This is a genomic window from Cobetia sp. 1AS1 (assembly GCF_029846435.1).
Lineage (GTDB): Bacteria > Pseudomonadota > Gammaproteobacteria > Pseudomonadales > Halomonadaceae > Cobetia > Cobetia amphilecti.
The window spans coordinates 690348-805690 of sequence record NZ_JARWKU010000002.1; the positions used below are offsets into that span (position 1 = coordinate 690348).

Below are 115343 nucleotides of genomic sequence, written 5' to 3' on the forward strand. Positions count from 1 at the left end.
TACCTGGTGGAGGAGCGCCTGACGTTGGCCGACATCGCGGGTTACAGCTACATCGCCCATGCACCGGAAGGGGGTGTCAGCCTGAGTCCTTATCCCGCCATTCGTGGATGGCTTGCGCGTATCGAAGCCGAGCCGGGCTTCGTGGGCATGGCGACGAGCCCGGTACTGGCCTGAGCCCCACCGTCATTCTGAGGGTTTGTCCATGAATGAGCATCGGCAGGTGTTTCATGCAGGTGAGCGACGTGTCCAGGCTCGCGCAGGCGTGTCGGAGCATTATCTCGAGCAGGTCGCCCCCTACGTGCGCGACCGCATGCCTGAGCAGCATGTCGCGTTCTTCGCGAGTCTGCCGGTGCTGTTCATGGGCGTGCCTGACAGCGACGGCTGGCCGTGGGCGGTGGTGAGCCTTGCGCCGCCCGGGCAGCTTTGCAATGCCACGCCCGCTGAGCTGCAGGTGCATGCACGACCGGCGCTGGGGAAATTGCTGGGGCTGGATTTCACTCCCGGTACCAGGATCGGCGTGCTGGGGCTGGATCTGGCCAGTCGGCGGCGCAATCGCCTGAATGGCACCCTGCTTGCCCCTGAAGCCGTGGCGGGCATGGCGCCCGATGGGCTGCGGATCGGGGTCGATCAGAGCTTCGGCAACTGTCCGCAATACATCCAGCAACGTGAGATCGACTGGGCTGCCGAGCAGGCGAAAGCGTTGGTCAGCCGCGAGGTGGCACTCAATGACGAGGCGACATGGAACGATGAAGAGGCGCGCGCCTTGCTGGCCCAGGCGGACACCTTCTTCATCGCGACCCGCGCAGGCGAGCTGGACGATGCTGCGCCCAACGGCGTGGATGTCTCGCATCGTGGCGGCAGGCCAGGCTTTCTGCACCTGAATGCCGACGGCAGCCTGTCGTTTCCCGATTTTGCCGGCAATCGCTTCTTCAACACCCTGGGCAATATCGAGCTGGATTCCCGCGTCAGCCTGTTGATTCCCGACTTCATCACGGGCGAGGCGTTGGTGCTCAAGGGGCATGCCCGGGTCGACTGGACCCCCCAGCGGGCAGCGCTGGTCGCGGGCGCCGAGCGCATCGTGGATGTGGTGCCGGAGCAGGTACTGCATGTCGAGCATGCCTTGCCGGCGCAGGGGCGTCTGATCGAACTCTCGCCGTCGCTTGAGCAGACCGGTGACTGGCCGGCCCCTGACGAGGCGCCCGTACCCTTGCGTCGTCTGAGCGTCATCGACAAGGTGCGCGAAAGTGACTCGATCACCTCCTTTTATCTGGCGCCATGGCCGCTAGCGGGGCAGGAGCGCGAACCGGCGGAAATCGACGCCTATCACCCCGGCCAGTTTCTGACCCTGCGTCTGGCCTCTACGCCACGCAAGCCCTTGTCCTGCGGCGAGATCGCGGTGATGCGTAGCTACAGCATTTCGCAGGCCTGGCGGGCGGGACAGAGTGCCTATCGCATCTCGGTACGCCGCGACCCCAAGGGACTTGCCTCACGATTGCTGCATGATGAATTCGCGGTGGGCGATGTGCTGGAAGCGACACCCCCGGCGGGGGATTTCGTGTTGCAGGACTTGCCAGCATCTTGCGTGCTGCTGTCATCCGGCGTCGGCATCACGCCGATGATCGCCATGCTGGAGGCCTTGATACAGCAGGCAGAAGCGGGGCATCCGCCGCTCGGCGAAGTGGTCTTCCTGCATGCCGCGCGTGATGGGCGTGAGCTGGCATTTCTCGACACGCTGGAGCGCTGGTCGCGCGCCCATGCGTGGCTGCATCTTCATATCGCCTTGTCGCGCCCGAGTGCGGCGGATCTCGTGGCCGGGCGGCATCAATCTGTGGGCAGATTGGAGCTGGTGAGTCTGGCGGGCAGCCTGCCGGAGCTTGCCTCCAGCCATGTCTATCTATGTGGCTCCGAGGGCTTCATGCGAGCGCAATATGCCGCCCTGCTGGCGCTGGGGTTACCGCGTGAGCAACTGCATCACGAATTCTTCGGGCGTGGTTCGCTGGAGGAGGGGGAGGCAACCGCGGTTGCGCTATCGGCAGACTTCCAGACGAGCTTGCCGGAGCGCACTCGGGTCACCTTCACGCCTCGCGTGGCACCCGGGCAGCCATCGGCCAGCGACGTGGGCATCACACGACAGTGGACACCCCAACAGGGCAGTCTGCTTGAGCTGGCCGAGCAGTCAGGCGTGAATACCCAGTCCAGTTGCCGTGCCGGGCGCTGTGGCAGCTGCGCATTGCGACTGGTCGCGGGTGAGGTCAAGTATCCCGAGCCGCCACAGGCTGGCGTGGCTCAGGGGCAGGTTTTGATGTGCTGTGCCTATCCGGCCAATGATCAGCCGCTGGTCATCCAGACGCTTTGAGCTGCGTCGTCGGGCGCGAATGGCTCGGTGTGAATGGCTAGGCATGAATGATAGGGCGCGGCTGACAAGCTTGAGGAGAATCAGTGAGATAGCGATAGGTCAGTTCATGGTCCTGACAAGTGGCTGGCGGTATAGTACGAAGGGTGTGTCATTTATCCGAGCCTGTCGCAGCTTGTTGCCCGCTCGGCATCACAGACAAGGATTTTCACGATGGCTTCATTTCGTATTCTGACGCATCCCGAGCACGGGACGCGTGCCGTCAAGATCGGCTGGTCATGGCCGGCGTTCTTCTTCGGCCTGTTCTGGGCGCTCTACAAGCGCATGTGGCTGCTGGCGGCCAGTCTGTTCGGCTTCATCGTGCTCAGCTCGGTCTTCATTCCGGCGACGCAGGGAGGGCAGCTGATCTCCAATATCCTGTTCCTGGGCCTCAACTTGACCATCAGCCTCAAGGGCAACCTGTGGTACGCGAGCCTGCTGGAAACCCAGGGCTATCAAGAGCAGGCCCAGGTCTCGGCGCGCAATCCCGATGATGCGCTGGCCGTGTACGCCAATTCGCAAAAGGCCTCTGCTGCCGATATCCGCGATCATGAACAAGGCGGCGCTGACTCACGGGATCAGGACTCATGGGGCGATCAGCGTGACGAGCGGGAGCGCAAGGATGGCAGGGGTGACAGAGTTGAAAGAGATGAAAGAGATGACGACGACAACGGCGATGGTGGCGCCAGTGGCAAGGGCGGCGGCAACGCCACAGGCACCTTCATCGGCTAAGGGCCGGACCGGGAAGAGATGAGGCGATGAACCTTCAAGGACGATTGACGCGCTGGAACGATGACAAGGGCTTTGGCTTCATTACCCCGGCGTCAGGTGGCAAGGATGTCTTTGCCCATATCAGCGCCTACCAGGGGCGCGGGCGACCCAAGGCCAGCGCGCAGGTGCACTATCAGTTGGGCATGGATGACAACAACCGCCCACGTGCCATCCGCTTTCGCACCCATGGAGCCGGAGCTTCCACCACCTCTACCGGGGTGTGGCTTGCATGGTTGGTGGCGTTAGCCGTGATGGTCGTACTCGGAGCGGGCTGGTGGCAGGAGCGTCTGCCATGGATGTTGCCTGCAGCGTATCTGGGCATGAGCCTGGTGGCGTATCTGGCCTATCGAGTCGACAAGCAGGCGGCCGCACAGGATGAGTGGCGCGTGGCCGAGAGCACCTTGCACCTGATGGAGCTTGTCTGTGGCTGGCCGGGCGCGCTGATCGCCCAACAGAGCCTGCGTCACAAGACGCGCAAGACAAGCTACCGGTTCGTATTCTGGTGTGCGGTATTGCTCAATATCGCCGCCGTGAGCTGGCTGACTCTCTCGCCGGATGCCGCGACCCTTCGTGATCTGCTCGGCTTTCCCGTCATGGCAGGCGAGGCCATGATCAGGTGGTCATGAGCGGATAATCAAGCGCCGTTATCGAGCGCATGACAACGCAAAGGGGGCCTATCAAGGGCCCCCTTTGTCGTTGTTGCTCACTAATGTTTACCAGTAGAGCACGCTGGCCATCAGAACGGTGCGAAATCATCCTGTTCGGCGCTCGAGGCAACCCAGCGGTCTCTGGCAGGTATCGCCCGGCGTTGCGCGCCCTGTGGCGGTATCTGGCCTCGCTCACCATACAGCCACAGCACCAGGTTGGAGCGCTGGCCGCTGGTGATCGGCTGCGCGGCATGCGGCACATTACCGCGATGCAACATGGCCGAGCCGGGCGTGAACGAGAAGCGCACTGCGTCTCCGCTAGCGGCGTCCAGAACGTCCAGTTCAGAGCCCTCGAAGGTCTCGTCGGGCAGGTTCATGTTGATGTTGAGGGTCACGGACGAGGCGTCGGTATGCGGCCGAATCGAGGCGTCCGTGGTGGGCTGGTAGTGGATCGAGAAGCCGAAGGACTGGCTGTCGTAGCCGATGATTTCCGGGAACAGCAGCCGCGAGATCGGGCGCATGTAGCTGTCCAGCAGTTGCTGATAGAACGCCTGGAAACTCGGTGCCGCTAGATAGCCCTCTGAGCGACGGTCGAGCATGGCGCCGCGTCGGTTGAGCACGATACCGTAGGGCGGGCGCAGCGGAATGCCGGCGTCCCATGCCTGTTCCAGCATGTTGCGCAGATCAGCAATGCGCTCGACATCGAAGAGCTGGAACTGATAGACGTCAGTGGCGACTTCTGTCATCAGCGCCTTGACGTCCGTCTCGCGCTCGGGATTCTCCCACGCCTGCTTGACGGCAGTGCGCAGCGCCTCGTCGATCAATCCACTATCGAGGATGGCGAGGTCGTCTTGCTCGACGGCTTCCCATTCACGCCAGGCGTCACTCAGCAGCTGACGATGGCTGTCCCAGAATTGCTGGACGGAGGGGGCGCGCCGCAGCATGGCTTCGCGGGAAGGAAGTTCGAGCTCGCGGGCCTGCTGCAACCGGGTCTGCTGTAGTCGGGTAGGGGGCAATACAGAATGGGTCATGGGATGTCTGCTCCAGAAACTTGCGACATGAAGGCTGCCGTTTCGGCGATGTTGGGCAATTTATTACGCCGTGCCTTGTTGATAAACAGGCCCCTGGAGTAAACACATTCAATATTATGTTGATGACCTCCACACGACAGCAGGCCCGCACACAATGCGGGCCTGCTGTCGTTTGCCAGAGTGTGACGAGGCGCTCTGTCAGCTCATCAAGCCGTCGACCACCCCCAGGCCGTGGAAGGCGATCATGCCGATAATGCCAGCGAAGATCACGTAGTAGAGTGTCGGCAGGATCGTCTTGCGAAGCGTGACGCCTTCGCGGCCCAGGAGGCCGACGGTGGCCGAGGCGGCTACCACGTTGTGGATGGCGATCATGTTGCCGGCAGCCGCGCCGACCGCCTGGAGGGCGACCATCATGGCGCTGGAGATGCCCAGAGCCTGGGCGACGTTGAACTGGAAATCGGCCAGCATCAGGTTGGAGACGGTGTTGGAGCCAGCGATGAAGGCCCCGAGGGCACCGACACTCGGCGCGAACAGCGGATAGATATCGCCCACGCTATCGGCGATGAACTGCGCCATCGCCACCGGCATCGACACCAGATCCGCCTCGTTGACGCCGGAGTTGATCAGGATGCGCACCATCGGAATCGTGAACAGCAGCACGAAGCCTGCGCCGAGGATGGTGCGGCTGGATTCGCTGACAGCAGCACTGACGTCTCGCATGCGCATGCGGTGCAGCACGATGGTCAGCAGTACCACGACCACCAGAATACCGCCGGGCAGGTACAAGGGCTGCAGACTGCCGGAGATGTCAGCCTCCCCGAGAATGCCGCTCCAGCCGAAGCTCCACGAGGTCAGCGCCTCCTTGATCGGCGCGATGACGCGCGACATCACCAGCAGCACCGCGAGCAGCACATACGGCAACCACCCCATGCCGACCGAGAGCGGCTTGCGGCCCTCGACGGGCTCAAGCGTCATGTCCAGCTTGCCGATCCACTCCGCGGGCCAGCTGTCAGCATTCGGGAAGTCCCAGGTCCGGCTGGGCAGCAGGAAGCCCTTGCGCGCCGCGGGTACCACGATGGCGAGCCCCACCATGGCGCCGATCATCGACGGGAATTCCGGCCCCAGCAGCATGCCTGCCAGTACGTAAGGCACCACGAAGCAGACACCGGCGAACAGCGCGAAGGGCGCGACTTCCAGCCCTTCACGCCAGGAGCGATTGGCGCCGAAGAAGCGCACCATCACCGCGACCATGATCAACGGCATGCAGATCCCGATGATGCCGTGGGTGATGGCGACTTCAGAGGTCACCAGCTGGAAGTAGGCGTCCCAGCTCGAGCCATTCGCGGCCAGTGTCTCGCTGACACCGGCCTTGTCGAGGCCACCGGAGACCCCGACCACGATCGGCGTGCCGACCGCACCGAAGGAGACCGGCGTCGATTGCACCATCATGCCCACCACGACCGCGGCCAATGCCGGGAAGCCCAGCGCCACCATCAAGGGGGCGGCGACGGCGGCAGGGGTGCCGAAGCCGGAGGCACCTTCGATGAAGCAGCCGAACAGCCAGGCGACGATGATGGCCTGTACGCGGCGGTCCGGGCTGATGCCGGAGAAGCCGTTGCGTATCGCGGCAATGCCGCCGGAATGCTTGAGGGTATTGAGCAGCAGCAGGGCGCCGAAGATGATCCACAGGATCGCGACCGTCAGTATCAGCCCTTGGAATGAAGAGGCCAGGACACGAGTGAAGGTCATGTCCCAGGCCAGCAGGGCGATCAGGGCAGTGACCACGAAAACGATGGGCATGGCGAGGCGGGCGGCCATGCGAAAGCCGATCAACAGCACCCCGGCTAGCAGCAATGGCACGAAGGCCAATAGTGCCAATAGCGACTGATTCATGTGCAGCACTCTCCCTATGTTGCGTGGCGCCCCATGTTGCGTGGCGAACGTCGTTTTATAAGACTTTGTTGTTGGTGGGTGCGTGGTTATGTCGCACCTGACGCTAGCTCAAGGTAAGAGAGTCCATTTGTTTCTGCTACTTGAGGTCATCTGGTATTACCAGTGATGATCACGAGGTTTATTTGCGCCAACTCATTGATAGTCAATGACTCTGTGAGGTGTCGCAGCCCACTCATCACGCGCAGCAGGTCAGTTTATTAGACTAAAAGGCGGCAGTTTACCGGGTGAGAGGCGTCTACTTCCTGAGCGTGACAGGAAGGGCATCCGGCCAATGACATCTGCATGCCACGCGCTTCACGTGCCCAAAGCGCCCCAATAGAAGGAGGAATGGCGAACAAGAAGATGGTCGGGTGGGGGTGTCTTGCGCGCCATAAGGGCGGCTCACGCCTTGCTGGCTTGCGTGAATCCCCTTTTTCTGGTGGTTGTCATTGTCTCGAGATGATGGGCGAAATGAAGCCCTGTTCAGGCAAGGATATATCCACTGATTATTCAAGAAGTCGCGCACGATTCAGTGACAAGTCACTTGTGGCCGTCATGTCTGTCATGCATTGGCGACAGGTATTCAAGTTTAACTTTCGTTGGCTGATTGAGAATAACAATTGGATACCATTTAAATAAAAGAAAGTACAAATAAGCCGGCTGTGTATATTTACAGGGTGTGGGCCTGTCTTGTTACGCTGTCTTTCCTCAATCAATCACGTCTATGGAGAGCGCATGGCACAATGGGGCACGTTATTGGTCATTCTTGCAGCCCTCCAGTGGGGGATTACCGGTGGGCTGGGAAGTCAGTTGATGTCGTGGGGCTGGCAGGCCGAAGTCATTTCGTTCTGGCGCGCCATGGTGGGGTTCATCTGCATGCTGGGCTGGATGTTTCTGCTGGGCTATCACAAGCGCCCGGCCGACTCCACGCGGGGTCTGTTGGGGTGGTCATTGTTGGCGGGGCTGGGTGTCGCCGGCAATTTCATGTTCTATTTCAAGAGCGTCAATGAAAGCAGCGTCGCGGTGGCTGCCACGCTGATGTACAGCGCGCCCATCTTTGTCTATATCGCCTCTTTCCTGGCGCGGGTCGAGAAACCGACGCCGGTCAAGTTGGGGTCGATCGTGGTGGTGATGATCGGCATCGTATTGCTGACAGGCGTGCTGCAATCCGGCTCTGCCTCTGTCACCCCATTGGGCATCGCCTTTGGCTTGTTGGCGGGCGTGTCTTATGCCGTGTTCATCTTTGCCTTCAAGTCCGCTTCGCGGCATGGCAGTGTGCCGGGCATCCTGGCCATCGCGCTGGGCTTGAGCACCTTGATCATGGTGCCGTTCACGGACATGGGACAGGCGATTGCAGTGCCCTTCGCCGATGAGTGGTGGGTCTTCATCCTGTTCGGGCTGGTGGGCGGTGGCCTGTCCTTCTATTGCTATATTGCCGGGCTGCGTCATAGCTTGCCGTCGGTCGCCTCCATCGTCGCCATGATCGAGCCGATCACTGCCACCCTGTATGGCCTGTTGATTCTGGGACAGGGGCTGGATGCTATGCAGATAGGCGGCATGGCGCTGATTCTGCTCGCGATCACGGTGCTGAGCCTGGCGCAGAATCGCCCGGATGTGTTGCTGCGCATGCCGCTAGGCTTGCGCAAGGACACCTCAAGAGATGCGCAGGCGAAGCAGACGGAACAGACAAGTCAATGACGCCTATTGAGTCCTGAACTGATGTCTTCCTTCTGCTCGCGATCGTGATGAATGCCGCGCGGTACACGATGCGCGAGTCTCGATGGCATTAGTGAAGGGATGAAGGGGCCTGAAACACGACAACGCCTCGTCAGCTTGGCTGGCGAGGCGTTGTCGTGTTTACGGTTGTCATGAGCTCGGGCGTGCTGGATCTGCCCCGCTGTCAGCTATCGCTGAGTACGGCGGCAAGTTCTGGGCTCGGGCGGCTGGCGTTGACGAAGAAGTCATTCATCGTCAGCAGCAGGTACTTCTTCATCATGTTCTGGGCCGGCAGGAAGATGCGATCACCGAAGTCGAAGTTGCCTGCCTGGTGCGGCACGGAGTCCTGAACGGCGTAATCCTTGCTGAACAGCAACTGCTCGTTCTTGTCGTAGAGACGATACTGGACATCGAAATCGGCAATGATATCGAAATCTTCATTGGCGACACCGAAGGTCAGCAGATTCTTGGTCAGGTTCTGGGCGATCAGGTAATCAAGATAGACAGGGCCACGATTCTCATGGGCCTGGATTTCCACCTGCAGGCGGTAGTCGCTGGCACGTGCATCATGGGTGATGCGCGAAGACGCGGGCAGTTGCTCACGCAGCAATTGATTGAAGTGAGTCATTGCCGGTGAACAGGCGCGCGACAGCTTGATGTTGCCCAGTGGTTGCATGGCCTGTTGGGCTGCGCCGGAAAACAGGTTGGCCTGTGGCTGGCTGTAATAGACGTCGGAATAGAACACCTTGTGCTGGTAGGCCTGCGCCTCCACCGGCGTGACCTTCGGGACATCGATCTGCGCGCGCGACACACAGCCGGCCAGCACCATGAGGGCAATGCCCGCGGTAGCGAGTTTCATCAATGGCATGGGCATTCGAGTGACGGGCATATGACGAATTCTCGGGCGTGGCGAAGTTGTCGCTCACCGTAACATGCGCATGTCACAAGGCTAAACACGGGCCAGACAACGCCTTTCAACCATTGTTAACTTTTGTTGAATATTGTTGCATTTGTATATGTGAAGAGTCGCAAGAGGCGCCAGCTCAATCGAACCAGCGCTTGAGCGTCGTCTCCGCGCGCTCGGAATGCTCCGGCTTGATATGTGCGGCGACGATGGCGACGGCGCCTGCCATCAGCGTCAGGTCATCGGTGTAGCCAAGCAGCGGCGTGAAGTCGGGCAGGCCATCGATGGGTGAGATGAAATAGCCCAGCGCCCCATAGATGGTGGTGCGCGCCCAGAGAGGCGTATCGGGGTCCTGGGCAGCGAAATACATGCGAAATGCAGGATTGAGCACGCGCTTGCCGGCCTTTCTGGCGGCGCCGCTCACCTTGCGCCAGAAGCCGGCCTCCGAGTAGTCCTCGGTATGGGCGTCGAGGGCCTCCTGGTGTGGACGGCTGTCATCGCCCGTCTGCGCTAGTGGATCCGGTGCTGGCAGCCTGAGTGTCTCAGGCGGCTCGGCGGCGATGATGGTCTCATTCGTCATGGCGCTGTCTCCGTCATCTGAAGGTGTCGGCAATGGCTGCCAGTCTCATACCCTGAGCTTTGGGCCTTACTCTATCATGTGACTTTGAGCGGGTTGCGTCGTTCCATGGTTCGCTCCGTGAGTCACTTCGGCAATCGCTCCATGTGTCATTCTGTGGAGCGCTTTGTGAGCCGCTGCGTGCTGGCAATGGCAGACAGAAAGACGCCGCCTCCTCACCCTTATCGATTGGGCAAGGAGGCGGCGTCATTTTTGGTGATCAGGCACAGATCAGCATCAAAGGTTCAGGCGGGCAGGTCGAACAGCAGGGCGTGCAGTCGCTGGGCATCGCTGAGTACGAGTCGTGATGCCTGATCCAGCGTCGCGGCGTCGCCTGCGCCCAGCGAGACACTATGCGCATCGTCCCCGCTCAAGCGCGTGGACCCCTCGATCACGTGCAGATAGTAGCGGCGCCTTGCGTCCAGCGGCAGTTCCAGTGCTGTGCGCTGCTCGTCATCTCCTTGCAGGCCGATGCGATACATCCGGGCATCTTGATTGATGGCCAGCACCCCAGGCGCGGCTTGCGCCGGTGGTGCGATCAACAGGGTTAGACCGTCGCGGGCGGCGAAGGGCTGCTGCTGATAGCGCGGCGGCAGCCCCTTGGCCTGTGGCGTGATCCAGATCTGCAGAAAGTGCAGTGGCTCGCGGGACGAGGCGTTGTACTCACTGTGCTCGATGCCCGTCCCGGCACTCATCAGCTGGACTTCGCCCACCCCCAGGGTGTGTCGTGAGCCCATGCTGTCGCGGTGCTCGATGCTGCCTGACAGCACATAGCTGATGATTTCCATATCGCTGTGCGAGTGCGGATCGAAGCCCGCGCCCGGCGCCACGCGGTCATCGTTGATCACGCGCAGTACGGAGACGCCCATGTGAGCCGGGTCGTAGTAGCTGGCGAAGGAGAAACTGTGGCGGCTCTCCAGCCAGGCGAACCTGGCATGGCCGCGCGCATTGCCGGGACGTAACGTGAGCATGGCAACCTCCTGAGACTGTGCGGGCGCGCATTGAGTGATGAATAGCCAGCCTTCAGCGGGCTTATGAATCGTGCCTGGCCGGGCTCAGCAGGCGGTCGAGTGACAGCTTGCCGCCGCCGGTGATCGCCAGGCTCGCTGCGATGGTCAGCAGTGCCAGCGCGTATTCATAGCCGTTGTTGCTCGCGAACAGTCCATTGCCGATATGCACGGTCAGGATGGCGACCAGCATGGTGAAGGCCAGCACGGCAGCCGCCGGACGTGTCAGCAGGCCGATCAGGATCGCCAGTCCGCCGAAGAACTCGCCACTGCCGGACAGCAGCGCCATCAGGTAGCCCGGCTCGATACCGATGGAGGCCATCCACTGACCGGTGCCTTCCAGACCGTAGCCGCCGAAGGCGCCGAACAGTTTCTGTGAACCGTGGGCCATGAAGATGATGCCGGTCGGGACGCGCAGCACCAGGCTTGCGAGGCTGGAATCGGTGGTCATCAGGCGAGAGAGGGCGGACTTGAACATGTGTGGCTCCATTGATCAGGGGATATGAGGTCTTTCAGATCAGTGTCTTTGATCGATGGAGCTACTATAGAATGAGGCTTATCAAAAAAATAACGGAGGATTCTGGTCTCAATGATCAGAATTTTTGAATCATGGTCTCACCCATCACACTCGACGCCCTGCGCGTGCTGGATGCCATCGAGCGGCGGGGCAGTTTCGCCGCGGCCGCCGAGACGCTGCATCGCGTGCCCTCGGCGATTTCCTATTCGGTCCAGAAGCTGGAGGAAGAGCTGGGCGTGCCGCTGTTCGATCGCTCGCGGCGCAAGGCCGAGCTGACCGATGCGGGCCACCTGGTGCTGGCGCATGGGCGGCGCATTCTGCTGGCCACCGAGGAGATGACGGCGCTGGCGCGTCAGGCGGGAGCCGGCTGGGAGGTCGAGCTGCGTATCTGCGTCGATACCATTCTTGATCCGGACGCGCTCTATCCGCTGTTGGAGGAATTCCAGGCCATCCAGCCGCGCACGCGGGTGGTGTTGAGCGAGGAGGTGATGGCGGGGGCCTGGGATGCGCTGCATGACAATCGCTGTGATCTGGTGATCGGCGCGCCCGGTGAGCCACCGGTGTCTGGGCTTGCATGCCGGCGGTTCGGCGCAATAGAACCGGTCTTCGCCGTGGCGGCAGATCATCCGCTGACCCGGCTGGCGCAGCCGATTGCCATCGAGGCGCTGCAGGAATATCCCACCGTGATCGTGGCGGACAGTTCGCGCAGCCTGCCCGGCCATTCTTCCGGCTTGCTGGATGGCCGCAGCCAGATCATCGTCAAGACCACGGCGCAGAAGATCGAGGTCCAGCGCAAGGGGCTGGGGGTCGGCTATCTGCCGCTGCATCGAATCCATCGCCAGTTGGAGGAGGGCAGTCTGGCACTGCTGCAGCTGGAGACGCAGCGCGCGCCGATCGATCTCTCGCTCGCCTGGCGCAGTGGCCGTCAGGGCAAGGCGCTCAAATGGTTCCTCGAGCGCCTTGCCGCCCCCGGCATGGGCGAAGCCTTCGGGCTGTTGCCGCGCGCGCCGGCGACTGACTTGCGCGGAGACTGAGCCGAGCAGACGCCCTCAGCCCCAGTCGAGCACCACCTTGCCCGACTGACCGGAGCCCATGATCTCGAAGCCCTGCTGGAAGTCTTCGACGCTCAGTCGATGGGTGATGATGGGCGAGAGATCCAGCCCTGACTGGATCAGGCTGGCCATCTTGTACCAGGTCTCGAACATCTCGCGGCCGTAGATGCCCTTGATGGTCAGCCCCTTGAAGATGACCTTGGTCCAGTCGATGGCCATCTCGCCGGGCGGAATGCCCAGCATGGCGATCTTGCCGCCATGATTGATGACATCGAGCATCTGCTCGACGGCGGAAGGCACGCCGGACATTTCCAGCACCACATCGAAGCCCTCATGCATGTCGAGCTCCGCCATCACCTCCTTCAGGGATTCGCGGCTGACATTGACGGTGCGGGTCGCGCCCATCCGCTCGGCCAGTGCCAGTCGATAGTCATTCACGTCGGTGACCACCACGTGGCGAGCCCCGATATGGCGGATGACCGCCGCCGCCATGATGCCGATGGGCCCGGCACCGGTGATCAATACGTCCTCGCCGACCACATCGAACGCCAGCGCCGTATGCACGGCATTGCCGAAGGGGTCGAAGATGGCCGCCAGGTCATCGCTGATCTCATCCGGCAGCTTGAAGAGGTTGTAGGCGGGCAGTGCGAGGTATTCGGCGAAGGCGCCGGGACGGTTGACGCCCACGCCCTCGGTATTGCGACACAGATGTCGACGCCCGGCGCGGCAGTTGCGGCAATGGCCGCAGGTGATGTGCCCTTCGCCCGAGACACGGTCGCCGATCTCGTAGCCACGCACCTCGCTGCCCAGCGCGACGATCTCCCCCGCATACTCATGACCGGTGACCATCGGCACCGGCACGGTCGCCTGCGACCACTCATCCCATTGATAGATGTGCATGTCCGTGCCGCAGATCGCGGTCTTGCGGATCTTGATCAGCACATCGTTGTGGCCGATTTCCGGTACGGCCGTCTCGGTCATCCAGATGCCGGGTTCGGCCTTGAGCTTGGCCAGCGCCTTCATGCATCACCTCCCGGCGTGGAGTCGATCACGCCCATCTCGCGGCCGATGCGCGTGAAGGCGGCAATGGCGGTCTCGATCTGTTCCGGAGTATGCGCCGCCGAGATCTGGGTGCGAATGCGCGCCTGTCCCTTGGGCACCACCGGGTAGGAAAACCCGATCACGTAGATGCCGGCCTCCAGCAGGCGATTGGCGAAGTCGCCCGCCAGGCGTGCATCGCCGATCATCACCGGAATGATGGCGTGACCGGCACCCGCGAGGGTGAAGCCGGCCTCCTGCATGCCACGACGAAAGCGTTCGACGTTCTCCCAAAGCTTACGGCGCGCCTCGGCGCTGTCCTCGACCTTGTCCAGTGCCTTGAGAGTCGCCGCCACGATGGGCGGTGCCAGCGAGTTGGAGAACAGATAAGGGCGCGAGCGCTGGCGCAGCCACTCGACGATGGGCCCGCGCGCGGCCGTCACGCCGCCCGAGGCCCCGCCCAGTGCCTTGCCGAAGGTGGTGGTGATGATGTCGACCTGATCCATCACGTCATGGTATTCGTGGCTGCCACGCCCGTTGGCCCCCACGAAGCCGGTGGCGTGGGAGTCATCCACCATCACCAGCGCATCGTAGCGTCTGGCGAGCTCGCAGATGCCCTTGAGGTTGGCGATCACGCCATCCATCGAGAAGACACCGTCGGTGGCGATCAACTTGAAGCGTGCACCGGCGGCATCCGCCTCCTTGAGACGGGCCTCGAGTTCGCGCATGTCATTGTTGGCATAGCGATAGCGGCTTGCCTTGCACAGACGCACGCCATCGATGATGGAGGCGTGATTGAGCGCATCGGAAATGATGGCGTCTTCAGGGCCGAAGAGTGTCTCGAACAGGCCGCCATTGGCGTCGAAACACGAGGAATAGAGGATGGCATCGTCCATGCCGAGAAAGGCCGCGAGGCGTTTTTCCAACACGCGATGCTGATGATGAGTGCCGCAGATGAAGCGCACCGAGGCCATGCCGAAACCATCACGCTCCAGCGCCTGCTGCGCGGCCGCGATCAGCTCGGGGCTATCGGCAAGGCCCAGGTAGTTATTGGCACAGAAGTTGATCACCTCCGCCCCTTGCCCCTCGTGTTCACCCCCGCCCGCGACCCGCAGGCTGGCACGCTGGGGCGAGGTGATCTCGCGCTCCTGCTTGTAGAGACCTTCTTCATGCAGCTCATTGATCTGACGGCTGAGGTGGTCGTGGAAACTGGCTGGCATGCGTCGCTCCTGTGGTCCGTCACACTGTCGGGTGTCACCGCTGGGCTCGGTCTGCTTGAGCCGTCTTGTTCGCAGAGACGGTCAACCTGTTACTGACAGCATAGTGGTCTGCCAGAGCGTATGCCGACAAGGGCGCGTGAGCGTCGGGGGAGGGAAAGGGTCTGCAGCAGACGTGACACGGCCCTGCACCTCGTTAGAGGGCAGGGCCGTTGTTTTGGACAGACTGCATTGCGTCAGTGCGCGCTACGATGCCTCTCACGCCATGGCGGTTCAGCGCTGGGTGAGTGGCGCCGGTGCCGGGATGGCGCGGGTGGCGCGATCACGGCGTACGCGGATCACGAAGGCGATTACCAGCGCGAAGATACCGAAGGCGACCGGGATGGCGGCGACCGAGATCAGGCTCAGCAGGGTCTTGTAGACATCACCGCCCAGCCAGCTGACCACGACGGCCAGTGCCGCCATGGAGACGATCCAGAAGGCGCGTGAGCGTTTGACGGTCAGCATCTCGCACACCAGTCCCGCGGAGTCGGCGCTGGTGATGAAGAACAGCAGGATGTTGAGCGTCAGGATGAGGGACAGCAGGCCGCTGCTGTCGATGGTGTCGATCAGCTTGAACACGTCATCGACGCCCAGGCTCAGACTGCCGAGCCCGAAGACCACGAACCACAGGCACGAGAACAGGGTCGGCACCAGCATCACGCCCAGCACCATGCCACGCAGGGTGCGGCCCTTGGAAATGCGGGCGATGAAGACGCCGGTGAAGATGAACCAGCCATACCAGGCCGCCTCGAAGGCATACAGCCAGTCTGCCAGCCATGTCTTGCGCTCCGGATCGCCCAGGCCGATATCGGTGGCCATCGCGGGGTACTTGAGCAGGTATTCCGGCACCAGGCGCACGAAGGTGGAGAGGATATCGCCGGGCACGGTCAGCACCAGCACGCCGAGCATCAGGATGATCGCAAACAGGGTGTTGTAGTTGCTCAGCCACTTGATGCCGCGCTTGAGGCCCGAGGTGGAGGAGATGATGGCGCACACGGCCAGCACGCAGATGATCAGGGTCGGGCTGAATTCGATGCCGACCAGCTTGACCAGCCCCTGCTGGATCGGGGTGGTCGCGTAGGTGAAGGACAGCGACAGGCCGATGACGGTGGAAACGACGAGGCTTACCAGGTTCAGCTTGCTCCACAGGCCGTTGCCCAGCAGTTCTTCGGCGGGCTTGGCCATCTTCATGTTGTACATGGCGTGGGCGAAGAGCGCGCCGATGGCCAGATAACCGGCCCAGGCGAGCAGGCCCCAGTGATTGAAGGCGTTGAGCAGCGCCATGTCGGTGCTAAGGCCGGCATCGGTGTGATATTTGGGTTCCAGCACGCCCCAGGTGAGCAGGCCGATGCCCATGCCGGTGGCGAACAGCATGCCCATCCAGCTCAGGGTATGGAATTCAGGGTCGCCTTCGCCGAAGCGCAGCTTGCCCAGCGGGGTAAAGCAGACCACGACCAGCAGCAGCGAGACGGCAAAGGCCGGCCAAGTGAACAGGAAGCCGAAGTTGCCGATCACCGAGCCCTTGATCAGGTCGAGACTGGCCAGAAATCCTTCGGGAAACAGGGCGGCGGCACCGATCAGCAGCGCGATCACGCAGACGGTCGCGACCGAGGTCAGGTACTGCTCCTTGCCACAGGCCGAGTTTCCCAGTCCGCAGATGTCGTCAGCGGAGTGCGCGTTCTGTTGTTCATGATTTGACTGTCCAGAGACGGACTGTTCAGACGCGGATTGATCAGAAGCAGGCTGTGCAGAGGGCGAGTGGTGGGTCATTGTGCGAGTCCTGATGTTGTTATTGTCGTGGCTGGCAACGTGATGCGGGGATGAGATGACGCGTTGAAGAGGCCGATGCTGAGCTCCTGTGAATGGCAAGGACCTCATAAGACTATCCGTACTGGGTAAGCAGTTTTGGATATGCACGACAACTAATTGGCTTGTTGCGACATGAGGGCCCACACCAGCGCGATATCGGCAGGCATAAGCGTGATGTGTTGCTCAACGCGACTCGCCGAGCCGCTCCTATCACGGGATGGCTCGGCGAGTGGAGGTTGGCAGGGCCTGTCTGGCAGAGCATGTCATGCCAGTGAGGCTTCATGTGGGGACTGACACAAGTCCACCAGCCTCAGCCTCAAGAGCTCAGGCCTGTCCTCTGTCCGGCTTCGGCTTGCCGAGTTTCATGAGGGCGATGCCGGATTCCTGGCATAGCGCCACCAGAAGGCCCAGCGTCATCGCCACGATCACGAAGCTCATCGGCAGGGCGGCAGCCATCAGGATGGTCTGCAGCGCCTTGAGCCCGCCCGCCATCAGCAGCGTACCGGCCACCAGCCCGATGCAGATGCCCCAGAAGATACGGTGGCGCGCCAGCGGTTCTTCATCGCCCAGCGACAGGATGGTCGTGACCACCAGGGTGCTGGAATCCGAGCTGGTCACGAACCAGCTGATCAACAGGAAGATCAGCAGAGACGACAGGATGACGCTCAGCACGCTGTTGCCCGCCAGGGCATCGGCGGTGGCGAACAGCGCTTCGGGCAGGTTCCAGTTGCGCACCAGCGTCATCAGCTCGCCGCTGCCGGCACCCATGCTGGCCGTCAGCTCCTGATACAGGCCGGTACCGCCGAACAGCGCCTGCCAGATGAAGATGATCAGCGGCGGCGCTATCAGCACGCCTAGAATGAATTCACGCAGGGTGCGACCCTTGGAGATGCGGGCGATGAACAACCCGATGAACGGCGCCCACGCCAGCCACCAGGCCCAGTAGAAGATGGTCCAGCCGACCTGCCAGCTGTTTTCTCCCGCGGTCTCGGCGACCCACAGCCCCATCGGCACCACATCGCGCAGATAGGCCAGCAGCGTTTCGCCGAACAGCGAGATCAGCCACAGCGTCGGGCCACCGATCAGGAAGCTGCCGACCACGAGGACCGACACGCCGATGTTCAGCTCGGAGATGAAGCGAATCCCGCGCTTGATGCCGGAGACCGCGGAGGCGATCGAGATCGCACTGATCGCGACGATCAGCGCCAGCTGAGTGCCGATGCCGGCATCCAGACCGGTGAGGCGATTGAGGCCCACCGCGATCTGGCTGACGCCCAGGCCCAGTGAGGTGGCGATACCGAACACGCAGCCCAGCACGCCCATGATGTCGACGGCATGGCCGATCGGGCCGTAGATGCGATCACCGATCAGCGGATAGAGCGCGGAACGCAGCGCCAGCGGCAGTTTCTTGCGATAGGCGAAGTAGGCCAGCGTCATGCCGACCATGCCGTAGATCGCCCAACCATGCAGCCCCCAGTGGAAGAAGGCCACCTTGAGCGCCTCGACGGCGCGGGCGTGATCCATGGCGGTCGCGCCGGCCAGATCCGCGTGCGGGTTGTTGGGGTAGCCGAAGCCACCGGAATTGTCGAAATAGAACATCGGCTCCGCGACACCGAAGAACAGCACGCCGATGCCGACACCTGCCGAGAGCAACATCGAGATCCAGGTGAAGCGCGAGAATTCCGGGGCGCTGTCCTTGGGACCGAGGCGCAGGCTGCCCCACGGCGAACACACCAGGACCAGCGACAGGGCGATCATCGCGACCACCAGCACCAGGTAGTAGGTGCCGAAGGTATGTTCGATCCAGCTGCGCGCGGCACCGAAGATGGCGGCCGCCCCATCGGGTGAGAGACCGGCCCCGACGACGAACGCCAGCAACAGGCCGGCCGAGGTCAGGGTCATGCCCTTGTGCATGCCCTTGAGCGGGCCGCTGGTTTCCACCTGGATATGTGCCGTGAGGGCATTGTTCTGCGAAGGGTGTGGTGCGGGATCACCGAGTGGATCATGGTCTGTCGCTGCCATGAGAAGACTCCTGAATTGTTGTAGTTGTTGAGTGAGCTGTCGTTCTAATTGCTGTTTGAGCGTCGCTTCTGCTGCGGCCTGAGTGCCTTGAGGCTGATCACATTGAGGCCTGGAGAGCGGAATCGGCACGGGCAGGCCGGTGGCTAAAGTGGGGGATGGTGTTCTCGATCAGGCCAATGCCGGGGGTAGCTAATCTCGAGAACGCCAAGAGTGTCATGCGTGCCTGGCTGGGCACTTTTGCTGTCAGTGTCCTGTCAGCAGCGCAACCGGCTGTCAGGCCGAGGGTTGCGCCTTTCCAGACTAGTCAGGTGCGGTGTGGGGACGTTGGAGGCAAGCGACACCTGCTTGCCACAACACGACGTGAAGAGCATGCAAAAGACGCCAGAAATGACAATGCCCGCTCAGGTGTTGGCCTGAGCGGGCATTGGTGATGCGTGGGTGACACGATTGTGACGCTAAGGTCACGCGATGCTGATGCTGTGATCACACACATTCTAATAAATGCGGGCCAGTAGGCCTGTGATTCCGGTGCAAGTGCCGAGAGCGCCACGCTGCCCTCTCTACGCTTGCGTCATGGAGCCTTGCATTACGAAATCACTGGAAGATCGCCTAGCCCGCGTTGGTCTGGCTGACCGCTCGCGGCGTGGCTTGCGGGCCGGTCTTCGGCTGACGACGCGACGTGATCATGCTGCGTGATTCATCGACCAGCGCGACCAGTAGGCCAAGCGTCATGGCGAGGATCACGAAGCTGACCGGCAGGGCGGCCGCCATCAATACCGTCTGCAGCGCCTTGAGCCCGCCTGCCATCAGCAGCACCGCCGCGACGGAGCCGATGCAGACACCCCAGAAGATGCGGTGACGCGGCAGCGGGTCTTCATCGCCCATCGACAGGATGGTGGTGATGACCAGGGTGCTGGAGTCGGAGCTGGTCACGAACCAGCTGATCAGCAGGAAGATCAGCAGTGACGTCAGCACGGTGCTGAGAATGTCATTGCTCACCAGCGCATCGGCGGTGGCGAACAGTGCCTCTGGCAGATTCCAGTCGCGAATCATGCCCATCAGCTGGCCGGTGCCCGGGCCCATGGCCGCGTTCAGCTCCTGATGCAGGGCGGTGCCGCCGAACAGGGTCTGCCAGATGAAGATGATCAGCGGCGGGGCGATCAGCACGCCAAGGATGAACTCACGCAGGGTGCGGCCCTTGGAGATACGCGCGATGAACAGACCGATGAACGGCGCCCATGCCAGCCACCAGGCCCAGTAGAAGATGGTCCAGGCATCCTGCCAGTCGCGCTCGACCGGCGTGCTCGCGACCCACAGCCCCATGGGAATGACGTCACGCACGTAGGAGACAACCGTCTCGCCGAACATGCTGATCAGCCACAGGGTCGGGCCACCGATCAAGAAGCTGCCGACCACGATGACGGACACGCCGACATTCAGCTCGGAAATGATGCGGATGCCGCGCTGGACGCCGGAGACCGCCGAGGCGATGGAGATGACGCTGATGACCGCGATCAGCACGACCTGGGTGCCGATACCCGAGTCGATACCGGTCAGGCGGTTGAGGCCGACGGCGATCTGACTGACGCCCAGCCCCAGTGAGGTGGCGATACCGAACACGCAGCCCAGCACGCCCATGATGTCGACGGCATGGCCGATGGGGCCATAGATGCGGTCACCGATCAGCGGATAGAGCGCGGAGCGCAGTGCCAGCGGCAGATTGCGACGATAGGCGAAGTAGGCCAGCGTCATGCCGACGATGACATAGACCGCCCAGCCGTGCAGGCCCCAGTGGAAGAAGGCTTGCTTGAGAGCGTCGACGGCACGGGCGTGATCCATCGCCATATGGCCGGCGAGGTCAGCGTGCGGATTGTTGGGGTAGCCGAAGCCGCCGGAGTTGTCGAAGTAGAACATCGGTTCGGCGACGCCGAAGAACAGGATGCCGATCCCGACGCCTGCCGAGAGCAGCATCGAGATCCAGGTGAAGCGCGAGAATTCGGGGCGGCTATCCGGCGCGCCCAGGCGCAGCTTGCCCCAGGGGGAGAAGACGAGGGCAATGCACAGGCCGATCAGACCGACGATGGTCACCAGGTAATAGGTGCCGAAAGTGGATTCGATCCAGGCGCGCGCGGCGCCGAACAGGCTGGAGGACAGCTCGGGTGCCAGGCCGGTGGCGAGAACGAAAAGCAGCAGCAGGCCGGCGGAGGTCAGGGTCATGCCCTTGTGCATGCCCTTGAGCGGGCCGGAGGTCTCGACGCGCAGGCTCAGGTCCGGCGAATGGTAGCGCTGAGAACCGACGACTGCCGCGGCGCTGTCGTCAGAGGTAGTGTTGTTATCGGTGGCGTTTTTGGTACTGGCGTTTTTGGTACTGGCGTTTTTGGTACTGGAATTGTCAGGTGAGGCGGGATCAGGCTGAGGTGGGGTCACGCAATATCTCCTGTTCGAGCTGGTCGTAGGGCCAGCGTTCCCTGTCGCGGTCACGGCGGAATGACCGTTCATCTATCGCGAAAAATTGTTGTCGATAAGGCAACGAGATGAAGGCGTGAATGCTTGTCGAGAGGCGCGGGAAGACGCTAACTTCCTCAAAGCATTACAATATATTATGAATGGAATTGATTTTGATGGCTACAGCTTCTGGAAAATTGGCTGTGTCGCAAGAGCGTGTTCGCCAGCGGGCCCATTCGGTCACGCAGACGCATTGGCAAGGGCTATCGCGCAGGGGTGTCGCGGCTGTCCGAGAAGCAGAAATCATGCAATGATATTCTTGACGTGATGCGACCATTGATTGCCTGTATGCGACAATGTTGGCCATCTGTGGGACGCTTTCGGGATAACATTCCGGCAGTGCAGGGGCGTGAGCGGATCCTGCACCTCAGGTACTTGCCCTCACGACGTCATTGACGCTGCTTGCGCTCAGCCGCCGGGCAGGGCGGATTCACCTTCTCACTCTCTGGAGCCACTGCACGATGCGACTCGATTACCTCGGCCCGCTACCGGAAACCATCGGGTTTCTCTTGCTGCCACGCTTCTCGATGATGGCGTTCTTCGCGGCCGTGGAGCCTCTGCGCATCGCCAATCGCATCAGTGGCAAGCCGCTGTTTCGCTGGCTGCTCATCAGTGAGGATGGCCAGCCGGTCACGTCTTCCAGTGGCATGACGCTGGTCGCCGACCACAGCATTCTCGATATTCGCTCCTTGCCTTCGCTGGCGGTATGCAGCGGTTTCGAGCCCGAGGCGCACCTCAATCGCGCCTTGACGGGCTGGCTGCATCGTCTCGATGGCGGAGGCTGTGTGCTGGGCGGCCTGGATACCGGCTGTTTCCTGCTGGCGGCGGCAGGACTGCTGGACGGCGAGCGCGTCACGCTGCACTGGGAAAGCCTGCCGGCGTTTCGTGAGCGCTTCCCGACCATCAGTACCTCGGATGAGCTGTTCGAGCTGGGCGCGCGGCGCTTTTCCTGTGCCGGCGGAGCAGCCGCGATGGACATGGCGCTGGATGTGATTGCCCGCCGGCACGGCACGGCGCTGGCGGTGGATGTCTCGGAGCAGCTGGTACACGACCGCATGCGCACGCGGACGGACCAGCAGCGCATGACATTGGCGCGCCGCCTGGGCACCCACAAGCGCCAGCTGGTCGATGCGGTCGCCCTGATGGAGCAGAACCTGGACACCCCCTTGTCGCTGGAGGAGCTGGCGAAGCGCTGTCGCGTCTCGCTGCGCCAGTTACAGCGCCTGTTCGAGCAGGAGCTGTCGACCTCGCCGCGGGCCTGGTACCTGCGGCTGCGCCTGGAGCGGGCGCGGCATCTGCTCAAGGAAACCGACCTCGATATTCTCTCGGTCGGGCTGTCGAGCGGCTTTACCTCCAGCTCCAGCTTCTCGCGTGCCTACCGCAACCACTTCGGGCATTCCCCGCGCCAGACGCGCTGAGGTCTGGCCAAGGACGCTGCTTTCAACACAAGGGCGCTGCTTTCAACAATTGCTGCAAGTTCGTGCGCCACCTTGCCTGCGTTCGGCTCTCACCACTGGCTTTTGTCGGTGATCCTCATGCGGCTGTCATACCCGCGTGTCAAAAACGTGATCTGATGGGAGAGGCTGCCAGAAAGCGGGTATCCACGCCTTGAGGTGCCATGCTGTCGGGCAGGGTGCGTCTTGTGCTGGAGGAAGTACGAGGTTTCAGCCGGCGTTTGCCGCGGGTGAATGACAGTTGCGTGTGGCCTGCAGAAGCATGAGAGCGACTTTCGCAATGACAAGGGGATGGGGAATGAAGCATCTGACAAGCAAGCTGCTATTGGGGAGCGCCATCGCCTTGATGGCCTCCACGACCGCCGTGGCCCACGGCACCGACATGAGCGAGCGCCTGGCAACGATCAAGTCGATGTTCGATGCCGACAGCGTCGTGGCAGGCCCCGAGGTGGTGGATTGCACGCTATCCGGCGGCACCGAGACCCAGTGCTTCAGCATCACGCTCAAGAACTCGCTGGCCGCCGATGAGATGGGCCCCTGGTGCCCGGGCAATATCTCGGACACTGCTGATGAGGGCGGTATCTGGGTGCGCGACGGCACGCAATACGACGTCGATGGTGCCTTCATCGAGAATCTGGCCACCTTCTATGATGACCCCGAGTGGCAGCTATTCGACAAGGACACCGGCAAGGTTCACGTCACCGATACCAGGACCGCGTGTGATCAGGCGGCGCGGCCGGATGTGGCCGAGGAGTACAACAACTACTGTGTGGAATGCCGCACGGAATACATGGATGAGGTCGTCGAGACCACCTATGTGCTGCCCTTGGTGCCTGTCGCCCGTCAGGGTGAGGCGGCAGGGCGCACGCTTGGCCCACGGGGTATCGCCTTCAATGGCGTCAGATTCGACGCCGCAGCGCCGCAGGATGCGATTCTCGCTGCCCATACTCTGGCCCCGTTCGACGATTGCGGGGGGCATGTGAATCTGCACGTGGGCTATCACTACCACGGTGCCAATGGCTGTAGCCCCAAGCAGGAGAAAGCGGAAGCGGATGCCCCAATGATCGGCTTCGCGATGGACGGTTACCCGATACTGGCCAAGCTGACCGGTGAGGATGCTGAAAAGGCCGAGTTGGATGCCTGCAGCGGTCACGTCGCTCAAGGGATCGGCTATCACTATCACGGCAACAGTGCCGAGAAGAACGAGATTCTGGGCTGCTTCAAGGGCGAGATCGGCTGTGCGCTCGACTCGCCGGATGCGGTCTGCAAGGCAGATGAACGCCCGGCAGGTGGGCCGCCCGAGGGCGGGCCTGAAGGGCAAAAGCCTCACGAAAAGGCGTGATGCCGAAGGCTTCTCTTGTGTGACTGGGGGAGCCCTTGTCAGTGCTGGGGTTGCCTCGGGTTGTCAGCGTGGTTGCGGCTTTCTGACATATTGCCTGCACACTCTGGCGGCACCCTGCGTTCATCCGCACGAATACACAAGGAACGAGCATGATGAAGCTTTCTGGTCTCTCTGGCGTGAGTCAGACCATCGCCCGCAGTGGCGCAATGTTTGCCATCACCGGCGCTCTGCTGGCAGTCAGTGCCGTGAGTGCGGCGCAGCAACCGCCGCGCGGCAAGCCGCCTCAGGAAGCATTGGAGGCATGTATCGCCAAGCAGGTGGGAGACCAGTGTCAGATTCAGGTGCAAGGTCAGCAGGATCTGATCCCCGGTCAGTGCATCGCTCCGCCCGAGGGCGGCCCTGGCCCGGGTGCATCAGGTGACGCGCCGGCCGATGGCGGTGAAGGCCTTGCCTGCCTGCCCGAGGGTGCCAAGCCGCCGGGTGGCCCAGCGGAACGCTGAGGCTGAAGGCGCCTGCGTCGCATGCACCGTGAATGCTTCGCCCGCCACTCTGATGATGTTGCATGGAATCAGAGGGCGGGCGTTGCTGTCTGTGGGCTGCCGGTTGTCAGTGCTGGCTTGTAGACTGTATCGCTCTCTTTTGCATGCGTTCTGGTTGATCCACCCTTTCTGTCGCGGTGGCACCTTGCGCTTGCCGCGACGTTCAAGCGTCCTGTCAGGAGTCATTGAATGACCATCACCCCTCCTCATCGTGCAACTGCCGTGCGGCACACGGCCCGCTTGCCCGCTGCTGTGCTGTCAGCCTCGGTCGCGATGCTGATGGCCGGCGCGGCTCATGCTGAAGTCGTGCCGAGCCAATTCTCCTCGGCCGCACTGGTGAAAGCCCCTGAAACGGTGAGCTGTACGCTGGAAAATGGCACGCAGACCCAGTGCACCCGTCTGGTAGTCAAGTACAAGCCGGATGGCCTGAAAACCGGCCCGTTCTGCCCGCCATCTCTGGATGACGAGGGCGGTATCTGGGACTGGGATGGCGAAAACTCGGGCCTGTATCGGCTGGATCGTGCCTTCTTCGAGATGCTCGATACGCTCGGCTTCCATTTCCATGATGATGACGAAACGCTCCACATCATGACGGACCTGAGCAAGAGGCCGGTCGAGGCCAACAACTGCCTCAATGTGGCCGAGGATGAAAGCGTCGAGATGACCGTGCTGCTGCCCCTTGAACCGGTCGAGGCTGACGAGCCCACACCGCTGGGCACCGTCGCCAAGATCGGTCTCGCCCTGGATGGTGTGCCAATCTTCGCTGATGCCCCGTCAGTGCTGGATACCGGCAACCTGCCGGCGCTGGATACCTGTGGCGGGCATGTCGATCCCGGTGGCTGGTATCACTGGCATGCAACGGCGACCGATATCGACACCCTCTATGATGAGCACGGTGTTGATGCCCACTGTCAGTTGCCACAGAGCCATACCGCCCAGTTCGCCTATGCCTTCGATGGCTATCCGATGTTCGGCACCCAGGATTCCGGCGGCAGCGTCCCGACGGACCTCGACAGCTGCAATGGTCACTTCGGCCCGACCGAGCGCCACCCCGAGGGCGAGTACCACTATCACGCTACCGACGAGTTCCCGAATCTGCCCAAGTGCCTCAAGGGCGTGGTCGCCAAGGACAACTTCGTGACCACGGCCAGCATGGGCATCGGCTCGCCGCGCATACCGGGCCAGGGCCCCGGCCCGGGTGGTCCGGGTGGGCCGGAGCAGGACACGTCTGATCGCCCGGAGTCTGATCAGCCGTCAGAGGCCCCGCCTCAGGCATCCAGCGAGCAGTAGGGGCGGATGTCCATCAGGCTGCCGAGTGGAAGCTCGGCGCGGCAGCTTGGAGGGCAGCTTGGCCCGCCACCTTGCCGACACTCGCGCGGACTGCCTGAGCACAAGCGCTGCATGAAATAGCGTGCTGTATGAAGAAGCCCTGCGGCCATGCGAAAGACCTGCATTGCCGCGGGGCTTCATGCTTTTCACCGAAGGATTGTCACCTCATGACGTTCACCCGCTTTTCGGCGCCGCGACTCTCGCGGACAGCCATCCCCCGCCTGGGCCTGTTGCTGGTCATGTTCTCCGGGGCTGCGCATGCCCATGTCGATACCGATTCGGTCGGTGGCTTTGCCGCAGGCTTCCTGCATCCTCTGACCGGGCTTGATCACTTCACGGCCATGGTGGCGGTGGGCCTGTGGGGCGTGATTCTGGGGCGGCCCGCCACCTGGCTGCTGCCGGTCGTCTTCCCGATGATCATGGCGCTGGGCAGCGTGGTCGGCATCGTGGGCCTGGCGCTGCCGAGCATCGAGATCGGTATCGCGCTTTCCGCGCTGGTGCTCGGCGCCTTCATCGTGTGGCGGGTCGCGTTGCCGCTGTGGCTCGCCTGTCTGGTGGTCTCGGTGTTCGCGATCTGTCATGGCTACGCTCACGGGGCGGAATTGCCCCTGGCCTCTGATCCCTTCGCCTTTGCGATGGGCTTCATGTTGGCTACCGGCAGTCTGCATGCCGCCGGTATCGGCGTGGGTGTAGTGGCAGAGCGCTTTCGTCAGGGCGTGTTGCTGCGGGTGTTGGGCGCAGTGACGGCGCTGTTGGGTGTCTACTTCCTGATGGAGGCCTTGGCATGATGATGTGGGATCAATGGCTGTTGGGTGTTCGCGCCGCTACCGGAAGTCCGGTGATTCTTTATCTGCTGCTGACGGCCAGTCTGGTGGGCGTTGCCTGTCAGAGCCGCTTCACGACTGGCGAGTGGCTGCGCGGTGTCCTGCGTCTGATCAATGCCATGGTGCTGGGAATCGTGGTGGCGCTGTACGCGCCGGATTCGCTGGTGATGGCAGTGGTGGGCTTTGCGATCGTCACGGCCTTGCTGGTGTCGATTCATCTACCACTGCGCACGCTGTGGGGCAGGGCGCTGATGGCGCGTGTCCCGGCAGCGTTGTCGGGGCTGGTGGTCGCCCTGCTGTTCGTCGGTCATGACGTGGCCACTACCCCTGTGGCAATACTGCTGGGCGTAATGACGGCCATACTCCTCATCGTTGTCGCCGGCTGGGGGATTCTTGCACTGGCCGGGCGTTTGCTCCCCGAGTCGGCTTTCGTCATCGCCCAACGCGTGCTGGGCGCCTGGCTGGTCGCCATCGGCGTGATGACCCTGTCCTTCATCGTGATGCAGTGGTGAGGCTGCTGTTCGAGCTGGCATCGGAGCCATCACCAGAACCACTACACGTGCAGTTCCCTAGGGTTGGGCTTTAGGCGGCCATCTGGCCGCTTTCTTCAAGGAGTCTGGATCGGATTCCATCGCCAGGACATCAAAGGAGGGGGCATGTCATCCACCGATCAAAACTCGCATGGACGAGGACGCGTCATGGGTCGTTCCATTGCGCTGGGCATGGCGGCTGCGCTTCTGGCGCCGTTGGCATTTCACGCTGCGCAGTCTATCGCCAACGACCCGGCATCACTGACAGCCATGCAGAAGACACGCTGTGATGCAGTGAAAGCCTCGGTGAAGGACGCCGGCTTTGACGATTCGGTGTCGGTCAGCTGTCACGATGGCAAGGCATTGATTGCTTCGGACACCTGGCCGGACCACGAGATGATGACCGGCATCGTCGGCACCAATGAGCAGGTACCGGTGCCGGCCAAGGGTTACGCATCGCCCGTAGTGCTGGAGCCCAAGATGCGCGGCAGTGAGGAGACACCTTATACGCGTGATGCTGCGCTGGGTGTCGCCGTCAATGGCGTGCCGATCTACGACTACACCGGCGGCGGAGAGATGTCTCAGGATGACCTCTCAAGTTATCAGGCCAAGAATGACACCCTGGCCACCAAACAGCTGGATGCCTGTGGTGGGCATTCCGGGCGTGGCGATGACTACCACTATCATGTCAAACCCACCTGCATGATCGACAAGATGAAGAATGCCGATGACAACCCCATCATCGGTTGGGCGCTGGATGGGTATCCCATCTATGGCGACGATAATCCAGATGGCAGTCATATCGCGAACGGAGCGCTGGATATCTGCAATGGCCAGCCGGACAAGGCCTTTGGCTATCGCTACCACACTTCGCAGAAGGCGCCCTATATCGTGCAGTGCCTGATGGGAAAAGTGCCTGACCAGAAGGACTTGCCACGTGTGGCGCCATTGTCAGCCGCAAACGATTCCAGCGATGCCAATAGCCGTGGGCGTCCTGCCGGGACACCTCCGCAGGGCGGCGTGGAAGACCTTGTCTTTACCCAGCAGGAAAACGGCAAGCGCAGCATGGATTACACCTATCACGGTGAAGCCTATTACATTCGCTATACGCCCACCGATACGCCCGATTGCTATGACTTTGAAACGCGTACCGTGACAGATGGTGGAGACGTCAAGGCAGGGGAGTACTGCCGATGAGTCATGCAGAGTCGTGCAAGTCATCGTGCAGTTCATCAAGCAATCTGGCGGGCAAGTTCTCAAGTGCCTTGCAGACGCGTCTCGAGCGTGGGATGGCCGCTGGGCTTTGTACGTTGGCCCTTGCCGGGCCCATGGCCACGCCTGCGCTGGCACAAGGCGACTTCACGCTCACCAGTCCTGCGTTCAGTGATGACGGCTGGTTGCCGGATGACCTGAAATGCACTCGTGACGGCGGCGTTGGCGTCACACCCCCACTGACATGGGGGGATGTGCCTGACGGCACACGGAGCCTTGCCCTCATCATGCATCACTATCCCAAAGGCACTGTCGAAGGTCGTGACGCCCCCAGCCAGTATTGGCTGCTGTGGAATCTTCCGGCAGATACCCACGACTTGCCGCGCGGCAACCCGGCGTCGTTGGGGGATGAGGGCGCCGACAAGGACAAGAAACGTATCGGGTATACGCCGCCTTGTTCACCTCCCGGGCCCGAGGGCTCATATCACGAATACATGATCACGCTGTATGCCTTGAAAGCACCGCTGGATGCGTTGCCGGATCATGACGACATGGCCGTGAACTGGGACACGATGATCGAGGCACTCAAGGGCAAGGTCATTGATTCATCCTCCATCACCTTCCGCAACTGAGCAGATGATGGACGCAAGACAGCCCCTGCAAGCCAAGAAGACCGATCACTATTCACCACGAAAGGAATCCTCATGCGCACATTACTGACCGTCGCCCTCATTCTGGCTGCCGCACCTGCCTTTGCCGATTCACACGCCAAGGATGCGCATGCAGCAAAGCCCAAGGCCGGGCCCCAGAGCGGTACCAGACTCAAGGCCGAGGTCTGGGTCGATAACTGGTTTGAAATGTACGTCAATGGCGAAAAGGCGATGCAAGACAGCGTGCCGATCACCACTGAGCGCTCTTTCAATTCAGAAACCGCCATCATCGAGACGCAATTCCCGGTGACGATTGCCATCAAGGCCAAGGACTTCAAGGAAAATGACTCAGGCCTTGAATATATCGGCACCGATCGTCAGCAGATGGGTGATGGCGGCATGATTGCCCAGTTCCGTGATGCAAAGACAGGTGACGTCATCGGTGTCACCAACAGCGACATGCATTGCCTCGTGGTACATCACGCACCGGTGAAGACTTCCTGCGAAGACGAAAATGACCCACAAGCGGGTGAGGGTGCTTGTGCCTTCGAGGAAACCACGGTTGATGGTGATTGGACCGCCCCGGATTTCGACGATAGCGACTGGCCGGCTGCCATTGAACACGCTGCCAGCGACGTCAGCCCGAAAGATGGCTATGACGATATCGACTGGGACGACAACGCCAGGTTCGTCTGGGGGGAAAGCCTCAAGCAGGACAACACACTGCTGTGCCGCATGACTCTTGAAGGCTGATCGAAAGCGCTGGCTCATTTTGCTGTGGCCCTGAAAAGCCGCCTCTGAGAGAGCTGCGGCGGCTTTTTATCGTGCTCATCCCTAGTGCAGGAAGTTACTTGCTCCAGACACCCTTGAGTGGCTTGGAGAAGTGCGCCGGCACGGCGCTCATGCAGACTTCAATCGATATGGGCCAGTAGATATGGCCGAGTGCTTCGTTCCACAGTTCATAGCCGTTGAGGTTCCAGAGCCAACCAGTCGTTTCATCGCCAAGATAGGCCGGGTTACGGAAGCCGAGTGGCTACGCGGTGTCCTGAATCTGATCAATGCCATGGTGCTGGGAATCGTGGTGGCGCTGTACGCGCCGGATTCGCTGGTGATGGCAGTGGTGGGCTTTGCGATCGTCACGGCCTTGCTGGTGTCGATTCATCTACCGCTGCGCACGCTGTGGGGCAGGGCGCTGATGGCGCGTGTTCCGGCAACGTTGTCGGGGTTGGTGGTCGCCCTGCTGTTCGTCGGTCATGACGTGGCCACTACCCCTGTGGCAATACTGCTGGGCGTATTGACGGCCATACTCCTCATCGTTGTCGCCGGGTGGGGGATTCTTGCCTTGGCCGGGCGCTTGCTCCCCGAGTCGGCTTTCGTCATCGCCCAGCGCGTGCTGGGTGCCTGGCTGGTCGCCATCGGCGTGATGACCCTGACCTTCATCGTGATGCAGTGGTGAGGCTGGCCTCTTGCATTATCGGGCTGCTCGCCCCCATTGCATGAGGATGCCCTCAGTAAGCCCCAAGGAATGGAGCGCGTATGCAGTTCATGAAATATGCCAGGCAGTTGGCGCGGAACCCGCTGGGGATCATCGCGTTGTTCATCTCGTTGATCTATGGCTTCGCGAGTCTGCTGCTGAATTCGGCGGCCGAGACGCTGACAGTGGCGGAACGTTGGCCGTTGATCGGTTTCATCGTGGTGTTTCCGCTGCTGGTGCTGGCAGTGTTCTATCGACTCGTGACCCATCATCACGGCAAGTTGTATGCGCCGGGGGATTACGACAAGGACCGCTCCTTCATGCGCACGCTGTCGCCAGCCGAGCAGGAGCAGCGTCTGACTCGCGAGGTGCAGGAGTCGCTGGGGGAGAGTGATTGGCAGCAGGGCGGAGCAGACGCCGAGGCTCAGGTATCAGCCGCCGCTGAGGATAGCGGGCAGGCCGTCGACGATGCCGATGTCGCGCAGCTGTTGAGCCCTCAGGACGGCGCCGACGAGAAGGCGCCGTTATCGCGTGCCGAGCATCTGGATCATCATCGCCAGCAGATGACCCAGCTGAAGGATGCGGTGCTGCGTCAGATGCAGGAGTCCTCCACTGCGGGTGGTGATGGCGGTGGTGCGAGCGGTGGAATGACGCGGCATGTGCGTGTCGGCGAGACCGATGCCTGCTTCGATGCGCTGCTCGAGGGAGAAAGTGCCCCCTTCACGTTCATTGAAGTGAAGGTGCTCAAGCACTACGCCAGAGCGCAGACGGTGCTGCAAAGTCTGCTCTACGAGGCGCTGCTGGCGGACCGCACCCTGGAGGCCAATTTCAGGTTGATCGTCGTGGTCGTGCTGACGGACGATTCGTCTAAGGAAATGACACGGGAGCGGCTGGAGCAGGAGTGGCATCAGCGCATCCGTCAGTGCCCGGTCGCCATCGAGCTGCGCTTCATGTCACCGGCGAGTCTGAAGACTTAGGCGACGGCTTGACGCTCGAGCGGTCATCTCCAGGCCTTTCATTCATCAGCTATATCTGCCGTCAACTATGTCGGCCACCAGCTATATCTGTCACCAGATACACAAACGCCCAGTCACGACTTTCGTGGCTGGGCGTTTGCGTACGTGAGGGGCTTGCGCTAGTCCAGGGCGCACAGGCGCCGATCGAGGGCTTCACAGAAGGCCTGCCAGGCGTGCTGCATTTCGGGGAGCGCATGATGTGCATGCAGCGCCGCATGCACCATGCCGCTTGCACTGCGATAGCCGACATCGGCACCGCGCCAGCGCCAGACATCCACCGCTGCCTCCAGCGGTTGGGTCAGCGGGTCATGTTCGGCGGCCAGCACTTCGATCTGGCGTGCCGGTGGCTGCTGGGAATGGGCCGGCGAGGGTGAGTAGCTGGCGGAGCGGTCGCCCTCGGCGACGGTCAGCCACATGCTGACAACTTCATCGCGGCCGAGCAGCGGCGCATCCGAACCCAGCGCGAACTCGTTCTCCTTGGCCAGCACGAAGACCGGGTCCATCGGCGGGTAGATCAGCCCCAGCACATAGCTTGTGGGCTTGTCGGGGGCCGGATGCTCCTGATGATGGGCCGTCTCCATTTCCGCGCCGTGAGTGCCGAGGCTTTGCATGCGCGTGCCCTGCAGGCCGATGTTGGGCATCTCGGTGTCGAGTCGGCGCGCCACATCCATCGCCAGTCGAGCGCCGGCGCTGTCACCGACGATGGCCACCGGTTCGACAGTGGCGGAGAGGTGCTCGATGGTCGCCAGACAATCCGCCAGTGCGTCCTGATAGTTGGCTTCCGGCAGCAGGCGATAATCGACACTGACCACCTCACGCCCCAGCTGGGCGGCCAGGCTGGAGGCGATGCCTTGATGGCTCTCCGGCGAGCCTATCTGCCAGGCCCCGCCGTGAAGAAACACCACCGGTGCCGGCAGGTTGCCTTCCGCCTTGCGTGCCACCTCCGGGATGAAGTGGCGCAGGCGCAGCGGCGTTGCCCGGCCGGCGATCTCGACATGATTCTCGTGGGTCGTGACGCCCTCGGCGAGCGGCGCGCCAAGTTGCTGGCACAGTTGTTCATAGCGCTTGCGGGCGTCTGCCAGGGGCATCTCTGCCATTTCATCCATGCCGCGCGCGAAGTCATCGATGAAGGCGCGACAGGTGATGGGGGAAGGCGTCATGGTCATGAATCGGCTCTCGGCGGGTGTCCCAAGACAATAACACCCCGCCAGAAGACTGGCAGGGTGTGGGTTTCGACGCTAAATCAGCGACTTGTTATCCGAAGCGGACATCGGTTGTCACACGTCTCAGGCCGTCTTGCGGCGGATGGCGATACGACGACCGGCCGCCTTGGGCCAGTCATCGTCGCCTGCCGGCTGGGGCAGGGCGGCAATGCGCTCCGCCACCGATTCCGGGCAGGGCGTCGGACGACCGCCACTGATGCTCATCGCCATCAGCATCTGCTCGCTGGTGGCGATCTCGCCGCCGTCGGCATCCGTCAGGGTGAACAGCACATGCTGGCGCTTGGCGTCATGGTCCAGCAGCAGCACCTTGACCTTGAGCGTCTGGCCTTCATGCGCTTCCGCCAGATAGCACAGATGCGTCTCCAGTGTGTAGATAGTGAGGTCGTGTTCACGACGCCCCTCGGCATCCAGCCCCACGTGCTCCATCAAGGCTTCGACCGCCATCGAGAAGGCACGCGCGTACTCGGCGTCATTCATGTGGCCGTTATAGTCGACCCACTCATGCGGCACCGTGATCTCGAGCAGGTCCATCAGATACGTCCCTCGAGGCCTTCGGCTTCCGGCCAGTACTTGCGCGTCAGGCTCAAGAGCTCGACCAGGAAGTCATCGCGACGGCGGTCCAGCTCAGCGACCGGGCGGCCCGCTGCCTGGTATTCGCAGCCTTCCACGACCTTGTCGATCAGCTCGTCGGTCAGCTCCGGCGCTTCGAGTTTGGTCCACGGCAGTTTCAGTGCCGGGCCGAACTGCTCGAGCATGTGACGCATGCCCGGCTCGCCGCCTGCCAGGTGGAAGGTCAGGAAGGTGCCCATCAGCGACCAGCGCAGGCCACAGCCATAGACGACGGCAGCGTCGATCTCTTCGGTGGTGGCGACGCCGTCGTTGACCAGGTGCAGGGCTTCACGCCACAGCGCTTCCATCAGGCGGTCAGCGATGTGACCTTCGATCTCGCGACGTACGATCAGCGGACGCATCGCCAGCTCCTGGTAGTCATCGCGGGCGCCTTCCAGCAGTGCCGGTGAGGTGTGCTCGCCACCGACCAGCTCGACCAGCGGCAGCAGATAGACCGGGTTGAAGGGGTGAGCGACGATGACGCGGCCCGGTGCCTTCTTGCAGTCCTGTTGCAGATCGGTCGGCTTGAAGCCGGAGGTGGAAGAGCCGATCACGACGTGCTCTTCGGCCGCGGCATCGATGGCGCTGAGGATTTCCTGCTTGAGCGGCAGACGCTCCGGCACGTTTTCCTGGATCAGATCGGCGCCGACCACGGCTTCCTCGAGGGTCGCGGCGAAGCGCAGACGATCGACGGAGGCACCTTCTGCCAGGCCATCCTTTTCCAGCGCATGCCAGGCATTCGCTACGAAGGCGCGAGTGCGGGCTTCGGCGTCCGGCGCCGGGTCAAAGGCGACCACATCCCAGCCATTGGCCAGTGCACGCGAGATCCAGCCATTGCCGATGACACCGGTTCCTACGACAGACAACTGGCTCATGCGACACCTCCAGCGGTTTCGAGTGCGGCGATATCGCCAGCGGTCTTGCCGGTGGACGGATCACGCAGCTTGAGGAATTCACGCGTCTCGGCCGGGGTCATCACGCTGGAACCCAGGTTCTCGATGATGCCAGAGGACTTCTCGACCAGCTGGGCATTGGTCGCCATCACGCCCTTGGACAGATAGAGGTTGTCTTCGAGACCGACGCGAGCGTGGCCGCCCAGCAGCACGGCCTGTGCGACCATCGGCATCTGCATGCGCCCGATGCCGAAGGCAGCCCAGTTGGAGTTGGTCGGCAGCTTGTTCTTCATGGTCAGCATGGTTTCGGTGTCAGCTTCCGCGCCCCACGGAATGCCCAGGCACAGCTGGAAGAGCAGGTCGTCGTCGAGCAGGCCTTCCTGCTGCAGCTGACGGGCGAACCAGACGTGGCCCAGATCGAAGCACTCGAGCTCCGGCTTGACGCCAGCGGCCTGCACCAGACGAGCGTGCTCGCGCAGCCAGTCGGCGGTATTGATGTAGACCATGTCGCCGAAGTTCAGGCTGCCGCAGTCCAGGGTGCACAGTTCCGGCAGCAGTTCCTGGATCGGCGCGTGACGCTCGGCCGGGGTCTGGATGTCGGTGCCCGGGCCACCACGAGTCGGGTCGTTGACGTCCGGAATCCAGTCGCCGCCGCCACCGGCGGTGATGTTCATGACGATGTCGGTGTCGGCGGAACGCACACGGTCCATGACTTCACGGAAGTGCTCGGTGGAGTGGCTGATGCCGCCGGTCTCCGGATCACGCACGTGAATGTGGGCCACGCTGGCACCGGCCTTGGCGGCCGCGATGCAGTCATCGGCGATCTGCTTGGGCGTCACCGGGACATTCGGGTTCTTGCTGGCGGTATCACCCGCGCCAGTGATGGCGCATGTCAGGATAGTCTTGCGATTCATCGTCGGGCCTCACGTGTCAGAACACTTGTCTGCGGTAAGTCGCAGCGGCCATGTCACCAGACGTCAACCTGCACGTCCCGGTCGCATCGCCTCTGCGCCTTTGTTGAACACAGTGTCGTGAAGTTGAGGGCAGCGAGATGATCAGAAGACGCCGGATACTTTGCGTTTTACGTCAATTTTTCGCTCTCGGCAGATTGAGGGCGGTCACTGGCTCCCATTTCAGGCTCGTCGATGTCTTCCTCCGGCGGCCATGGCAAGGGGCGCGATACTCTCAGGGCGTCGAGGAAAAGGTGAAAGAGAGCGAAGAGGGCGGGGTCATCGACAACGCAATTCCCCTTGGATTGGCAGAGATACGGCTTCTGGCAACCCAAGGGGATGAGAGGGGATACGGCATTGCTGTAGAGGATGAGTGGCAGTCCCTTGTTCGAGATCTGTGATCTCACGCGGACTTCATCACTTCAGCTTCATTTCTTCAGTTCCATTTCTTCAGCTTCAGCAGTGCAATATCACATTCGAACAACTTGTCATCACTGAACCTTGCCGCTTTCAAGCTCGGTGAAGACCACCTTGGCATAATCGCCATTGGCTTCATCCTTGGTCCATTCGCCGGTGCCTTCACAGGCATTGGAGGAGGGCTTGGTGTTGCACTGGTTGTAGGAGCCCGCCTTGAAGTACATCCAGTCACCGGCATACCCCGCTGGCAGGTCATCCTGATCCGCCTGGCCGTTGGCATCGACATTGTCTGCTAGGTTGATCTCGAAGTTGCGCGTGGGGTGGCCTTCCGCATTGAAGGTCAGATGCATGATGTCGCCCTTGACCACGACCTTGTAGCTGAAGGTCTCACCCAGTGAAATGCCTTCCTCGCCGGGGTCAGCGTTGCTGCTCCAGTCGTTGCCCCAGACCGCGTAGCTGACATCCGTGCGTCTGGGATCTTCCTTGGCGAGATTCTTCTCATAGTTCCAGAACACGGAGCCCGTGTCCTGATCCGGCAGTTTCTTGTAGAAGATCTTGAGCGGCTCATTGCCGTGACCGAAGCCCTGATCCTCTTCCATCAATGCCTTGTCCTTGCCGGCATGAATCTGCCCGACCACTACCGAATAGGCTGACTTGCGATCAGGCTTGCGGGAACGTTCCGCGACATGCTCCACCCGCAGTGTCGCTTCAAGGAAGCCGCCGACCTGAGCATATTGATCGGCATGCTTGTGGGAGGCGAGCGCGAAGTTGTTCTCAGGGTCGTGTGTGCCGATGCTGGTATCGGTTCCACGCAGCATCTGACGCAGTTCAGTCCGTGCATTGCTGGAATTTGGCGTCGTGAATGCCTTGTTGGGGGTCACGAATACCAGATGGTCTTCATCGTCGAGATAGAAGTAATCCGCGTGTCGATAGGACTGAAGGTCGCTGACTTTTATCTCGTCGACCTTGCCATCACCGTCACCATCCATGGGAAGCGTCAGTTTCCAGGTGTCTAGGTTGAAAGCTTCGGCGGGTGGCGTGTCATTGGCCAGAGATGGCGCGGAAATGGCGACTGTTCCCAGGGCGAGAATCAGTGCATTCATGAGGGGCTGGTGTGCCCGATTGTGTTGCATGGCGTCCTGCCTTTTCTTGTGCTTTTGGGAGGGGTTCCGTTGCAGCAAGCGAAGGCTAGAGCCTGACAGTTCTGACTGTCAAGATATCAGTCAAGAATAGTGAAATGTCATTTCATGTTTATTTTTATCGCTATATCAATGGGTTGCAGGTTGTCTATGCATTTCTTCAAGCCCTGTGAAGGATGTTGCAGCGATGAGTGATCGATCTGCTATCCGCTTGAATAGACTGGATAAAATTGGATTACCTGCAAGTCGTTGCTCAATGATCATTATCCATTGGTCTTGGGGTGGCAGCGTCATGGTCGTCAGCAGTTCCGTCAGAAGCGCCGGCTTGTCGCTACCCATACCCTGCCTTAAGCCACGCGAGGGAAACTGACATCCGTGTCTGTTTTCCTCCGCGTCATCAGCCATGGGCATGTTCATGAGATGGCTTCCAACCCAGGTTCGCGGAAATGTTCCGGCCGGATTCACACAGGATCTTCTTGTACTCGAGGGTGACATCCTGATGATAACGAATCGTCGGGATCGACATGCTGAGCGCCGCAATGGCCTTGCCGGTGTGATCGAGAATCGGTGTCGCGAAACAGCATACCCCGGCGTCCATTTCCTCGAGGTCTTCTGCCAGACCGGACTGACGTGCTTGTGCGAGCTGCTCATCCAGTGCCTGGCGCGAGGTCAGCGTGCGCTCGGTACGCGGCTCCAGCGGCTGCAGGGTCAACAGGTGCTCCAGCTGGGCGTCACTCATGCGTGACATCAGCGCCTTGCCCATGGCGGTGGTATGCGCGGGGCAACGGTCGCCGATGCGGGTGTTCATGCACAGGTTGAAGTGCGAGTTGTACTTGTGGACATAGACGATCTCCCCGGTGCTGGCATCGAGAGTGCCGAGATGAACCGCTTCTCGCGTCAGCTGAGACAGCGCGGCCATGTCGGGGTCTGCCATCTTGATCAGGTCCATGTTGCCCAGCGCCGAGCTGCCCAGCACGAAGGCTTTCATGGTCAGGCGATATTTCTCGCTTTCGCTGTCCTGGGCGACGTAGCCGAGGTTCTTGAGGGTCTGGAGAAACCGGTAAGCAGTGCTTTTCGACATCATGGCGCGCTGTGAGAGTTCGGCAAGACTGGACTCATGGTCGATATCCAGTCCCTCCAGCACGGCCATCACCTTCATCACCGCAGTGACGTTGTCCACCTTGGCTTCGGCAGGCTTGGTTTCTGAAGACATGAGATCCCTTATTCTGAAATTAATGAAACTCGATTTTAGAGTACTCACCTTCGCTTTTACACTCTCAGCCGCGCTACCACAACGCCTGGCGCCACTCTGGGCTTCATTCTTCGGCCATCGGCGACGAAGCGTCTTCCAAGCTTGGAACGGTCTAAAAGTCTAAGATGGAATGAAATGCTGTTTCAAAAACAAAAATCCCTTGCTACGTTTTCAAAACGCCATTTCAGATTGATGTCTCAATCGACGGTGTCCCTTCTGGCTTTGCTGTCTTTGTGCCTCTATCGCCAACTGAGGCCATCGCGGTAACAAAGGCAAAGCAGGCAGAGCAGGGTCAAGGGAGCGTCTCAAGGATGGGGCATGTACCGGTGACACAACGGGTACCCAGCAGGGAGTCATAGCGATGAACGCAGGCAGTTTCTTCATCAACGACGAACATGATTGGCAGGATGTCGAACCCGGCATCCAGCGCAAGATCGTCGCCCACACCCCGGACTTGATGGCGGTATGCGTCAAGTTCGATCGCGGTGCCGTCGGCACCCCACACCAGCATGAACGTCATGACCAGATCGGCTATGTCGTGCAGGGCGCTTTCGAGGTCGAGCTTGAGGGTGAAAAACGCAGGCTCTCGCCAGGCGATGCCTTCGTCGCTCCGCATCACACCTCGCATGGCGCCGTGGCGCTCGAGCCCGACAGTCTAGTGATCGACCTGTTCTCGCCCCGCCGCGATGACATGCTGACCCCATGATGTCATGCCGCTTCCAGGCTCAGGCCTGGGCAGCATTTTGACGCGCTAAATGATGCGAAATATCTAAAAAAGAAGTTGCTTATTTGTTAGTGGCGGTCGCGTCAGCGAGGCGCCTGATCACAAGAGTTCACCCGTTTCAGGAGTAGTCGTGATGTTTGATGATCTTCAAGGCAAGCGTGTACTGGTGACCGGTTCGACCGCGGGCATCGGTCTGGATGTGGCGCGCTCCCTGCTCAAGGCCGGAGCCAAGGTGGTCTTGCATGGAAGTCGCGGCCCTGCCGAGGCTGAGGCATTGCTTGCCGAGCTGGATGCACCGGGACGTTCCTTCTATCTGCAGGCAGACGTGCGTGATACCGCGCAGTGCGAGTCACTGGTGGCGCGTGCGGTAGATCAACTGGGTGGTCTGGATGTGTTGATCAACAATGCCGGTGGCCTGGGCGGGCGTCAGGGGCTGGAGAGCATCGATGATGCGTTCTTCGACAACGTCATCGATCTCAATATTCGCTCCGTGGTGATGGTAACGCGTTTCGCGATTGCTCATCTGCGTGAGTCTGCCCGGCAGAGTCAACAGACCAGCAGCGTGATCACCACCGGCTCCATCGCGGGGCGTGAGGGCGGCGGTATGGGCGCTAGCCTGTATGGCGGCAGCAAGGCGATGGTTCACAACCTGCATCGCAACTGGGTGAAGGAATTCACCAAGGACAACATCCGCTTCAACACCGTCGCTCCGGGCACCATCGATACGGCCTTCCATGAAGACAAGAGTGATGATCTCAAGCAGACCATCGCCGGCAGCATCGCCATGGGCCGCTTCGGGCAATGCCACGAGCTGGCACCGACCTACCTGTATCTGGCATCGCATGCGCTGAGCGGCTACATCACCGGGCAGGTGATCGACGTCAATGGCGGCCAGATGTGCCCCTGAATCGGGCGCCCGTCAGGGCGCCCAACCGAAAACGCCACAGGTCATCACACAGCGAGCGGTCACGTCATGGAACAGACATTGCTATTGGATCGTGCGGCCCTTGCCGGACTACGCGCTGCCCACGAGGCACCGGATTCCTCGCGCGTATTGTCAGAGCGGCTCGCGCTTGCGGAGCAGGACATGCGCTCGGTGCTGGCCGAGCCCCTGAGCATTCCCGGGCAAGGTGAGGCGGGCGGAGAAGAGCACGCGCGCCACAAGCTCAACTATCAGCATGTCAGCCTGGCCTCTCAGCTGTGGCTGGTGACGCATGATGAGCGCTATCTCGATTTCGTGCGTGGCCTGTTGCTGGGTTACTCGCAGATGTATGAAGCACTGCCGGCGCATGTCTCCAGGGACAGCAATCCTCCCGGCAAGCTGTTTCACCAATGCCTGAACGAAGGCATGTGGCTGTTATATGCCGCGGACGCCTACGGCAACATCAAGGCACAGCTGCCGGCAAATGAGCGCGAGCAGATCGAACAGCACCTGTTGCGGCCGATGATCGACCTGCTGGTGGTACAGAACGCGCATGACTTCGATGTGGTGCATAACCATGGCATCTGGTCCGTGGCCGCAGCCGGCATTGCGGGGCTGGTGCTGGAAGATGAGGCACTGGTGGAGCAGGCACTGCTGGGCAATGCTCGCGATGGCGTCAGTGGGGGATTTCTCGCGCAGCTGGACCAGCTGTTCTCGCCGGACGGCTATTACCTGGAAGGCCCGTACTACCATCGCTTCGCGCTGCGCCCGATGGTGCTGTTTGCCGATGCGCTGATTAACAGCGGCGTGCGGCCGCGGATTCATGAACATCGTGACCAGATCATCCGCAAGGCCATTCTTTGTCTCCAGCAGATGGCCTTCCCTGATGGGCGTTTTCTGGCCCTGAATGACAGCTCGAAGACGATGGGGCTTGTCGATGAGGGCGCGATGCTGGGAGCGGCGTTCTTGCTGCGGCAGTATCGGGATACTCGCTTGAACCCGGCGGTAGCGGGGTTGATTCGCGACAAGGTACAGCGCTTGCCACTGTGCACGGGCTCTCTTGCATTGGCCGAGTTCGTAGAGCAGGCGAGTCAATCAAGTGAGGCACGAGACAGTCGCTTCATCAGTGATGGCAGTGAAGGGGATGCCGGTGGAATCGCCATTCTGCGTGCGCCGACCTCACGCGGTAGCGAGAGCATGCTCTACATGAGCTTCGGTCAGCATGGCAGCGATCCGACACTGCATTCCGCGCTGGATCACGGACATTTCGATGGCCTGCATTTCGGATACCACAATGGCCAGCATGAGGTGCTCACGGATTATGGCTTCAGCCGCTGGGTGAATATCGAACCCAAGTTCGGCGGGCGTTATACCCCGGAAAACCGTAGCTACGCCAAGCAGAGCGTGGCGCATAACACCCTGGTGGTGGATGAGACCTCGCATCATGGCCTGGACACCGCACGCGCCTGTCAGCATCACGGCACCCTGGTGTGTTTCGAGACCTCCCATCCGCAGGTTCAGCTCGCCAGTGCGCTTCTGGATGACTACGTGCCCGGCGTCACTTTGCAGCGCAGCCTGATGCTGGTCACCTTGCCGGAGCTCGCCGAGCCACTGGTGATCGACCTGATGCGCGCCACCAGCGATACCCCCCATCACTATGATTACCCCCTGCACTATCAAGGTCAGTTGATGGTCGCCGAACCCGCCTTGCACCAGCAGACCTCGCCCACGGCATTGGGCGACGCCAATGGCTATCAGCATCTCTGGCAGATGAGCACCGGGGATGAGCTGCCCGCAGGTGCCGATCAGGCAGTCACCTGGCTGCAGGACGATCAGTTCGTCACGGCGCGCATGGTGTGCTCGTCGCCTGCCACCCTGGTGCAAGGCCTGATCGGCGCGAATGATCCCCAGAGCAATCTGCGCAATGAGCCCTATCTGATGCTGCGCTCCACCGGCAGTCGTCACACCGTTGCCAGCGTGATCGAGACACACGGTGTCTTCGACGAAGCTCGTGAGATCTCGCGTGACGCCCGCCCGCAGGTCAGCCGTTGCCGGTTGCTGCATGACAGTGACGAGGCCTGCGTGCTGGAGCTTGAGACGCGCAGCGGCGCTCGACATCGTCTGGCCGTGGCATTGCGCCCCTCACAAGGGCAAGCGCCAGGCGAGCATAGGGTGGAAGTGGCAGGGGAAACCCTCTGCTGGCAAGGCTGGTGGGCGCTGGAGCCATGACTCGACCACAAGCTTGTGCCATCGCGTTCGTCCGTGGCAATCGGCAGTAGCGCTCGCCCATTGTGAGGCAGCACGGGTTGTTGCCTCCTTCTTATCCCTATCGATGGTCGGTCGACAGCGCCAGGTTCAAGGCGCTCGGTCGGCGGGGGTTGTCTCGGCCTGAATTTGCCCGACGACCCGCCATTCATCAGTGAGAAATCGTTATGTCTGCAAAGAGTGAGTATCTGTTGTGGTCATCCAGTGAGCTCGAAACCCTTCGTCGTCAATGCGAGGCAGATAGCTCACTGGGGCGCAGCCTGAGGATGTTGGAGCAGCAGGTGGCTGCCAGCATCGCACGCGGCGTGGTGGTGCCTGGCCAGGGTGAGGCCGGGAGTTTCGAACACAACACCCACAAGGAAAATGCCCGCCTGATAGAAGGTGCGGCGCTGTTGGGACGGCTCAACGATGATGAGGCGGCACTGGCGCACGCCCGGGAGTTGCTGGAATCCTACGCGGCCTGCTATCGCGAGATGCCGTTTCAGGTCGCGCGCAATACCAACCCGCCGGGCAAGCTGTTTCACCAGATTCTCAACGAACACATCTGGTTGCTGCATGCCTCACTCGGCCTTGCCTTGCTCAAGCCGTCATTGAGCGATAGCCAGTATCGGGCGCTGCTGGAGGGCTTGTTCCTCCCGATGCTTGAGATGTTCACCGAGACCTATCGGCATGATTTCGATCGTATCCATAACCACGGGCTGTGGGCCGTGGCGGCGGTAGGGATCTGCGCGATGGTGATCGAGAGTCCTGAGCATCTGGCGATCTCCATCGACGGACTGGATGGCAGCGGCGAGACCGGGGGCTTTCTCGCCCAGATAGCGCTGCTGTTCTCGCCGAAGGGCTATTACGTGGAAGGGCCGTATTACCACCGTTTCGCGATTCACCCGCTGTGCCTGTTCGCCGAGGCCATCGAACGCCAGCAGCCCGAGCGCAATATCTTCGCGCATGCCGACGGACGTATCGGCAAGTCGCTGCATGTATTGCTCTCCACGGCCTATCCGGATGGACGCTTCCCGGCGCTGAATGACGCCTCGCGCAGCATGAACATCGACGACGAAGGCGCGCGCTGCGCCATGGCGCTGCTGGCGGCTCGCTACGAACCGGCCCCGGAACTGCTGACTCTCGCGCATCAGCAGCAAGGCAGCTGGTTGCATGCCAATGGCGTGGCGCTCAAGCAGGCCATGCAGAAGGTCAATGCTGAGGTGCAGGCCACCAGCCAGCGTTTCAGCGATGGCCCCGAAGGCAACAGCGGGGCGCATGCTCACCTCAAGCACGGGTGCGGATTGCAGGCACAGCATGTAGTGCTCACCGCGGGGCAGCATGGCATGGGGCATGGCCACTTTGACCAGCTGGGCATGACGTATTTCGCGCGTGGCAAGGAGGTGCTTGAGGAATACGGCTTCGCGCGCTGGGTCAATGTCGAGACCAAGTTCGGCGGGCGCTACCTCAAGGAAAACGAGGGCTACGCCAAGCAGAGCGTCGCGCACAACCTGGTGGTGGTCGACATGCAATCCCAGCATGGCGGTGACCACGGGCTGGCGGATGCGCACCACGCTGAACTCGAGCTGCTGGCGGGCAGTGACGCTGCGGCATGTGCCCGTTGTGACAACGCCTACGAGGGTGTGGGCATGCAACGCAAGCTCGTGTTGCTGGCATCACGGCATACACAGACACCGCTGCTGGTGGATATCTTCTCGCTGACCTCCGCAGAGCCCCACGTCTATGACTACACCTTCAATCACGGCGGCCAGGTGGTGCGGTGGTGGGAAACGGAATCGTCTCCGCAGCCTGTTTCCACCGCCCTGACGATACTTGAGGTACTGGGCGACAGCGCGGGCTATCAACATCTGTGGAAGGTGGCCCAGCGTCCGGCGGACACCGCGCACTGCATGACCTGGCTTGCTGGCGACAGCTTCCATAGCTGGCACCAGATCACCCAGGCACCCGCCGAAGCCTATCAGTTGCGGGTCGGGGCCAACGACCCGGACCACAACTTGCGTCCTGACGCCAAGGTGATGACACGTCTGACCGCCACCTCTCAGACCTTCTATTCGCTGTTCGAGAGCCACGGGCATTTCGATGAATCCCTGGAGCAATGCAGTGGCGCACGCCCACAGGTGCTGAACCTGCGTGCGCTGGAAGCCTGCGAAGGGGCAGTAGCGGGTATCGAGGCCCTCGAGATCACCTTGCGTACCGGGCAGCTGCTGTTGGTGCTGGCTGAAGCGGACGCCGTGCCGCCGGGGGGCAACATCACCCTGGGGGACCATGAATGTCGCATCCATGCCGGGGTGAATCTGATCGATTTCTGAGGCACGAGAAGGCCTTGAGCCGACGCCTTTCCCTGGATGAGAGCTCTTTGTGATGAAGGTTCTTTGAGGTGAGGTCTCCCTGAGCTGAAGGCACGTCTGTGGTGAGGGCACGGTCGGTGCTGTTGTTGGAACGATCTAGTTGGATCGATCCAGCTGGAGCGTTTCAAGTTCGAGCGATCGTCCCACCAGTCATCAGCAGAACCTCTGGCCCAGGGAAGGGGCCAGAGCCAGGCGCGCACTGCCGGGTGCGCAACAACAACGACAAGACAGATAAAGACAAGAGTGCATCGCCATGAATCTGGATCTGGATACTGCCGTCATCGGCATCTACTTTCTCTTTCTGATCGCCATAGGCTGGCTGTTCAGAACCTTTACCTCGAGCACCAGTGACTACTTCCGCGGTGGCGGCAAGATGCTGTGGTGGATGGTCGGCGCGACCTCCTTCATGACCCAGTTCAGTGCCTGGACCTTCACCGGTGCGGCGGGCAAGGCCTATAACGATGGCTTTGCCGTGGCGATCATCTTCATGGCCAATGCCTTCGGCTACCTGATGAACTACCTGTATTTCGCGCCGCGTTTCCGACAGCTGCGCGTCATCACCGTGATACAGGCGATCCGACAGCGCTTCGGTGCCGTCAACGAGCAGGTCTTCACCTGGTCTTCCATGCCCACCAGTATCATCAATGCGGGTATCTGGCTCAATGGCCTCGCCATCGTGACCTCAGGTCTGTTCGGTTACGACATGGAAACCACCATCATCGTGACTGGGCTTGTCGTGCTGGTGATGTCGGTGACGGGCGGCTCCTGGGCGGTCATCGCGTCCGATTACATGCAGATGGTCATCATCATGGCCGTCACCATCACCTGCGCCATCGTGGCCGTGATTCATGCCGGCGGGCCGACCCAGGTCGTGGATGACTTTCCGGTCGACTTCCTGATTGGCGGTGACATGAACTATCTGTCGCTGTTCGCGCTGTGGGGGTTCTTCATCTTCATCAAGCAGTTCAGCATCACCAACAACCTGCTCAATTCCTATCGCTATCTGGCGGCGAAAGACTCGAAGAATGCGCGCAAGGCCGGTCTGCTGGCCTGTGTCCTGATGACCATGGGGCCGTTCATCTGGTTCATGCCCAGCTGGTTCATGGCCAATGAAGGGGTGGATCTGTTCGCGATGTATCCCGAGGCAGGTGCCAAGGCGGCCGACTTTGCCTACATGAGCTTCGTCAGCCTCTACATGCCTGCCGGGATGCTGGGGCTGTTGGTGGCCGCGATGTTCGCCGCGACCATGTCCTCGATGGATTCCGGCTTGAATCGCAATTCCGGCATCTTCGTGAAGAACTTCTATGAGGTCGTGCTGCGTCCCAAGGCGTCTGAAAATGAACTGCTGCTGATGTCGCGCCTGTCTTCCACCGTCTTCGGCCTGGCGATCATCGGCTTTGCTCTGTTCATCAACTCCCTGAAAGGGTTGAGCCTGTTCGACGCCATGATGTACGTCGGTGCCTTGATCGGTCTGCCGATGACCATCCCCGGTCTGCTCGGCTTCTTTATCCGCAAGACACCGGACTGGGCAGCATGGGCCACCCTGGTGGTCGGTGGCCTGGTGTCCTATCTGGTCGGTTTCGTGATGACACCGGACTTCATCGTCGACACCTTCGGCCTGGAGGCGGACCTGACCTCGCGTGAGTGGAGTGACATGAAGGTGGCGGTCGGCATCATGGCGCACACCGTGATCACGGCAGGCTTCTTCGTGATGACCACGCTGTTCTACCGCGGACTTTCGGCTGAACGCGAAGCGGAAGTCGCGACCTTCTTCACCAACCGTGACACGCCCGTCATCAGCGATGACGAGGAACACCGCAGCGTCGACAATCGCCAGCGCAACATTCTCGGCTACCTGATTCTGGTCGCTGGACTTGCCGTGATGCTGATGTTCCTGGTGCCCAATCCCTTCTGGGGACGCATGGTCTTCGTATTGTGTGGCGGCATCATCGTGGCAATCGGTCTGCTGCTGGTGACTTCCATTGACAGGAAGTCTCACCCCAAGGAAGAGAGCCTGGTCGGCGAAGGCAGCACGCGCTGAGACACCATGAGTGAGGGGGAGCGGCGCTGGCATCTGGTGCCACGTCGCTCCCTGACCTCGCACTCGTCTTCGTCACTCCTTCGCCAGGCGCTTGCCACTCGCTTGCTGCCAATCTGGCACCCCGAACCCGAATCTCCCTCTCTGCTCGGTCAACGCCAATGACCACGTCAGCAGAGGAGTCGATGCGCCCTTTGCGCCATCGGCAGGGGATTCTGCGGCCTGCATCTGGCGTCTGGATCGATCCAGAACGCCGATGCCAACACAGGGCAACCCACGCGCTAGCCAATGCCGGGCTCGCGACAGGACGCAGGTTGCCTGCAAGTCAATTGACTGACTCCCCATAAAAACAAAGAGGTACGCCATGAAACACTACAACAAGATCTCCCTTTCGATTGCCGCACTGGTGTTCACTACCAGCGCCCAGGCTGTGACATTGGATATTCGTCATGAATACAAGCATCACGCCAAACAACATGCCACCCGAGTCAAGGTGAGTGATTCCATCGACAACTTCTATTATGGGCTGGAATCCAAGTTTGCCTCGGAAAAGCGCGACGATGGTTCGCAACCCGCGATGGGAAATCTGCAGCGCGGCGACAGCGAGATTGATTGGGGCTTCAAGTTCAAGCTGGACAAGAACTGGTATATCCAACCAGGCATGCCCATTGCCTTCGGGGACGGCAAGTACACCCTCAAGCCCCAGCTACGTATCGGCTACAAGGCCAGCAGCATCCCGTTGACCACGGCGCTGCGCTACCGTCGTGAATATGCCAACTACAGCGAAGACTTCAATGATGATTATGAACAGAACAAGATCACCTTCACCATGTCCTACAATCACGGCAAGAATAAATATTGGCTGGAGGCCAATTATTATCGCAATGAAGACAAGGATGTCTACAACAATACTCGCGAGAACTACGACTATATCCTGAGTGCCGGGCGGCGCATGGGGTCATGGTTCCCGTATATGGAGTTGGCGGATGTCAGTTCCAGCTCCAGTTCCGATACGCGTCAGCTCAAGACGCGTGTTGGCTTGAAATATTATTACTGATCATGAATTGCTAGACAGATGAGCGCGCAAGTCTTGCGCGCCCGGCGTCGGTATCACGCCTCATGATGAGGAAGGGCACTCTCGAGCCCCTGAATGCGCGGGTTCGAGAGTGCGGGAATGCGCGTTGGCACGGGAATGATCGGCAGGGCAGGGAGCTACATGACACAGCTGGATAAAGTTGCACTGTTCTTCTCCGTTGTCCTGATCGTGCTGACCATTCTGGTCTATCGACGTCGCAGCCAGACCCCGGACAGCTTCATCCGGGGAGGTGGCAACGTGCCCTGGTGGATGGCGGGAAGTACCGCTTTCATGACGCAGTTCTCCGCCTGGACCTTCACCGGGGCCGCCCAGAAGGCCTACGAGGATGGCTTTGCCGTGCTGGTGATCTTCTGGGGCAATGCGCTGGGCTTTCTGCTGGCGGCGCTGTATTTCGCGCCGCGTTTTCGACGGCTGAGAGTCAGCACCTATTCCGACATTCTGGAGCTGCGTTACGGCAAGACGACGCAGCTCGTGTATGTCATCAGTCAGATCCTTCTGACGCTGATGACCGCCTCGATCGGTCTCTACGGCGTCTCACTGTTCCTGAGTGCGGTCTTCGGTCTCTCGGTGGTGAGCATCGCCGTGCTGATCGGCAGCCTCATCATCGCCATTACCCTGGTGGGCGGCGTGTGGATCGTCTCGGCCAACAATTTCATCCAGATGATGCAGTTGGCGATTCTCACCCTGGTCATCGGCGGCTTCTGCCTCACGCTGATATGGAGCGGATCGTTGAGCTTCCCGGAGTCGAACAGGGACTTCTGGATCGGCAGTTCTCACAACAGCCTGCTCATTATGGCTATCTGGTCACTGGCCATGCTGGTCAAGCAATGCATCAGCATCAACAACGCCACCTCCAGCTATCGCTTTCTGACCACGGCCGATGATGGCGAAGCGCGCAAGGCGGCAGGGCTCGCCTCGATCCTGTTCTTGGTCGGCCCCGTCACCTGGTTCCTGCCGCCCTGGTTGCTGGGCACGGCGGGCATCGACCTGGCGGCACGCTATCCCGAGCTTGGCAATGACGCGGCCAATGTGGCCTATGTCCATTTCATCATTCACTACCTGCCGTCGGGCGTGCTGGGGCTGGTGATCGCCGCCATGCTGGCGGTCACCATCGCGCCCATCACCACGGCTTTCAATCGTGACGCCGGCGTGATGATGCGACTCCTGATGCCCGTGCTCAAGCAGACCTCCAGCCTGGCGGCGCGACTGGTGCAGATCGGGCGGATGTTCGGAGTCGTCCAGGGCATCATCGTCATCCTGTTCGTCATCGGCCTGAGCCGGCTCGAGATGGTGAGCCTGTTCGACATCATGATCATGTTCGGCGTCCTGCTGCAGATGCCACTGGCGCTGCCGGCACTGATGGTGCTCTTCAGGACGGGAGCACCGGATTGGGCCGGGTGGGGCAGTGTCCTGATCGGGGTCACGGTCACGCTAGGCAGCTATCTCTGGCTCGACATGGCGACGCTGCAACGCCTGCCCTGGATTGCCGGCTTCCCGCCTGAACAGCTGGTCGATATCAAGCTGGCCATCTCGCTGGTCATCCAGATCGCGAGTGTCGTCGGCTTCCTGTTCCTCGCCCGCTATCTGTACGCGCCACGTCGCCCGTTCTCACGCGCGCGACGGTTGGCGGAATTCTTCGCCAACCTCAAGCGTCCCGTCAGTCCTCCGCCCTCAGAAAGCGAATCCTGTCGTCGAATCAGCCTGCCATCGCGCCTGCTGTGTGTCGCGGCGTTGCTGTCGGTGGCGCTGGCCGTCTTCTCCTCCACGTTGGCGGGCCTGGCTGTCTTTCTCTGCGTCGCGCTGGGCCAGTTGATGATGGCGTGGCTGATGCGCTGACCTGGCCCGGCTCAGGCCATGATCAGCGTGATCAGCAGGTGTTGAGTGTGTGATCAGTGTTCAGGTGCTGCCACCGACCCGCAGCGTGAACCCCAGGTCGTGGCTCAGTTCTCCGACGGGTTCGCCATTGATGCGCGCCAGCAGCTTGCGCGCTGCCATGCGGCCGATCTGCTCTCGCGGTGAGACGATGGTGGTGAGGCGCGGCGTGACATGCTCCCCGATCGGCAGGCCATTGAAGCCGGCGATGGCGATGTCGTCCGGGATGCGCACGCCAAGCCGCGCGGCGGCGAGAATGGCGCCACAGGCCATGTCATCGTTGGCGAAGTGGATGGCGTCGCAGTAAGGGAATGTCGCTCGGATACGCTCAAGCGCCTGAGCACCGCTGGTCATCTGTTGACGCACGGGCAGGTCGAGCAGGGGAGCCTCTTCAATGCCGGCCGCCGCCAGCGCCTCACGATGCCCGGCATAGCGCATCGCCGCGCGATAGTCGCGATCAAGCTCGGCACCGGCGAAGTGGATCGTGCGGTACCCGCGTGCCAGCAGGTGCTCGGTCATGGCGCGTCCGGCGGCGACATGATCCATCCCCACGTTCAGATCCAGGCCTTCCCCCAGCTCCATGATCTCAACGATCGGCTGATTCCAGTTCTCCAGTATCTGGCGCGTCGCATCGTCATGGCGCAGCCCCGTCACCACCAGGCCCGCGGCCGACCAGCCCAGAAAGGTACGGATCAGCTGGGTTTCCCGAGCCAGATCGTAATCCGTCTTGCCCAGCAGCAGCTGATAGCCGTGTGCCTCGAATTCGTCCTGCAGGCCCTTGATCACATCGATGAACACCACGTTGGACAATGAGGGCACGATCACCGGAATTACGCGACTGGAGGCCGAGGCCAGGCTGCCGGCAATCATGTTGCGCACGTAGCCGACCTTCTCGACGGCCGCTTCGACCTTGATGCGGGTCGCTTCGCGCACGCTGTCGGGGCTATTGAAGTAGCGCGAGACGGTGATCGAGGAGACCCCGGCTTCCCGGGCCACGTCATTCAGGGTCGGCTGCATGGCACCCTTGCGGCTGCGGCGGGGAGATGATGGTGGATTAGACATATGTCGCGTTTTCTCATTTGCCGCTTGTCGTGGCTTGGAGCCTAATCTATTAATGATGTTAGCGCTAACATGGTAGCGCTAACATTCAGTGAAGTGCTGATCGGTGTGCCGCATGAGGTCGCCTTGATCATCACTTGAACCAGCTTCCGCGGGAGATGCGAGATGACAGCAGCAACGACTTCACCAGTGATCGGCCTTGTCGGCCTCGGCGCGATGGGAATGGGCAGTGCGCGCGCCATGCTGGAAGCAGGCCTGGACGTGATCGGCTGTGATATCTCGCCCGCCGCCTGCCAGGCCTTCGAAGCGGCGGGTGGCCGCGCCGTTGCCTCGCCGCTGGAACTGGCGGCCGAGTGTCAGGTGGTGGTGCTGGTCGTGGTGAATGCCGATCAGGTCGAGCAGGTGCTGTTCGGGGCGCAGGGTGAGGGCGGTCTGGCCGAGCGACTCGCGCCGGGTAGCCTGGTGATCCAGTGCGCCACCGTGGCGCCGAGCTTCGCGCGTGATCTCGAAACCCGCCTGAACGGCATGCAGCTGGAGCTGCTCGACGCCCCGATCAGCGGCGGCGCCGTCAAGGCACGCAGTGGTGAGCTGTCCGTGATGTCCTCCGGCAGTGAAGCGGCTTACGTCAAGGCGGAACGCGTGCTGGCGGCGATGGCAGCCAATGTCTATCGGCTGGGCGACTACGCCGGCCCGGGCTCGAGCGTCAAGCTGGTCAACCAGCATCTCGCCGGCGTGCACATCGCGGCGGCGGCAGAAGCCATGGCGCTGGGCATGAGCATGGGGATCGACCCCGACACCCTGTATGACGTCATCACCCATTCCGCGGGCAATTCCTGGATGTTCGAGAATCGCGTGCCGCACATCCTCAAGGGCGATTACACGCCGCTGTCGGCCGTCGACATCTTCGTCAAGGACCTCAACATCGTGCACAGCACCGGGCGCGAGCTGAAGCTTGCCATGCCGGTGGCCGGCAGCGCCCTGCAGCAGTTCACCGCCGCCAGTGGTGCAGGCTTCGGGCGCGAGGATGACTCGGCCGTCATCAAGGTCTATCAGCGTCTCGGCAGCTTCAGCCTGCCGGCCGCGAATGATGAAGGAGCGCAGTGATGCCGATCGTACTGGGCGGAATCGCCGATGACTTCACCGGCGCGACGGATCTTGCCAACAACCTGGTACGTGCCGGCATGCGCACCGTGCAGGTGATCGGGGTACCCCAGGATGCGCTGCAGGAAGGGGCGGCGAACGGGCTGGATCTGACTGAGGTCGACGCCGTGGTGGTCGCGCTCAAGTCGCGCAGCTGCCCGGTGGATCAGGCGATCAGTGAATCCCTCGCGGCGCTTGAATGGCTGAAAGCCCAGGGCGCGCGCCAGCTGTTCTTCAAGTACTGCTCGACGTTCGATTCCACGCCCGAGGGCAACATCGGGCCGGTCGCGGATGCCTTGCTGGAGGCCTTGTCCGCCACGCAGACGGCCTTCGTGCCGGCCTTCCCGATCAACGGACGCAGTGTCTATCAGGGCCATCTGTTCGTCGGCGATCGCCTGCTCAATGACAGCGGCATGCAGCATCATCCTCTCAACCCGATGACCGATGCCGATATCGTGCGCGTGCTGTCACGCCAGACCCCGCATGGCGTGGGGTTGCTCGATCACGCCACTCTACGTCGCGGCGCGCAGGCGGCCCGTCAGCGTCTGGACGAGCTTGCCCATCAAGACGTGCGTCATGTGGTCTGTGACAGCCTCGATGAGCAGGACCTCGAGGTACTGGCCGAGGCGCTGGTCGATCACGCGCTGGTCACCGGTGGCTCTGGCCTCGCGCAGGCCTTGCCTGCCCAGTACCGCCGCAAGGACTGGCTTGAGCCGATCGATGATGCGGCGGTGCTGGCCCCGGCGCAGGGCGCCGCGATGGTGCTGTCCGGCAGTTGTTCTCGCATGACGCTCAAGCAGGTGGCGCACTTCACGCAGCAGCATGCTGCCTTCGCGCTGGACCCCGTCAAGCTCAACGCGGGCGATGCCCACTTCGAGGCGGCGCTGGGCTTCGCCCGTGAGCAACTGGCGGTGACGGAGCCCAAGCCATTTCTGATCTACGCCTCGGCCGAGCCGGAAGGCGTCAAGGCGGCGCAGGCGTCACTGGGCGTCAAGCAGGCCGGTGAGCTCATCGAGTGCGCCCTGGCCAGTCTGGCCAGCACCCTGGTTGCGGAAGGCGTCGGGCGTCTGCTGGTGGCGGGGGGAGAAACCTCCGGCGCGGTGGTCTCGGCGCTCGACATCCGTGAGCTGCGTATCGGCGGTCAGATCGACCCCGGTGTGCCCTGGACACAGGCACCGCACCCGGCCGCCGGCCCCTCGCAGCCGGAGGCGAGGCTCTCGCTGACACTCAAGTCCGGCAACTTCGGGGGTGAAGACTTCTTTACCCGGGCATTCGACGTGCTGGATGCCATGAATCCTCGCGAGGAGAACGCATGAGTCAGTCACAGCACGACATCAACGTGTTGCGTGAGCAGATCGCCACCTACGGCAAGTCACTGTTCGACCGCGGCCTGACCATGGGGTCCAGCGGCAACATCAGCCAGCGGCTGGACGATGGCGGCTGGTTGATGACGCCGACCAATGCCTGCCTGGGGCGCCTGGATCCGGCGCGCATCTCGCGCCTCGACGCCCAGGGCGTATTGATCGATGGCGATGCGCCGACCAAGGAGCACTTCCTGCATCGCGCCATGTATGACGAGCGCCCGCAGTCGGGTGCCATCGTCCACCTGCATTCGACCCACTCGGTGGCGGTGTCCTGCCTGCCGGACGTGAATCCCTGCGAGTGCATTCCTCCGCTGACGGCCTATTACGTGATGCGGGTCGGCAAGCTGCCGCTGGTGCCTTACTACATGCCGGGTGACCCCGCGCTTGGCGATGCCGTGCGTGGCCTGGCCGGCAAGCACTGCGCCGTGTTGCTGGCCAATCATGGCCCGGTAGTGGCCGGCAAGACCGTGGAAGCGGCGGTCTATGCCACGGAAGAGCTTGAGGAAACCGCCAAGCTGTTCCTGCTGCTGCAGGGCAAGAATCCACGTGGGATGACCCCGGAACAGGTGGCGGAACTCGAAGCCAGGTTCGGGCGCCCCTGAGTGATGACGTCTTCGTCTGTGAAATCCAAGGATCTGACATGACCCGATTGGCCGCCAATCTCAGCATGCTGTTCTCCGAGCATGACTTTCTCGATCGCTTCGCGGCTGCGGCCGAAAGCGGTTTTCGCGGGGTCGAATATCTCTTCCCCTATGCCTATTCCCCGGAAGAATTGCGCACAAGGCTCGATGAGCACCAGCTGTCGCAGGTGCTGTTCAATCTGCCGCCGGGCGACTGGGAGGCCGGTGAGCGTGGCCTGACCTGTCTGCCGGGGCGCGAGGAGGAGTTTCGGGCCTCGGTGGCCGAGGCGATTCGCTATGCCCAGGTGCTCGACTGTCCGCGCGTGCATGCCATGGCGGGCCTGGTACCGCAGGGCGCGGATGATGCCATGCGCGCGCGCTGCACCGAGACCTATATCAGCAACTTGCGTTACGCCGCCGCCGAGCTTGAGAAGGTCGGCAAGACACTGCTGATCGAACCGATCAACCCGCGCGATATGCCCGGCTTCTATCTGAGTGGCCAGGCGCAGGCACGCGAGATTCTCGCCCAGGTCGGCGCCGCCAACCTCAAGGTGCAGTTCGATCTCTATCACTGCCAGATCGTCGAGGGCGATCTGATCCGCAACCTGGAAGCGCAGTTCGCGCATATGGGCCATGTGCAGATAGCCGGCGTGCCCGACCGTCACGAGCCGGATGTGGGGGAAGTGCATTATCCGGCGCTGTTCGACCGGCTGGAGAGTCTGGGTTACGACGGCTGGATCGGCTGTGAATATCGTCCACGGGGTGAGACGCGCGCAGGCCTCGGCTGGGGTCGCGAGCATGGTCTGACGCCCTGAATCTGAATCAGAGGGCTCGCTCGGCGAAGACCAGAGTTTTGGCGAAGGTGACTGCGCCGGGCGAGCGTTCAAGGATCAGGAGTAAAAATTAGTGGTATGTATTTCAGACCAGAATATGCAGTAAAGATGAAAGAGTTGAGTGACTGACGCACTTTTAGTCGCATATACCTTCTTCTCATTGCTGATGAAGAGCGTGAGGCGCTATTTTCTCACCCCGTCTGGTCTGGTTTCTGTACCACTTGAGGGCTGCCGCTGAGTGATCTGCCCATGCGGCAAGCCTACCTACGCCAGAACACAAAAGTGGAGTCCACACGATGCACGTCATGATTACCGGCGCCGCCGGATTCCTCGGTCAGCGCCTGACCGAGGCCCTGATCGACAAGGGCAGCCTGAACGGCCAGCCATTGTCACGCCTGACCCTGCTGGACCAGATCGAGGCGCCACGTCCCGAGGCGGCGTCATGTCTGACAGTCGAACCGGCCACCTCGCTGGATATCGAGATCGTCGCCGGCGACATCGCCGATGCCGAGGTGCTTGATCGCTGCCTGGCCGGTGAGCCTGCGGTGATCTATCACCTGGCGGCAGTGGTCAGCTCCGCCGCGGAAGCGGATCTGGCACTGGGCATGCGCGTCAATTTCGATGCGACTCGATTGCTGCTGGAAGGCTGCGCGGCGCGGGGGCTGAACGGTACTCGGCTGGTGATGGCCAGCTCAGTCGCCGCCTACGGAGGCGATCTCCCCGAGACGCTGAACGACATGACTGCTCTGGTGCCGCAGAACTCCTACGGCACCCAGAAGGCGATGTCGGAGCTGCTGATCAATGACTACAGCCGTCGCGGGATGGTGGATGGCTGCGTGCTGCGTCTGCCGACCATCATCGTGCGTCCGGGGCGCCCCAACGCGGCGGCCTCGAGCTTCGCCTCCTCAATCCTGCGCCAACCGCTCAATGGCGAAACCGCCATCTGCCCGGTACCGACAGAGCTTGAGATGTTCGTGATGTCGCCGCGTCGCGTGGTCGCGGCCCTGATCAGGGGCGCGGAGGTGCCGAGCGCGGACTTTGGCCTCTCTCGCAGCTTCATGCTGCCGGGCATCACCGTCAGCGTCGCGTCAATGCTCGCGGCGCTCAAGGATATCGCCGGCGAGCAGGCGCTGGCACTCGTCAGGCATGAGCCTGACCCGCGTATCACCGCCATCGTCGGCAGCTGGCCGGCGCGCTTTGACACCCGCAAGGCGCGTTCGCTGGGCTTCGTCGGCGATGCCGACCTGCACGAGATTCTCAATGCGTATCGCGACGAGAGCGTCATCGCCTAGCCAGCGTCTGGCCATCTCATCTAGGACGAGCTCGCCAGACCCCTTTGCCAGACCTGCTCGTCACATCACTACGTCAATAACAACGATCGGCGTCATGCCAGCCGGCAGCGCCGACACCGCACACCTTGCGCCACACAATAACAAACTACAGGAGTAGCACCCCATGACAGACGCCGCCGTCGCGGGGCCACAGGTCATCATCGGCCTGGGCATCGCCATCTTCGTCATGATCTATCTGGTATTGAAAACCCGCGTGCATGCCTTGCTGGCCTTGATCATCGCCGCCTCACTGGCGGGGTTGATCGGTGGCATGCCGCCCAATGAGGTCATCAGTGCCATCACCACCGGTTTCGGCAAGACGCTTTCCACCATCGGCCTCGTGATCGGCTTCGGCGTGATGATGGGGCGTGTTCTGGAAGTGACCGGTGCCGGGCAGCGCATGGCCTACGCCATCCTCAATCTGCTGGGCAAGAACAAGGAAGAGGCCGCGATGGCGCTGACGGGCTACATCGTCTCCATCCCGATCTTCTGTGATTCGGCCTACGTCATCCTCAACCCGCTGGTGCGTTCACTGGCGCGCAACAGCGGACGTTCGGTGATCGGTCTGGGCATCGCGTTGGCGGCCGGCTTGATCATCACCCACTCGAGCGTGCCACCGACCCCGGGCCCGCTGGGCGTGGCCGGTATCTTCGGTGTCGACATCGGTCTGATGATCGGCTGGGGCCTGGTGATCACCGCGCCGGCGCTGATTGCACTGGTGATCTATGCCCGCCTGATGGGGCCGCGTATCGAGGCGATGCTGGAAGCCCAGCCGGGTGGTTTCGAAGGTAGCGTCAAGCATGACACCGACAGCATGATGCCTGAATCGGAGCTGCCGTCCCTGCTGATGTCCTGCATGCCGATCGGCCTGCCCATCGCGCTGATCTTCCTCAATACGCTGGTCAGTGCCGTGATGGGCGATACCAGCAACGCGCTCACCAGCACCATCGCCTTCGTCGGTAACCCGGTGATCGCCGTGGGCATCGGGGTGCTGGTCGCCATCTATGGTCTAATGCCGAAGACCCCCAAGCAGGAAGTGTTCGATCATCTGGAAAAGGGCGTCGAGACGGCGGGTATCATCCTGCTGGTCACCGGTGCCGGTGGTGCGCTGGGCTCGGTACTGCGTGCCAGTGGTGGCGGCGATTACATCGCCATGCAGGTGGCGGCACTGGGGCTTCAGCCGCTGTTGATTCCGTTCATCATCGCCACCCTGGTGCGCTTCATCCAGGGAAGTGGCACGGTGTCGATGATTACCGCGGCCTCGATCTCCGCACCGATCCTGATGGGCATGCCGGACGTCAACATGGTGCTGGCCGCGCAGGCCGCCTGTATCGGCGCGATGTTCTTCAGCTACTTCAATGACAGCTATTTCTGGGTCGTCAATCGCATGCTCGGCGTCAAGAGCACCAAGCATCAGATGCTGGTGCTGACCCTGCCGACGACGCTGGCCTGGGCCATTTCCATCATCACCCTGTTGCTGCTCAACGCCATCGTCGGTTGAGCCAGCCAGAGCAGTCTGTTTTATCAGGAGCGCCGGGCCTCATCGAGGCCCGGTTTTTTCGTTGGATTTTCGTTCATGAGCGAGGTATCAACACGGACATGCGGCGCTTGAGCATCTCCGTCAGCGTGGCTTTCAACATCTGCGCATGTAATAAAGAAAGCAGGGCGATCGAAGGGAAATCAGACATGCCTTCACGAATGGCAATATTGGAGCAACACCTGAGTGCCACGACTCCTGCGAGGCTGAGCTTTGCCCCTGAACTCGAGAGGGACTTTGAACAGTTCGAGCATCGTCGGCGCATGAGCCGTGCCGTAATGGGTTGCTGGAGCCTGATCATCTTTCAGCTGATGTTCGTGCTCTATGACACCGTCTATGCGCCGGTCGCGATGCCGGTGACAGAGAATCTCGCCGTGATGCTGCGCCTGTATGTCTGCATCGCGCTCGCGATTCTCGTGATGGTCCTCAAGAGCGAGATCTGCCGCCCCGTCGGGCGCGAGGCGCTGATGGTCGCCACCCTGTGGGGCGTGATCGGCCTGGCGGCGTGGCTGGCGGTGCGCGAGAACCACCTGCGCTGCTTCCTCGAACTCTATGCGCTGGGCGTGGTGCCACTGGTCGGTATCGTCCTGATGCAGCTGCGTTTCGTCTCGGCTCTGGTGCTGTCGGCAGGGGGGATGGCCATCGTGATCAGCGTGGCGCTGGGCGTAACGATGCCCTATGCCCATATGGACTTCGCGATCGTCTTCGTCTTCATGGCGTTCTGCCTGTTTTCGCTGATCGCCAGCTTCCGCATCGAGTTCTCGGCCCGTCATGCCTATCTGATGACCTCCATCGATCAACTGCGCCTGCAGGATGTGGAGTCACGCAATGCCGAGCTGCAGGAAATGGCCTGTCTCGACCCGCTGACCCAGCTCTACAATCGCCGTCATCTGATCGAGGTGCTCAAGCAGCACCATGGCGATGCTCAGCAGGCAAAGAGCGGCGTGTCAGCGTCTCATCCGGCGCCACCATTGCCGTGCCTGGCGCTGATGATGATGGATGTCGATCACTTCAAGGCCTTCAATGATCACTACGGGCATGTCGCGGGCGACAACTGCCTGTATCAGATCGCCCAGGCCTTGCAGGAAACACTGGACAGGGAAAAAGGCGCTGGCATCGCCGGTGCTTACGAGGGGAAAGAGGCTGCCTTGGCCAGCGTCGTCCGCTTCGGTGGCGAGGAGTTTACCGCCCTGGTGGCCGTGCGGGATCTCGAGCATGCGCGCAGTCTGGCCGAGGCAATGCGCTATGCCGTCAAGTCGCTCAAGCTGCCTCACCGCGAGTCGGAACTCGGCGTCGTCACCCTGAGTGTGGGGCTTTGCGTCATCCCCTTGTCGCGCCTGCTCGAGGGCGAGGGAATGGAGGATGAGATGACGCGTGACATGGCGGTCGAGACGCTCCTCAGCCGCTGGGTCGATCAGGCCGACAAGGGGCTCTATCGTGCCAAGCGCCATGGCCGCAACCGTACCTGCGTGCAACGTGGCAACGGCCATGGCAAGGCGCGCGCCCAGGCCAGTGATGACCTGCGTGATGGCCTTGACGATGAGCGGCAGGCTGCGCAGCAGGGTGAGCGGCAGTATGCGCAGCACGATGAACAGAAGGCTGAGTTGCCTGATCACAGGCCGCCGATGGGCGGAGCGGGCCTGTCATGAGAAGTCAAAAGCGACTCCCCGGCGGCCGCGAGGCGACGATGCCGGCGGCGGTGGCTGCCGAGCGCGGTGTCGTCGAGGGGCTGATCGACGGTCGCGGCACGACACGCTGGCGGCTCATGTTCCCCGACGCCCTCGAGACCCGGTATGTGGAAGAGACGCGCGTCTCGCGCACGCGTGGCTTGCTGTATTCCGGCATCTTCGCCTTCGTGATGTATGCCACCTTCCTGATCAGTGACACCATCCATCGCAGTGAGGACCTGGCACTGGCCGCCATGCTGCGGCTGGGCTGTGTCTGCGTGGTGGCCATGCTGGTGCTGCCGCTGGTGCAGCGCGCGCCTTCCATGCGGCTCAAGGAATGGCTTATGACCGCGCTGGTGATCAACACCATGCTGGTCAGCGCCATCCTGTTGCAGCTGTCGCGCACCGAGCTTTCGCATGTCGATACGCTGTTGTTCGGCTTCTTTCCCATGGTTGGCAACATTCTCTTTCGGCTGCGCTTCCCCCAGGCACTGACGGCGTCGCTGACCTGCACGCTCATCATGGCCGGGGTGATCGCGTTGGAACCTGCCGGTCAGGAGGGACTGGAGCTGCTGGCGATGCTGATCTTCGTCAGTACCACGGGGCTCTCGCTATTGGCCAACCATCAGCTCGAGCACAATCAGCGTCAGGTGTGGTTGCTGCGCCAGCGTGAGCGGCTGTTGCTGGAGGAGAAGCGCGCTGCCGGTCAACGTCTTACCCGTGAGGCCAACTGCGATGCGCTGACGGGCGTCTACAACCGGCGCCATCTGGAGCGGGATCTGGCCCAGCGCTGGGCGGAACTGACCCGTGAGGACGGGCTGGCGATCCTGATGGTGGATGTCGATCACTTCAAGACCTACAACGACCATCATGGCCATGTAGAAGGGGATCACTGCCTGCAGCAGGTTGCCGAGGCGCTCCAGGCTGCCATCGGCCCGCAACCGGGCATGGTGGTGCGCTATGGTGGCGAGGAATTCCTGATCCTGCTGGAGTCTGTGACCGAGCGGCAATTGCGGGCCTGCGCCGAACGCATCCGCCGCAAGGTGCGTGCGCTCAAGCTGATCCACCCCGATAGCTCCGTGGCGAAAGTACTGACCGTCAGCGTCGGTGCGGTGAGCTACAAGGCCGAGCAGCACACCAATCTGACCGATCTGGTGCGTGCGGCGGACGCAGCGCTCTATGACGCCAAGCATCAGGGGCGCGACTGCTGCGTCGTACGGTGAGTTTCTGGCGTGAAAGGGCAGAGCCACAAGGAAAAGGGCACAAAGAAGAGCGAAGTGAGACAGGAGAGGTAAGTAGAGAAGAGAGAGAAGAAAAGGAAAGAAGGAGACAGCAAGGTGCGTTCTCGAAAGGGGGCGCGCCTTGTCTTTATGCAGCCATCAGGGCGCACATTCCTGGCTGGTTCAAGGTGCGCTGCAGGACAGAAATCAAGATAAATCGCGTCCGACGGCCGCTGGCATTGGTCGTATTCGAGGCTCGACGTGTGGTTATCTTGATGTACGTCAATAAAGGCGGATGTGCGGCGAAATATAGATGGCAAGCCTGAGCATGCCGAGTGGAAAATACGTGGATGCTGTCACGCAATATGGCGGGCCTGATCGATCACCACCATGGCGATTGATCGGTTGGCTGGGCCTGCGGCAAAGCGTCATCGTGCACGATAGCCTGGTGTTTTCTATGCTCTTTGGGTCAGCTGGTAGAAAGATGACTGCCATGATCGATGGAGTTTGGTGGTATGCCTTGTCGTCACGGGCCTGACCGTGATATCGCTGCGACTGTGCGTCCCACAACGGGATGAACAGAGTGCAACCCCTGGAGTCCTGAGGAGTCGCCCATGGAACTGGATCCCGTGATCCTGTCACGCATACAGTTCGGATTTGTCGTGTCATTTCATGCCGTCTTTCCGGTGTTTACCATCGGTCTGGCATCCTATGTGGCCTTGTTGCATGGCCTTTTCTACAAGACAGGCAATGCCGCCTGGGAACGTCTTGCGGCGTTCTGGGTAAAGGTATTCGCCGTGGTCTTCGCGATGGGCGTGGTCTCCGGCATCGTGATGGCCTTCCAGTTCGGCACCAACTGGAGCAACTTCAGTTATGCCACCTCCAACTTCATCGGCCCGATGCTCAGCTATGAGGTGGTGACTGCCTTCTTCCTCGAAGCCGGCTTCCTCGGCGTGCTGTTGTTCGGGCGTGGCAAGGTGCCGGAAGGCGTCCACCTGTTCGCGGCACTGATGGTGTCATTGGGGACCTTCATCTCCTCCTTCTGGATTCTGTCCTCCAACAGCTGGATGCAGACACCGGCGGGCGTCGACTTCATTGATGGTCACTTCTTCGTGAATGACTGGAGCGCGGCCATCTTCAATGCCTCCTTCCCGTATCGCTTCACGCATATGGCGATCGCCTCGTTCTTGACCGGCGGCTTCGTGGTGGCCGGGGTGAGCGCCTGGTATCTGCTGATCGGACGTGATGTCGAGGCCAACAAGCGCGCGCTGTCCATGTGCATGTGGCTGCTGCTGGTGCTGGCGCCGGCGCAGGCGGTGGTGGGTGACATGCACGGCATCAACACGCTGGAGCATCAGCCGACCAAGGTCGCGGCGATGGAAGGCAACTGGGAAACCCAGTCGGGCGCGCCCTTGCTGCTGTTCGCCTGGCCGGACAAGGAGGCCCAGATGAACCACTTCGAGATCGCGATCCCGAAGCTGGCCAGCCTGATCCTGACCCATGACCCCGATGGCGTGGTGCCGGGCCTCAAGGAGGTCGAGCCCGACATGCAGCCGCCGGTGTGGTTCGTGTTCTGGTCGTTCCGCGTGATGGTGGCGGTGGGGCTGGTGATGATCGCGGTGGCGTTCATCGGCCTGTTCCTGCGTCGCGATGGCAAGCTCTACCGCTCGCGCCCCTTCCTGCAGACGCTGCGTCTGATGTCGATCGCGCCATTCTTCGCAGTGCTGGCCGGGTGGTTCGTCACCGAGGCCGGACGCTCTCCGTGGCTGGTCTACGAGATGATGACCCAGCAGGAGGCCGTCACGCCGTCACTGACCGGCTGGATGGTGCTTGCCACGCTGATCGGCTACTTCCTGGTCTATCTGGTGGTCTTCGTGACCGGCAGCTACTACCTGACGCGCGTCATCCGTGGCGGCATGCAGCCTGAGCTGCCGCATGACGATGTCGAAACCGCGATGCGCCCGCTGTCCGCCGCGCACGAGAGTCTCGATGATGATGCCAGCCGTACGGTAAGGAGTTGAGCACATGGAACTGATCAATCTGACCATGATCTGGGCGCTGATCATCGGCTTCGGCATCATGATGTACATCCTGATGGATGGCTTCGATCTCGGGGTCGGCATCCTCTATCCCTTCGCCCCGGATGAACACGCCCGCGACGTGATGATGAATTCGGTCGCGCCCGTCTGGGACGGCAATGAAACCTGGCTGGTGCTGGGCGGGGCCGGCTTGCTGGCGGCGTTTCCGGCGGTGTACTCCATTCTGCTGCCGGCGCTGTATCTGGGGGTCTTCCTGATGCTGGCCGGGCTGATCTTCCGCGGGATTGCCTTCGAGTTCCGCTTCAAGTCCACGCGCAATCGGCATTGGTGGAACGTCGCCTTCAGTGGCGGTTCCTACGTGGCGACCTTCTGTCAGGGCGTGGTGGTCGGGGCCTATATCCAGGGCTTTGCCACCGAAGGTCATATCTATGTCGGCGGCGCCTTTGACTGGCTGACCCCCTTCACGGTGATCACCGGGCTCGCGCTGGTGGCGGGCTACGCTCTGCTGGGGGCCACCTGGACCATTCTGAAGAGTGAGGGCGAGGTCCAGGCCTGGGCCTATCGCATCACGCCCAAGCTGCTGATTGCCGTGCTGGTCGGCTTCGGGGTCATCAGCCTCTACACCCCATTCGTCGATGAGTACGTGCGCGAGCGCTGGTTCAATCATATCGGCATGTTCTGGGTCTTCCCGGTGCTGGCACTGTGCTGCGCGGCCTTCATCTGGCGTGCCGTCAGCAAGCGTCTGGAAGGCCAGCCGTTCGTCGCGACTCTGGGGCTGTTCCTGTTCACCTATCTGGGGCTGATCTTCAGCAAGTGGCCGTATCTGGTGCCGCCGGACATCACCATCTGGGATGCGGCGTCAGACCCGGGCGCGCAGCTGTTCCTGCTGATCGGCGTACTGTTCGTGATTCCCATCGTGCTGGGCTATACCGCCTGGAGCTACTGGGTCTTCCGCGGCAAGGTGCAGGACGGTGGCTATCACTGATCTCACGCAGGGGGCAGCGCAGGGGGCAGCGCAGGAGGCCCCGGCCAGCGCTGCTGGCAATGACACGGCGCGCGCCAGCGTCAGCGATGCCAGTGTCACTGGCAAGGAGCGCGACAAGGCCAGACGCAAGGCTGCCGGCAAGTGGCTTACCCAACAGGCGACGCGCGAGCGTCGCCTGTTGGGTATGGCGGCGCTGTGCGGCGCATTGGCGGGGCTGGCAACGGTTGCGCAACTGGTACTGCTGGCCTGGCTGGTCACTCAGGTGATCGAGCAGCCCGAGGCCTTGGCTCGCCTGTGGTGGCCGTTTGGCGGCCTGGTGGCGCTGCTGGCAGTGCGCGCCATGCTGAGTGCCGCGCAGGAGCTCTGTGCCCAGAAGGCCAGCCAGCGCCTGCGCCAGCGGGTGCGTCGAGAGGTGCTGGATCACCTGCAGGCATTGGGCCCGGTGCGCGCGGCGCAGTTTCATGGCGCCGATGTGGCCCAGCGCTGGGTCGAGCAGGTCGAGGCGCTGGAAGGCTACTTCGCGCGTTTCTACGTGCAGCTGCGCCTGGTGCTGATCAGCCCGCTAGTGATTCTGGCCATCGTGGTCAGTCAGGACTGGCTGGCGGCGATTCTGCTCGCGCTGACCGCGCCGCTGATTCCGCTGTTCATGGCGCTGGTCGGCATGGGGGCCGAGTCGCTCAATCGCGAGCAGTTCGTCGCGGTCGCGCGCCTGTCGCGCCACTTCGTCGATCGCGTACGCGGGATCACCACGCTGCGCCTGTTCGGCTTGGGCGAGCAGGCCACGCGCGAGGTCACGCTGGTCGCCGATGATTATCGCCGCCGTAGTCTGCGCACGCTGCGCCTCGCTTTCCTCTCATCAGCGGTACTGGAGTTCTTCTCGTCGGTGTCGATCGCGGTGGTCGCGATCTATATCGGCTTCGGCCTGCTGGGCGACATTCCCTTCGGGCCCGCCCAGTCGCTGACCCTGTTCAGCGGGCTGTTGATCCTGCTGCTGGCACCGGAGTTTTTCCAGCCGCTGCGCACTCTGTCTCAGCACTATCATGATCGCGCCTCGGCATTGGCCGCCGCGGACTTGCTGCTGGAACTGCTCGACACGCCCATCGCGTCGGCGCGTCAGGCCTACACGATGGCGTCGGCCAGTATGTCGCTGCCTGGCGATGTGATGTTGCAGCTGGAGGCCGTCACGCTGACGCATCCCGGACGGGGCAGGGTGCTTGGCCCGCTGGATCTCACCTTGAAGACCCACGAGGTGCTGGTGATCAGCGGCCCGTCCGGGGCCGGCAAGTCATCGCTGTTGCAACTGATGGCGGGATTCGTGGCACCCGATGAAGGCCGCTGTCGTCGCCATGCGGCCACACGCCTTGCCTGGATGGATCAACGGCCGCTGCTGATGCAGGGCAGTCTGGCCGACAACCTGCGCATCACCGCGCCAGACGCCAGTGACGATGACATCGCGCAGGCGCTGACGCGTGCCGGCCTTACCGAGGTGCTGGCCGCCTTGCCGCAGGGCATCGACAGCCCGTTGGGCGAAGGCGGGCGTGGGCTGTCCGGCGGCCAGGCTCAGCGTCTGGCGCTGGCGCGGGTCTTCTTGAGCGATGCGCCGCTGGTGTTGCTCGACGAGCCGACCGCCAGTCTGGACGCCGAGACCGAACAGCGCCTGATCGCCGGCTTCCAGGCGTTGGCCGAAGAAGGCCGTACGCTTGTCATCGCCACCCACCATCCGGCCTTGAGGGCCATGGCGACGCGTCAGCTGTGCCTGACCCGCGATGGGGTCGTTGGCACCATTGGAGAGACACAGGATGCTGGGGAGGGCACATCATGATCGAACCCGCTCGCACTCTCGGCCCTGGCTCCACTCCCTCGACGCGCGAGGCACTGGCCACGCTGGCGCCCTGGTGGCGGGTGCATGAGCGCTACCGTCGTCGCTTGCTGCTGGGCGTGGTGCTGATGACAATGACCGCGCTGTCGGCACTCGGGCTGCTGGCGGTCTCGGGGTGGTTCATCACGGCGTCGGCCCTGACGGGGGCGGCACTGGCTGCCGGTGCTGTCGCCGTGCTGGATGTCTACACGCCGGGCAGCGCGATTCGCCTATTTGCCGTCTCGCGCACCGTCTCACGCTATCTGGAGCGTCTCTACAATCACGACACCATTCTGCGACTGCTGGCCAGCCTGCGCGGCAGCGCCTTCGCCTCGCTGGTCAGCATGGACCCCGCGCGGCTGGCAGCCCGGCGTTCCAGTGACTGGCTCAATCGTCTGACCGCGGATATCGACACCCTCGATGCGCTCTATCTGCGTCTGGCGGCGCCTCCGGTGATGGCCTTGCTGCTGATCGTGGCGCTGCTGGGCATCACGCTGGTGTGGCTGCCGGGCGCGACACTGTGGCTGGCGCTCTTGCTGTTGACTGGCTGGGCGTGGCTGACTCTCGGGCAGGCACGCTGGGGGCTGGTGGCCAGCCGCCGGCGCGTGACCACTCTGGAGACATTGCGCTCCAGCCTGATGGAGGCGCTGCGCGGGCATGCCGAACTCGAGGCCTACGCGGCGCTTGGCCATGTGCGTGAGCAGCTGGAGGCGGTGGAGGCGCGTCTGCTGGCGGACCAATGGCGGCTGGCGGTCATCAGTGCCGTCGGCAATGCGCTGGCCGTGCTGGTGATCGGACTCGCCTGGTTGCTGTTGCTGGCGATGGGCATGCTCGCCCTGCGCGATGGCCAGCTCAGCGGCCCGATGATGGTGATGCTGCCGCTTGCGGCGATGGCGCTGGGCGAGGGGCTGGCGGGGCTACCGGCGGCCTTCAGTCAGGCCGGGGCGACGCTTGGCGCTGCGGAGCGCCTCAACGATATCGAGCACGCCGCGGGTGTCGTGCATGGCGATGCTCGCCTGTCAGCAGGACCGATCAGCGTGACGCTGGAGCAGGTCAGCTACCGCTACCCGGGCGCCTTGTTCGAGGCATTTTCAAACGTCTCGCTCACTGTCGAAGCCGGTAAGCAGGTCGCGATCTGTGGCGCCTCCGGCGCTGGCAAGTCGACGCTGGCGGCGCTGCTGACCGGGCAGACCAGCCTGGCCTCCCGCGGCCTGCAGAGCAGACACAATGAACAGCAGGGCGGGGGCACTGAACTGCAGGGCGGGGGCACTGAAGAGAAGCGAGGTGAAGAGCAGAGCGGGCGAGTGTTGCTCAATGGCCAGGAGGTGCGTCACTACGCGCCTCTGGCGATTGCCGATGGCGTCGGCTGTCTCACCCAGCAGGTCGATCTGTTCGATGCCAGTCTGGCTGACAACCTGCGACTGGGGGCCGCCGACGCCGATGATGCCGCGCTATGGCGGGTGCTGAACGCGGTGGATCTCGCCGACTGGGTCGCGAGTCTGCCTCAGGGGCTGGCGACGCGTGTCGGTGAGGGCGGTCGTCAAGTGTCGGGTGGCCAGGCACGGCGCATCAGTCTGGCGCGCCTGGCGCTGACCAACCCCGGCCTCGTGCTGCTGGATGAGCCCTTCTCGGGGCTGGATGCCACGACAGCGCAACGCGTCGCGCAGGGTCTCGCTGATTGGCTGGCGGGCAGAACGGTGATCTATCTGCTGCATGAGCATGATCTAGCGGCACCAGGTCCCGGCACCGAGGCCGTGACCCGCGTCTGCTGGCTGGATCGCTGAGCATCCATCGGGATCAAATCATGGCAGGGTAGAAATGCGAAAAAGCCTCCCGGGCAGGGTGCCCGGGAGGCTTTCTTGTCACTGGACCCGTCGATCAGGCTCAGTCAGCTGGGCTCAGTCAATCAGTCCCAGTCGGGGGCGATATCCGGGTTGGCGATACGCTCGCCGCGGTCCAGCTCGGCGATCTTGGCCATGTCCTCGCCGGTCAGTGTCAGCGAGAAGGCCTCGAAGTTGCTGCGGATGTTCTTCGGCTTGGTGGAGGACGGGAAGGTTACGATGTCCTGCATCTTCAGCCACGCCAGAGCGATCTGCGCCGGGCTGACACCATGGCGGTCCGCGATGATCTTGAGCGTCTCGTCATCCATCACCTTGCCGACGGCCAGCGGCATGAAGGCGCTGACCTCGAGCCCCAGCTCCTGACACTTGTCGAGTACCTTGCGGTTCTGCAGGAAGGGATGCACCTCGACCTGATTGGTCAGCAGCTCATCACGCCCCAGAATGCCGACGGCGCGTTCCATCTGCTCGCAGGTGAAGTTGGAGATGCCGATATGGCGTGTCTTCTCCTCGGCCTTCATCTTGGCGAGCGCCGGCAGGTAGTCCTCCATTGCGACTTCGTCATTGGGTGACGGCCAGTGGATCAACAGCAGGTCGACGTAGTCCATCTGGAGCTTTTCGAGGCTTTCCTCGACGCTCTTCTCAAGATCACCGGGCTGGAGGCGGTCGTACCAGATCTTGGTGGTGACGAACAGCTCGCTGCGCGGGATGCCGCTGTCGGCGAGCACCTGTCCCACTTCGGCTTCGTTGCCGTAGAACTGGGCGGTATCGAAATGACGATAACCGGCGTCCAGCGCCGCCTTCATGCTCTCACGCAGGGTATCGCCTTCCAGACGGAAGGTGCCAAAGCCGGGATTCGGTAGGGTAGTCGACATGCGGTAACTCCTGTTGACGTTCCGCCGGGTGCGGCGGGGACGTTTCCATGTGTTGTGTCGTGTTTACTGGGGCTGTGAAACTGGCGCGACAATGGCGTGCCTACGCATCAGTCATGTGCCGGTTGCGCAACAATCCTGCGCCGCCCGCCATGCGCCTCATTCGTTGGCCGTGATCACGAATTTCAGGGCGCGACGCTCACCACTCTTCAGTTCGGTGAGGCAGGCCGGCAACGCCGTGAACGGCTCGATGCAGGGCGCCGGCTGGTTCATGGAGCCATCGGCGATCGCTTCGAGCAGACCTTCCCCCGCCTCGACCAGACGTGCCCAGTCCTCGTCGTCACCCGCCCAGTGCAGCGCACCCAGCGCGACTTCGTGCTGCGAGATGGCGCGATCGAAGGCCGGCGCGGCCGCCTGCTCCAGACGGTCCTGAATGCAGACGATGTGGCCATTGGCCCCCAGATGGCGGGTCATCTTCTGGGCGTGATCGCCATTGACAGTATCGATCACGGCGAAGACCGGCGCGTCCAGCTGCTCGGCGTCCGCAAGCGTCTCGTCGGCGCCCAGCGCCTTGAGGTCCGCGTGGCGCTTCTCGGAGGCAACACCAATGACGTGGAAGTTGCGCTGTCTGGCCAGCTGGATCAACCAGCGGCCCACGCTGCCGGAGGCGCCGGTGATCAGCAGGCGTCGGCCGGCCTTGATGGGCAGCTTGTCGATGGCAAGCCAGGCGGTCAGTGCCGGACACGGGAAGGCGGCGGCGTCATTGAAGCCCAGGGTGACGGGCAGACGCATCACGGCGCGCGCCGGCACACGCAGGCGTTTGCTGAAGGTGCCCGGCCCCGCCAGGGTGGTGTGGACCGCGATGCGATCGCCCGGCGATACGTGGCGGACATTGGCACCGCAGGCGATCACCTCGCCGGAGGCATCGACGCCGGGAATCTGGCCGGCTTGCCACAGCTCGCTGTCCATCGCCATGAACTTCCAGTCGACGGGATTGAGGCCGATGGCACGCGTGGCGACCAGTACCTCGTCGTCTCCCGGCGCGCCGATGTCCACCTCTGACTGCTCGAGCGCCTCAGGCTCGCCCGGGCCTTGCCATACCCAGGCGGGTGCCCGAGTGGCGCTGTGACTGATGTCTTGTGTGGTGGTCTCTGTGGAATCTGACATGGGATCTCCTTGCAGCGTGAACGATGAATCCTTTCCGCCATGGCGGGGGCAGGCCGCGCGACCCGCCCGGCTTGCCAGTGCGCTCAGTCAGCCGGGCAGATCAGTGCAACCCTTGCGCCCTCATGAGAAGTGCGGCAGCACCTCACGCCCCAGTTCCTCGAGGGTTTCCGTGAGCGGGCGGCGATTGCGACGCAGGTGGAAGCCGATGTGATTCACCCCGGCATCCTGCATGGCCGACAGTTCTTCCATGAGGGCAAGGCGGCCACTCGACAACCCGAAGCGATGACGACGCACCGGGGCGTGCGGATCTTCTTCCAGATTGAGGTGGATGAAACTGACGTAGGGTTTGTCACCGGCGACCTGACGCCAGAGCGCCACGCGACGGATGTGGTCCTCCGGTGTGCCCGGGTAGGCCAGCCAGCCGTCCATCTCGCGACCGATCCACTCGGGCGTCTGCTGGGAGAGTCCGGCACTCAACAGCGGCGGACGCGTCGCGGCAGGCAGGATGGCCTGGCCTTCGCTCAGGGCGTCGTCCGCCTGGCCCTTGATGACATCCACCGCGTGACGGAAGGCGGCACCACGGGTCGCGAACTCCTCACCGAACAGCGGGTATTCCGCCGGTCGGTCGCCACTGGCGACGCCCAGCAGCAGGCGGTCTTCGCTCAGGGCCTGCACGCTGGCGGCGGCCTTTCTCACCAGCCACGGCTGGCGCAGTGGCAGCACCGCGGCGGCAGTGCCCAGCAGCAGGTTGTCGGTGTGACTGGCCAGATAGCCCAGGTAGGTGAACAGCTCGAAGACCTGACCGGCATCGCCGAAGGCGGGGTCGAACAGCGGCACGTCACGCAGCCAGGCGGCGCGGAAGCCGAGCCTGTCGACCTGGCCGATCAGCTCGGCATGGGCGCGCATGTCAGGCACGCCGAAGGGCGTGGAGGGGGCTCTGTCAGTGCGGACCCAGTCATTGTCGAGGGGCAGTTCGACGCCCAGGGTCAGGGGGCCTTGAGTGAGACGATCCAGCGGGCGGGTCGGGGAGATCATGATGGACTCCTTCAGCAAGCAGGTGGGTAGACGACGGTGCCCCCGAGCCAGCAGGCTGAGCTGTCGGAATCGGGGGCACGTCGTGATGGCGGGAGGCTTCGCGGCGGATCAGGCGGTCGCGATGGAAGACGCGTGACGCTTGTCGAGGCGACCGGCCAGCAGGGTCAGCAGCAGGGCGGCGGTGACAATCAGCGCGCCGATCCAGGCGGTGTCGGTCAGTGCCATCCCGGAGACCACCTGGCCACCGACGATGGAGCCCAGCGCGATGCCGATGTTGAAGGCGGCGATGTTGAGGCCGGAGGCCACGTCAACAGCCTGCGGCACGAAGCGTTCGGCCTGCTGCACGACGTAGACCTGCAGGCCCGGCACGTTGCCGAAGGCGAAGGCACCCCAGATCAGGATGGTGATCACGGCGGTGATCGGGTTGGCGGCAGTGAAGGTCAGCACGCCGAGGATGACGATCAGGCCACCGAAGATCAGGGTCAGGGCGCGGATCGGGCCCATGCGGTCAGCCAGCTTGCCGCCCTGGATGTTGCCGATGGCGACCGAGATACCGTAGACCAGCATGATCAGACTGATGGCGCCTTCATTGAAGCCACTGACGTCCTGCAGCAGCGGGGCCAGGTAGGTGAAGGCCGTGAAGGTGCCGCCGTAGCCGAGAATGGTGATCAGGTAGACCAGCAGCAGGCGCGGATGGGTCAGAACCTTGAGCTGTTGGGCGAAGGTGGCCGGTACGCTCTTCTTGAGATTGTTGGGCACCAGGATGGCGCTGCCGATCAATGCCAGTACGCCGAGGACCGAGACCACGAGGAAGGTGGCGCGCCAGCCGAAGTGCTGACCGATCCAGGTGCCCAGCGGCACGCCGGTGACCAGTGCCACGGTCAGGCCGGTGAACATGATGGCGATCGCACTGGCTTCCTTGTCCTTGCTCACCAGGCTTGTCGCGATGGTGGAGCCGATGGAGAAGAAGACCCCGTGGGCCAGGCCAGTCAGGATGCGCGCCGTGATCAGCGAGCTATAGCTGGGTGCCTGCCAGGCCAGCAGGTTGCCGGCGATGAACAGTGCCATCAGGGCCAGCAGTACCAGCTTGCGATTGAAGCGGCCGGTCATGGCGGTCAGCACGGGGGCGCCGATGGCGACACCGACGGCATACAGGCTGACCAGCAGGCCAGCGGAAGGCAGAGAGACGCTCAGGTCCTGAGCGATGGTGGGTACCAGTCCGACGATCACGAACTCGGTGGTCCCGATGGCAAAGGCGCTCAATGTCAGCGCCAGCAGGGCAAGGGGCATGGCAGTTCTCCATCAGCAATGGGTGGGTCTTGGATGCTGTGCAGTCTGCCGTGAGAAACCTTTGTGATAAATGCACGAAATGATGAAAGACTTTTGCAGTTTTCGTAAAGATACCCGGTGACGGCGTCCTTTCTCCCCATCCTTGCAGCGCCTGTCTCTGTCCCTGTCAGCTTGTGTCGCCATCTCGATCTCATGCCAGATGGCGCCACAGGGTGACTCAACAGCGTGATTCAACAGGGCGACTCGACAGGGCGACTCGACAGGGCGACTCAACAGGGTGACTCAACAGCGGGATTCACCAGGGTGACTCCACAGGGCAGGGCGCAGCGGCTACACTGCGCGCCGAGAATTTTCATTCACTCCCTGTTCACATCGGAGATCGTCTTGGCCGCGCCTGACACCCCGTCTTCCTCTCAGCCTGATGCACGGACTGCAGAGACTCCCTGTTCCTTGCCGCGCCTCGTCATGCCCTCGACCTGGCGGGGCTGGAGCCTGCTGGTGATCTTCATGCTGCTGGTCGTGATGGGCATCTGGCCGGTGATCGGCTGGATCAATCAGCAGACCCTGTTGTGGGGCATGCCGTCCTTGATCATCTGGAGTTACCTGATCATCTTCGCCTGCAGTGGCGCGATGTTGCTGGGCAATTGCCTGTTGCGCCGTCGCCACGGCGCAGACCCGCTGTCGAAAGCGTCCGCTGGCGAAAGAGATGGAGGCACCGCGTGATCGATCCGCATGCCTTTTCGTCCGTGCATGACAGTGTGCCCTTGCTGGTCACGCTGGGGTATGTCGTCGTCGCCATGGCCATCGGTCTCGGCGCGCGGGGTGGCCGCCGCATGGACACGCTGGAGCAGTGGGGGGTCGCCGGGCGCTCGATGGGGCCCGTGACGCTCTATCTGTTGATCGCCGCCGGCAGCGTCAGTGCCTACACCTTCATGGGCGCGCCAGGCTGGGCCTACAGCAAGGGCGTGCCGGTGTTCTATGTCGCCATCTATCTGGCCTATCTGGCGCTGGTGGCCTGGTACTTCGGCCCCAAGGTGTGGAAGTTCGGCGAGCAGTTCGGGCATGTCACCCAGGCAAGCGCGATCGCGGACCGCTATCAGAGCCCTCTGCTGGGCGCGCTGTCGGCGCTGGTGATGTCGATTGCCTCCATCGCCTATGCGGTCCTGCAGACCATCGGCTCGGCCTACATCCTGCTGGTGATGAGCGGCGGGCGCATTCCGCTCTGGGCTGGCGTGTTGCTGGTACTCAGCGCGATCGCCGTCTATCTGTTCGTCAGCGGCCAGCGCGCCATCGGGCGCACCAATGCCTTCCAGGGCGTGTTGATGCTGGTCGTTGCCTGGGTGATCGGCCTGTGGGCGGCCTATCTCTCCACCGGCGAATGGGGCTTCAGTGGCGTGTTCACGCGTCTTGAGGCCAGCCATCCGGAGTATCTGCGTCTGCCCGGCGCCGACGGCGACATGAGCTTCAGCTTCTGGACCACCTCGATCATCGTCTCGATGCTGTCCTTCATGCCGCCGGTATGGACCCAATGGATGAGCGCCGCTTCCGCCGGTACCATCCGCCGCAGTGCCAGCTGGCTGCCGACCTACTATGTGGTGATCCTGCCGCTGGTGGTGGTCGGCTTCATCGGTATCTACAGCCTGCCGGAGCTTGAGCGCGCCGACACCGTGGTGCTCGAATACGCGATGGCCAACATGCCGGTCTGGCTGGTGGGCCTGTTGGGCGCGGGCACGCTGGCGGCCTCGATGTCCTCCAGCGAACCCTTCATTCATTCGGTGGCCCTGAGCCTGAGTCGTGATGTACTGCAGCCGGGCCTCAAGCTTGATGACCAACGCGCTGGCAAGCTGGCGCGCTGGCTGATCTTCCCGGTGATGTTCCTGGTCGTGGCACCCCTGGCGATCTGGGAGCCGGGCAATCTGGTGATGATCCTCTTGATCGGGCTGGGCTTTGCCTCTCAGGTATTGCCGGCATTTCTGGGCATGTTCTTCTGGCCACGTGCCTCGGCGGCAGGTGTCATCAGCGGCATCAGTGCCGGCTTCATGGTCACGGTGCTGTTTACCGTCGTATGGCCGCATCCGCTGGGCCTGCATGCCGGCTTCTGGGGGCTGATGCTCAACCTGCCGGTCTTCGTGCTGGTGTCATTGCTGACCCGGCCGGTGGATGAGGCGGTGACGTTGCGCTTCTTCTGTATCGCCGCCCCCTGGAGTCTCAAACGCTGAAATTGCGCAGGGAAGATCGCGAGCGAAGTGCTGTCGGGGACATCACTTCGCTCTGATAGTCGAGCGTTTGGCGCGACCAAACAGTTGTCTGGAATTTGGACAAGCGTTTGACAAGGTTGTGAACGATTGTCACGTTTGCGCCCGATCGCTTATTGATCCGTGTCGCCTTGTATAGAGTGAGATCATTGATTGGCTGTCCTCAAGGGAGGGGACGTGAATGAATGATCTGATGGTGCAGGTGGACAGACAGATACAGCGTGAGGGCGGTCTGGGAGTGCATTTTCCGGCCGAGATAGAAGCGCGCTTCGAGCACGATATCCATGTCGCGCGCAGTCACAAGCTTGCCTGCATGGGCGCGGTGGCGATCAGTATCTATGTGCTGTTTCTGCTCAATGACTGGCGCTTTCGCCCAGACCACATGCTGGAGGCCATCGTCATTCGCGTCGGGGTCATGACGCCCATCGCCCTGATCTGCATCTACATGCTCAAGCGGGGTGTCTCGCCGGTATTGCGTGAGATGTTGATGACTGCGCTGGTGTGCTTCGCGATGATCTTCACGGCCCTGTTGATCCAGTTGTCAGTCTCGCCCCATTCCTTCCTCGACCTGTTCGCACTCGGCCTTATCGTGCTGGTGGGCAATGTCCTGTTTCAACTGCGCTTCTGGTATGCCCTGTGCTCTTCGGCCTTCCATTTCGGCGTGATGCTGTATCTGGTCAATGCCCATCCTGCGCCCTATGCCTCGGCGGGTTTCATGGCGTTGATGGTGTTTCTGTCCATCACGCTGTTTTCGATCATTTCCAATCTGCGCAGCGAAAAGGCCGAGCGCCTTTCCTACCTGCTGTTACTGCGTGAGCAACTCAGGGTCGAGGAGTTCACCGAGAAGAATGAAGAGTTCCGACGCCTGGCCTCGATCGACCCCTTGACCGAAGTCTATAACCGGCGTCACTTCGACAGCCTCGTGAGTTCGCTGCTCGGAAAGCAGGTTGACAGCCGTCTTCAATACGGCGTGGCCATGATCGATGTCGACCATTTCAAGTCCTACAACGACCACTATGGTCACGTGAAAGGGGACCTGTGTCTCAAGCGTATCGCGACGGCAATCTTCGAAAGTGTGCACCCTGATGTCGATATCGTGGCGCGCTTCGGGGGAGAAGAGTTTGTGGTGCTGCTGCCATCCAGTTCATCGCAACAAGCATTAGCGCGCGCAGAAGAGATTCGCCGCCATGTTCGCGACCTGGCGCTACCGCATGCGGGAAGTTCACGTCATGGTATTGTCACCATCAGTATCGGGGTCTCTGCTGCAGGCACCGGCCAGGGTTGCAGCTTCGAGACCATTCTCAAGCAGGCGGATGAGGCGCTTTATCGCGCCAAGGCCTCGGGACGAGATCGCTGCGAGCTGTTTGCTCAGCAGGATCCGCAAGCGCTGGGCCGAGCCTTCGCCGGCTAGCGTCGCTTAGGCCGTTCTCGGGTTTCAACCCCGTGCCACTTACCTCCAGTGCCTGACACGGGTAAGGTTGAGGCAAATGGCCACAGGTTGATGAAATTTGCCTCATGTCTGAACCGCAGCCCGACCCCTCTGAATCCTCTGAGATTTCAGAACAGCCCGCGCCATCCCGCATGCCTCCTCTAGCGTCGGCGACGGCGTCGGAGCCCCTCTCTGCGCCGTATCCGCGCCCGGATTCACCGCCGCTGCTGAAGCCGGGGACCGCCGAGCACACGCTGAATGTCTGGTTGGTGCCGCGCTTCTCGATGTTGACGTTGTTCTGCCTGCTGGAACCGCTACGGGTCGCCAATCGCTTCGGACGGCCGCTGTTCGCCTGGCGTCTGCTGTCCAGTGATGGCGAGGCTGTCGTGGCCAGCAATGGCGTGCGTATCGACGTCGATGGTGCCTTGTCGTCTCTGGTCGATGAGCCGTCGTCGGGTGGCCAGAGCGGGGCGCAGACGCGCTTGATGGTGGTGTCATCCTACGGACCGGAAGTCAGTGTCGGCAGCCAGGCGCGTGGCGTGATTCGGCACCTGGCAGCCCACGGCGCCTGGTTGGGAGGGTTGGATACCGCCCCCTTCATTCTGGCGCGCGCCGGAGTGCTCGCGGGTCATCGGGTCGCCCTGCACTGGGAGAGCGTGCCGGCCTTTCGCGAGGAATTTCCTCATCTCGAGATCAGTCAGGCCGACTATGAATGGCAGGGCGAGCGGCTGACGGGGTCTGGCGGCGCGGCCAGTATCGACATGATGCTGGCGTGGATCGAGTTTCTGTACGGGCCGTCGCTGGCGGACGCCGTCGGGCGGCAACTGGTACATCAGCGCGGGCATCTGGCCACGCCTGCTGCTGTCAGCACTCGAGACGATTCGCTGCCACGCAGTGTGGTCAAGGCGCTGGCTGTGATGGAGGCCAATCTTGCCCAGGTGCTGACGATCCCCGACATCTGTCGTCTGGTCGGCCAATCCCAGCGCCAGCTGACGCGTCTGTTCATGGCTCACTTCGAGGAAACGCCCAAGCAGCGCTATCTCGGCATGCGGCTGGATCATGCGCGGTGCGTATTGGCCGACAGCAGTCGCAGCGTTTCCCAGGCGGCTCTCGGCGTCGGATTCACGCATCTGGCGCACTTCTCGCGTGCCTATCGTCAGCGATTCGGTGAGCCGCCCAGCGCGACCGCGCGCCGTGGTCAGGCCACGCCCTGAGGCGGGTCATTGTCCTGAGCTCCCTCAAGGCGGCGCGGATGGTGCCAAGGGCGCAAAAAGAGCCGCAAAAGGGAGTATGATCGCGCCGCTGCGGCGAAACAGCGTCACAGCAGACGACTTGGCAGAGGGGCCATCAGGGTTCACGACAAGCATATACGCCAATGTTTCATGCGCACGCCAGCGCACTGCAGGAGGCTTCACGAGAATGAACTGGATAACCTGGCTCGACCTGGCCGGTGTGATGATCTTTGCCCTGACCGGTGTCGTCGTGGCGTGCCGTTCACGCATGGACCCGATCGGCATGCTGGTGCTGGGCGCCGTGACCGGTATCGGCGGCGGTACGCTGCGTGATCTCGTGCTGGGAATCGGCCCGGTGTTCTGGGTCGAGCAGCCGATCTATCTGTGGGTCATCCTGTTGACGGTAATGGTGGCGACGCTCGGCTTTCATTATATCCACCGCCTGACGCGGGTTTTCCTGCCGGTCACCGATGCCTTCGGGTTGGCGCTGTTTACGGTGTTGGGCGCGCACAAGGCGCGCATGCTGGGCGTGGATGGCATCGTGGCCGTCCTGATGGGCACCATGAGCGGCGTGGCGGGTGGCATGATCCGCGATGTGCTCGCGCGCCGTGTGCCGATGGTGCTGCGTCAGGAAATCTACGCCTCGGCGTCGCTGGCGGGTGGCATTCTCTATATCGCGCTTCTCGAGGCGGGTGTTGGCCTGGCGTGGGCCACTGGCGCTGCCATCTGGCTGATACTGGCGATTCGCCTGCCGGCGATCTATTGGCATCTGACCTTGCCGACCTTTGCCTGGGTGATCATCCCGCCACCCCCGCTGGCTTCGCAAGACAGTGGCCAGAGGCATGATCAGGCCCCGTTGCGGGCAGCGGGCATGGAGGGGGAGAGTCGCGAGGGTGCGCACGCCGCCCCAGATGGCAGGCCTCGTCAGCGCTCGGAATTCGCGACGACGCTGGGCGGCTCGATCGGCGCCAGCGATGTCTCGCCCTCGGGTCAGCTGGAGACACCGCCGGCGCCTCCGTCATTGCCGCGGCGCACCCCCAAGGCGCGGGTCAGGATGCTGCGCCCCGGCGAACGCCGCCGTGGTGGGCTCTAGGCGACATCCTTTTGCTGAGTGATTTGATCGGCAAGCCATATTGCAGAAGCGATCATGATGCGGATGATTATTGTGATTTCTGCAAAGATGCATGGGACCATGCATCTTGCACTTTCAAGGAGATCGCAGCATGCGCAGCCGTTCGGATGACCTCGAGTTGCTACTGGCCGTGGTGGATAGCGGGGGCTTCAGCGCCGCCGCCAATCGGTTGAACATTCCGGTGGCCAAGGTATCGCGGGCCATCCAGCGCCTGGAAGGTGAGCTGGAAACGCCGCTACTGAACCGCACTACACGCAGCGTGGCGCTGACCGATGAGGGGCGCGGCTTCGTCGAACGCGTGCGCGAGGGCTTGTTGCTGCTCGGCAGTGCCGAAGAGGTCCTGTTGCAGCAGCGCGATCAGCCCAGTGGCCGGCTGCGCGTCGATGCCGCGAGCCCCTTCGTGCTGCATCAGCTGGTGCCGCTGGTCGCGGAGTTCTCGCGCAGCTATCCCGGCATCGCGCTGGAGCTGTCAGCGGCCGATGACATCATCAATCTGCTGGAACAGCGTACCGATGTGGCCATCCGCATCGGCGAGCTGGATGACTCCACGCTGCACGCCAAGGTGCTGGGGCGCTCCACGCTGCATCTGGTCGCAAGCCCTGCCTATCTGGCCGAGCATGGCGTGCCGTCCAGTGTCGCGGCGCTGCAGACCCATCAGCTGCTGGGGTTCCTGCCCCCCAGTCGTCTCAATCGCTGGCCGCTCAAGGGTTCCGCACAGGGCTTTGACACGACACCTCATCTGCCGACCACCAGTGGCGAAGTCATGCGTCAGCTGTGCCTGGCGGGGCATGGTATCGCGCTGATCTCGCGCTTCATGCTGGGCAATGACCTCAAGACCGGCGCTCTGGTGGAAGTGTTGCCCGGCCAGATCCAGAGTCCCAATCCCCGCGAGCAGATCCAGGCGGTCTATTACCGCAACAGTACGCTGTCGCCGCGCATCAGCGCCTTCGTCGAGTTTCTCGCCACCCGCCTGACGCTGTGACCCGCCGACCCTGAATCCAATGTCACTGCCCTGAGATCAATTTGACGTTCAGAGATTGGCTTCAGGATCCTGCACAGACGGTGGCGCGGCCCTCGCCGTATCGGGGCGCGAGTCATGAAGGTCTGACACAGGAAGTGGCCTGTTATCCGCGTTCTGCATGTCTGCCGGATTGGTGACATTGCTCTCGCCCAAGGGGAGCTCATCCTCGGCTGTGCCATCTTCCTCCTGTGTGGCATAGACATTCTCGATGGCCGCGGTACTGACCGAAGCCCCCTGCGGCGGCACAACCATATAGTGAGAAGGTGAGACCGAGGCGCGTTTGGCGAAGTAGCGAATGCAGCCCAACCCAAAGATGCCGAATATGACCTGCACCGTTGCCAGCCACCAGAAGAAGCCTGTCGCACCGAGTTGGCCCATGACGGCGCCTACTGCTAACGGCCCAGCCACCGAGCCGGCGCCCAGCAAGAGTACCAGCGAGCTGCTGGCACCTAGCATCTCCGAGCTTTCCAGACAGTCGTTGGTATGCGCCAGGCAAAGAGAGTGCAACGCGAAGGCGAGCCCGCCATACAGGCCAATGCCAGTCAGCATCCAGGCCGTTGTCCAGCCGGTGGCGTGGTTGGCCAGCAGTGCTGCCGCCGCACCGGCGAAGGCGACACTGACGATGATCACGCGACGATCGAAATGATCGGAGAGGCGCCCCAACGGCCATTGCAGTACCGCGCCGCCGCAGATGATGGCGCTCATGAACAATGCGATCTGTCTCACGGATAGTCCGACATCATGCGCATAGACCGCGCCCATGCCCATGATAGTGCCGTTGATGATACCGGCAGCGATCACCCCACCTGCACCGAATGGCGAGATGCTGAGCAACCGCAGCACTGAAATGCGCGATGAGTGATTGACCTCTGGTGCAGGAGTAGCGCTCAGCAGCAGCGGCACCACCGCGATCGAGATCAGTACCGATGACAGAATGAACAGATCGGCATTGGTGGTAGAGGCGACATTAAGCAGCAATTGGCCGCCGCCTTGACCGAGATACATCACCACCATGTAGACCGCCAGCAATCGACCCCGCGTGAGATTGGTCGCGCGATTGTTGAGCCAGCTTTCCGAGATGACGAAGATACCGGCAAAACACAAGCCGGTGACAAAGCGCATCAGTCCCCATATCAGTGGATCGACGAATACCTCATGCAGCAGGATCGCCACTGAGGCCATGGCCGCCAGAGCCGCGAAGACGCGGATGTAACCTGCGCGATGCAAGGCGCTGGGTGTCCATACCGAACCCAGCAAAAATCCGGCAAAGAAGGCGGCCATGATCAGACCGATCACGCCACTAGCGAAGTCTTCCTGTGCGGCACGTACCCCTAGCAGACTGCCTTGCAGACCATTGCCCAGCATCAATAGTGCCAAGCCGAAGAACAGGCTGCTGGAGGCCATCACCGAGGTGGAAAAAGACTCGGACGTGTTCGCTCGATCCAGTATTTCGGGCATGAATCCTCCTCTGCTGGCGGGTGTCAGGAAGGACGATTGAATCGATGCTTGAGGGTTGGGTCAAGCTGGCTGAAAAGCCTATGCCATAAAATTTGTAAGGTCACCAATATTCGAACTGCGTATTGATAGTATCCACTTACCATCTACCTAGCGATGTTTCTAGGGGGGCTGATTTCTCGAATGACAAAAAAAGCGTAAATGATGTTAAGTGGTTGTGTGGAAAATACCTGAATGATAAAACTATATTGACTGGATTTTCACGGCTTAGTACGATCAGTCTTTGGACAGAAAATAATTATTCAAGGGAAAAATTATGCGCTTTGGGATAATCAAAACTCTAGGGCTATTTTCAGCTGTATCCATGTTTTCTGGTTGTATGACCGGCCCTCAGCATGAGCTGGTTTCAGACTCCGAAAAAGTATACGAAAAAGTTATTAGCGTCCCTGGGGTTTCGAGTGATGATATTTATAGCTCAACCCGAACTTGGTTGGCCGAGAATTTTGTGTCTTCTAAAGCCGTAATAGAATATGCAAATAAAGAAGAGGGGGTTGTAATCGGTAATGGTATTACTGAAATACCTTGCGCAGATAGCGAATGCTGGATCTATACGTCTAAAAAGGCTAAATTTTCAATGCGTATTGATATTAAGGATGAGCGGTATAAATCAAAATTCTTTAATCTGGAGGTTTATGTCAGAGGCAGTGATTATATGAAGGCTGGTTACTATAATTACGTAACAAAATCAGAGTTGGATAGGTTGAAGGTTAAATTTGATGATCTAAGCCAGAGTTTGAAATCTCATATTGAACGAAAAGAGAAAAACTCCGACTGGTAATTTCTTCATATACCGCACAATTGAGTAGGTTGTGCGGTGTTGAAAAGTACTTGTATTGACAGTGCTCATGTATTTCTAAATAACTTTGTTTTTTCTTCTTGAAATTACCTGGCGTTCCAGCCAATCGATCACCAACGACCAGTGGCTGTCTCGATGTTGGCGGCGGAAGAACCCCATATGCCCGATGGGCCCCGTAGCATGTTGGCGTGGATCGATCTGATGGCGCTCCAATGTGGCTTGCGTGAAATAGCCGGTCAGCAGATCAATGCCGGGGGCAGTCGCCGCCCCGGCACATAGCCCATGGTGCGCGACGTCAACGGTCCGATCGTGATCCGCAGGTGCTCGCCACGCGGCTTGATGAAGAAACGACAACGCCCGCATTCCTGACCAAGGAATGCGGGCGTTGCCATTCAGAGGGTCGACTCGACCGACCTCTCTATTGCCGACTCAATTGTTGATTCAATTATCGACCGGCCAGACCTTGAAGATACGGTACGGCGCCTGGCCGCTGTCCTTGCCGTCATTGAAGGGCGGCGTGCTGTCGAGCTGATTGACGGTGACATAGAGCCAGCCGTCGGCCGCCATGCGCACGCCATCCGGCCAGTCGAGACGCTCATCGCGCACCAGCGGCGTCAGTTTGCCATCGGCGCCCAGCACATCCAGCCCATGCTGATTGAGGTTGGTGAAGTAGTGGATGCCCCCGGCGGTATCTGCGCCGTCGGAAATGGGCTTGTCGCCGACGCGCGTGATGGCAGCGGCGATGGTGGCGTGATCGGCGCCTTCGCGCAGCAGTCTGGCCGGTACGCTGTACCAGCTGTGGCCGGTCATGGCGCCGAAGAAGACTGTCTCGCCATCGCCGGACAGGGTGATCGGGTCGACGCCGACCTTGGCAGGCTTGCCATTGAACTGGACGTCCTTGCCATCGATCTTGAGCTTGGCACCGGGTTCTGCCTCAAGCGCCGGATGCTCGCTGAAGCGGGTGGCCTCGCCGCTCTCCAGGTCGACAGTGATCAAGCCCGGATTGGCGATGTCTGCCAGATAGGCCACGCCACGGCTGCGGTCCACCGCCAGGTCCTGCACGAAGCTGCCCTCGGGGGCGATATTCGCCGGTAGAGTCAGCTTGGTAATCAGCTTGCCCGAGGCAATATCGAAGCCCCACAGGCGGGTCTTGCCCAGATGCAGCCCCATGTCGGTGATCCACAGACCGCCCTGGCCATCCTGGTAGATGCCCAGCGGGGAATCGATGGTGGCGTCGCTGTAGCGGCCAGCATGCGTCTGCAAGGCGGGGGAGGGCCAGGCGCGGTAGCTGTTCTGGCCGGTGATCTCGACCAGCTGCACGTCGTGATCCCCATCCATCGGGTGGATGGTGGCGAAGACCTGCCCGTTGGGCGTCACCGCCACATTGCCAGGACGAATCTGCATGACGGCGACTGAGCGCATTTCACCGTAGGCAGGCCCGGCCTTGAGCGCTGAGGTAGTGGCCGGCAGGGTCGTATGGCCGTTGGCGCAGCCCGTCAGCAGGCCGGTAAGCAGGGCGACCATGCCCAGATGTCGGGTCGAACGGACGGGGTCAGGCATCAATGTTTCCTTGTCGTGGTAATGCTGGTGTTACTGTCGCGATGAGCGAAAACTTGAAGGCAGGGATTTCTCGATGACGATAATTGCCTGAAAAATCATGGGCATAGAGTAACCTAAAGCACCGTGCAGACCAAAAAAACGCCCTCATGGAGGGCGTTCTTCATTGCAGCGTCAGTGCCTTGCGGCCAGCGGCCGATTCGATCAGGCGTGACGCGAGATCATGGCGTCGAAGTTTTCCTTCGGCTGGACACCGGTCAGGGCTTCGAGCTTCTCGCCGGACTTGAACAGCGCGATGGTCGGCAGGCCGCGGACGCCATTCTGGGCGGCGAGGTCCGGTGCATCATCGACATTGATGGCGACGACCTTGAGGGCATCACCCTGTTCTTCGGCGATGGATTCGACGATCGGGTCGAGCATCTTGCACGGGCCGCACCACGGTGCCCAGAACTTGACCAGCACCGGCTGCTCGCTCTCGATGACTTCCTGGGTGTAATTGCTATCGACGACTTGTGCGAAATCCGCCATTTGTCTCTCCTGTGCATCACGAGGGATGCGTGATTCGAAAGGGCACTTGGTGTGCTTGATGGGCACACACTAACGCTGCTCGACTTTTGTTCGCAAGCGCATTCGCTTTTGAGGCCAGGCAACATATGCGTGCCGTTTGCGCAACAGTGGCGATGGTGTGACCGCCTACCCGCTGGTACATCGAGCCAAGCGACACTCTGATCGCGCTTCATTCGCCCTCCATTCAACCTCCACTCGCTCTCCATCGCTGCCATCGATTCACGCACCGGCTGTCATCCAACTGTCATGCATGTGTCACTTGATATATGGAAAAACACATATATGATATTTCGTATGTCACCGCGCTTCAGCCGGCTGGCAGGCAACCTGCCTCGCCATGCGTCAGGTGCTGGTGAGAGGGGGGCGGGAGGGGGAATCGGGAGCGGGAATCGAGAGGGGAGCAAGATGGCTCAGGCATACGCGAGGACATCGCCATGAAACCGTCAACCAATGACGTTATTGATGGAGTGGGAGACATGGCGGCCTGCCTGACACCGTTGCAGGTCTTCAAGTGCCTTGCCGAAGACACTCGCCTGACCGTCGTGCAGCTGTTGGCCCAGATGGAAGAGTTGTGTGTCTGTGAGCTTATCTGGCTGCTGGAGCAGCGCGCCATGCCCATCTCCCAACCCAAGGTCTCGCGGCATCTCGCCCAGCTGAGAGATGCTGGCCTGCTGACCAGTCAGCGGCGTGGCCAGTGGGTGCACTACCGCCTGGCACCTGACCTGCCGGCCTGGTGCCATCAGATACTCACGACCCTCTGTCAGGCCAACGCCCGCGAGGTGTCGCGCTGGGTGGCGTGGCTGGAGACGATGCCCAACCGCCCTGTGCGCTGCTGCTGAACGCACAGGGCGTAGAACGTTAGCCGAATCTTTTCGAACACTCTCAAGGAAATGCCCATGTGTCCTGCTTATAGCGCTCCGTCCTATTCCTCGTCCATCAGCGTGCCGGAGGGCATGCCGGCCCTGCGCGTCGGTATCAACGGCTTCGGGCGCATCGGTCGTCTCGCCCTGCGCGCGCTGTGGAAGCTGCGCGAGGATATCGCGCTGGACGTGGTGCGCATCAATGACCCGGGTGGCGATGCCGCGACCTTCGCCCATCTGCTGGAATTCGATTCCGTGCATGGCCAGTGGTCGCCGGGCGCCGGTATCACCAGCGACGCGGATTCCATCACCCTCGATGGTCAGCGCACGGCATTCTCAAGCCAGCGTGAGATCGGTGACACCGACTGGTCGGGCTGCGATGTGGTGATCGAGGCCTCCGGCAAGAAGAAGAGCACCGAGGTGCTGAACGCCTATCTCGAGCAGGGCGTCGCGCGGGTCGTGGTCTCCGCGCCGGTCAAGGAAGAGGGCGTGCTCAACATCGTCATGGGCGTCAACGACCACCTCTACAACGCCGAACAGCATCGCATCGTGACGGCGGCCAGCTGCACCACCAACTGCCTGGCACCGGTGATCAAGGTGATTCAGGAGCAGTTCGGCATTCGTCATGGCTCCATGACCACCGTGCACGACATCACCAATACCCAGACGATTCTGGATGCGCCGCACAAGGACCTGCGCCGCGCGCGCGCCTGCGGCATGAGCCTGATTCCGACGACCACCGGCTCCGCCAAGGCGATCAGCGCCATCTTCCCGGAGCTGGAAGGCCGCTTGAACGGCCACGCCATTCGTGTGCCGCTGGCCAATGCCTCCCTGACCGACATGGTGTTCGAGCTCAACCGCGAAGTGACGATGGAAGAGGTCAATCAGGCGCTGCAGAGCGCGGCGGAAGGTGAACTGGCCGGCGTGCTGGGCTACGAGACACGCCCGCTGGTGTCGATCGATTTCCGTACCGATTCCCGCTCCAGCATCATCGATGCGCCCTCGACCATGGTCGTCGCGGGCACCCAGCTCAAGCTGTACGCCTGGTATGACAACGAGTGGGGCTATGCCAACCGCACCGCAGAGCTGGCGCTGAAAGTGGGCCTGGGTGATCTGGCCGACGCCAGCACACGGGAGCGCTGAAATGCTTGCCCGCCTGCGAGAGCTGCCCCATGAGGTGCGCCAGTACCTGCTGGTGACGGGGAATTACTGGGCCTTCACGCTGACGGATGGCGCACTGCGCATGCTGGTGGTGCTGCATTTCCATTCGCTGGGCTATTCGGCGCTGGACATCGCGCTGCTGTTCCTGTTCTACGAAGCCTTCGGTGTCGTCACCAACCTCGTCGGCGGCTGGCTGGGGGCGCGGCTCGGCCTCAATCGCACCATGAATGCCGGGCTTGCGATGCAGCTGGTGGCGCTCGGCATGCTGTTGGTGCCGGAGTCCATGCTGACGGTGATCTGGGTGATGATCGCCCAGGCGCTGTCGGGCATCGCCAAGGACCTCAACAAGATGAGCGCCAAGAGCGCCATCAAGGTGCTGGTGCCGAAGGGGCAGCAGGCGGCGCAGTCGCAGAGCTCGCTGTATCGCTGGGTCGCGCTGCTGACCGGTTCCAAGAATGCCCTCAAGGGTCTGGGCTTCTTCCTCGGTGGCGCGGCGCTCAGCCTCATCGGCTTCCAAGGCACGGTATTGGCCATGTGGCTCATGCTGGCCGTGGTGCTGGTGCTGTCCCTGCGCAAGCTCTCGGCATCGCTGGGGCAGAGCAAGGCCAGCCGCAAGCCGGCGTTTCGTGAGATGTTCTCGACCTCGCGGGCGGTCAATGTGCTGTCGGCGGCGCGCATGTGCCTGTTCGCGGCACGTGATGTCTGGTTCGTGGTCGCCTTACCGGTCTATCTGGCCGAGGTACATGGCTGGAACTTCTGGACGGTCGGTATCCTGATGGCCGCATGGGTGATCGGTTATGGCGGGGTGCAGACCCAGGCCCCGCACATTACCGGGCCGATCGCGCGTCGCTTGAGCGGTGATGCGGGCGTGCGCTGGATGACCGTGCTGCTGGCCGGCGTGCTGGCGTTGTTGCCCGCGCTGATGGCGAGCATGTCGTTGGACGCCCAGCAGGGTGTCGACAGCAGTGCGGCCATCCTGCTGGGGCTGGCACCCCTTGAGTGGTTGATCATCGGTCTGCTGGTGTTCGGCGTCATCTTCGCCATCAATTCCAGCTGGCACAGCTACCTGATCGTGCGCTTCGCGCGCAGTGAAGGCGTGTCGATGGATGTCGGCTTCTATTACATGGCCAACGCCATGGGGCGCCTGCTGGGCACGTTGCTGTCCGGTTGGCTCTATCAGGCCTATGGTCTGGAAGCCTGCCTGTGGTGGTCGGCGGCACTGGTGGCGGCGAGCGCGGTGATGGCCATCGCGTTGCCCTCGGACACGCAGCATGCTTCCACTCAGGAGACGTCGGCCAACTGAAGCCTTCACCGGGCACCTGACGCCTAAGCCCTTATGCAGGAAGCCCTCATGCAGGAAGCCCGTCCCAACCATGGCGCGGGCTTCCTGTCATCTGGCGGCGATAGTCTGGTGGGTGATGCAAGGGGCGCGGGGATCAGCTCATTGCGCATTCACCTGATGTCACCGTAGCGTCAGCAAGTGAAAATTCTTTCGTATAGCTCTTGCTAAGCCCCTCGCTGGATTTCTGATCGATATCCTTTTCTTTCCGCTCCAAGAGAAACGTCATGTCACATCCGGATGAAACTGCAAGGCGTGAGCGCGACCACGCGACGCCTGATGCTGCGCTTGCGGGCGACAAGGCGCGGTGCCGTGAAGTGCTGCGCACCTTCCTCACGCTGGGGCTGACCAGCTTCGGCGGCCCGATTGCCCACCTGGGATACTTCCACGATGAGCTGGTACGCAGGCGAGGCTGGTTGAGTGACAAGGCCTACGCCGAGCTGGTCGCGCTCTGTCAGTTTCTGCCGGGGCCGGCCAGCAGCCAGGTCGGTTTCGCGCTGGGCATGGTGCGTGGCGGTGGCGTGATGGGCGGGATACTGGCGTGGATCGGCTTCACCTTGCCGTCTGCGCTGGCGTTGCTGGTATTGGCACTGGTGGCGGGCAGCCTCGAAGGGCCGCTAGCCTCCGGGGTGATCCACGGCTTGAAGCTGGTGGCGGTGGCCGTCGTCGCCCAGGCGATCTGGGGCATGGCGCGCAAGCTGTGCCCGGACTTGCGGCGTACCTGTCTGGCGCTGTTGGCGATGCTGGGCCTGGCGCTGGCACAGAGCGCCTGGACGCAGGTCGCCTGGGCGCAGGTCGGGGTGATCGCGATGGGCGCAGTGCTCGGCAGCCTGCTGTGTCGTGATGACAAGGCGGCATCCGGGCGCCAGCAAGCCCAGGCCGCGGGGCTGTCATTGCCGGTCTCGCCGCGCCTGGCGCGCTACTGCCTGATCGCGTTCTTCGTGTTGTTGATCGGCCTGCCGTTGGTGGCCTCCGGCAGTCTGGTCGATATCTTCTACCGTGCCGGGGCACTGGTGTTCGGGGGCGGGCACGTGGTGCTGCCGCTGCTGGAGGCCTCCACCGTGGAGATGGGCCAGATCGCGGCCGATACCTTCCTCACCGGCTATGGCGCCGCTCAGGCGGTGCCGGGGCCGCTGTTCACCTTTGCCGCCTGGCTGGGGGCCGGCATGGCGCAGGTGGGCGGAGGTTCGGCACTGCTCGGTGCCGTCATTGCTCTGTTGAGCATCTTCCTGCCGGGGATTCTGCTGCTGATCGGTGTGGCGCCTTTGTGGGGGGGTCTGCGCGCCCGCGCCGGGGCGCGCGCTGCGCTCGCCGGTGCCAATGCGGCCGTGGTGGGCGTGCTGGGCATGGCGCTCTATGACCCGCTATGGACCACCAGCGTGCTGAGCCGAACGGACCTGGTGATCGCGCTGGCCGCCTTCATCGCTCTGACGCGTTTCTCGCTGGCCCCCTGGAAGCTGGTGCTGGGGATGGTGATCCTCGGCGCGGTGCGTGGCGTGATCTAAGCCCCGACGTCGTATCTGAAAAAGAACGCCCCCGTCTGCTGTTGGCAGGCGGGGGCGTTCTTTTTCTGCCGAGCAACTCATGCAGTGCAACTTCAGGCCGAGCAGCTCGCGGTTGGTGTCACACCAGTGACAGCAGCGCGGTGACCAGCAGCTCGTTGTCGTAGTAGGGCGCGCTCTGCTCGCTGATCAGACGGGTGTCGATCACGGTGATGCCCATGCGCTCGAGCGCCTCGATGCATGGGCCGCCGGGATAGTCACCGCGCTGGCTGTCGAGGAGCACGATGTTGAGCAGGTTCTCGGTGGGGCAGTCTTCCATGCGGCCGGTGAGGTCGGCACACAGGGTGTCGAGCAACACGCTGACCAGCTCATCCATGCGCTTGCCGGTCTGCTCCGGGTCCGGGCAGCAGTTGGGGATGTAGACCTTGGGGCAGGGGTTGGCCAGCACCGCGCGCCCGACGCCCTTGGGCAGCAGATTGGCGAGCACGCTGGAATAGAAGCTGCCGGGAGGGAAGCAGATCAGCTCGGCCGATTCGATCAACTGGCGATTGTTGGCGTGCAGCTCCGGCACCACGGGCACGTGGTGGTCACCCTCTGTCGCGGCCAGACGCATGCGCGCGATGGGCGAATCGAGGGGCGCGACTTCCTTGCCGGTGATGCGGTGCTGGCCGATGATCTCGCGGCCATCTTCCAGTGTCACCGCCAGATGGCAATCGGCATTGACCACGGCGCGCACCGTACCGCGCACATGTACCAGCTTGGAGAACAGGAAGATGATCTGATCCAGCTGCTGGTGATGGTTCAGATAGCCGCCGGCAATGATCAGATTACCGATGCTGGCGCCGCGCAGATCGAAGCCTTCCGGCATGGCGTCGATGAGAAAGCCCAGCTGATGGCAGATCAGGGTGCGCATCGGTTCCGCGACCGCCATGGTCAACGGATGACGTCCGGCCGCCAGCTCGCGCAGCGTGGCATGTAACATCTCCGGGCGCGCTTCACGTGGCAGGCGGTGGGTAAACAGGCGATAAATGTCGGGATGGCCCAAGACGCTGTCATCGGCCAGCGCCATCAGGCGTGAACGCAGATCGCCGATGGCTGGCATCGAGAAGGCGTCGCGCAGTTTGGCCGAGCTGCCACCGGAGTCGAACGGCGTCACCAGATGGATGCTGTGGTGGGTATAGCGGGTCAGGGTGCGTGAGACCCCGGTCAGCGCGGTACCGCCACTGAAGAACAGCACGCGTGGGCCGACTTCGGGGGCTTTCAGATAGCGCCTGACGCGCATGGGATCGGGTACACGTGCGGTCCGACTGACCCTGACCTTGGCCATTGCATGGCTTCCTTTATGCTTGCATTTTTGGCATAGAGTGCCTTTTTTTACGCCCAGCGTCGCCTATTATGCACTTTCTCTCAATTCCAGCGCAGGGACTCTCGATTCCCGTCTCTCGATCCCAGCCCAGCGTCTCTTGTTGCCAGCGTCTCTTGTTGCCAGCCTGGTTTCCCTCATTGCCAACCCGGTTTCCTTCATTGCCAACGTAATGTCTGCCAGGCGCGCTGTTGCGCCAGGCTGGCGAGGGTCGGGTCCGGGTGGACGGCGAAGGGGTGATCGACGAACTCCAGCAAGGCCAGATCATTGCGTGAATCCGAATAGCCCCAGCTGGGCACCCCGGCGCTGTGGCCTGCATGTTGCTGTTGCCATGCCTTGAGTGCCGCGAGCTTGCCCTCGCGGAAGGTGCGAATGCCACGGGCCCGGCCGTTGTAACAGCCTTGCTCGGTTTCAAGTGCCGTGGCCAGGGCCGCGTCCAGCGCCAGGCGCTCGGCGAGGGGGGCAACCAGATGCGCCGTCGAGGCCGAGATGATCACGACCTGATGATTCTGCGCGCGGTGCCAGTGGATTCGCTCCAGCCCCTCACGATACAGGCGCGGCATCAGCTCGGCATCGAGAAAGCGTGCCACCTCGGCATCGACCTCACTGACGGCGCGACCTGCCAGCGGGGCCAGCAGGTGGGTCAGGTGGGTCTCCATGTCGAGTTGACCGGCCGCGTAGTCCAGCATCTGTTGTGCCCAGATCGCGCGATATTCCTCGCCATCGGCGATCCAGCCCTTCGCGATCAACCAGTCGGTCCAAAGCCCTGTGGCATCGCCCTCGAGTAAGGTGTCGTCAAGATCGAAGATGGCAAGTCCTGTGATGTCATCCATGGGACACCTGCGACGTGGCGGCGGTCTCGTGCCCGCCCAGCGCCTGAACCTCATCCAGATCAGCATGCAGCATCACGCGCAGATGGCGCGGCAGTAGCTGCCGAGCGCTGCGATTGAGGACATCGACATTCAGGCGCAGTCCCTGACAGTCCACCTCGTAGCGCACGATATTGCCGAGCAGCTGGTGGCGGCGAATCACGCCCGGGCAGGCGGGGCCGGCATTGTCTGGCAAGGGTTGGGTCGGGAAGTTGGCATATTCATCCTGCTGCCCCTGGGGGCTGGTGTCCGGTTGCAGATACAGCGCTTCCGGGCGCAGTGCCACGCGCGGGCTGTCGCTTTCGTAGCCGAGCAGCGGGCGCGCCAACTCGCGACCGATCAGATTGTAATGCCCCATGAAGCCTGCCGCCGTGGCATCCACCGGCCGGGTATACAGCGACTCGGCATTGCCTTGTTGCAGGATGCGCCCCTGATGCATCAGGAAGATGCGGTCCGACAGCAGCAGTGCCTCTTCCTGATCGTGGGTCACGAACAGGGTGGTCAGGCCGAGGCTCTTCTGGATATCGCGGATCTGATCACGCAGATGGCGACGGATACGCGCATCGAGTGCCGACAGCGGCTCATCTAGCAACAGGATCTGCGGCTCGACCACCAGCGCACGTGCCAGCGCCACACGCTGACGCTGTCCGCCGGACAACTGGTGCGGGAAACGCTGCGCCTGATCGGTCAGCTCCACCAGTCTGAGCACCTCGTTGACACGCCGCTCGCGCTCTTCCGGGCGCACCTTCTTCATGCGCAACCCGAAGGCCACGTTGTCCGCCACGCGCATGTTGGGGAACAGCGCATAGTGCTGGAAGACCATGCCGATGCCGCGACGCTGCGGCGGCAGCGGCGTGATGTCGTGACCATCGACGATGATCTGGCCGGCATCGACCTCATTGAGCCCGGCAATGGCGCGCAGCAGGGTCGACTTGCCGCAGCCGGAGGGGCCGAGCAGGGTGATGAATTCACCGCGCGCGATCTCGGCCTCTATCTCGGCGAATACCTGGGTCTTGCCGAAGCTCTTGGCCAGGCCATTGAGCTTGAGATAGTGCTGGTCGGCGGCGCGTTCGCGCAGGGCGCTGGTCAGAAGGCCGCCGGCGCTCTGGCTATCGAATGTGGTGGCGGTGTCGATGGCAAGCATCAGCGGTCCCCTCGGGGTGCGGAGTCTGACGACTGGTGAGTGGTGTGACGCGGCTCGGGGTCGGCGCTCGGCACCGGGCCGGGCAAGCCGTCGGTCATGGCAGTGGCCATCGCCTCGTCGGGGTCATCCGCGGGCATCTCCTGCTCGGCGGGCTGACGATTGCCGAGCCAGGTCAGGATCAGGGTGAATACGAACAGGGTGATGACCAGGGCGCTAGTGAAGTGGCCGCTGGCGCCGCGGATATTGTTCAGATAGACCTGCAGGGTCTCGAAGCGTGTGCCGACCAGCATGTTGGCGAACACGAATTCGCCGGCCAGGAACGAGAAGGCCAGGAAGACGGCAATCTGGATGCCGACGCGGATATTGGGCAGCACGACCAGGAAGAACGCCTTGAGCGGACTTGCCCCCAGCAGTTGAGCGGCCTCCATCAGGGATGCCACGTCCAGCGCGCGCAGGCTGTTGGCCAGGGCGCGGTACATGAAGGGCAGCACGATGGTGAAGTAGGTGGGGATCAGGATCCACGGCGTGCCGACGATGGCCAGCGGGCCGCCTGCATAGAGCTGCAGCAGGCCGACCGATGACACGATGGGCGGCACGGCGAAGGGCAGCAGGATCAGCCCATTCATCACGCTATCCAGGCGCGGATAGCGTGTGTGGGCAAGAAACACCACCGGCACGATCAGCAGCAATGACAGTGCCAGCGCACCGACGGCGACCAGCAGCGAGCGCCCGAACGCCGCCAGAAAACGCGGTGTGGTCCAGAGTTCCAGAAACCATTTCACGGTCAGGGCATCGGGGGTCAGGCTGGCGCCCCAGCGTGTCGCCAGGGCGTAGAACAGCGTCGCGATCAGCGGCAGTGCCAGCAGCGCGAAGACACTGGTGACGATGAAGGTGTAGACATTCAGGCGGCGCAGGCGCGCCATTAGGCTGGGCAGCAAGGGCTTGCCGTGGCGATAGGGCAGTTCAGCGGGAAGTGACATGGTAGCTCCTGCGCATGAGCCATTGCTGAATCAGCGTGACGATGACGAGGATGACGACCAGCACCAGGGCCAGTGCACTGGCCAGTTCCGGCTGCAGGAACAGGTCCCCGGAGACCAGATTGGCGATGCGGATGGTCATCAGGTTGTAGCTGGTGTTCACCAGCGCATAGACGGTGGCGTAGGCGCCCATGGCATTGGCGAAGAGTACGGTGAGCGTGCCTGCCAGGGACGGCCACAGCACCGGCAGGCCGATGTGCTGCCAGTAGGCGAGGCGGTTGGCGCCCAGCAGGCTGGCGGCTTCACGCCATTCCGTCTTCAGGGTGCTGAAGGCGGGATATAGCAACAGGATGCCCAGCGGAATCTGGAACCAGGTGTAGATGACGATCAGGCCGGTGCGCGAGTAGAGATTGAAGTTCTCGAGCAGACCGATGCGCTCCAGCATCAGGGTCAGCATGCCGTTGGCGCCCATCAGGATGATGAAGGCGAAGGCCAGCGGGACACCGGCGAAGTTGCTGGTCATGTTGGTGAAGGCAATCATCATGCGCGTCAGGCGCGGACCACAGCGGTGCATGCTGTGACAGGTCACGGCGGCGATCGCCAGTCCCAGCACGCTGGACATGAAGGAGATCTCGAGGCTGCGCCAGATGGCCTGTCGGAAGAAGGCCGATGAGGCGATCTCGTGAAAGTTGGCCAGCCCCCAGCCCGTGGGGGTCTTGAAGGCGCTGATCATCACCCACACCAGCGGCGCGATCTGGAAGGCGCCGAAGATCAGCGCAAACGGCAGCAGCCACATGACGGGGCTGGTCAGGCGACGCTTCAATGCGGCAGACATCACTTGAGGCCTCGCGTGGCAGCATGACTCGCCAGCAGCGACGGATTGCTCGCCTTGCTGTGCTCAAGCCCCAGCAGTGTGGCCAGGGTGCCGCAGAGCTCGCGTTGCTTGAGATCCGTCGCGACGCCATTGGCGAAGGCGGTGCCGAAGGTCCACAGCGGCACGCGACGCTCCTCTTCCAGCAGGCCGGAATGTGAGCGGTCGGCATTCATGCCGTGATCGGCGGTCACCATCACCTGATAGCCGGCTTCCAGCCATGCCGGCAGGTAGTTGGCCAGGGCGACGTCGGCATGCCGTGCGGCGTTGCGATACTGCGGCGTGTCGCCGCCATGACGATGGCCGGCATCGTCGATGTTCATGCTATGCACCAGCAGGAAATCCGGGTCGTGACGCAGGCGCAGCATTTCGGCGTCACTGAACAGATGGTCATCCGGATAATGATCCTGCCAGTAGAAGATGCCCGCCTGGATGGCGGATTCCGGGTTGTCGAGCCAGCGATGGCGGGCCGGCACGAAGGGGGCCGCGACATAGAGTTCGCTGACCCAATGATAGGCGGCGGCAGCCGTGCGCTTGCCTTGCTGGCTGGCAAGGTCGAACAGACTGATACCGCGTGAGCGGCGTACGATACCGTTGTTGACGATACCTGAATCGACAGGCAGCTCGCCGGTCAGCAGGCATTCATAGAGCGGGCGCGACATGGCCGGCAGCTCGCAGTCCAGTGATTGATACTGGCCACGGCCGGCCTCGACCAGGGCACTCAGATAGCCCATGGCATGATGACCCACGGCGTGGTTGAGGCCGTCGAGCACGACAAGAATGACACGCTGAGACATGGTGACTCCGTGAAGCTCAAGACGGCACCGCAAAGGCGATGCCGTCTGTCAGGATGGTGCGCGCTCTGCTCGCGTGAAGCAGAGGCCGGGGATCACTGCTGGTGGATCAGTACCTGGGACTGCCACTGACGCGGCAGCTGCTTGGCACTGGCTTCCCAGCCCGCGAAGTCCTGGACCGGACGAGCATTGGCATACTGCTCGTTGGGCAGCAGCTTGGCGGCGATATCCTCGGGCAGGGTGAGGTGCTCGGCGCGGATCGGACGGGCATAGCCCTTGGCCAGATTCAACTGACCGGCGTCGGAGAGGATGTACTCACGGGCTAGCTTGGCGGCATTCGGGTGCGCGGCATGCTTGTTGATGATCGTGGCGTAGCCGGAGGTGACGGAGGCATCAGACGGGATGACGACCTCGAAGGTGTCGCGGTTGATCTGATCGCGATAGTTCAGGGCATTGAAGTCCCACAGCAGGGCGACTTCGACTTCGCCTTTCTCCAGGTTGGCGATGCTCGGCTCTGCCAGTGACAGACGGCCCTGGCGCGCCAGTTCCGCGAAGACTTCCAGGCCCGGTGTCAGGTCGGATTCCTTGCCGCCATTGGCGAAGGCAGCGGCCAGAATGGCGTTGTTGGCCTGGGAGGCCTTGCCCACGGCGCCGACGGACACCTTGTAGTCACCCTCGGCGAGATCGGCGAAGGAGGTCGGGCGCTCATCTTCACTGACCAGCGTCTTGTTGATCATGAAGGAAATGGTGCCGGTGTAGCCCAGTACCCAATGGCCATCCTTGTCTTTGGCCCACTCCGGGATCTGCTCCCAGGTCGTGGTCTTGTAGGCCTGGGTCACGCCTTGCTGCACCGCGATCGGGCCGAAGGCGAAGCCCACGTCACCGATATCGGCGGTGGCGTTCTCACCCTCGGCCTTGAACTTGGCGACTTCCTCGGCGGAGCTCATGTCGGTATCGCTATGCGCGATGGAATACTTCGACTCGAGGTCTGCCCAGGTGTCCTTCCAGTTGGCCCAGCTGTCCGGCATGCCGACGCTATCGACACGGCCTTCGGACTGAGCGGCCTCGAGAAGGTCAGCCGGCATGTCGGTGGCACTGACGGAGGCACTGCCCAACAGGGCGGCCATGCAGGTGGAAACCAGCAGGCCGGTGGAGCGGGATGAGGTAGTGGCAATCGACTTCAAGGAGATTTCCCCAGTAGGTGATGAACAATCGCTGCGCTGAAGGTAAGGCGTGACGGGCATCAGGTACCCTGTCGACACGCTGAGAGCACATCCGGGTGCTCAGGTCATTGCTCAGGCCAGTTCTCGGATCATTGATCAGACCAGTGCTCTGCCAAGTGCTCAGGCAAGTGCTGAGACAGCCGAGACTGTGTGGTCTAGTTCAGTTCGAAAGTCACGATCGACTCTAGCGCTTGCCTGTGACAGTTGCGTGTCGTCAACATGTCGTTGTCATGGCATGGGGTGGCGACTCTGCCTCTGCCTCCTTCATACCTCTCCGTGCCTTCTTCATGCCTTGCCGCGGGCCCCGGTCCTCGCTATCTTCCACAGCCATAAGCGTTCAAGGCAGGAGTTAGCACGTGATGGCTGGCCTGTCGTGGCAGCCAGTCCTGCGCTGTCACCGAGTTGTCACGCCAATGCCACTATTCTCCTCATGCGTGTCTCGACAAGCGTGTCCTGAAAAGTCGCACTGAGCTTTGCGGGTGCTCTGAACTAGACCACATAAATCGCTTCGCTCTGACCCTTTCCATCCTGGACGCCCTGGATGTCATGCAAGTGACTCGCCAGAAATTGCTGTCTTTCGTTATCTTTCAGGAACTTCGCATGCCTTCATCTTCGCTTGAGCCCCAGAGTGACGCCGCTTCATCGGCAACTCCTGATGCGGATGTCCCCGTGGCAGGGCTCAAGGGCAGGCTGCTGAACCATCTTGAGGCAGCGCCGCTACGCGCTTCACAGCGCCTGCCCTCCGAGCGCGAGATGATCGAACGCTTTGCCACGACGCGGGTCACGCTGCGCGACACCCTGCTGCAGCTGGAGGCGGAGGGGCGTATCTATCGCGAGAATCGGCGTGGCTGGTTCGTCTCGCCGCCACGACTGCGCTATGACTTGCTGGCGTGCCTGCCATTTCGCGACATGGTCGAGTCACAGCAGCGGGTGGCCAGCACCGAGGTACTGGCGGCAGGAGAAGTCGCTGCCAACGCGGTGATCGCGCGGCGGCTGGGGATTGCGGAGGGCTCAGTGGTCTATCGCATCACTCGCGTGCGGCGTATCGATGGGCGGCGCGTGCTGCATGTCTGCCATCACCTGCGACGTGACTGCTTCCCGGGCATCCTCGATTTCGACCTCGCGGCCCACTCCCTGACCGACCTCTACCGGCACGAATACGCCATTCGTGTCAGCCGCGTCAGCTTCGAGCTGGCCTCCACGGTGTTTGACGCTGAGGCCGCCGCCGCGCTGAACGCCGCGCAGGGCAGCCCCGCGCAGCGCATCACCCGCATCAACTTCGATCAGAATGGCCGCGCGGTGGACTGTGATGATGAACATTGGCGCCACGATGCCATCGAATTGACGTTGAGTGCCGCACCACAGGGCTAGCCGTCAAGTTCGCGGTAAAGCCTGAATGTCTGGCAGGCCGCTGGTGGCCCAGACAAAAACACCCGCCATGGCGAGAATCAGTCGCTGTGGCGGGTGTTTTGTCATCGCTGAGGGGGTATGTCTGTCAGGCCGATTTCATCAATGGTCACGAGATCTCAGTTCATGCGGCCGGTATGACGCTCGACGCTCTCTTGCGGGGAGTCTCCGGGATGTCGGTGAGCGAGATGCCACGGGTTTCCGGCAGTCGCAGGCCACCGAGCAGGGCCACGGCGGCGATCGCGATCAGGTACCAGGCCGGTGCCAGGTTGTTGCCGCTCAGGTCGATCAACCAGGTGGCGACCAGCGGGGCGGTGCCGCCGAAGATGGTGTAGGCGACATTGTAGCTGAGTGCCGAGGCGGTATAGCGCACGCGGGTCGGGAACTGCTCCGAGAGTAGTGCGGCCGTGACGACACCGCAGAGCACGGCACCGACTGCCATCAATGAAGCGCCCAGCATGGACGCCCACAAGGTGCCACTGGCGGCGAGCGAATAGGCGGGAAATACCGCGACGGCCAGACTGCCACACGCCGTAATGATGGTATTGCGTCGCCCGACAAGGTCCGAATACCGCCCGGCCAATGGGCACAGCAATGCGGCGACGATGAGGCCGCCCAGGCTTGCCAGCAATGCCGTCTGGCGCGTGGCGCCACCCGCCACCTGCATATAGGTCGCGAAATAGGTGCTGAACATGTAGAACGACAGCGCCGTGGCAGAGATGAAGGCCATCAGGCTTACGATGGTGCTGCCGTGGGTGGTCAGTGTTTCCTTGAGCGGGGCGCTGGTGGCATTGTGTTCCTGCTGAATCAGGCGGAACGCCGGTGAGTCATCCAGCTTGAGGCGCATGTACAGCCCGATCAGCCCCAAGGGGGCGGCGATCAGAAAGGGGACACGCCAGCCCCATGCCTGCATGGTGGCTTCCGATACCAGGCTGTTGAGGCCCAGACCGAGTGCTGCCGCTGTGGCGAAGGCGCTGAAGGTCGAGACGGGAATGAAGCTTCCGTACCAGCCACGCTTGTCGTCAGGGGCGTGCTCCATCACGAAGGCGCAGGCACCGGCGTATTCGCCGCCTGCCGAGAAGCCCTGAGCGCAGCGAGCCAGCGTCAACAGCAGCGGAGCCAGCATGCCGATGCTCTGATAGGTCGGCAACAGACCGATCAAGGCGGTGGCGCTGGCCATCATGATGATGGTGATGGCCAGGACATTCTTGCGCCCGATGCGGTCCCCCAGGGTGCCGAAGAAGATGCCGCCGAGGGGACGCAAGGCAAAGGATACCGCAAAGACGGCAAAGGTCTGGATCAGTGCCAGAGTCGGATCGCCCTGCGGGAAGAAGTGCTGCGAGATGATCACGGCCATGAAGCCGTAGATGGCGAAGTCGAACCATTCAATGAAATTGCCGATGGCAGAGGCTGCCAGCACGCGTCTCAGCGTGGCTGGCGAGATGCTGTCGGTCCCGCCTATCTTGTTGTTGTTCATGTCTTGCTCCGCATGAGAGGAATCGGGAAGAGGTGTGGCTTGAACAGCGCACAGCTCCCTGCCTCATCCTGCGGCACGCGGTATAGGGCGATCACACTCAATACGACATCAGTAATGTCCGATGCGACATGACCGACGCCGTCAATATGCTGTGGCGCCTTGGCATTCAGCATGTCTGGTGCAGGAATCCCGCCTCAGGCTGTTGCTGACATGACAGAAAACAAGCTGATCAAAAGGTAAGGGCGCCAGACAGATTTCAGCGCATCAGCAGGCTTTCATCGACTTCGCGGAAGTAATGGGCGCTTTTCATCAGGGCGAGGGCGGTGAGGGCTTCGACGCCATAGACGCGGGTGGTGATGGCGTGGCGGGTGGCGACATGATCCAGCAGCAGGGCGAAGTCGCCATCGCCGGAGGCGAGAATGATCTCATCGACCTCGGGGGCGGCTTCCATCACGTCGATGGTGATGCCGACATCCCAGTCGCCCTTGGCCGAGCCGTCGCCGCGCTGGATGAAGGGCTTGAGTTTGACCGTGAAGCCTATCTCGCGCAGGCGCTGCTGGAATTGCTGCTGCTTGGGGTCGCCACGGTCGATCGCGTAGGCGTAGGCATGCTGGATCGAGCCGAGGCGCTCTAGCTCTGCCCACAGGCGACGATAATCGAACTGCCGGCCGAAGGTATCGCGGGTGGTGTAGTAGATGTTCTGCACATCAATGAAGACGGCCAGGCGCGCTCGTGCCCCATCCGCGTCGCGAGTGCCATGCACGCTGTGCTGGCGGGAGTCGAGGGAGCTGTCGCGCGAAGTAGAGGCTGGCATGGGCGTCGCCGTGGCGGGAGGAGCAAGGGCAGGCAAGAGGCGATTTTCCTCTCCCCATAAAGAAGCCGGCCGCTACCTGATGATGCAGGGCAGCGGCTGGAGGTCTAGCGATGAACAGCGCTCTCACCGGTCAGTGACTCGATTGCAGACGCCAGTTGAGTGAGGCGAGCAGCGCGTTTGGGCACCAAGGCTTGATGGGCAAGCCTCAGCTCTTGGCAGCAGGGTTTGACGGCTTGGTCGGCTTGACGCCAATGACCTGGCCGCTGACACCGGATTCAATCACATCCACCTTGCCACCACGGTCCAGGAAGGCCTGCATCTGAGCTTCAAGCGAGGCTGAGGTTTCGACAGCAGCCGGTGCTTTTTTCTTTGCAGCAGTACGAGTATTCGCCATGCGGGACTCCGTTCCAAGACGTGAGGGGTGAAGGTGCATGATAACACAGTGGCAACTTTGCTGCTTGATGGCGTCAATTTGGAATCAGAAGCGTGATGTTTTGCGTCGCTTTTCCTTGTGTCTGCAAGCCTCGCGTAGCGTGGTGGCTCGCTGTTGCGATCTGACCAACACAGTGATGCAGGGCAGCCAAGCCATTGAAAAGTCGGGCTGTCGGCAAGAGGTCAGTAGGCATGATCGCGATTGCCGCATGGCATGCGAATCCTTTTACGGGCGCTGAATCATCTTTGATGGTCAGGCTGCCCGTCGCTCAGCCAAGCAAGGAGAGACTCCATGACAAGCCCTTCCAACGGTGATTTTAACGGCCAGACACGCGCTTATGCGGTGGCATCCGAAACGGCAGACCTAGCGCCTTGGAACTTCGAGCGTCGCCAGCCGCGCCCGGATGACGTAGCCATCGAGATTCTCTACTGCGGTGTCTGTCACTCGGATCTGCACGTCGGGCGCAATGACTGGGGCTTTTCTCAGTACCCGCTGGTGCCGGGGCACGAGATCGTGGGTCGGGTGACCCAGGTGGGCAATGACGTCAGTCAGTACAAGGTGGGCGACATGGTCGGCGTCGGGTGCATGGTGGATTCCTGCCGTGAATGCAGCGCCTGTCAGAAGGGGCTCGAGCAATACTGCCTCGACGGCATGACAATGACCTACGGCAGCCCGGACCGTCACGATGGCAGCCTCACCCAGGGCGGCTATTCCGACAAGATCGTCGTCAGCGAGCGCTTCGTGGTCTCCATCCCTGACAAGCTCGACCCGGCTGTGGCCGCGCCGCTGCTGTGTGCGGGTGTCACGACCTATTCGCCGCTGCGTCACTATGGCGTGAAGTCCGGTGACAAGGTCGGAGTGATCGGCATGGGCGGCCTGGGTCACATGGGCATCAAGTTTGCCAAGGCGATGGGCTGTGAAGTGACGCTCTTCACCCGCAGCGAGAGCAAGGTCGAGGAAGCGCGCGAGAATGGTGTCGATCATGTGATCGTCTCGACTGATGACGAGCAGATGGCAGGTGCCACCGAGACCTTCGACTTCCTGCTCGACACGGTGCCGGTGCCGCATGATCTCAACCCTTACCTCAATACCCTGAAGTACGACGGTACGCATATCCTCGTCGGCCTGGTGCAGGAAGTGGACCCCGCGCTGCAGGGTGGCAATCTGGTCATGAAGCGCCGTGTACTGGCGGGCTCGTTGATCGGTGGCATGCCGGAGACCCAGGAAGTGCTCGACTACTGCGCCGAGCACGACATTGGCTGCGATATCGAGATGATCGACATCGACACCATCAATGATGCCTGGAAGCGCATGCAGGAAGGCAAGGTCAAGTATCGTTTCGTGATTGACATGCAGAGCCTCAAGAACGCCCAATAAGCGCTGGCGCTGCTGCCGACGAGGCAGTCTGTCAGTGAATGCTGAAACCCCCGCCAATGACACATTGGCGGGGGTTTTGTCGTAAGGTATGTCACAAAATTGCTACAGGGTGATTCCCGATGTATCGCAAAACGCGTATAAGAACGCGATGAAAACGCCAAAGAGAATCCAGCCGCTCATAGATGACGGTCTGGTCGATGAAGTGCTCCGCCCCTTGATGAGTGGCAAGGAAGCCTCGGTTTACGTCGTGCGCTGCGGAGAAGAGATTCGCTGTGCCAAGGTCTACAAGGATGCTGCCCAGCGCAGCTTCAAGCAGGCTGTGCTGTATCAGGAAGGCCGCAAGGTGCGTAACAGTCGCCGTCAACGGGCGATGGAGAAGGGCTCCGGCTTCGGACGCAACCAGCAGGAGGCCGCCTGGCAGAATGCCGAGGTCGATGCGCTGTATCGTCTGGCCGATGCCGGTGTGCGCGTGCCGCAGCCGTTCGGCTGCTTCGATGGCGTGCTGCTGATGGAGCTGGTCACCGATGATGACGGCAATGTGGCACCGCGCCTGAATGATGTCTCGATGTCCGCCGAGCAGGCGCGGGAAGACCATGCGCTGATGATGCAGTACATCGTGCGCATGCTGCATGCCGGCCTGGTACATGGCGACCTGTCCGAGTTCAACGTGCTGGTCGATGACTATGGCCCGGTGATCATTGATCTGCCGCAGGCGGTCGATGCCGCGGCCAACAACAATGCCAAGGGCATGTTGGCGCGTGATGTCGCCAATATCACCGCCTACTACGCGATGTTCGCGCCTGAACTGGCACAGACACGCTACGCCGACGAGATCTGGGCATTGTTCGAGGCCGGCGACATGGACCCGGATGTCGAGCTGACGGGCCTTTATGAGGACGACGCCGAAGCGCCGGACGTGGATGCGCTGCTCGAGAACATCATGGCGGCCATGGAAGAAGAGCAGGAGCGCAAGGCGCGCCAGAAGAGTGCCGAAGAGGGCGATGATGACTAGCAGGAACCTTTAGCTGCTAACTGTTAGCCACTAGCCGTTTGCCAGGACTCGGGCTCCCGCCGGAAGCGCTGAGGAGGGGCTCGCCAGTGGCAAGCGAGTGATGCCCTGTCACGCACGCTGCCGTGTCGATGGCCTGATCTTCCCACGAGTGCCTGGGGGAGATCAGGCCATTTCTGTTGGGGACTTGTCTCAGCCGAAGGTAAAGCAGAGAGGCGAAAGGGGAAGAGGAAAGGGTAGAGGAAGGGATAGAGAGGCAAGGCAGCCCGCGGCAGGATGCTCAGCGGAGATGTCACGCGACTGCAATAAAATGATGCTCATATATGCCTATGCGTATTTATCTACATGCCTGTCATCGAGATACGTATTCAGCATGCCGAGGGTGATTCTCATCACCGGCATGTGGCGATTGGCGAGCTGTCGCGCCAATCGGGGCGGCGGAGTCGTGAGGGATTTCGCCACCAAATATATGCTTATTCATATACATCAATGCATCGGAGCACCGCAATGAATCGCCCTCTCAAGCAGCTCGCTTTCGTGATCGCCTCTGCGGCTATCATGTCCAGTGCACAAGCACGTGACCAGGTTCGCATCGTCGGTTCCAGCACCGTCTATCCCTTCTCGAGCTATGTGGCGGAAGAGTTCGGTGTCACCACAGATCATCCCACACCGGTCATCGAAGCCACGGGTTCCGGTGGCGGCATGAAGCTCTTCTGTGAAGGTGCCGGCAGCAACACCCCGGATATCACCAACGCCTCGCGCCGCATGAAGGCCTCCGAATTCGAGCGCTGTCAGGAAAATGGCGTGACCGACATCACCGAAGCCTTCATCGGTTATGACGGCATCGCCTTCGCGCAGTCCAACACCAACGACCCTGCCGCCTTCACGCTGGAGCAGATCGCGCTGGCGGTCGCGGCCCAGGTGCCGGTCGATGGCAAGCTGGTGGCCAATCCCTATACCCGCTGGAACCAGATCGATTCCAGCCTGCCGGACCGCAAGATCACCATCTATGGGCCGCCCAGCACTTCCGGTACGCGCGATTCCTTTGAGGAGCTGGTGCTGGAAGCCGCCACCGAAGAGATGGACGGCTATGGTGGCGAAGGCTACTCCAAGGTGCGCAACGATGGCGTCTTCGTGCCGGCCGGCGAGAACGACAACCTGATCGTTCAGAAGCTGTCGGAAGACACCGAGGCCTTCGGCGTCTTCGGTTATTCCTTCCTCGAGGAGAACGAAGACTCGCTGAGCGGCGCGACCATTGACGGCATCGCCCCGTCTCCCGAGGCCATCTCGGAAGAGACCTACCCGGTCGCACGTACCATGTTCTTCTACATCAAGAATCAGCACGCGGAAGAAGCGCCGGTCATGTATGACTACGCGGACCTGTTCATGAGCGAGAAGATGGTCGGCAACCTGGGCTATCTGAAAGGCATCGGCCTGATTCCGGCGCACGAAGAAGCGCGCAAGGCGGCGCGTCAAGCCGTCGCCGACAGGAAGACCCTGACGCTTTCGGACCTGCAGGGCTGATGACGTGAGCCACGCGGTGCGGCGGTCGAGCGCATCGTGAACGTAGCGAGTGGCGATCTTCGCGGGCTGGTGTGGTGTGCCTGGCAGTTGCCGGTCACTGCGCCGGCCCGTTCGCGTCTGTTGCAGGCTCTGTTGCAGGTGTTGTTGCAGGGGTTGTTGCAGAAAGTGATCTGAAGGTGGGGCGCCGAGGCCTGAAAGGCTACTGACATCAGTTTGTTATACAAGCGCGGTACTTCTGATATGCGACCCTATGGTAAGGTAAAATTGCAGCTCTGGAGATGAGTCATGTCCAAACAGCGAGTGCTTTTTCTGTGCAATGCCAATTCTGCCCGCTCCCTGATGGGGGAGGCATTGCTGCGCAACATGGCGGGGGACGAGTTTGACGCCTTCAGTGCCGGTGTCGCGCCTGATGCCCCGCAACAGCATGCGTTGGACGCTCTGGCGCGCGCCGGGGTGGATAATTCAGGTCTGGCGAGCGAGTCGATCGATCGCTACCGCTCTCAGTCCTTCGATGCCGTCATCGTGCTGTGTCAGAAGGCGCAGCAGCAGTGTCGCCAGTGGGATGGCCAGACCGAGGAGCTGTTGTTCTGGGATATCGAAGACCCGCGCAATGAGGATACTGCCGTGTCCTATGGGCGCGCCTTGAACGAAATTCGCACGCGCTTGCAGCTGTGGTTGGCGGCACGCTCACATCATTGAATCAGGTGGAATTCTGCATTGTCTCTTCTGACCCCGACACGTCTTTTCAAATGCCTCAGCGACGATACACGCCTTGTGCTGATGTTGCTTATCCATGCAGAAGGCGAGCTTTGCGTATGCGAGATGACCTACGTGTTGCAGGAGTCGCAGCCCAAGGTGTCACGGCATCTGGCCCAGTTGCGCAATTGCGGTCTGCTGCTGGATCGCCGCCAGGGACAATGGGTCTACTACCGTCTGATGCCTGACCTGCCGTCCTGGGTATTGCCGGCGCTGGTCGCGGCGGCGGAAGGGAGTCAGCACCGCATGGCACCGTTGCTGGCGCGCCTGGCCACCATGGAAGGGCGCCCCAACCGCGAATGCTGAGCCGCTGTTGGTACCGCCATTGCCGTCATACAACAACGCCGCCCCGGATTCCGGGGCGGCGTTGTTGTTGAGAGCACATCAGGGTCTGATCAGACCGGATCGACGGCGTGCTGCTCGGTCTCGGGGTCATGGCGACGATGGCGCAGTTCGATGCCCTTGAGCAGGTTGCGCAGGATCTGGTCCTTGCACTCGCGGTAGTGGCGATGATCGGGCTTGCGGAAGAAGGCAGACAGCTCGGACTTGGTGATCAGCTCGAAACCGGCCAATGCCAGCAGCTCGAGCATGTCGTCATCCTTGAGCTCGAAGGCGATCTTGAGCTTGCGCAGAATCACGTTGTTGTCGAGACGCTTTTCAGGCGCTGGCTGGGCCCCTTCGCGCTTGCCGCGACGCACGTTGATCAGGCCATTGAGGAACCTGGCCAGGTCGATGTCCTTGATGCGCTGCTGAGCCTCATCATCATCGCGCTTGAGCCAATCGCTGATCTGGGCGCGTGAGACCTCGTGGTCCGCGGCAGCGAAGGTGTTGATCATGTCGGTGTCGGAGAGATTCAGCGCGTAGCGCAGGCGACGGATGATGTCGTTATTGGTCACGGGCGTGGTTCCGGTCGTGAAGAGTGTCAGAGGGCGGCAGGCGGCTCAGTCGGCACAGCAGAACTGATGCACAGGTGCCGACCAGCAAGGCCGCGGATGGCGCGCAGCATACCAGATCAGGCGGGCGGTTCGCTCCACTGCAGGCGATGGGGATCGAATCCGGCGCACAGGGTCGGCTTGATGATGTCGAAGTAGGGCGAGATATCGAAGTCGCAGGGCGCAAACAGGCTGTGATGGCGGATATGCAGCAATTCCTGATAGCAGTGCAGGCATGCCGGGTCGCTGGAGGGCAGGACGTCACTGTCTGGCAGGATGGGGTAACGCACGGCCTGGAAGGCTTCGGCGATCAGCGATGAGCAGATCGCGCGGGTCGGGTCGCCGCTGCCCAGGGCCAGCATGCGGCGTCGATAGCGGCTTGGCACCGGTGGTGTGCGAATCAGATAGCGAGCCAGATCGACGATGTTGCGCAGGTCATATTGATGGCCCAGGCGCGCCTCGGCGTGGGCGATCAATGCGCTGATCTCCTCCTCCGTGAGTCCGACCGGGCGGCAGATACGCGTGTGCTGATGCCAGTAATGGTTGAGGGGGACGCGGCGCACCCCGGCGGTGACGTCCGCTTCCAACAGGCAGTCGCCCCTGACCGGGCGCCCTCTGCTGTCCAGCGGCGTGCGCACGCAGAGCGCGGCGTGAGACCAGGTCGATTGAGTGAGGTAGCGAATGGCGGTGCTGATACGCGAGCAGCCCTCGACCAGCAGGACATCGCCGCGCCGCAGGGTGGCAGCCAGCTTTTCCGGTGATGACGTGGCGCGATGCGCCGGTAGCTTGCCCGGCGCGGTGAGATGACGTGCCAGCCGCGTGCCCAGCCAGTCGAGTCCTCGCATGCCTGCCTCCCGTATGGCTCAAGCCTCATCAGCCAGTCTGGGACCTTTTGGAGAATTCAGCCAAATGCCATCTCAGGCATGTCGCGCTCAGCGACCCGGTTTCGGCACGTCCTGCTGGCTGACATTCTCGTCACTGGCGGTCTCGCTGGCCTCGGCCTGGTCGTCGGCATCCGGCTCCGGGGCATCGAGCGTCTCGCCGGTGTCCTGGGCGGGCGTCAGTGCCAGCTCGGTGAGCAGCGGGAAGTGGTCGGAGCCGAAGGCTTCCATGCGCGCCACGCGCACCACACTGAAATGCTCGCTATGGAAGAGGTGATCCAGCGGCCAGCGCAGCAGGGGAATGTTGGCATGGAAGGTGTTGAACATGCCACGGCCCACGCGGGGGTCCAGCAGGCCGGACAGCTTGCGGAACAGGCGCGTGGTGCGAGACCAGGCCACGTCGTTGAGGTCGCCGGTGACGATCACCGGTTGCTGGCTGTCGGCGACGCTGCGCGCCACGATGATCAGCTCGGCATCCCGCTCGGATGACTCGTCATTCTCGGTCGGGCTGGGCGGCGCCGGGTGCAGGAAGTGCACCCGCACGCGATCACCGCTGGCCAGCTCCAGTTGCGCATGCATCGATGGCACATCCTCTTCGACCAGGTAGTCGATGCTGGCGTCATGCAGTGGCAGGCGTGAATAGACATGCATGCCGTAGAGGTTGTCCAGCGGGCATTTGAGGGTATGCGTATAGCCGTATTGCTCGCTATCCGCCTCGAGCACGTCGAGCCGCTGCTGCCACCAGTCATCGGATTCCAGCGTCACCAGCACGTCGGGCTGTTCACGTTCGACGATGGCCAGCAACTTGTCACTGTCGTGATTGCTGGTCAGGACATTGGCGGTGAGCAGGCGGACCTGGCGCTGCCGGTCGTGCTGTCTGGTGCGCGCGGACTCGCAGGGAAAGAGGCGGGTATAGGGCACGATCCAGTGTGCCTGATAGACAAGCCCGGCCACGGCGATCACGGCCAGTGACCCCCTGAGCCCGAAGGCAAGCTCGGCCACCGCGAGGTCGGCGATCAACAACATCGCCCACAAGGCGGCCAGCTGCAGGCGGGGGAAATCCATGATGCGCACCGACCAATGGCGAATACGCGTCAGTGGCAGCAGGGTGAAGGCTGCCATCAGCAGCGTCAGTACGCCGAGTAGCGTGGGGATCATGGTGGCTCCGGTGGCAGAGAATGGGGCGGGAAGTCGAACGCTCAAGCGTCAGACATGGTGGCGACATGCCTGACACTCAAGTCAGGACGCTGTTCTCACGAGGCAACCCGCCGCTGACGCCACAGGCGTGAGATCCACTGCCAGCGATTGATCAACAGGGCGGTGAAGATGAGGCCGCAGCCGGTCATCTGGATCAGGGTCATGCGCTCACCGAACCAGGCGGCCGACATCAGGGCGGCCCAGACCGCTTCCAGCATCAGGATGACCGAGGCATGGCTGGGCGTGGTCAGGCCCTGTGCGTAGATCTGCAGGAAGAAACGCAGCGTGCTGGCGATCAGGGTGCTGGCCAGGAACCAGCTCAGGATGTCGAGACTGATGCCGGCGGGCCAGCTCTCGCTGAGTGCCGAGAGTATCAGGCAGGTGACGCCGGTGGTCATCAGCTGGATGGCCGTCAGCGGCAGGGCCGGGATATTGCGCACCAGGCGTGAATTGAAGTTGAACACCAGTGCGAACAGGCAGGCGGCGCCGAAGATGAGCCATTGAGCGGGCTCGATGGTGAAGCCATCGGTCGCGCCGGGCTGGCCCATGCCGAGCAGGGCGAAACCGAGCAGAGCGGTGGGCAGTGCGATCCAGGTGCTCATCGGCGGCCTGTCCTTGAACAACAGTCGCGCGAGTACCGGCACCATCAGGATGCCGAAGCTGTTGATGAAGGCGATCACGCCCAGTTGATCAGATAGTGCGACCCCTAGCGACCAGCAGGCCATGGCACCCCCGAACAGGACACCGACGCCGCTTGCGCGCAGCTTGCGCGCGGTGGACAGTTGGCCCAGTGAGCGCGCATCGAAGATGGCCAGAATGAGCCCCGCAAGCAGGAAGCGACTGCCGATGAACAGCAGAGGGGGCATGCCGGCCATCGCCTCCTTGGAGAAGATCCAGCCTGCGGCGGCGATGATGGTGACCAGCAGGAGCAGCAGATCGGCCTTGAAAGGCGAGCGGGAGGGGGTCGTCTCGGAGGAGAGGTTCATGGGGAAGGCGGGAATCCTTTATTCGTTGCTTCGCAAGTGATAACTATCCTATCAAGCTGGCGCAGTGGTTGCTGGCCTTTATCGGAACGCGAAAATCCGCCAATGCGTCTTGAAAGACGCGCGACTTTCGACGTTACGCTGCGCATCATGCAGACACGTTTCTTTTTTCATTAGATGGCCGGAGGTTGAATGGCATCGACACCGCAAGATGAGGTTCGCGAACCCTCGCATGAGCCTTCCGGGCACCACGCTCACGATCATTCTCATGGCTCCGACCCTTCAGATGGTCACGCGCATGGAGATTCACACGGTAATTCACACGGCCACTCACATGATCATTCACACGGGCACCACCATGATCATGCGCCTGAGGTGACCGCCGACAGCGAGCGACGCGTCAAGCTGGCGATGTATCTGACGGGCGGCTTCATGCTGGCGGAGGTGGTCGGCGGGCTGGTCGCGGGCTCACTGGCCCTCTTGGCGGATGCCGGGCACATGCTCAGTGATACCGTGTCGCTGGCATTGGCCTGGGGCGCGTTTCGCCTCGGGCATCGGGCGGCGACCCGCAAGCTGACCTTCGGCTATGCACGCTTTCAGGTGCTGGCCGCGTTCGTCAATGGCCTGACTCTGCTGGTGATCGGGGCGGCGATCGTGGTGGCCGCCATCAAGCGGCTCTGGCTGCCCTCCGAAGTACTCGCGGGGCCGATGCTGGCCATCGCCGTGCTCGGACTTGTCGTCAATATCGCGGCATTTCGTATCCTGCATCAGGGCGATCAGGACAACCTCAATCTACGCGGCGCGGTACTGCACGTGATGGGGGACCTGCTCGGCTCGGTGGCGGCCATCGTCGCCTCGCTGATCATCATGACCACCGGCTGGAATCAGGCTGACCCGCTGTTGTCAGTGCTCGCGGCGGTGCTGATATTGCGCGGTGCCTGGTCGTTGGTGAAACGGTCGGCGCACACCTTGCTGGAAGGCACGCCGGAGCAGCTCGACCATGCCGATATCCAGGCGGGCGTCCTGGCGCTTGAGGGCGTGGAGAGCGTACATGACCTGCATCTGTGGGGGCTGACGCCTCAGTCGCCGATTGCCAGCCTGCACGTCGTCGTGGCCGCCACCAGCGTGCCCGGCGATGTGCTGGAGCGTGTTCAGGCCTATCTGCGCGACGGTCATGACATCTCGCACGTCACGGTTCAGCTGGAAGGCGAGGCATGCCTGCAGGGCTGCGTGACGCGCTGATGTGATGAGTGCGATCAGCGCGCTGGTTGAGGGGGGGAATATCGCAAGGCAAAGCATACGAATCTCTGACGCAAAACGCCCCGCTGAAAAGCGGGGCGTTGTTCGTTGCAGCTAAGGGACTGGAGTGAATCATCCGCTGCAGTCTCTTCAGCGTCGCTGGCGTCACGTTACGCCTTGACGCGCACTGAGTCTGTGCTCAGCGACTCAGTGCCCAGCGGCTCAGTGTTCAGCGACATAGACGGTGCGGATGTTCATGAAGGCACCGAAGCCATACTCGCTCTGCTCACGGCCATAGCCACTGCCTTTGACGCCACCGAAGGGCAGCTGGGCGAAGGGCGTGGTCGGACGGTTGACGAAGCTCATGCCGGCCTGCAGCTGACGAGAGACGCGTTCACCCCGTTCGTCGTCCTTGGCCACCACGGTGCTGCCCAGGCCATAGGGGCAGTCGTTGGCAAGCTCGATGGCATGCGCTTCGTTGTCGGCGACCACCACGGAGGCGACCGGACCGAACAGTTCTTCATTGAAGGCCGGATTGCCCTGGGTGACGTTGGTCAGCACCGTCGGCGGATACCAGGCGCCGTCGCGATCCGGAATCTTACCACCGCATTCAAGCTTGGCGCCTGCCTTGATGGCGCGCTGGACCTGGTCATGCAGGTCATCGCGCAGGTCCTTGCGAGACATCGGGCCGATATCGACCCCTTCGCTCATCGGGTCGTCCATGCGCATGTCCTTGACCTTCTCGATCAAGCGCTTGGAGAAGTCCTCGGCGAGGGACTTGTCGACGATCAGGCGCTTGGACGCGGCGCAGCTCTGGCCGGTGTTGTCGAAACGACCAGCGATGGCGAGATCCACCGCACGCTCGATGTCGGCATCATCCAGCACGATCAGCGGATCGATACCACCCAGTTCCAACACGCTTGGCTTGAGCGCCGCGCCTGCCTGCTCGGCGACCTTGCGACCCGCCTCTTCGCTGCCTGTCAGGGTGACGCCCTGCACGACAGGATCATTGATGATGTCTTCGATCATCTCCGAGCCCACCGGCAACCAGGTGAAGATACCCTCTTCGAAGTCGGCCTTGTGGAACAGCTGAGTGATCAGATCGGCACAGCCCGGGACATTGGAGGCGTGCTTCATCAGGCAGACATTGCCGCCCGCCAGGGCCGGAGCCGCGAAGCGGATGACCTGATAGAGCGGATAGTTCCACGGCATCACGCCGAGGACGGCGCCGATGGGGTCCTTGACGATCTTGGCACGCACGGCACCATCGACATCACGCTGCTCGGTTTCCATCAGCTTGGGCAGGTTGTCGGCATAGAAGCGCGCGATGCTGGAGGAAATCTGCGTCTCGCTGATGCCCTGATCATAGGGCTTGCCCATCTCATGGGCGATCTGCGTGGCGATTTCCTTCTGATGCTCATCGATCAAGTCCGCCAGAACGGTGAGGCGCTGCGCACGATCCTGCACGGTGGTCTGGCTGAAGCTCGAGTACGCCTTGCGCGTCTGCTCCAGTTTCTGCTGAACCTCTTCCTTGCTTAGCGTGGCGTATTCCTTGAGAACCTTGTCATTGGCCGGATTGGACGCGGTCAGTGTCTTGTTGCTCATCTTGCCTCCCTGTTGAGTGCTGGTTCAGCAAGTGACTGAATGGGGATCGTGAGGGGTCGAGATCGGCCCTTGAGCCAGTCACTTCATTGGCTACACATCAGGACTTGGAGATATTGCCTGAGGTCTTCAAGGGGCAGGGGGCTATTGCGTCGGGTCACCTCAGTGTTGCCATATGAGCACGCTGCTGGCCCTTGAAAAGACAAAGATGTCATCAGTGATCAATCGCGAAGCGGTCAAATGTGAACCTGCCGAACAGGCTGCCAGCATGCGACAATGGGCGTCTGACGTCCGTGCGGGGCCAAGCTTGCCGCGCGCCGGGCCATCAACATGAGTGCAAGCGTCACAAGGAAGAGGAAGTCAGCGTGTTCAACAATATTCTGGTGGTGTGTACCGGCAACATCTGTCGCAGTCCGGTCGGCGAGTCACTGCTGAAGCAGGCGTTGCCTGGCAAGACGGTGCACTCGGCGGGTGTGGGCGCACTGGTCGATCACCCGGTCGAGCCCACGGCAGCACGCTTCGCCGTCGAGTCAGGGCTCGAGGTAGATGAGCATCGTGCGCGCCAGGTGTCGGTCGAGATGCTGACGGCTGCAGACCTGATTCTGGTCATGAGCGATGGCCACCGCCGCGCCATCAATCAGATGGCACCGCAGGTCAGTGGCAAGACGATGCTGTTCGGCCGCTGGCTGGCAGGCGGCCAGGGGGAAGAGATTCCTGATCCCTATCGCAAGAGCGAAGAGGCCTTCCGCCATGCGCACCAGAAGCTGGTGGAAGCGGCTGCGCTGTGGGTGGCCAAGCTCAAGTGACGGCGTGCATCTGTATGTAAAATAATGTTTCGAGATTTTTCATAGCTCAAGAGGAAGGAATGCTGCCAACAGCATTCCTTCCTTTTTTTATGCCCGTAAATGCAGTGTTGCTTCATGGGGTTAGTCGTTGAGTAAGAAAGTTTGCATATTATGATGATATGAATTAATTCTTATGGTTGAAAGCACTCAGTCGGTTCTGTGTAAGAAGTTTGCGGGAATGTGCTTCTCAATGTATATTTTTGTTACTGTCTGTCTAAACACAATTACACTGGTGCCCGCCCATGCGCGAACTCGATCTTCAGGCCCTTGAGCCCCGTCTGCTGTTGGATGCCGCTGCTGCCGTGACCATTGCCGAGGGCGCCGATAGCAACGGCGACACTGTGTCGGCCACCAATACTGGTGCTTCGCTGTCGGGTACCGAAGATACGCAATTCTCGCTTTCGAGCCTGAGTGTCACGGACAGTGGCAACGTGGATGATGAGGGCAACGCCACGGATGAGTACTCGCTGACACTGAATCTGGATCAGGCAGCCGCCGATGCCGGGGCGGAGTTCAGTAGCGGCGGCAGCAGCGCGACCCTGACGGGTACAGCTCAGGAGATCACCGATGAGCTTGCCGGCCTCGTAGTCACTCCGGGGGACGATTACACCGCCGATATCACCTTGAGCCTGAGCCTCACCGAAACCACAGACGGGGTGGTGGATACCGACCGAGGCAGCCTCGATTTCGTTGCCACTCTGACGCCTGTCAACGATGACCCGGTGTTCGGGGACAGCGGTGCGACGGTCACCGAGGCGGGAACCTTCACCTTCTCCATTGAAGCCTTGGGTCTGAGTGATCCAGATGTCGTCAGTGGCGAGCAGGATACCGACCAGCTGATCATCGAGATCGACAGCCTGCCGACGGGTGGCTCGCTGACGTTCAATGGATCTCCGGTGGCAATTGGTTCAAGTTTCGATGCAGACCAGCTCAGCAAGCTGGTCTATACCCATGGTGGCAGCGATGTGGCCGTCGGAGACAGTGACAGCTTCGCCATCACGGTGGTGGATGGCGCGGGTGGTGAGGCCTCCAATACCCTCAATATCGAGCTGATTCCTGACAACGCCGCGCCGACCGTCACGGGCGACCCGCAGCAGTTCGAGGGCGAAAATACCTCGCTGGGTCTGAGCTACACCGATGAAGAGTCCGGGCATGCCGATGCGGCGGCCAATGCAACGGTGGAAATCACGGATCTGGGCAATCTCTCGGAGCGTGGCACCCTCTATCTGGATCTCAACCAGGACGGTATCGCAGACACTGATGAGATCATCTCCGACACGTCGGATGCGGCTGCCAGTTTCACGGCAGACAAGCTCCAGTATCTGTCCTTCGCCCATGATGGGGACGAGCCGATTGTCGATGACTTGCCCAGTTTCACCATCAAGGTGACCGACGCCGGTGGCGGTGAAGGGGCGGGGAATGAGCTTTCCAGTGAGCGTACCGTCGAGATCAGCATTCTCGAGAATGATGATGACCCGACGCTGACGCCCACCACCGACGCGCTGGATGCCACTGGTGAGGCGGTATTGATCGATGCATCTGCCCTGAACGCGATAGACCCGGACAGCACCGATGATCAGCTGAGCTACAAGATCGACACCTTGCCGAGCTTTGGTGAGATCCAGATTCTCAATGGGACTGAATGGGTCAAGCTGCCGGTGGGTGGCACCTTCTCGCAGGCGCAGGTCACGGCGGGCGAAGTCCGCTATCAACAGACCCTCGTGGATGGCACTGGAGGCACGGCGGACGACTTCACCTTCACGTTGGTGGATTCCGAATTTAAGGCATTTGAAGAGGCAGGAGACGCAGGGACCTGGGGCGGCGCGGATTCACCGACCGTCGGTACGCTGAATTTCCTGATTGACAATGTGGCCGGTGGCCCCGGGGAGCAGCAACAGGAAACCATCTACGCCGAGCAAGTGAACAATACCGGCGTCATCGTGAGCGAAAGCACGTCCGATCCTGCTTCCTCCGCGGTGGTCATCACAGACGATATGCTCAAGTATGGCGCCGAGCTGGACGGCTACGTGCTGCCTGCGACCCAGATCGTCTACACCGTGACGAACATACCGACCAACGGAACGCTATTCCTGGATGGTCAGCCGATTTCCGACTTCGGCAGCTTCACCCAGGAAGACATCGATAACGGGCTGGTCACCTTCCTGCACGATGGCAGCGAAGATCATGAGTCCAGCTTCACGTTCACCATCCTGCCGACGGACATCGACAAGGATCCGGACACGCTCGACCCCATTACCGATGTCTTCACCATCGACGCAACACCCGTCAATGATGCTCCCGCCGCGGGTAACTCGAGTGTCAATCTGCTCGAGCAGACCGATACGACCGACGGCATCGTTCGTATCACCAATCTGGTGATGTCGGATGTGGACGGCAGTCTGGAGAATCTGGACGGCGAGGGGGAAAGTGATGACCTCTGGTTCCAGATCACCAGCACCGAGCTGAGCGGTGGATCACTCGAAGTCTGGGATGGCGACAGCTGGGAGGCAGCCTCCACCGATGTCTGGTACTCCCAGGCGATTCTGACCGCGCAGGCGGATGGTCAGACGGGGGGATTGCGCTACGTTCACGACGGTGGTGAAAGTGTCGACTCCCTGAACGATAGCTTCACTTTCATCGTGCGCGATGATCTGACAGCGCCGTCAGATCCCTTCGCGACGGATTCTTCTACTCCGGTAGACAATGGGAACGATACCAGTGTCGTCTCCAATGTCGGCAACGTCACTATCGAAGTAACGCCCTTCAATGATGCCCCTCTGATTCCGCTGACCTCCGATGCTGCGGATCAGACGGTCATTGATGCCCTGGATCAGTCGTCCACTTCCGCCAACAACGTACTGACCCTTGGGGAAGGGGAAACGGCAGTCATCGACAATAGCCTGCTGCAGGCCGTGGACAGCGACAACACCACGCGTCAGTCGACCTTCGTGATCACGAGCCTGCCGGAGAACGGCTCTTTGACGGTGAATGGCAAGGTTCTGCGCGTCGGTAGCTCCTTCACCCAGGCCGACATCGACAGTGGGGCACTGTCCTATGAGCATGATGGCGGGGAAATCCACTCTGATGCTTTCACCTTTACTGTCAGTGATGGTCCGCTGACGACCGACGTTGCTACGTTCAGCATTGATATTACCCCGTTGGATGATTCGCCGGAAATCACGGCAACCCAGCCAGAAGACAGACTGATCCCGGCTTCCACAGCACTTTCAGCATTGGACCTTGGTGATGCCTTTGTCATTGGTGATGTCGATATTCTGGATCTCGACTCCAGCTCGGGTATTGATGCTGGTGAGACGGATAGCATCAAGGTATCGCTCTCACTCCAGGATGAAGATGGAGTCGTTGTTCCATTTACTACCGCTGTCCTGACTGCTCTGCCGAGTGGGACAGATTCCACGGTCACCACTGATGCCAATACCCTGGTAATTGAAGGTACCTTGTCGGCTGTTCAGGCATCCTTGGAGACGCTGAGTGTCCAGATGGTTCTGGATCCTATCACTGGCGAAGCAGACCCTGACGCTCGTTGGAGCCTCGAGGCTGTCGTCGATGATCGCCTCTCTGATGGCACCTTGAATGGGGGGGATGCCAATCAGGATGGCGAGGCAATTGGGGAAGATTTCAATACAGCGACGGCAAGCATAGAACTGTGGGCATCGACCGAGAACGATGCCCCAGCCGTGACGCTGCCGGATGCGAGCCAACTTGTTGTAACAGAAGATGGTGGCTATCAAGATATCGGCACCATCACGGTGACGGACGCTGACAGCTTCGATACCGATATCACCGTCGTACTGAGCGTTCCAAATGGCACGCTGCAGATCAGTGATGCCGGTGATGTTGAGGTCACCGATGACGGCACTGCCAGCATCGAGCTGAAGGGTACCCAGGAAGAGCTTGCGACGGCATTGGCAAACGTCCAGTACCAGCCGGATGCCAATGACAATGGTGCCGTCGAGCTGACCGTCACGGCGAAGGATACTGACTTACACGGGACCGGTACCGCCATTGAAACTGTCGTGAAGGAAGACATCACCGTGACAGCGGTCAA

The 115343-nt window shown here is 61.8% G+C and carries 97 protein-coding genes and 1 pseudogene (2 of these 98 cut by a window edge); 57 read left to right on the forward strand and 41 right to left on the reverse strand.

Translation table 11 applies throughout. From position 1 onward, the window contains the following. From QD280_RS06695 to QD280_RS06710, 4 genes are all read left to right on the forward strand, one after another. Nucleotides 1–174, forward strand: partial view of a glutathione S-transferase gene (locus tag QD280_RS06695; protein WP_054557151.1) — the end only. It extends 468 nt beyond the left edge of the window; 174 of the gene's 642 nt are visible here — the last part of the coding sequence; its start codon lies off the left edge, out of view; its stop codon occupies nucleotides 172–174. Between the two features lie 28 nt (nucleotides 175–202). Further along, nucleotides 203–2356 carry a pyridoxamine 5'-phosphate oxidase family protein gene (locus QD280_RS06700; RefSeq protein WP_279838715.1) on the forward strand — a complete coding sequence of 718 codons (2154 nt, stop codon included), beginning with the start codon at nucleotides 203–205 and terminating at the stop codon, nucleotides 2354–2356. A gap of 210 nt (nucleotides 2357–2566) precedes the next feature. Then, complete coding sequence (locus QD280_RS06705; protein ID WP_279838716.1) at nucleotides 2567–3124, forward strand: DUF2628 domain-containing protein; 558 nt, start codon at nucleotides 2567–2569, stop codon at nucleotides 3122–3124. A gap of 26 nt (nucleotides 3125–3150) precedes the next feature. Then, nucleotides 3151–3789, forward strand: coding sequence for a cold shock and DUF1294 domain-containing protein (locus QD280_RS06710; protein WP_279838717.1), 639 nt, complete (start codon nucleotides 3151–3153; stop codon nucleotides 3787–3789). Nucleotides 3790–3899: 110 nt separating this feature from the next. On the opposite strand, the gene QD280_RS06715 is transcribed toward QD280_RS06710, so the two are convergent. Both QD280_RS06715 and QD280_RS06720 read right to left on the reverse strand, forming a co-directional pair. Then, nucleotides 3900–4841 (reverse strand): 2OG-Fe(II) oxygenase, encoded by a 942-nt coding sequence (locus tag QD280_RS06715; protein ID WP_279838718.1) that lies wholly within the window; start codon nucleotides 4839–4841, stop codon nucleotides 3900–3902. Nucleotides 4842–5039: 198 nt separating this feature from the next. Continuing rightward, nucleotides 5040–6734, reverse strand: a complete 1695-nt coding sequence (locus QD280_RS06720; RefSeq protein ID WP_279838719.1) for an L-lactate permease — start codon at nucleotides 6732–6734, stop codon at nucleotides 5040–5042. Between the two features lie 774 nt (nucleotides 6735–7508). Here QD280_RS06720 and QD280_RS06725 point away from each other — a divergent pair. Next, on the forward strand, nucleotides 7509–8471 hold the full coding sequence (locus QD280_RS06725; protein WP_279838720.1) for a DMT family transporter: 963 nt from the start codon (nucleotides 7509–7511) through the stop codon (nucleotides 8469–8471). A gap of 202 nt (nucleotides 8472–8673) precedes the next feature. On the opposite strand, the gene QD280_RS06730 is transcribed toward QD280_RS06725, so the two are convergent. The 4 genes from QD280_RS06730 to QD280_RS06745 all read right to left on the reverse strand — a co-directional run bounded on the left by QD280_RS06730 (nucleotide 8674) and on the right by QD280_RS06745 (nucleotide 11494). Beyond that, the gene (locus tag QD280_RS06730; RefSeq protein WP_279838722.1) at nucleotides 8674–9357 is read right to left on the reverse strand and encodes a hypothetical protein; all 684 of its coding nucleotides are present in this window, start codon (nucleotides 9355–9357) and stop codon (nucleotides 8674–8676) included. 175 nt (nucleotides 9358–9532) lie between these two features. After that, a complete protein-coding gene (locus QD280_RS06735) occupies nucleotides 9533–9973 on the reverse strand; it encodes a YkvA family protein (RefSeq protein ID WP_279838723.1) in 441 nt (146 codons plus the stop codon). Nucleotides 9974–10254: 281 nt separating this feature from the next. Continuing rightward, nucleotides 10255–10980, reverse strand: a complete 726-nt coding sequence (locus tag QD280_RS06740) for a pirin family protein (RefSeq protein ID WP_279838724.1) — start codon at nucleotides 10978–10980, stop codon at nucleotides 10255–10257. A 61-nt stretch (nucleotides 10981–11041) separates the two neighbouring features. After that, on the reverse strand, nucleotides 11042–11494 hold the full coding sequence (locus tag QD280_RS06745) for a DoxX family protein (RefSeq protein ID WP_213114470.1): 453 nt from the start codon (nucleotides 11492–11494) through the stop codon (nucleotides 11042–11044). 131 nt (nucleotides 11495–11625) lie between these two features. Here QD280_RS06745 and QD280_RS06750 point away from each other — a divergent pair, with 131 nt between their 5' ends. Then, entirely contained in the window at nucleotides 11626–12567 is a 942-nt protein-coding gene (locus QD280_RS06750) for a LysR substrate-binding domain-containing protein (RefSeq protein WP_279838725.1), read from the forward strand. A 15-nt stretch (nucleotides 12568–12582) separates the two neighbouring features. Here QD280_RS06750 and tdh read toward each other — a convergent pair whose 3' ends face one another. The 5 genes from tdh to QD280_RS06775 all read right to left on the reverse strand — a co-directional run bounded on the left by tdh (nucleotide 12583) and on the right by QD280_RS06775 (nucleotide 21140). Next, nucleotides 12583–13608: an L-threonine 3-dehydrogenase gene (tdh, locus tag QD280_RS06755; protein ID WP_279838726.1), complete on the reverse strand. Its 1026-nt coding sequence runs from the start codon at nucleotides 13606–13608 to the stop codon at nucleotides 12583–12585. Continuing rightward, complete coding sequence (locus QD280_RS06760) at nucleotides 13605–14843, reverse strand: glycine C-acetyltransferase (protein ID WP_279838727.1); 1239 nt, start codon at nucleotides 14841–14843, stop codon at nucleotides 13605–13607. Before QD280_RS06760 ends, tdh begins: the two co-directional genes overlap by 4 nt. A 270-nt stretch (nucleotides 14844–15113) precedes the next feature. Further along, nucleotides 15114–16652 (reverse strand): BCCT family transporter, encoded by a 1539-nt coding sequence (locus QD280_RS06765; RefSeq protein ID WP_279838728.1) that lies wholly within the window; start codon nucleotides 16650–16652, stop codon nucleotides 15114–15116. A 363-nt stretch (nucleotides 16653–17015) separates the two neighbouring features. Further along, entirely contained in the window at nucleotides 17016–18713 is a 1698-nt protein-coding gene (locus QD280_RS06770; RefSeq protein ID WP_279838729.1) for a BCCT family transporter, read from the reverse strand. A 609-nt stretch (nucleotides 18714–19322) separates the two neighbouring features. Then, the gene (locus QD280_RS06775) at nucleotides 19323–21140 is read right to left on the reverse strand and encodes a BCCT family transporter (RefSeq protein ID WP_279838730.1); all 1818 of its coding nucleotides are present in this window, start codon (nucleotides 21138–21140) and stop codon (nucleotides 19323–19325) included. 539 nt (nucleotides 21141–21679) lie between these two features. On the opposite strand from QD280_RS06775, the gene QD280_RS06780 reads away from it, so the two are divergent. The 11 genes from QD280_RS06780 to QD280_RS06830 all read left to right on the forward strand — a co-directional run bounded on the left by QD280_RS06780 (nucleotide 21680) and on the right by QD280_RS06830 (nucleotide 31549). After that, nucleotides 21680–22636 carry a GlxA family transcriptional regulator gene (locus tag QD280_RS06780; protein WP_279833153.1) on the forward strand — a complete coding sequence of 319 codons (957 nt, stop codon included), beginning with the start codon at nucleotides 21680–21682 and terminating at the stop codon, nucleotides 22634–22636. A 334-nt stretch (nucleotides 22637–22970) separates the two neighbouring features. Then, entirely contained in the window at nucleotides 22971–24014 is a 1044-nt protein-coding gene (locus QD280_RS06785; RefSeq protein WP_279838731.1) for a YHYH protein, read from the forward strand. A gap of 149 nt (nucleotides 24015–24163) precedes the next feature. Next, nucleotides 24164–24514 (forward strand): hypothetical protein, encoded by a 351-nt coding sequence (locus QD280_RS06790; protein WP_279838732.1) that lies wholly within the window; start codon nucleotides 24164–24166, stop codon nucleotides 24512–24514. Between the two features lie 228 nt (nucleotides 24515–24742). Further along, entirely contained in the window at nucleotides 24743–25843 is a 1101-nt protein-coding gene (locus QD280_RS06795; protein ID WP_279838733.1) for a YHYH protein, read from the forward strand. Nucleotides 25844–26049: 206 nt separating this feature from the next. Further along, nucleotides 26050–26670 (forward strand): HupE/UreJ family protein, encoded by a 621-nt coding sequence (locus QD280_RS06800; RefSeq protein WP_279838734.1) that lies wholly within the window; start codon nucleotides 26050–26052, stop codon nucleotides 26668–26670. After that, nucleotides 26667–27218 (forward strand): hypothetical protein, encoded by a 552-nt coding sequence (locus tag QD280_RS06805; protein ID WP_279838735.1) that lies wholly within the window; start codon nucleotides 26667–26669, stop codon nucleotides 27216–27218. The genes QD280_RS06800 and QD280_RS06805 overlap by 4 nt, the downstream gene beginning before the upstream one ends. 186 nt (nucleotides 27219–27404) lie before the next feature. After that, nucleotides 27405–28433: a YHYH protein gene (locus QD280_RS06810; protein WP_279838736.1), complete on the forward strand. Its 1029-nt coding sequence runs from the start codon at nucleotides 27405–27407 to the stop codon at nucleotides 28431–28433. A gap of 131 nt (nucleotides 28434–28564) precedes the next feature. Further along, nucleotides 28565–29080 (forward strand): YbhB/YbcL family Raf kinase inhibitor-like protein, encoded by a 516-nt coding sequence (locus QD280_RS06815; protein ID WP_279838737.1) that lies wholly within the window; start codon nucleotides 28565–28567, stop codon nucleotides 29078–29080. 72 nt (nucleotides 29081–29152) lie between these two features. Further along, the gene (locus tag QD280_RS06820) at nucleotides 29153–29851 is read left to right on the forward strand and encodes a PEBP family protein (RefSeq protein ID WP_279838738.1); all 699 of its coding nucleotides are present in this window, start codon (nucleotides 29153–29155) and stop codon (nucleotides 29849–29851) included. A gap of 181 nt (nucleotides 29852–30032) precedes the next feature. Then, nucleotides 30033–30554, forward strand: coding sequence for a hypothetical protein (locus QD280_RS06825; RefSeq protein WP_279838739.1), 522 nt, complete (start codon nucleotides 30033–30035; stop codon nucleotides 30552–30554). Between the two features lie 80 nt (nucleotides 30555–30634). Continuing rightward, the gene (locus QD280_RS06830) at nucleotides 30635–31549 is read left to right on the forward strand and encodes a hypothetical protein (RefSeq protein ID WP_279838740.1); all 915 of its coding nucleotides are present in this window, start codon (nucleotides 30635–30637) and stop codon (nucleotides 31547–31549) included. 158 nt (nucleotides 31550–31707) lie between these two features. Here QD280_RS06830 and QD280_RS06835 read toward each other — a convergent pair whose 3' ends face one another. The 7 genes from QD280_RS06835 to kdgR all read right to left on the reverse strand — a co-directional run bounded on the left by QD280_RS06835 (nucleotide 31708) and on the right by kdgR (nucleotide 38032). Then, nucleotides 31708–32754: an alpha/beta hydrolase gene (locus QD280_RS06835; protein ID WP_279838741.1), complete on the reverse strand. Its 1047-nt coding sequence runs from the start codon at nucleotides 32752–32754 to the stop codon at nucleotides 31708–31710. A 120-nt stretch (nucleotides 32755–32874) separates the two neighbouring features. Next, complete coding sequence (locus tag QD280_RS06840) at nucleotides 32875–33342, reverse strand: thioesterase family protein (RefSeq protein ID WP_192839241.1); 468 nt, start codon at nucleotides 33340–33342, stop codon at nucleotides 32875–32877. Then, on the reverse strand, nucleotides 33342–34295 hold the full coding sequence (locus QD280_RS06845) for an L-carnitine dehydrogenase (RefSeq protein WP_279838742.1): 954 nt from the start codon (nucleotides 34293–34295) through the stop codon (nucleotides 33342–33344). The genes QD280_RS06840 and QD280_RS06845 overlap by 1 nt, the downstream gene beginning before the upstream one ends. After that, complete coding sequence (locus tag QD280_RS06850; RefSeq protein WP_131432243.1) at nucleotides 34292–35227, reverse strand: 3-keto-5-aminohexanoate cleavage protein; 936 nt, start codon at nucleotides 35225–35227, stop codon at nucleotides 34292–34294. The genes QD280_RS06845 and QD280_RS06850 overlap by 4 nt, the downstream gene beginning before the upstream one ends. Before the next feature lie 527 nt (nucleotides 35228–35754). After that, nucleotides 35755–36783, reverse strand: coding sequence for a polysaccharide lyase family 7 protein (locus QD280_RS06855; RefSeq protein WP_279838743.1), 1029 nt, complete (start codon nucleotides 36781–36783; stop codon nucleotides 35755–35757). Between the two features lie 165 nt (nucleotides 36784–36948). Beyond that, entirely contained in the window at nucleotides 36949–37224 is a 276-nt protein-coding gene (locus tag QD280_RS06860) for a hypothetical protein (RefSeq protein ID WP_279838745.1), read from the reverse strand. Further along, a complete protein-coding gene (gene kdgR, locus QD280_RS06865; protein WP_107334566.1) occupies nucleotides 37217–38032 on the reverse strand; it encodes a DNA-binding transcriptional regulator KdgR in 816 nt (271 codons plus the stop codon). The genes QD280_RS06860 and kdgR overlap by 8 nt, the downstream gene beginning before the upstream one ends. A 400-nt stretch (nucleotides 38033–38432) precedes the next feature. Here kdgR and QD280_RS06870 point away from each other — a divergent pair, with 400 nt between their 5' ends. From QD280_RS06870 to QD280_RS06900, 7 genes are all read left to right on the forward strand, one after another. Beyond that, nucleotides 38433–38777, forward strand: coding sequence for a cupin domain-containing protein (locus tag QD280_RS06870; RefSeq protein WP_107334567.1), 345 nt, complete (start codon nucleotides 38433–38435; stop codon nucleotides 38775–38777). A gap of 151 nt (nucleotides 38778–38928) precedes the next feature. After that, entirely contained in the window at nucleotides 38929–39702 is a 774-nt protein-coding gene (locus QD280_RS06875) for an SDR family oxidoreductase (protein WP_248377775.1), read from the forward strand. A gap of 66 nt (nucleotides 39703–39768) precedes the next feature. After that, entirely contained in the window at nucleotides 39769–41946 is a 2178-nt protein-coding gene (locus tag QD280_RS06880; RefSeq protein ID WP_279838746.1) for a heparinase II/III family protein, read from the forward strand. Nucleotides 41947–42263: 317 nt separating this feature from the next. After that, nucleotides 42264–44291 carry a heparinase II/III family protein gene (locus QD280_RS06885; RefSeq protein WP_279838747.1) on the forward strand — a complete coding sequence of 676 codons (2028 nt, stop codon included), beginning with the start codon at nucleotides 42264–42266 and terminating at the stop codon, nucleotides 44289–44291. Between the two features lie 292 nt (nucleotides 44292–44583). Continuing rightward, entirely contained in the window at nucleotides 44584–46371 is a 1788-nt protein-coding gene (locus tag QD280_RS06890; protein WP_279838748.1) for a transporter, read from the forward strand. Between the two features lie 361 nt (nucleotides 46372–46732). Continuing rightward, on the forward strand, nucleotides 46733–47425 hold the full coding sequence (locus tag QD280_RS06895) for an oligogalacturonate-specific porin KdgM family protein (protein ID WP_279838749.1): 693 nt from the start codon (nucleotides 46733–46735) through the stop codon (nucleotides 47423–47425). A gap of 159 nt (nucleotides 47426–47584) precedes the next feature. After that, nucleotides 47585–49300, forward strand: a complete 1716-nt coding sequence (locus QD280_RS06900; RefSeq protein ID WP_279838750.1) for a hypothetical protein — start codon at nucleotides 47585–47587, stop codon at nucleotides 49298–49300. A 60-nt stretch (nucleotides 49301–49360) separates the two neighbouring features. On the opposite strand, the gene QD280_RS06905 is transcribed toward QD280_RS06900, so the two are convergent. Continuing rightward, entirely contained in the window at nucleotides 49361–50398 is a 1038-nt protein-coding gene (locus QD280_RS06905; RefSeq protein ID WP_279838751.1) for a LacI family DNA-binding transcriptional regulator, read from the reverse strand. A gap of 162 nt (nucleotides 50399–50560) precedes the next feature. Between QD280_RS06905 and ltnD the strand changes: the two genes are divergently transcribed. The 12 genes from ltnD to QD280_RS06965 all read left to right on the forward strand — a co-directional run bounded on the left by ltnD (nucleotide 50561) and on the right by QD280_RS06965 (nucleotide 66773). After that, nucleotides 50561–51499, forward strand: a complete 939-nt coding sequence (gene ltnD, locus QD280_RS06910) for an L-threonate dehydrogenase (RefSeq protein WP_279838752.1) — start codon at nucleotides 50561–50563, stop codon at nucleotides 51497–51499. Beyond that, nucleotides 51499–52851 carry a 3-oxo-tetronate kinase gene (otnK, locus tag QD280_RS06915; RefSeq protein ID WP_279838753.1) on the forward strand — a complete coding sequence of 451 codons (1353 nt, stop codon included), beginning with the start codon at nucleotides 51499–51501 and terminating at the stop codon, nucleotides 52849–52851. The genes ltnD and otnK overlap by 1 nt, the downstream gene beginning before the upstream one ends. Further along, nucleotides 52848–53501: a 3-oxo-tetronate 4-phosphate decarboxylase gene (gene otnC, locus QD280_RS06920; protein ID WP_279838754.1), complete on the forward strand. Its 654-nt coding sequence runs from the start codon at nucleotides 52848–52850 to the stop codon at nucleotides 53499–53501. The genes otnK and otnC overlap by 4 nt, the downstream gene beginning before the upstream one ends. Before the next feature lie 38 nt (nucleotides 53502–53539). Then, entirely contained in the window at nucleotides 53540–54334 is a 795-nt protein-coding gene (gene otnI / locus QD280_RS06925; RefSeq protein ID WP_279838755.1) for a 2-oxo-tetronate isomerase, read from the forward strand. Between the two features lie 314 nt (nucleotides 54335–54648). After that, entirely contained in the window at nucleotides 54649–55644 is a 996-nt protein-coding gene (denD, locus tag QD280_RS06930; protein ID WP_279838756.1) for a D-erythronate dehydrogenase, read from the forward strand. A gap of 163 nt (nucleotides 55645–55807) precedes the next feature. Next, the gene (locus QD280_RS06935) at nucleotides 55808–57184 is read left to right on the forward strand and encodes a gluconate:H+ symporter (RefSeq protein WP_054557183.1); all 1377 of its coding nucleotides are present in this window, start codon (nucleotides 55808–55810) and stop codon (nucleotides 57182–57184) included. Between the two features lie 299 nt (nucleotides 57185–57483). After that, nucleotides 57484–58869, forward strand: coding sequence for a GGDEF domain-containing protein (locus QD280_RS06940; protein ID WP_279838757.1), 1386 nt, complete (start codon nucleotides 57484–57486; stop codon nucleotides 58867–58869). Beyond that, on the forward strand, nucleotides 58866–60110 hold the full coding sequence (locus QD280_RS06945) for a GGDEF domain-containing protein (RefSeq protein WP_279838758.1): 1245 nt from the start codon (nucleotides 58866–58868) through the stop codon (nucleotides 60108–60110). Before QD280_RS06940 ends, QD280_RS06945 begins: the two co-directional genes overlap by 4 nt. Nucleotides 60111–60721: 611 nt before the next feature. Further along, the gene (locus QD280_RS06950) at nucleotides 60722–62128 is read left to right on the forward strand and encodes a cytochrome ubiquinol oxidase subunit I (RefSeq protein WP_054557186.1); all 1407 of its coding nucleotides are present in this window, start codon (nucleotides 60722–60724) and stop codon (nucleotides 62126–62128) included. A 4-nt stretch (nucleotides 62129–62132) separates the two neighbouring features. Continuing rightward, nucleotides 62133–63131, forward strand: a complete 999-nt coding sequence (gene cydB / locus QD280_RS06955) for a cytochrome d ubiquinol oxidase subunit II (protein ID WP_054557187.1) — start codon at nucleotides 62133–62135, stop codon at nucleotides 63129–63131. After that, a complete protein-coding gene (gene cydD / locus QD280_RS06960) occupies nucleotides 63118–64953 on the forward strand; it encodes a thiol reductant ABC exporter subunit CydD (protein WP_279838759.1) in 1836 nt (611 codons plus the stop codon). Before cydB ends, cydD begins: the two co-directional genes overlap by 14 nt. After that, nucleotides 64950–66773, forward strand: a complete 1824-nt coding sequence (locus QD280_RS06965; protein ID WP_279838760.1) for an ATP-binding cassette domain-containing protein — start codon at nucleotides 64950–64952, stop codon at nucleotides 66771–66773. The genes cydD and QD280_RS06965 overlap by 4 nt, the downstream gene beginning before the upstream one ends. A 122-nt stretch (nucleotides 66774–66895) precedes the next feature. On the opposite strand, the gene dkgB is transcribed toward QD280_RS06965, so the two are convergent. The 4 genes from dkgB to QD280_RS06985 all read right to left on the reverse strand — a co-directional run bounded on the left by dkgB (nucleotide 66896) and on the right by QD280_RS06985 (nucleotide 71191). After that, nucleotides 66896–67702, reverse strand: a complete 807-nt coding sequence (gene dkgB, locus QD280_RS06970; RefSeq protein ID WP_153635971.1) for a 2,5-didehydrogluconate reductase DkgB — start codon at nucleotides 67700–67702, stop codon at nucleotides 66896–66898. Nucleotides 67703–67858: 156 nt separating this feature from the next. Then, nucleotides 67859–68866 carry an alcohol dehydrogenase catalytic domain-containing protein gene (locus tag QD280_RS06975; RefSeq protein WP_279838761.1) on the reverse strand — a complete coding sequence of 336 codons (1008 nt, stop codon included), beginning with the start codon at nucleotides 68864–68866 and terminating at the stop codon, nucleotides 67859–67861. 120 nt (nucleotides 68867–68986) lie between these two features. Next, nucleotides 68987–69901, reverse strand: a complete 915-nt coding sequence (locus QD280_RS06980) for a TIGR03571 family LLM class oxidoreductase (protein ID WP_192839228.1) — start codon at nucleotides 69899–69901, stop codon at nucleotides 68987–68989. Nucleotides 69902–70009: 108 nt separating this feature from the next. After that, the gene (locus tag QD280_RS06985) at nucleotides 70010–71191 is read right to left on the reverse strand and encodes an MFS transporter (protein WP_153635968.1); all 1182 of its coding nucleotides are present in this window, start codon (nucleotides 71189–71191) and stop codon (nucleotides 70010–70012) included. 450 nt (nucleotides 71192–71641) lie between these two features. Between QD280_RS06985 and QD280_RS06990 the strand changes: the two genes are divergently transcribed. The 6 genes and pseudogenes from QD280_RS06990 (at nucleotide 71642) to QD280_RS07015 (ending at nucleotide 78221) form a co-directional block, all read left to right on the forward strand. Next, on the forward strand, nucleotides 71642–71914 hold the full coding sequence (locus QD280_RS06990) for a hypothetical protein (RefSeq protein WP_279838762.1): 273 nt from the start codon (nucleotides 71642–71644) through the stop codon (nucleotides 71912–71914). A 74-nt stretch (nucleotides 71915–71988) separates the two neighbouring features. Further along, nucleotides 71989–73410, forward strand: a complete 1422-nt coding sequence (locus QD280_RS06995) for a sodium:solute symporter family protein (RefSeq protein ID WP_279838809.1) — start codon at nucleotides 71989–71991, stop codon at nucleotides 73408–73410. Between the two features lie 217 nt (nucleotides 73411–73627). Beyond that, nucleotides 73628–74857, forward strand: a complete 1230-nt coding sequence (locus tag QD280_RS07000; protein ID WP_279838763.1) for a GGDEF domain-containing protein — start codon at nucleotides 73628–73630, stop codon at nucleotides 74855–74857. Nucleotides 74858–75027: 170 nt separating this feature from the next. Continuing rightward, nucleotides 75028–76089: a helix-turn-helix domain-containing protein gene (locus tag QD280_RS07005; RefSeq protein WP_279838764.1), complete on the forward strand. Its 1062-nt coding sequence runs from the start codon at nucleotides 75028–75030 to the stop codon at nucleotides 76087–76089. A 205-nt stretch (nucleotides 76090–76294) separates the two neighbouring features. Then, nucleotides 76295–76915, forward strand: a pseudogene (locus QD280_RS07010) (trimeric intracellular cation channel family protein); the annotation flags it as partial. 415 nt (nucleotides 76916–77330) lie between these two features. Beyond that, nucleotides 77331–78221, forward strand: a complete 891-nt coding sequence (locus QD280_RS07015) for a LysR family transcriptional regulator (protein ID WP_279838765.1) — start codon at nucleotides 77331–77333, stop codon at nucleotides 78219–78221. Between the two features lie 48 nt (nucleotides 78222–78269). Here the strand turns inward: QD280_RS07015 and QD280_RS07020 are convergent, their stop codons facing one another. After that, nucleotides 78270–79718: an MFS transporter gene (locus QD280_RS07020; RefSeq protein ID WP_279838766.1), complete on the reverse strand. Its 1449-nt coding sequence runs from the start codon at nucleotides 79716–79718 to the stop codon at nucleotides 78270–78272. Nucleotides 79719–80031: 313 nt separating this feature from the next. On the opposite strand from QD280_RS07020, the gene QD280_RS07025 reads away from it, so the two are divergent. Next, complete coding sequence (locus tag QD280_RS07025; RefSeq protein WP_279838767.1) at nucleotides 80032–80553, forward strand: DUF4468 domain-containing protein; 522 nt, start codon at nucleotides 80032–80034, stop codon at nucleotides 80551–80553. Nucleotides 80554–81012: 459 nt separating this feature from the next. Here the strand turns inward: QD280_RS07025 and QD280_RS07030 are convergent, their stop codons facing one another. Then, nucleotides 81013–82131 (reverse strand): L-dopachrome tautomerase-related protein, encoded by a 1119-nt coding sequence (locus QD280_RS07030; RefSeq protein WP_279838768.1) that lies wholly within the window; start codon nucleotides 82129–82131, stop codon nucleotides 81013–81015. Between the two features lie 201 nt (nucleotides 82132–82332). Further along, nucleotides 82333–82656 carry a thioredoxin gene (trxA, locus tag QD280_RS07035; RefSeq protein ID WP_054557199.1) on the reverse strand — a complete coding sequence of 108 codons (324 nt, stop codon included), beginning with the start codon at nucleotides 82654–82656 and terminating at the stop codon, nucleotides 82333–82335. A 527-nt stretch (nucleotides 82657–83183) separates the two neighbouring features. Between trxA and QD280_RS07040 the strand changes: the two genes are divergently transcribed. The 4 genes from QD280_RS07040 (at nucleotide 83184) to chrA (ending at nucleotide 87560) form a co-directional block, all read left to right on the forward strand. Continuing rightward, a complete protein-coding gene (locus QD280_RS07040; protein ID WP_303568507.1) occupies nucleotides 83184–83534 on the forward strand; it encodes a metalloregulator ArsR/SmtB family transcription factor in 351 nt (116 codons plus the stop codon). A gap of 114 nt (nucleotides 83535–83648) precedes the next feature. Then, entirely contained in the window at nucleotides 83649–84698 is a 1050-nt protein-coding gene (locus tag QD280_RS07045) for an ArsJ-associated glyceraldehyde-3-phosphate dehydrogenase (RefSeq protein ID WP_153636890.1), read from the forward strand. 1 nt (nucleotide 84699) lies between these two features. Beyond that, entirely contained in the window at nucleotides 84700–86019 is a 1320-nt protein-coding gene (gene arsJ, locus QD280_RS07050; RefSeq protein WP_279838769.1) for an organoarsenical effux MFS transporter ArsJ, read from the forward strand. Between the two features lie 263 nt (nucleotides 86020–86282). Further along, complete coding sequence (chrA, locus tag QD280_RS07055) at nucleotides 86283–87560, forward strand: chromate efflux transporter (protein ID WP_279838770.1); 1278 nt, start codon at nucleotides 86283–86285, stop codon at nucleotides 87558–87560. Nucleotides 87561–87678: 118 nt separating this feature from the next. Here chrA and QD280_RS07060 read toward each other — a convergent pair whose 3' ends face one another. The 7 genes from QD280_RS07060 to QD280_RS07090 form a co-directional block, all read right to left on the reverse strand. Next, entirely contained in the window at nucleotides 87679–88884 is a 1206-nt protein-coding gene (locus QD280_RS07060; protein ID WP_248377862.1) for a GAK system CofD-like protein, read from the reverse strand. Nucleotides 88885–89078: 194 nt separating this feature from the next. Beyond that, nucleotides 89079–89753: an HAD-IB family hydrolase gene (locus QD280_RS07065; RefSeq protein ID WP_279838771.1), complete on the reverse strand. Its 675-nt coding sequence runs from the start codon at nucleotides 89751–89753 to the stop codon at nucleotides 89079–89081. Continuing rightward, a complete protein-coding gene (locus tag QD280_RS07070; protein WP_279838772.1) occupies nucleotides 89746–90933 on the reverse strand; it encodes an ABC transporter ATP-binding protein in 1188 nt (395 codons plus the stop codon). Before QD280_RS07070 ends, QD280_RS07065 begins: the two co-directional genes overlap by 8 nt. Then, nucleotides 90933–91913: an ABC transporter permease gene (locus QD280_RS07075; RefSeq protein WP_279838773.1), complete on the reverse strand. Its 981-nt coding sequence runs from the start codon at nucleotides 91911–91913 to the stop codon at nucleotides 90933–90935. The genes QD280_RS07070 and QD280_RS07075 overlap by 1 nt, the downstream gene beginning before the upstream one ends. After that, nucleotides 91897–92745: an ABC transporter permease subunit gene (locus QD280_RS07080; RefSeq protein WP_192839217.1), complete on the reverse strand. Its 849-nt coding sequence runs from the start codon at nucleotides 92743–92745 to the stop codon at nucleotides 91897–91899. Before QD280_RS07080 ends, QD280_RS07075 begins: the two co-directional genes overlap by 17 nt. Beyond that, entirely contained in the window at nucleotides 92745–93578 is an 834-nt protein-coding gene (locus tag QD280_RS07085) for an alkaline phosphatase family protein (protein WP_279838774.1), read from the reverse strand. The genes QD280_RS07080 and QD280_RS07085 overlap by 1 nt, the downstream gene beginning before the upstream one ends. Before the next feature lie 92 nt (nucleotides 93579–93670). Beyond that, complete coding sequence (locus tag QD280_RS07090; protein ID WP_279838775.1) at nucleotides 93671–94759, reverse strand: extracellular solute-binding protein; 1089 nt, start codon at nucleotides 94757–94759, stop codon at nucleotides 93671–93673. A gap of 639 nt (nucleotides 94760–95398) precedes the next feature. Here QD280_RS07090 and QD280_RS07095 point away from each other — a divergent pair. Then, on the forward strand, nucleotides 95399–96169 hold the full coding sequence (locus QD280_RS07095; protein ID WP_279838776.1) for a UTRA domain-containing protein: 771 nt from the start codon (nucleotides 95399–95401) through the stop codon (nucleotides 96167–96169). 160 nt (nucleotides 96170–96329) lie between these two features. On the opposite strand, the gene QD280_RS07100 is transcribed toward QD280_RS07095, so the two are convergent. From QD280_RS07100 to QD280_RS07110, 3 genes are all read right to left on the reverse strand, one after another. Beyond that, nucleotides 96330–97682: an MFS transporter gene (locus QD280_RS07100; RefSeq protein ID WP_279838777.1), complete on the reverse strand. Its 1353-nt coding sequence runs from the start codon at nucleotides 97680–97682 to the stop codon at nucleotides 96330–96332. Nucleotides 97683–97938: 256 nt separating this feature from the next. After that, a complete protein-coding gene (locus QD280_RS07105) occupies nucleotides 97939–98496 on the reverse strand; it encodes an NYN domain-containing protein (protein WP_279838778.1) in 558 nt (185 codons plus the stop codon). A gap of 205 nt (nucleotides 98497–98701) precedes the next feature. After that, nucleotides 98702–98890, reverse strand: a complete 189-nt coding sequence (locus tag QD280_RS07110) for a hypothetical protein (protein WP_084589604.1) — start codon at nucleotides 98888–98890, stop codon at nucleotides 98702–98704. Between the two features lie 330 nt (nucleotides 98891–99220). Here QD280_RS07110 and QD280_RS07115 point away from each other — a divergent pair, with 330 nt between their 5' ends. The 6 genes from QD280_RS07115 (at nucleotide 99221) to QD280_RS07140 (ending at nucleotide 103901) form a co-directional block, all read left to right on the forward strand. Beyond that, nucleotides 99221–100306, forward strand: coding sequence for an NAD(P)-dependent alcohol dehydrogenase (locus QD280_RS07115; protein ID WP_279838779.1), 1086 nt, complete (start codon nucleotides 99221–99223; stop codon nucleotides 100304–100306). 148 nt (nucleotides 100307–100454) lie between these two features. Next, on the forward strand, nucleotides 100455–101318 hold the full coding sequence (locus tag QD280_RS07120) for a PA4780 family RIO1-like protein kinase (protein WP_279833235.1): 864 nt from the start codon (nucleotides 100455–100457) through the stop codon (nucleotides 101316–101318). A gap of 504 nt (nucleotides 101319–101822) precedes the next feature. Beyond that, the gene (locus QD280_RS07125; RefSeq protein ID WP_279838780.1) at nucleotides 101823–102839 is read left to right on the forward strand and encodes a substrate-binding domain-containing protein; all 1017 of its coding nucleotides are present in this window, start codon (nucleotides 101823–101825) and stop codon (nucleotides 102837–102839) included. A gap of 36 nt (nucleotides 102840–102875) precedes the next feature. Beyond that, on the forward strand, nucleotides 102876–103013 hold the full coding sequence (locus tag QD280_RS07130) for a hypothetical protein (RefSeq protein ID WP_279838781.1): 138 nt from the start codon (nucleotides 102876–102878) through the stop codon (nucleotides 103011–103013). 111 nt (nucleotides 103014–103124) lie between these two features. Continuing rightward, nucleotides 103125–103538 carry an arsenate reductase ArsC gene (locus QD280_RS07135; RefSeq protein WP_279838782.1) on the forward strand — a complete coding sequence of 138 codons (414 nt, stop codon included), beginning with the start codon at nucleotides 103125–103127 and terminating at the stop codon, nucleotides 103536–103538. A 27-nt stretch (nucleotides 103539–103565) separates the two neighbouring features. Beyond that, nucleotides 103566–103901 carry a metalloregulator ArsR/SmtB family transcription factor gene (locus tag QD280_RS07140; RefSeq protein WP_279833316.1) on the forward strand — a complete coding sequence of 112 codons (336 nt, stop codon included), beginning with the start codon at nucleotides 103566–103568 and terminating at the stop codon, nucleotides 103899–103901. Nucleotides 103902–103990: 89 nt separating this feature from the next. Here the strand turns inward: QD280_RS07140 and QD280_RS07145 are convergent, their stop codons facing one another. From QD280_RS07145 to QD280_RS07160, 4 genes are all read right to left on the reverse strand, one after another. Then, nucleotides 103991–104491, reverse strand: coding sequence for a DUF1456 family protein (locus QD280_RS07145; protein WP_054557257.1), 501 nt, complete (start codon nucleotides 104489–104491; stop codon nucleotides 103991–103993). Between the two features lie 116 nt (nucleotides 104492–104607). Next, on the reverse strand, nucleotides 104608–105372 hold the full coding sequence (locus QD280_RS07150; RefSeq protein WP_279838784.1) for a YiiX/YebB-like N1pC/P60 family cysteine hydrolase: 765 nt from the start codon (nucleotides 105370–105372) through the stop codon (nucleotides 104608–104610). Nucleotides 105373–105459: 87 nt separating this feature from the next. After that, nucleotides 105460–106566 (reverse strand): endonuclease/exonuclease/phosphatase family protein, encoded by a 1107-nt coding sequence (locus QD280_RS07155; RefSeq protein WP_279838785.1) that lies wholly within the window; start codon nucleotides 106564–106566, stop codon nucleotides 105460–105462. A 95-nt stretch (nucleotides 106567–106661) separates the two neighbouring features. Further along, a complete protein-coding gene (locus QD280_RS07160; protein ID WP_279838786.1) occupies nucleotides 106662–107591 on the reverse strand; it encodes a DMT family transporter in 930 nt (309 codons plus the stop codon). Nucleotides 107592–107963: 372 nt separating this feature from the next. Between QD280_RS07160 and QD280_RS07165 the strand changes: the two genes are divergently transcribed. Continuing rightward, the gene (locus QD280_RS07165) at nucleotides 107964–108830 is read left to right on the forward strand and encodes a cation diffusion facilitator family transporter (protein WP_225346721.1); all 867 of its coding nucleotides are present in this window, start codon (nucleotides 107964–107966) and stop codon (nucleotides 108828–108830) included. Between the two features lie 219 nt (nucleotides 108831–109049). Here QD280_RS07165 and QD280_RS07170 read toward each other — a convergent pair whose 3' ends face one another. Continuing rightward, nucleotides 109050–110432, reverse strand: coding sequence for an NAD-dependent succinate-semialdehyde dehydrogenase (locus QD280_RS07170; RefSeq protein WP_192839207.1), 1383 nt, complete (start codon nucleotides 110430–110432; stop codon nucleotides 109050–109052). 362 nt (nucleotides 110433–110794) lie between these two features. On the opposite strand from QD280_RS07170, the gene QD280_RS07175 reads away from it, so the two are divergent. Together QD280_RS07175 and QD280_RS07180 are read left to right on the forward strand one after the other, a co-directional pair. After that, entirely contained in the window at nucleotides 110795–111235 is a 441-nt protein-coding gene (locus QD280_RS07175; RefSeq protein ID WP_279838787.1) for a low molecular weight phosphotyrosine protein phosphatase, read from the forward strand. Nucleotides 111236–111516: 281 nt separating this feature from the next. Next, on the forward strand, nucleotides 111517–115343 hold part of the coding region annotated (locus tag QD280_RS07180) for a VCBS domain-containing protein (RefSeq protein ID WP_279838788.1) (this coding region is incomplete at its 3' end). 4438 nt of the annotated region lie beyond the right edge of the window; 3827 of 8265 annotated nt are visible.

Bases quoted from the DNA above. Each gene is read 5' to 3' on its own strand.
- QD280_RS07045 (WP_153636890.1), top strand. From the start codon at position 83,649: ATGCCGGCCCTGCGCGTCGGTATCAACGGCTTCGGGCGCATCGGTCGT.
- QD280_RS07105 (WP_279838778.1), bottom strand. From the start codon at position 98,496: ATGCCAGCCTCTACTTCGCGCGACAGCTCCCTCGACTCCCGCCAGCAC.
- QD280_RS06845 (WP_279838742.1), bottom strand. From the start codon at position 34,295: ATGAGCCAGTTGTCTGTCGTAGGAACCGGTGTCATCGGCAATGGCTGG.
- otnC (WP_279838754.1), top strand. From the start codon at position 52,848: ATGAGTCAGTCACAGCACGACATCAACGTGTTGCGTGAGCAGATCGCC.
- QD280_RS06805 (WP_279838735.1), top strand. From the start codon at position 26,667: ATGATGATGTGGGATCAATGGCTGTTGGGTGTTCGCGCCGCTACCGGA.
- QD280_RS06940 (WP_279838757.1), top strand. From the start codon at position 57,484: ATGAGCCGTGCCGTAATGGGTTGCTGGAGCCTGATCATCTTTCAGCTG.
- QD280_RS06905 (WP_279838751.1), bottom strand. From the start codon at position 50,398: ATGTCTAATCCACCATCATCTCCCCGCCGCAGCCGCAAGGGTGCCATG.
- QD280_RS06855 (WP_279838743.1), bottom strand. From the start codon at position 36,783: ATGAATGCACTGATTCTCGCCCTGGGAACAGTCGCCATTTCCGCGCCA.
- tdh (WP_279838726.1), bottom strand. From the start codon at position 13,608: ATGAAGGCGCTGGCCAAGCTCAAGGCCGAACCCGGCATCTGGATGACC.
- QD280_RS07100 (WP_279838777.1), bottom strand. From the start codon at position 97,682: ATGAACAACAACAAGATAGGCGGGACCGACAGCATCTCGCCAGCCACG.
- QD280_RS06870 (WP_107334567.1), top strand. From the start codon at position 38,433: ATGAACGCAGGCAGTTTCTTCATCAACGACGAACATGATTGGCAGGAT.
- QD280_RS06825 (WP_279838739.1), top strand. From the start codon at position 30,033: ATGGCCGAGTGCTTCGTTCCACAGTTCATAGCCGTTGAGGTTCCAGAG.
- QD280_RS06860 (WP_279838745.1), bottom strand. From the start codon at position 37,224: ATGGCTGATGACGCGGAGGAAAACAGACACGGATGTCAGTTTCCCTCG.
- QD280_RS06840 (WP_192839241.1), bottom strand. From the start codon at position 33,342: ATGGACCTGCTCGAGATCACGGTGCCGCATGAGTGGGTCGACTATAAC.
- QD280_RS06710 (WP_279838717.1), top strand. From the start codon at position 3,151: ATGAACCTTCAAGGACGATTGACGCGCTGGAACGATGACAAGGGCTTT.
- otnK (WP_279838753.1), top strand. From the start codon at position 51,499: ATGCCGATCGTACTGGGCGGAATCGCCGATGACTTCACCGGCGCGACG.
- QD280_RS06950 (WP_054557186.1), top strand. From the start codon at position 60,722: ATGGAACTGGATCCCGTGATCCTGTCACGCATACAGTTCGGATTTGTC.
- QD280_RS07020 (WP_279838766.1), bottom strand. From the start codon at position 79,718: ATGCCCGAAATACTGGATCGAGCGAACACGTCCGAGTCTTTTTCCACC.
- QD280_RS07000 (WP_279838763.1), top strand. From the start codon at position 73,628: ATGAATGATCTGATGGTGCAGGTGGACAGACAGATACAGCGTGAGGGC.
- QD280_RS07120 (WP_279833235.1), top strand. From the start codon at position 100,455: ATGAAAACGCCAAAGAGAATCCAGCCGCTCATAGATGACGGTCTGGTC.
- QD280_RS06880 (WP_279838746.1), top strand. From the start codon at position 39,769: ATGGAACAGACATTGCTATTGGATCGTGCGGCCCTTGCCGGACTACGC.
- QD280_RS06760 (WP_279838727.1), bottom strand. From the start codon at position 14,843: ATGCCAGCCAGTTTCCACGACCACCTCAGCCGTCAGATCAATGAGCTG.
- QD280_RS06715 (WP_279838718.1), bottom strand. From the start codon at position 4,841: ATGACCCATTCTGTATTGCCCCCTACCCGACTACAGCAGACCCGGTTG.
- QD280_RS06790 (WP_279838732.1), top strand. From the start codon at position 24,164: ATGATGAAGCTTTCTGGTCTCTCTGGCGTGAGTCAGACCATCGCCCGC.
- kdgR (WP_107334566.1), bottom strand. From the start codon at position 38,032: ATGTCTTCAGAAACCAAGCCTGCCGAAGCCAAGGTGGACAACGTCACT.
- ltnD (WP_279838752.1), top strand. From the start codon at position 50,561: ATGACAGCAGCAACGACTTCACCAGTGATCGGCCTTGTCGGCCTCGGC.
- QD280_RS07125 (WP_279838780.1), top strand. From the start codon at position 101,823: ATGAATCGCCCTCTCAAGCAGCTCGCTTTCGTGATCGCCTCTGCGGCT.
- QD280_RS07030 (WP_279838768.1), bottom strand. From the start codon at position 82,131: ATGCCTGACCCCGTCCGTTCGACCCGACATCTGGGCATGGTCGCCCTG.
- QD280_RS07075 (WP_279838773.1), bottom strand. From the start codon at position 91,913: ATGTCACTTCCCGCTGAACTGCCCTATCGCCACGGCAAGCCCTTGCTG.
- QD280_RS06890 (WP_279838748.1), top strand. From the start codon at position 44,584: ATGAATCTGGATCTGGATACTGCCGTCATCGGCATCTACTTTCTCTTT.
- QD280_RS07170 (WP_192839207.1), bottom strand. From the start codon at position 110,432: ATGAGCAACAAGACACTGACCGCGTCCAATCCGGCCAATGACAAGGTT.
- denD (WP_279838756.1), top strand. From the start codon at position 54,649: ATGCACGTCATGATTACCGGCGCCGCCGGATTCCTCGGTCAGCGCCTG.
- QD280_RS06765 (WP_279838728.1), bottom strand. From the start codon at position 16,652: ATGACCCACCACTCGCCCTCTGCACAGCCTGCTTCTGATCAATCCGCG.
- QD280_RS07110 (WP_084589604.1), bottom strand. From the start codon at position 98,890: ATGGCGAATACTCGTACTGCTGCAAAGAAAAAAGCACCGGCTGCTGTC.
- QD280_RS06980 (WP_192839228.1), bottom strand. From the start codon at position 69,901: ATGATCTCCCCGACCCGCCCGCTGGATCGTCTCACTCAAGGCCCCCTG.
- QD280_RS07160 (WP_279838786.1), bottom strand. From the start codon at position 107,591: ATGAACCTCTCCTCCGAGACGACCCCCTCCCGCTCGCCTTTCAAGGCC.
- QD280_RS06820 (WP_279838738.1), top strand. From the start codon at position 29,153: ATGCGCACATTACTGACCGTCGCCCTCATTCTGGCTGCCGCACCTGCC.
- QD280_RS06875 (WP_248377775.1), top strand. From the start codon at position 38,929: ATGTTTGATGATCTTCAAGGCAAGCGTGTACTGGTGACCGGTTCGACC.
- QD280_RS06720 (WP_279838719.1), bottom strand. From the start codon at position 6,734: ATGAATCAGTCGCTATTGGCACTATTGGCCTTCGTGCCATTGCTGCTA.
- QD280_RS07155 (WP_279838785.1), bottom strand. From the start codon at position 106,566: ATGATCCCCACGCTACTCGGCGTACTGACGCTGCTGATGGCAGCCTTC.
- QD280_RS07150 (WP_279838784.1), bottom strand. From the start codon at position 105,372: ATGCGAGGACTCGACTGGCTGGGCACGCGGCTGGCACGTCATCTCACC.
- QD280_RS07025 (WP_279838767.1), top strand. From the start codon at position 80,032: ATGCGCTTTGGGATAATCAAAACTCTAGGGCTATTTTCAGCTGTATCC.
- cydB (WP_054557187.1), top strand. From the start codon at position 62,133: ATGGAACTGATCAATCTGACCATGATCTGGGCGCTGATCATCGGCTTC.
- QD280_RS06815 (WP_279838737.1), top strand. From the start codon at position 28,565: ATGGCCACGCCTGCGCTGGCACAAGGCGACTTCACGCTCACCAGTCCT.
- QD280_RS06985 (WP_153635968.1), bottom strand. From the start codon at position 71,191: ATGCCCCTTGCCCTGCTGGCGCTGACATTGAGCGCCTTTGCCATCGGG.
- QD280_RS06830 (WP_279838740.1), top strand. From the start codon at position 30,635: ATGCAGTTCATGAAATATGCCAGGCAGTTGGCGCGGAACCCGCTGGGG.
- QD280_RS06780 (WP_279833153.1), top strand. From the start codon at position 21,680: ATGCGACTCGATTACCTCGGCCCGCTACCGGAAACCATCGGGTTTCTC.
- QD280_RS06770 (WP_279838729.1), bottom strand. From the start codon at position 18,713: ATGGCAGCGACAGACCATGATCCACTCGGTGATCCCGCACCACACCCT.
- trxA (WP_054557199.1), bottom strand. From the start codon at position 82,656: ATGGCGGATTTCGCACAAGTCGTCGATAGCAATTACACCCAGGAAGTC.
- otnI (WP_279838755.1), top strand. From the start codon at position 53,540: ATGACCCGATTGGCCGCCAATCTCAGCATGCTGTTCTCCGAGCATGAC.
- QD280_RS07115 (WP_279838779.1), top strand. From the start codon at position 99,221: ATGACAAGCCCTTCCAACGGTGATTTTAACGGCCAGACACGCGCTTAT.
- QD280_RS07070 (WP_279838772.1), bottom strand. From the start codon at position 90,933: ATGCTTGCCATCGACACCGCCACCACATTCGATAGCCAGAGCGCCGGC.
- dkgB (WP_153635971.1), bottom strand. From the start codon at position 67,702: ATGTCGACTACCCTACCGAATCCCGGCTTTGGCACCTTCCGTCTGGAA.
- QD280_RS06725 (WP_279838720.1), top strand. From the start codon at position 7,509: ATGGCACAATGGGGCACGTTATTGGTCATTCTTGCAGCCCTCCAGTGG.
- QD280_RS06750 (WP_279838725.1), top strand. From the start codon at position 11,626: ATGGTCTCACCCATCACACTCGACGCCCTGCGCGTGCTGGATGCCATC.
- QD280_RS06975 (WP_279838761.1), bottom strand. From the start codon at position 68,866: ATGTCAGATTCCACAGAGACCACCACACAAGACATCAGTCACAGCGCC.
- QD280_RS06800 (WP_279838734.1), top strand. From the start codon at position 26,050: ATGACGTTCACCCGCTTTTCGGCGCCGCGACTCTCGCGGACAGCCATC.
- QD280_RS06705 (WP_279838716.1), top strand. From the start codon at position 2,567: ATGGCTTCATTTCGTATTCTGACGCATCCCGAGCACGGGACGCGTGCC.
- QD280_RS06740 (WP_279838724.1), bottom strand. From the start codon at position 10,980: ATGCTCACGTTACGTCCCGGCAATGCGCGCGGCCATGCCAGGTTCGCC.
- QD280_RS07065 (WP_279838771.1), bottom strand. From the start codon at position 89,753: ATGGATGACATCACAGGACTTGCCATCTTCGATCTTGACGACACCTTA.
- QD280_RS06785 (WP_279838731.1), top strand. From the start codon at position 22,971: ATGAAGCATCTGACAAGCAAGCTGCTATTGGGGAGCGCCATCGCCTTG.
- QD280_RS06700 (WP_279838715.1), top strand. From the start codon at position 203: ATGAATGAGCATCGGCAGGTGTTTCATGCAGGTGAGCGACGTGTCCAG.
- QD280_RS06995 (WP_279838809.1), top strand. From the start codon at position 71,989: ATGGCCATCGGTCTCGGCGCGCGGGGTGGCCGCCGCATGGACACGCTG.
- chrA (WP_279838770.1), top strand. From the start codon at position 86,283: ATGTCACATCCGGATGAAACTGCAAGGCGTGAGCGCGACCACGCGACG.
- QD280_RS07060 (WP_248377862.1), bottom strand. From the start codon at position 88,884: ATGGCCAAGGTCAGGGTCAGTCGGACCGCACGTGTACCCGATCCCATG.
- arsJ (WP_279838769.1), top strand. From the start codon at position 84,700: ATGCTTGCCCGCCTGCGAGAGCTGCCCCATGAGGTGCGCCAGTACCTG.
- QD280_RS06795 (WP_279838733.1), top strand. From the start codon at position 24,743: ATGACCATCACCCCTCCTCATCGTGCAACTGCCGTGCGGCACACGGCC.
- QD280_RS06745 (WP_213114470.1), bottom strand. From the start codon at position 11,494: ATGTTCAAGTCCGCCCTCTCTCGCCTGATGACCACCGATTCCAGCCTC.
- QD280_RS07085 (WP_279838774.1), bottom strand. From the start codon at position 93,578: ATGTCTCAGCGTGTCATTCTTGTCGTGCTCGACGGCCTCAACCACGCC.
- QD280_RS06810 (WP_279838736.1), top strand. From the start codon at position 27,405: ATGGGTCGTTCCATTGCGCTGGGCATGGCGGCTGCGCTTCTGGCGCCG.
- QD280_RS07095 (WP_279838776.1), top strand. From the start codon at position 95,399: ATGCCTTCATCTTCGCTTGAGCCCCAGAGTGACGCCGCTTCATCGGCA.
- QD280_RS06895 (WP_279838749.1), top strand. From the start codon at position 46,733: ATGAAACACTACAACAAGATCTCCCTTTCGATTGCCGCACTGGTGTTC.
- QD280_RS07080 (WP_192839217.1), bottom strand. From the start codon at position 92,745: ATGTCTGCCGCATTGAAGCGTCGCCTGACCAGCCCCGTCATGTGGCTG.
- QD280_RS07005 (WP_279838764.1), top strand. From the start codon at position 75,028: ATGCCTCCTCTAGCGTCGGCGACGGCGTCGGAGCCCCTCTCTGCGCCG.
- QD280_RS06935 (WP_054557183.1), top strand. From the start codon at position 55,808: ATGACAGACGCCGCCGTCGCGGGGCCACAGGTCATCATCGGCCTGGGC.
- QD280_RS06835 (WP_279838741.1), bottom strand. From the start codon at position 32,754: ATGACCATGACGCCTTCCCCCATCACCTGTCGCGCCTTCATCGATGAC.
- QD280_RS06735 (WP_279838723.1), bottom strand. From the start codon at position 9,973: ATGACGAATGAGACCATCATCGCCGCCGAGCCGCCTGAGACACTCAGG.
- QD280_RS06965 (WP_279838760.1), top strand. From the start codon at position 64,950: ATGATCGAACCCGCTCGCACTCTCGGCCCTGGCTCCACTCCCTCGACG.
- QD280_RS06900 (WP_279838750.1), top strand. From the start codon at position 47,585: ATGACACAGCTGGATAAAGTTGCACTGTTCTTCTCCGTTGTCCTGATC.
- QD280_RS07015 (WP_279838765.1), top strand. From the start codon at position 77,331: ATGCGCAGCCGTTCGGATGACCTCGAGTTGCTACTGGCCGTGGTGGAT.
- QD280_RS07135 (WP_279838782.1), top strand. From the start codon at position 103,125: ATGTCCAAACAGCGAGTGCTTTTTCTGTGCAATGCCAATTCTGCCCGC.
- QD280_RS06730 (WP_279838722.1), bottom strand. From the start codon at position 9,357: ATGCCATTGATGAAACTCGCTACCGCGGGCATTGCCCTCATGGTGCTG.
- QD280_RS06850 (WP_131432243.1), bottom strand. From the start codon at position 35,227: ATGAATCGCAAGACTATCCTGACATGCGCCATCACTGGCGCGGGTGAT.
- QD280_RS06945 (WP_279838758.1), top strand. From the start codon at position 58,866: ATGAGAAGTCAAAAGCGACTCCCCGGCGGCCGCGAGGCGACGATGCCG.